This window comes from Enterobacteriaceae endosymbiont of Donacia vulgaris, assembly GCF_012568445.1.
Classification (GTDB): Bacteria; Pseudomonadota; Gammaproteobacteria; order Enterobacterales; family Enterobacteriaceae.
The window spans coordinates 353,713-460,480 of sequence record NZ_CP046190.1; the positions used below are offsets into that span (position 1 = coordinate 353,713).

General features: G+C 18.8%; 93 protein-coding genes, 1 tRNA gene, 1 other RNA gene and 1 pseudogene. 46 read left to right on the forward strand and 50 right to left on the reverse strand.

The genetic code is table 11. From position 1 onward, the window contains the following. Positions 1-199 precede the first annotated feature (199 nt). The gene (murI, locus tag GJU01_RS01755; protein WP_168868124.1) at positions 200-1,012 is read right to left on the reverse strand and encodes a glutamate racemase; all 813 of its coding nucleotides are present in this window, start codon (positions 1,010-1,012) and stop codon (positions 200-202) included. Positions 1,013-1,143: 131 nt separating this feature from the next. Between murI and GJU01_RS01760 the strand changes: the two genes are divergently transcribed. Further along, the gene (locus GJU01_RS01760) at positions 1,144-2,298 is read left to right on the forward strand and encodes a cysteine desulfurase family protein (protein WP_168868125.1); all 1,155 of its coding nucleotides are present in this window, start codon (positions 1,144-1,146) and stop codon (positions 2,296-2,298) included. A 61-nt stretch (positions 2,299-2,359) separates the two neighbouring features. Here the strand turns inward: GJU01_RS01760 and pykF are convergent, their stop codons facing one another. From pykF to murJ, 8 genes are all read right to left on the reverse strand, one after another. Further along, positions 2,360-3,769: a pyruvate kinase PykF gene (pykF, locus tag GJU01_RS01765; protein WP_168868126.1), complete on the reverse strand. Its 1,410-nt coding sequence runs from the start codon at positions 3,767-3,769 to the stop codon at positions 2,360-2,362. 38 nt (positions 3,770-3,807) lie between these two features. Next, a complete protein-coding gene (locus GJU01_RS01770; protein WP_168868127.1) occupies positions 3,808-4,272 on the reverse strand; it encodes a SufE family protein in 465 nt (154 codons plus the stop codon). A gap of 2 nt (positions 4,273-4,274) precedes the next feature. Beyond that, a complete protein-coding gene (locus tag GJU01_RS01775) occupies positions 4,275-5,507 on the reverse strand; it encodes a SufS family cysteine desulfurase (protein WP_168868128.1) in 1,233 nt (410 codons plus the stop codon). Beyond that, on the reverse strand, positions 5,497-6,780 hold the full coding sequence (locus GJU01_RS01780) for a SufD family Fe-S cluster assembly protein (protein WP_168868129.1): 1,284 nt from the start codon (positions 6,778-6,780) through the stop codon (positions 5,497-5,499). The genes GJU01_RS01775 and GJU01_RS01780 overlap by 11 nt, the downstream gene beginning before the upstream one ends. Further along, positions 6,758-7,501 carry a Fe-S cluster assembly ATPase SufC gene (gene sufC / locus GJU01_RS01785; protein WP_168868130.1) on the reverse strand — a complete coding sequence of 248 codons (744 nt, stop codon included), beginning with the start codon at positions 7,499-7,501 and terminating at the stop codon, positions 6,758-6,760. The genes GJU01_RS01780 and sufC overlap by 23 nt, the downstream gene beginning before the upstream one ends. Positions 7,502-7,535: 34 nt before the next feature. After that, positions 7,536-8,978, reverse strand: a complete 1,443-nt coding sequence (sufB, locus tag GJU01_RS01790; RefSeq protein WP_168868131.1) for a Fe-S cluster assembly protein SufB — start codon at positions 8,976-8,978, stop codon at positions 7,536-7,538. 4 nt (positions 8,979-8,982) lie between these two features. Next, positions 8,983-9,363 carry a HesB/IscA family protein gene (locus GJU01_RS01795; RefSeq protein WP_168868132.1) on the reverse strand — a complete coding sequence of 127 codons (381 nt, stop codon included), beginning with the start codon at positions 9,361-9,363 and terminating at the stop codon, positions 8,983-8,985. A gap of 223 nt (positions 9,364-9,586) precedes the next feature. Then, entirely contained in the window at positions 9,587-11,134 is a 1,548-nt protein-coding gene (gene murJ, locus GJU01_RS01800; protein WP_168868133.1) for a murein biosynthesis integral membrane protein MurJ, read from the reverse strand. 172 nt (positions 11,135-11,306) lie between these two features. Here murJ and ribA point away from each other — a divergent pair, with 172 nt between their 5' ends. Further along, on the forward strand, positions 11,307-11,900 hold the full coding sequence (gene ribA, locus GJU01_RS01805) for a GTP cyclohydrolase II (protein ID WP_168868134.1): 594 nt from the start codon (positions 11,307-11,309) through the stop codon (positions 11,898-11,900). Here the strand turns inward: ribA and sbcB are convergent. Beyond that, entirely contained in the window at positions 11,892-13,316 is a 1,425-nt protein-coding gene (sbcB, locus tag GJU01_RS01810) for an exodeoxyribonuclease I (RefSeq protein WP_168868135.1), read from the reverse strand. The genes ribA and sbcB overlap by 9 nt on opposite strands. A gap of 56 nt (positions 13,317-13,372) precedes the next feature. Here sbcB and GJU01_RS01815 point away from each other — a divergent pair. Continuing rightward, positions 13,373-13,457: transfer RNA gene (locus GJU01_RS01815), tRNA-Ser, on the forward strand. Positions 13,458-13,522: 65 nt separating this feature from the next. Then, positions 13,523-14,098 carry a DedA family protein gene (locus GJU01_RS01820; RefSeq protein WP_168868136.1) on the forward strand — a complete coding sequence of 192 codons (576 nt, stop codon included), beginning with the start codon at positions 13,523-13,525 and terminating at the stop codon, positions 14,096-14,098. A 16-nt stretch (positions 14,099-14,114) separates the two neighbouring features. Here the strand turns inward: GJU01_RS01820 and GJU01_RS01825 are convergent, their stop codons facing one another. From GJU01_RS01825 to parC, 17 genes are all read right to left on the reverse strand, one after another. Continuing rightward, a complete protein-coding gene (locus GJU01_RS01825; RefSeq protein ID WP_168868137.1) occupies positions 14,115-15,581 on the reverse strand; it encodes an NADH-quinone oxidoreductase subunit N in 1,467 nt (488 codons plus the stop codon). 41 nt (positions 15,582-15,622) lie between these two features. Further along, a complete protein-coding gene (nuoM, locus tag GJU01_RS01830) occupies positions 15,623-17,137 on the reverse strand; it encodes an NADH-quinone oxidoreductase subunit M (RefSeq protein ID WP_168868138.1) in 1,515 nt (504 codons plus the stop codon). Positions 17,138-17,200: 63 nt separating this feature from the next. Continuing rightward, positions 17,201-19,060, reverse strand: a complete 1,860-nt coding sequence (gene nuoL, locus GJU01_RS01835) for an NADH-quinone oxidoreductase subunit L (RefSeq protein WP_168868139.1) — start codon at positions 19,058-19,060, stop codon at positions 17,201-17,203. Next, positions 19,057-19,359, reverse strand: a complete 303-nt coding sequence (gene nuoK, locus GJU01_RS01840) for an NADH-quinone oxidoreductase subunit NuoK (RefSeq protein WP_168868140.1) — start codon at positions 19,357-19,359, stop codon at positions 19,057-19,059. Before nuoK ends, nuoL begins: the two co-directional genes overlap by 4 nt. A 41-nt stretch (positions 19,360-19,400) precedes the next feature. Further along, positions 19,401-19,898: an NADH-quinone oxidoreductase subunit J gene (locus GJU01_RS01845; RefSeq protein WP_168868141.1), complete on the reverse strand. Its 498-nt coding sequence runs from the start codon at positions 19,896-19,898 to the stop codon at positions 19,401-19,403. Between the two features lie 26 nt (positions 19,899-19,924). After that, on the reverse strand, positions 19,925-20,467 hold the full coding sequence (nuoI, locus tag GJU01_RS01850) for an NADH-quinone oxidoreductase subunit NuoI (RefSeq protein ID WP_168868142.1): 543 nt from the start codon (positions 20,465-20,467) through the stop codon (positions 19,925-19,927). 18 nt (positions 20,468-20,485) lie between these two features. Continuing rightward, positions 20,486-21,460: an NADH-quinone oxidoreductase subunit NuoH gene (nuoH, locus tag GJU01_RS01855; RefSeq protein ID WP_168868143.1), complete on the reverse strand. Its 975-nt coding sequence runs from the start codon at positions 21,458-21,460 to the stop codon at positions 20,486-20,488. Continuing rightward, a complete protein-coding gene (nuoG, locus tag GJU01_RS01860; protein WP_168868144.1) occupies positions 21,457-24,180 on the reverse strand; it encodes an NADH-quinone oxidoreductase subunit NuoG in 2,724 nt (907 codons plus the stop codon). Before nuoG ends, nuoH begins: the two co-directional genes overlap by 4 nt. A gap of 83 nt (positions 24,181-24,263) precedes the next feature. Further along, positions 24,264-25,544 carry an NADH-quinone oxidoreductase subunit NuoF gene (nuoF, locus tag GJU01_RS01865; RefSeq protein WP_168868145.1) on the reverse strand — a complete coding sequence of 427 codons (1,281 nt, stop codon included), beginning with the start codon at positions 25,542-25,544 and terminating at the stop codon, positions 24,264-24,266. Continuing rightward, complete coding sequence (gene nuoE / locus GJU01_RS01870) at positions 25,492-26,037, reverse strand: NADH-quinone oxidoreductase subunit NuoE (RefSeq protein WP_168868146.1); 546 nt, start codon at positions 26,035-26,037, stop codon at positions 25,492-25,494. The genes nuoF and nuoE overlap by 53 nt, the downstream gene beginning before the upstream one ends. A 10-nt stretch (positions 26,038-26,047) precedes the next feature. Then, positions 26,048-27,862 (reverse strand): NADH-quinone oxidoreductase subunit C/D, encoded by a 1,815-nt coding sequence (nuoC, locus tag GJU01_RS01875; RefSeq protein WP_425482427.1) that lies wholly within the window; start codon positions 27,860-27,862, stop codon positions 26,048-26,050. 40 nt (positions 27,863-27,902) lie between these two features. Beyond that, the gene (locus GJU01_RS01880) at positions 27,903-28,568 is read right to left on the reverse strand and encodes a NuoB/complex I 20 kDa subunit family protein (RefSeq protein ID WP_168868148.1); all 666 of its coding nucleotides are present in this window, start codon (positions 28,566-28,568) and stop codon (positions 27,903-27,905) included. 32 nt (positions 28,569-28,600) lie between these two features. Then, positions 28,601-28,984 (reverse strand): NADH-quinone oxidoreductase subunit A, encoded by a 384-nt coding sequence (gene ndhC / locus GJU01_RS01885; protein ID WP_246208930.1) that lies wholly within the window; start codon positions 28,982-28,984, stop codon positions 28,601-28,603. Between the two features lie 27 nt (positions 28,985-29,011). Next, positions 29,012-30,316, reverse strand: coding sequence for a threonine synthase (gene thrC / locus GJU01_RS01890; RefSeq protein WP_168868149.1), 1,305 nt, complete (start codon positions 30,314-30,316; stop codon positions 29,012-29,014). After that, entirely contained in the window at positions 30,313-31,254 is a 942-nt protein-coding gene (gene thrB / locus GJU01_RS01895) for a homoserine kinase (RefSeq protein ID WP_168868150.1), read from the reverse strand. Before thrB ends, thrC begins: the two co-directional genes overlap by 4 nt. Before the next feature lie 24 nt (positions 31,255-31,278). Beyond that, positions 31,279-33,741, reverse strand: a complete 2,463-nt coding sequence (thrA, locus tag GJU01_RS01900) for a bifunctional aspartate kinase/homoserine dehydrogenase I (protein WP_168868151.1) — start codon at positions 33,739-33,741, stop codon at positions 31,279-31,281. Positions 33,742-34,070: 329 nt separating this feature from the next. Beyond that, positions 34,071-36,314 (reverse strand): DNA topoisomerase IV subunit A, encoded by a 2,244-nt coding sequence (parC, locus tag GJU01_RS01905; RefSeq protein WP_168868152.1) that lies wholly within the window; start codon positions 36,312-36,314, stop codon positions 34,071-34,073. A gap of 179 nt (positions 36,315-36,493) precedes the next feature. Here parC and GJU01_RS01910 point away from each other — a divergent pair, with 179 nt between their 5' ends. Together GJU01_RS01910 and tyrA are read left to right on the forward strand one after the other, a co-directional pair. Then, positions 36,494-37,552: a 3-deoxy-7-phosphoheptulonate synthase gene (locus tag GJU01_RS01910; protein ID WP_168868224.1), complete on the forward strand. Its 1,059-nt coding sequence runs from the start codon at positions 36,494-36,496 to the stop codon at positions 37,550-37,552. A 33-nt stretch (positions 37,553-37,585) separates the two neighbouring features. After that, on the forward strand, positions 37,586-38,665 hold the full coding sequence (gene tyrA / locus GJU01_RS01915) for a bifunctional chorismate mutase/prephenate dehydrogenase (RefSeq protein ID WP_168868153.1): 1,080 nt from the start codon (positions 37,586-37,588) through the stop codon (positions 38,663-38,665). Positions 38,666-38,749: 84 nt separating this feature from the next. Here tyrA and bamD read toward each other — a convergent pair whose 3' ends face one another. Continuing rightward, complete coding sequence (gene bamD / locus GJU01_RS01920; protein ID WP_168868154.1) at positions 38,750-39,469, reverse strand: outer membrane protein assembly factor BamD; 720 nt, start codon at positions 39,467-39,469, stop codon at positions 38,750-38,752. Positions 39,470-39,541: 72 nt separating this feature from the next. Between bamD and GJU01_RS01925 the strand changes: the two genes are divergently transcribed. The 4 genes from GJU01_RS01925 to GJU01_RS01940 all read left to right on the forward strand — a co-directional run bounded on the left by GJU01_RS01925 (position 39,542) and on the right by GJU01_RS01940 (position 42,202). Next, a complete protein-coding gene (locus GJU01_RS01925; protein WP_168868155.1) occupies positions 39,542-39,730 on the forward strand; it encodes a S4 domain-containing protein in 189 nt (62 codons plus the stop codon). Between the two features lie 35 nt (positions 39,731-39,765). Continuing rightward, on the forward strand, positions 39,766-40,491 hold the full coding sequence (locus GJU01_RS01930) for an RluA family pseudouridine synthase (protein WP_246208940.1): 726 nt from the start codon (positions 39,766-39,768) through the stop codon (positions 40,489-40,491). 117 nt (positions 40,492-40,608) lie between these two features. Further along, the gene (locus GJU01_RS01935) at positions 40,609-41,286 is read left to right on the forward strand and encodes a DsbA family protein (RefSeq protein WP_168868156.1); all 678 of its coding nucleotides are present in this window, start codon (positions 40,609-40,611) and stop codon (positions 41,284-41,286) included. Positions 41,287-41,329: 43 nt separating this feature from the next. Then, positions 41,330-42,202 carry a 5'-3' exonuclease gene (locus GJU01_RS01940; RefSeq protein WP_168868157.1) on the forward strand — a complete coding sequence of 291 codons (873 nt, stop codon included), beginning with the start codon at positions 41,330-41,332 and terminating at the stop codon, positions 42,200-42,202. A 40-nt stretch (positions 42,203-42,242) separates the two neighbouring features. Here GJU01_RS01940 and yihA read toward each other — a convergent pair whose 3' ends face one another. Beyond that, positions 42,243-42,848, reverse strand: a complete 606-nt coding sequence (gene yihA, locus GJU01_RS01945; RefSeq protein WP_168868158.1) for a ribosome biogenesis GTP-binding protein YihA/YsxC — start codon at positions 42,846-42,848, stop codon at positions 42,243-42,245. A gap of 120 nt (positions 42,849-42,968) precedes the next feature. Between yihA and typA the strand changes: the two genes are divergently transcribed. Next, positions 42,969-44,801 carry a translational GTPase TypA gene (typA, locus tag GJU01_RS01950; protein ID WP_168868159.1) on the forward strand — a complete coding sequence of 611 codons (1,833 nt, stop codon included), beginning with the start codon at positions 42,969-42,971 and terminating at the stop codon, positions 44,799-44,801. A gap of 28 nt (positions 44,802-44,829) precedes the next feature. Here the strand turns inward: typA and ssrA are convergent. Together ssrA and smpB are read right to left on the reverse strand one after the other, a co-directional pair. Beyond that, positions 44,830-45,189, reverse strand: a transfer-messenger RNA (tmRNA) gene (gene ssrA / locus GJU01_RS01955). 8 nt (positions 45,190-45,197) lie between these two features. Then, positions 45,198-45,674 carry an SsrA-binding protein SmpB gene (smpB, locus tag GJU01_RS01960; protein WP_168868226.1) on the reverse strand — a complete coding sequence of 159 codons (477 nt, stop codon included), beginning with the start codon at positions 45,672-45,674 and terminating at the stop codon, positions 45,198-45,200. Positions 45,675-45,951: 277 nt separating this feature from the next. Between smpB and grpE the strand changes: the two genes are divergently transcribed. From grpE to rpmG, 3 genes are all read left to right on the forward strand, one after another. Continuing rightward, a complete protein-coding gene (grpE, locus tag GJU01_RS01965; protein ID WP_168868160.1) occupies positions 45,952-46,626 on the forward strand; it encodes a nucleotide exchange factor GrpE in 675 nt (224 codons plus the stop codon). Between the two features lie 97 nt (positions 46,627-46,723). After that, positions 46,724-46,942, forward strand: coding sequence for a 50S ribosomal protein L28 (gene rpmB, locus GJU01_RS01970; protein WP_168868161.1), 219 nt, complete (start codon positions 46,724-46,726; stop codon positions 46,940-46,942). A gap of 11 nt (positions 46,943-46,953) precedes the next feature. After that, the gene (gene rpmG / locus GJU01_RS01975; RefSeq protein ID WP_168868162.1) at positions 46,954-47,118 is read left to right on the forward strand and encodes a 50S ribosomal protein L33; all 165 of its coding nucleotides are present in this window, start codon (positions 46,954-46,956) and stop codon (positions 47,116-47,118) included. A 92-nt stretch (positions 47,119-47,210) separates the two neighbouring features. Here rpmG and rpmE read toward each other — a convergent pair whose 3' ends face one another. Next, positions 47,211-47,432, reverse strand: coding sequence for a 50S ribosomal protein L31 (gene rpmE, locus GJU01_RS01980; protein WP_168868163.1), 222 nt, complete (start codon positions 47,430-47,432; stop codon positions 47,211-47,213). Between the two features lie 104 nt (positions 47,433-47,536). Here rpmE and priA point away from each other — a divergent pair, with 104 nt between their 5' ends. The 4 genes from priA (at position 47,537) to nrdB (ending at position 55,488) form a co-directional block, all read left to right on the forward strand. After that, entirely contained in the window at positions 47,537-49,606 is a 2,070-nt protein-coding gene (gene priA, locus GJU01_RS01985) for a replication restart helicase PriA (protein ID WP_168868164.1), read from the forward strand. A gap of 60 nt (positions 49,607-49,666) precedes the next feature. Continuing rightward, positions 49,667-51,553: a tRNA uridine-5-carboxymethylaminomethyl(34) synthesis enzyme MnmG gene (gene mnmG / locus GJU01_RS01990; RefSeq protein WP_168868165.1), complete on the forward strand. Its 1,887-nt coding sequence runs from the start codon at positions 49,667-49,669 to the stop codon at positions 51,551-51,553. 485 nt (positions 51,554-52,038) lie between these two features. Then, positions 52,039-54,321, forward strand: coding sequence for a class 1a ribonucleoside-diphosphate reductase subunit alpha (gene nrdA / locus GJU01_RS01995; protein ID WP_168868166.1), 2,283 nt, complete (start codon positions 52,039-52,041; stop codon positions 54,319-54,321). Positions 54,322-54,357: 36 nt separating this feature from the next. Further along, positions 54,358-55,488, forward strand: a complete 1,131-nt coding sequence (gene nrdB, locus GJU01_RS02000; protein WP_168868167.1) for a class Ia ribonucleoside-diphosphate reductase subunit beta — start codon at positions 54,358-54,360, stop codon at positions 55,486-55,488. Between the two features lie 91 nt (positions 55,489-55,579). Here nrdB and GJU01_RS02005 read toward each other — a convergent pair whose 3' ends face one another. Then, the gene (locus tag GJU01_RS02005) at positions 55,580-56,968 is read right to left on the reverse strand and encodes a basic amino acid/polyamine antiporter (RefSeq protein ID WP_168868168.1); all 1,389 of its coding nucleotides are present in this window, start codon (positions 56,966-56,968) and stop codon (positions 55,580-55,582) included. A 105-nt stretch (positions 56,969-57,073) separates the two neighbouring features. Next, the gene (locus tag GJU01_RS02010) at positions 57,074-57,820 is read right to left on the reverse strand and encodes a Nif3-like dinuclear metal center hexameric protein (protein ID WP_168868227.1); all 747 of its coding nucleotides are present in this window, start codon (positions 57,818-57,820) and stop codon (positions 57,074-57,076) included. 139 nt (positions 57,821-57,959) lie between these two features. Between GJU01_RS02010 and GJU01_RS02015 the strand changes: the two genes are divergently transcribed. From GJU01_RS02015 to rplS, 5 genes are read left to right on the forward strand one after another with little or no spacing between them, the layout of a single operon-like run. Next, positions 57,960-59,330, forward strand: a complete 1,371-nt coding sequence (locus GJU01_RS02015; protein ID WP_168868169.1) for a signal recognition particle protein — start codon at positions 57,960-57,962, stop codon at positions 59,328-59,330. A gap of 9 nt (positions 59,331-59,339) precedes the next feature. Continuing rightward, on the forward strand, positions 59,340-59,579 hold the full coding sequence (gene rpsP / locus GJU01_RS02020; protein WP_168868170.1) for a 30S ribosomal protein S16: 240 nt from the start codon (positions 59,340-59,342) through the stop codon (positions 59,577-59,579). 16 nt (positions 59,580-59,595) lie between these two features. Continuing rightward, positions 59,596-60,123, forward strand: coding sequence for a ribosome maturation factor RimM (gene rimM, locus GJU01_RS02025; RefSeq protein WP_168868171.1), 528 nt, complete (start codon positions 59,596-59,598; stop codon positions 60,121-60,123). A gap of 26 nt (positions 60,124-60,149) precedes the next feature. Continuing rightward, positions 60,150-60,926, forward strand: coding sequence for a tRNA (guanosine(37)-N1)-methyltransferase TrmD (gene trmD / locus GJU01_RS02030; protein ID WP_168868172.1), 777 nt, complete (start codon positions 60,150-60,152; stop codon positions 60,924-60,926). After that, a complete protein-coding gene (rplS, locus tag GJU01_RS02035) occupies positions 60,927-61,283 on the forward strand; it encodes a 50S ribosomal protein L19 (RefSeq protein WP_168868173.1) in 357 nt (118 codons plus the stop codon). It begins immediately after the preceding gene. 25 nt (positions 61,284-61,308) lie between these two features. Here the strand turns inward: rplS and recD are convergent, their stop codons facing one another. From recD to lgt, 4 genes are read right to left on the reverse strand one after another with little or no spacing between them, the layout of a single operon-like run. Then, positions 61,309-63,153, reverse strand: coding sequence for an exodeoxyribonuclease V subunit alpha (recD, locus tag GJU01_RS02040; protein WP_168868174.1), 1,845 nt, complete (start codon positions 63,151-63,153; stop codon positions 61,309-61,311). 30 nt (positions 63,154-63,183) lie between these two features. Then, on the reverse strand, positions 63,184-66,735 hold the full coding sequence (recB, locus tag GJU01_RS02045; RefSeq protein ID WP_168868175.1) for an exodeoxyribonuclease V subunit beta: 3,552 nt from the start codon (positions 66,733-66,735) through the stop codon (positions 63,184-63,186). A 6-nt stretch (positions 66,736-66,741) separates the two neighbouring features. Beyond that, entirely contained in the window at positions 66,742-69,888 is a 3,147-nt protein-coding gene (locus GJU01_RS02050; RefSeq protein ID WP_168868176.1) for an exodeoxyribonuclease V subunit gamma, read from the reverse strand. Between the two features lie 12 nt (positions 69,889-69,900). Beyond that, positions 69,901-70,752 carry a prolipoprotein diacylglyceryl transferase gene (gene lgt, locus GJU01_RS02055; protein ID WP_168868177.1) on the reverse strand — a complete coding sequence of 284 codons (852 nt, stop codon included), beginning with the start codon at positions 70,750-70,752 and terminating at the stop codon, positions 69,901-69,903. 69 nt (positions 70,753-70,821) lie between these two features. Between lgt and GJU01_RS02060 the strand changes: the two genes are divergently transcribed. Continuing rightward, on the forward strand, positions 70,822-71,511 hold the full coding sequence (locus tag GJU01_RS02060) for a MutH/Sau3AI family endonuclease (protein ID WP_168868178.1): 690 nt from the start codon (positions 70,822-70,824) through the stop codon (positions 71,509-71,511). A gap of 13 nt (positions 71,512-71,524) precedes the next feature. On the opposite strand, the gene lysA is transcribed toward GJU01_RS02060, so the two are convergent. After that, a complete protein-coding gene (lysA, locus tag GJU01_RS02065; RefSeq protein WP_168868179.1) occupies positions 71,525-72,799 on the reverse strand; it encodes a diaminopimelate decarboxylase in 1,275 nt (424 codons plus the stop codon). Between the two features lie 405 nt (positions 72,800-73,204). On the opposite strand from lysA, the gene GJU01_RS02070 reads away from it, so the two are divergent. From GJU01_RS02070 to crr, 3 genes are all read left to right on the forward strand, one after another. Then, complete coding sequence (locus GJU01_RS02070) at positions 73,205-73,459, forward strand: HPr family phosphocarrier protein (RefSeq protein WP_168868180.1); 255 nt, start codon at positions 73,205-73,207, stop codon at positions 73,457-73,459. Positions 73,460-73,583: 124 nt separating this feature from the next. Next, positions 73,584-75,317 carry a phosphoenolpyruvate-protein phosphotransferase PtsI gene (ptsI, locus tag GJU01_RS02075; RefSeq protein ID WP_168868181.1) on the forward strand — a complete coding sequence of 578 codons (1,734 nt, stop codon included), beginning with the start codon at positions 73,584-73,586 and terminating at the stop codon, positions 75,315-75,317. Between the two features lie 4 nt (positions 75,318-75,321). Further along, entirely contained in the window at positions 75,322-75,825 is a 504-nt protein-coding gene (crr, locus tag GJU01_RS02080) for a PTS glucose transporter subunit IIA (RefSeq protein WP_168868182.1), read from the forward strand. 72 nt (positions 75,826-75,897) lie between these two features. On the opposite strand, the pseudogene ruvC reads toward crr, so the two are convergent. From ruvC to aspS, 3 genes and pseudogenes are all read right to left on the reverse strand, one after another. Continuing rightward, positions 75,898-76,350: pseudogene (gene ruvC / locus GJU01_RS02085) on the reverse strand (crossover junction endodeoxyribonuclease RuvC); the annotation flags it as partial. Between the two features lie 38 nt (positions 76,351-76,388). After that, the gene (locus GJU01_RS02090) at positions 76,389-77,102 is read right to left on the reverse strand and encodes a YebC/PmpR family DNA-binding transcriptional regulator (RefSeq protein ID WP_168868184.1); all 714 of its coding nucleotides are present in this window, start codon (positions 77,100-77,102) and stop codon (positions 76,389-76,391) included. Positions 77,103-77,132: 30 nt separating this feature from the next. Next, entirely contained in the window at positions 77,133-78,881 is a 1,749-nt protein-coding gene (aspS, locus tag GJU01_RS02095) for an aspartate--tRNA ligase (RefSeq protein WP_168868185.1), read from the reverse strand. Between the two features lie 427 nt (positions 78,882-79,308). Here aspS and argS point away from each other — a divergent pair, with 427 nt between their 5' ends. From argS to potC, 5 genes are all read left to right on the forward strand, one after another. After that, positions 79,309-81,042, forward strand: coding sequence for an arginine--tRNA ligase (gene argS, locus GJU01_RS02100; RefSeq protein ID WP_168868186.1), 1,734 nt, complete (start codon positions 79,309-79,311; stop codon positions 81,040-81,042). 75 nt (positions 81,043-81,117) lie between these two features. Next, a complete protein-coding gene (gene mnmA, locus GJU01_RS02105) occupies positions 81,118-82,215 on the forward strand; it encodes a tRNA 2-thiouridine(34) synthase MnmA (RefSeq protein WP_168868187.1) in 1,098 nt (365 codons plus the stop codon). Between the two features lie 42 nt (positions 82,216-82,257). Further along, positions 82,258-83,385, forward strand: coding sequence for a spermidine/putrescine ABC transporter ATP-binding protein PotA (gene potA, locus GJU01_RS02110; protein ID WP_168868188.1), 1,128 nt, complete (start codon positions 82,258-82,260; stop codon positions 83,383-83,385). Further along, a complete protein-coding gene (gene potB / locus GJU01_RS02115; RefSeq protein WP_168868189.1) occupies positions 83,360-84,226 on the forward strand; it encodes a spermidine/putrescine ABC transporter permease PotB in 867 nt (288 codons plus the stop codon). The genes potA and potB overlap by 26 nt, the downstream gene beginning before the upstream one ends. Then, positions 84,219-85,019, forward strand: coding sequence for a spermidine/putrescine ABC transporter permease PotC (gene potC, locus GJU01_RS02120; protein WP_168868190.1), 801 nt, complete (start codon positions 84,219-84,221; stop codon positions 85,017-85,019). Before potB ends, potC begins: the two co-directional genes overlap by 8 nt. Before the next feature lie 19 nt (positions 85,020-85,038). Here the strand turns inward: potC and mutM are convergent, their stop codons facing one another. From mutM to rpmH, 5 genes are all read right to left on the reverse strand, one after another. Then, positions 85,039-85,854 (reverse strand): bifunctional DNA-formamidopyrimidine glycosylase/DNA-(apurinic or apyrimidinic site) lyase, encoded by an 816-nt coding sequence (gene mutM, locus GJU01_RS02125; protein ID WP_168868191.1) that lies wholly within the window; start codon positions 85,852-85,854, stop codon positions 85,039-85,041. A 5-nt stretch (positions 85,855-85,859) separates the two neighbouring features. Further along, the gene (gene mnmE / locus GJU01_RS02130) at positions 85,860-87,224 is read right to left on the reverse strand and encodes a tRNA uridine-5-carboxymethylaminomethyl(34) synthesis GTPase MnmE (RefSeq protein ID WP_168868192.1); all 1,365 of its coding nucleotides are present in this window, start codon (positions 87,222-87,224) and stop codon (positions 85,860-85,862) included. A gap of 19 nt (positions 87,225-87,243) precedes the next feature. After that, entirely contained in the window at positions 87,244-88,881 is a 1,638-nt protein-coding gene (gene yidC, locus GJU01_RS02135) for a membrane protein insertase YidC (RefSeq protein WP_168868193.1), read from the reverse strand. Positions 88,882-88,955: 74 nt separating this feature from the next. Beyond that, positions 88,956-89,303 (reverse strand): ribonuclease P protein component, encoded by a 348-nt coding sequence (gene rnpA / locus GJU01_RS02140; protein WP_168868194.1) that lies wholly within the window; start codon positions 89,301-89,303, stop codon positions 88,956-88,958. A gap of 8 nt (positions 89,304-89,311) precedes the next feature. Next, complete coding sequence (gene rpmH / locus GJU01_RS02145; RefSeq protein ID WP_168868195.1) at positions 89,312-89,458, reverse strand: 50S ribosomal protein L34; 147 nt, start codon at positions 89,456-89,458, stop codon at positions 89,312-89,314. Positions 89,459-89,608: 150 nt separating this feature from the next. Here rpmH and dnaN point away from each other — a divergent pair, with 150 nt between their 5' ends. After that, positions 89,609-90,730, forward strand: coding sequence for a DNA polymerase III subunit beta (dnaN, locus tag GJU01_RS02150; RefSeq protein ID WP_168868196.1), 1,122 nt, complete (start codon positions 89,609-89,611; stop codon positions 90,728-90,730). A 39-nt stretch (positions 90,731-90,769) separates the two neighbouring features. After that, the gene (gene gyrB / locus GJU01_RS02155; RefSeq protein WP_168868197.1) at positions 90,770-93,181 is read left to right on the forward strand and encodes a DNA topoisomerase (ATP-hydrolyzing) subunit B; all 2,412 of its coding nucleotides are present in this window, start codon (positions 90,770-90,772) and stop codon (positions 93,179-93,181) included. A 75-nt stretch (positions 93,182-93,256) separates the two neighbouring features. On the opposite strand, the gene rpoZ is transcribed toward gyrB, so the two are convergent. Continuing rightward, the gene (rpoZ, locus tag GJU01_RS02160; RefSeq protein ID WP_168868198.1) at positions 93,257-93,508 is read right to left on the reverse strand and encodes a DNA-directed RNA polymerase subunit omega; all 252 of its coding nucleotides are present in this window, start codon (positions 93,506-93,508) and stop codon (positions 93,257-93,259) included. Positions 93,509-93,667: 159 nt separating this feature from the next. Here rpoZ and ppa point away from each other — a divergent pair, with 159 nt between their 5' ends. The 5 genes from ppa to infA all read left to right on the forward strand — a co-directional run bounded on the left by ppa (position 93,668) and on the right by infA (position 99,446). Continuing rightward, complete coding sequence (gene ppa, locus GJU01_RS02165; RefSeq protein WP_168868199.1) at positions 93,668-94,210, forward strand: inorganic diphosphatase; 543 nt, start codon at positions 93,668-93,670, stop codon at positions 94,208-94,210. Positions 94,211-94,374: 164 nt separating this feature from the next. After that, entirely contained in the window at positions 94,375-95,622 is a 1,248-nt protein-coding gene (eno, locus tag GJU01_RS02170) for a phosphopyruvate hydratase (RefSeq protein WP_168868200.1), read from the forward strand. Between the two features lie 73 nt (positions 95,623-95,695). Next, the gene (locus GJU01_RS02175; RefSeq protein WP_168868201.1) at positions 95,696-97,411 is read left to right on the forward strand and encodes an ATP-binding cassette domain-containing protein; all 1,716 of its coding nucleotides are present in this window, start codon (positions 95,696-95,698) and stop codon (positions 97,409-97,411) included. 33 nt (positions 97,412-97,444) lie between these two features. Beyond that, positions 97,445-99,196 (forward strand): ATP-binding cassette domain-containing protein, encoded by a 1,752-nt coding sequence (locus tag GJU01_RS02180; RefSeq protein WP_168868202.1) that lies wholly within the window; start codon positions 97,445-97,447, stop codon positions 99,194-99,196. A 31-nt stretch (positions 99,197-99,227) separates the two neighbouring features. Next, the gene (gene infA / locus GJU01_RS02185; protein ID WP_168868203.1) at positions 99,228-99,446 is read left to right on the forward strand and encodes a translation initiation factor IF-1; all 219 of its coding nucleotides are present in this window, start codon (positions 99,228-99,230) and stop codon (positions 99,444-99,446) included. Between the two features lie 75 nt (positions 99,447-99,521). On the opposite strand, the gene trxB is transcribed toward infA, so the two are convergent. Beyond that, on the reverse strand, positions 99,522-100,490 hold the full coding sequence (gene trxB / locus GJU01_RS02190; RefSeq protein ID WP_168868204.1) for a thioredoxin-disulfide reductase: 969 nt from the start codon (positions 100,488-100,490) through the stop codon (positions 99,522-99,524). Positions 100,491-100,630: 140 nt separating this feature from the next. On the opposite strand from trxB, the gene serS reads away from it, so the two are divergent. After that, complete coding sequence (gene serS / locus GJU01_RS02195; RefSeq protein ID WP_168868228.1) at positions 100,631-101,914, forward strand: serine--tRNA ligase; 1,284 nt, start codon at positions 100,631-100,633, stop codon at positions 101,912-101,914. A gap of 26 nt (positions 101,915-101,940) precedes the next feature. Here serS and argR read toward each other — a convergent pair whose 3' ends face one another. Beyond that, entirely contained in the window at positions 101,941-102,414 is a 474-nt protein-coding gene (gene argR / locus GJU01_RS02200; protein ID WP_168868205.1) for a transcriptional regulator ArgR, read from the reverse strand. Positions 102,415-102,644: 230 nt separating this feature from the next. Between argR and rplM the strand changes: the two genes are divergently transcribed. The 6 genes from rplM to cgtA all read left to right on the forward strand — a co-directional run bounded on the left by rplM (position 102,645) and on the right by cgtA (position 106,664). Continuing rightward, entirely contained in the window at positions 102,645-103,067 is a 423-nt protein-coding gene (gene rplM / locus GJU01_RS02205; protein ID WP_168868206.1) for a 50S ribosomal protein L13, read from the forward strand. A 21-nt stretch (positions 103,068-103,088) separates the two neighbouring features. Beyond that, positions 103,089-103,487, forward strand: coding sequence for a 30S ribosomal protein S9 (rpsI, locus tag GJU01_RS02210; RefSeq protein WP_168868207.1), 399 nt, complete (start codon positions 103,089-103,091; stop codon positions 103,485-103,487). Positions 103,488-103,611: 124 nt separating this feature from the next. Further along, positions 103,612-104,874 carry a UDP-N-acetylglucosamine 1-carboxyvinyltransferase gene (gene murA, locus GJU01_RS02215; protein ID WP_168868208.1) on the forward strand — a complete coding sequence of 421 codons (1,263 nt, stop codon included), beginning with the start codon at positions 103,612-103,614 and terminating at the stop codon, positions 104,872-104,874. Positions 104,875-104,963: 89 nt separating this feature from the next. After that, positions 104,964-105,281, forward strand: coding sequence for a 50S ribosomal protein L21 (gene rplU, locus GJU01_RS02220; protein WP_168868209.1), 318 nt, complete (start codon positions 104,964-104,966; stop codon positions 105,279-105,281). Between the two features lie 16 nt (positions 105,282-105,297). Then, the gene (rpmA, locus tag GJU01_RS02225; RefSeq protein ID WP_168868210.1) at positions 105,298-105,555 is read left to right on the forward strand and encodes a 50S ribosomal protein L27; all 258 of its coding nucleotides are present in this window, start codon (positions 105,298-105,300) and stop codon (positions 105,553-105,555) included. A gap of 83 nt (positions 105,556-105,638) precedes the next feature. Beyond that, complete coding sequence (gene cgtA / locus GJU01_RS02230) at positions 105,639-106,664, forward strand: Obg family GTPase CgtA (RefSeq protein ID WP_168868211.1); 1,026 nt, start codon at positions 105,639-105,641, stop codon at positions 106,662-106,664. Positions 106,665-106,768 lie beyond the last annotated feature (104 nt).

Here is a 106,768-nt window from a genome sequence, read left to right on the forward strand (position 1 = left end):
TATAAAACCTTAATAAAATAAATTTACAAATTTTATTAAAATAAAACTATAAATTTATAATTTCAATAATACTCTCTCCAAGAGTGTCCTTGAAAATCTTTTGTCTATTTTTAAAGAACTAAAAACAATATTATTATCTTACAGATTCATAATGAATAGTCAAGTATTTTATTTAATTTTTTAGTTAAATGAAAATATTTTATAATATAAAGTTAGAAAAAACTGTAAAATTTTTTTTAAAAAATAAATTTTTTATTTTTTTTATATATTTATTTTTTTTAGTATAAAAAACAATATTTTTTTTTCTACTTAAAATATTTGAATTATAATTCATATTTTTTTTAAATGTTAAAATAATATTTTTTTTTGAATCTAAAAAACATATTTTTTGAGGTAAAATAATTTTTAATTCATTTAAAATTAATGGAAAATGGGTACAACCTAGAACTATAGTATCTGGAAATACTTTTAATGCATACCAAGGTTTAAAAATTTTTTTTATTTCGTTTATAATAATATCATATCCTAATATTTTTTTTTCTGCTAATAAAACTAGTTTTGAAGATGATATTGTTTTTATTTCGTATTTTTTTTTAAAAAAATGAATTGTTTTTTGTATTTTATCGTTTCTTAAAGTTGTATTAGTTGCTAATAAACCAATTACATTATTTTGGGTTTTTTTTATAGCTAGATTAATAACAGGATTAACACCAATAATTGGGAAAGTAAAATAATTTCTTATTTTAGGTAAACTAGAAACACTAGCAGTATTACACGCAATAATAGCTAATGAAATATTATAATGATATGATATTTTTTTTAAAATTTTTATTAAACGTTGAAAAATAAAATTTTTTGATTTATTTCCATAAGGAAAATATTTATTATCTAATAAATAAATAAAATTTATATTAAAAAAAATATTTTTTATATAATTATATATTGTAATACCACCTAATCCAGAATCAAAAATAAATATTGTGTTTTGTGGTTTTAAAAATGACTTTTTCATAAAAATTCTACTTTATTTACAATATTTATATATAAAATATATAATATTATTAATGAATAATTAAATATATATTATATTATATATATAAATTTTTATTAAAATATTAAAAACAAATATTAATAAATTATATTATGAATAAATTTATTTATTTAGATTACGCTTCTACAACTCCTGTTGATAAAAGAGTTTTAGAAGAAATGAATAACTATCTTACTATAGATGGAATATTTGCTAATCCATCATCTTCCCATTATTTAGGCATAAAAGCAAAAAATGAAATTGAACATTCTAGAATTAATATAGCCAATATTCTTAGTTGCAAAAAAGAAGAAATATTTTTTACATCTAGTGCTACTGAATCTATTAATTTAGCTATTAAAGGAATTATATATAATTATATACACTATAATAAAAAAAATATTATTACAAGTATGATTGAACATAAAGCTGTATTAGAAACTTGTAATTTTATAAAAAAATTGGGTATAAAGGTTATATATATAAAACATTCAAATACAGGAATTTTAGATATCAATTTATTAGAAAAAAAAATTACCAAGAAAACTATTCTAGTTTCTATAATGCATATTAATAACGAAATAGGAACAATTAATAATATTTTTAAAATTGGTAATATATGTAAAAAAAAAAATGTACTTTTTCATGTAGATGCAACACAAAGTGTTGGTAAATATAAATTAAATTTAAAAAAAATAAATATTGACTTATTATCATTTTCTTCACATAAATTTTATGGTCCAAAAGGAATTGGGGTGTTATATATAAAAAAAAAGAAATTTAAAATAATTATAACACCTTTATTACATGGAGGAGGGCAAGAAAAAGGATTAAGATCAGGAACTTTAGCACCTCATCAAATAATTGGTTTATCAAAAGCATTAAATCTTGCTAATAATGAAATAGAAAAAGAAAAAAAAAGAATAGAAATATTAAAAAATAAACTATGGGATGGAATTCAAAATATTTCAGGAGTATACTTAAATGGTAGTTTAAAAAATAGTTCTCCCTATATAATTAACATTGGTTTTAAAAATATTTTTAATAAAATTCTTATGATAGAAATGAAAAATATTGTTATATCATTTTCTTCTGCATGTAATTCAAATAAACATAATATATCTCATGTTTTAAAATCTTTAGGTTTAACTAATCAATTAATCCAATGTTCTATTCGTATTTCTTTCGGAAGATTTACGACTTTAGAAGAAATTAATATTTTAATTAAAAATTTACATGTTTCTATTGAAAAAATTAGAAAAAAATAATATTTTAGAAATTTTATTTAATAATCTAAAATTTTATTAATTTAAATTAAAGATTTTAATATTATATAATATGGACAGAAGTTGTATTAGTTGTTCCACTAGGTACTAAAGCACCAGAAACCATTACAATAACATCTCCTTTTACAGCATATCGACTAGTTAAAGCTACTTTTTTCCCTATAATATAAAAATCATCTGTAGATGAGATTTTATCTACTAATGTAGTTATTATCCCTTTACTTAAAATTAATTGTTTAACAGTTTTTTTATTTGTAGTTAAAGCTAAAATTATAGCTTTAGGAAAATATTTTCTTATTGATTTTGCAGATTTTCCTAACTGAGTAGCTACAATTATTAAAGGAGCTTTTAATTTTTCTGCTATTTCGACTGCACTACGACATACAGCATCAGTAATACTCATATCTGTATTATCATAAAAATTAATTCTATTAGTCATAGTAATATCAGTTCTTTCACAAATTGTAGACATAATAGATACAGCTTCTAGTGGATATTTACCTTTAGCACTTTCTCCAGAAAGCATTACTGCATCTGTACCATCTAAAATAGCATTAGCTACATCACCAGCTTCTGCTCTAGTTGGTCTAGGATTTTTAATCATAGAATCCAACATTTGTGTAGCAGTTATGACTATTTTACCAAAATAATTACATTTTTTAATTATCATTTTTTGAGCAAAAATAACATTTTCTACAGGTATTTCTACTCCTAAATCACCTCTAGCTACCATTATACCATCAGCAATTTCTAATATTTCATCAAAATTATTTAATCCTTCCTGATTTTCAATTTTTGCTATAACTTGAATATTATTACCATTATGTATTTTTAAAAAATTTTTTATTTCTATAATATCTTGTTTTTTACGTATAAAAGATGCTGCAATATAATCTATTTTATTTTTACATGCAAAAATTAAATCATATTTATCTTTTTCTGATAAAGAAGGTAAGTTTATTGATATTCCAGGTAAATTAATACTTTTATTTTCTGATAATTTACCACTATTTAATATTTTACATATTATTTTATTATTAATTATATTTAATACTTTCATTGAAATTAACCCATCATCTATTAAAATTTTATCTCCTATTTTTAAATCATTAATTAAATTTGAATAAGTAATGGCAACACATTTATTATTACCAATAATAGATTGATCAGTAGTTAAAATAAATTTTTCTCCAGTATTTAAATATACGTCTTTTCCATTATGTAATTTCATAGTACGTATTTCAGGACCTTTAGTATCTAATAAAATTGCTGCTTTTTTACCTGTTTTTTTTATAATTTTTTTTAAAGTATCAATACGTTTTTGATGTTCCTTATGATTACCATGTGAAAAATTCAATCTAGCAACATTCATACCTAAATTTAGTAAATTAGATAAAATATATTCAGATTCAGAACTAGGTCCTATAGTACACACTATTTTTGTTTTTTTCATAAAATTTATATTTCCTAAATTATTTTATTTAATAAATATTAAAATTTATTTTTTTCTATATTACTTTTATTTATTTGTAAATTATAAGTTATTTTTTTTAATTTACTTATAATATTTTTTATAATTATATTAATACCTTGTATTCTAGAATTAGTTAAATATTTATTAAAATATAATTTTTTAAAACATGATTGAATATCAAAAGTTATAATTTCATTATAAGTTTTTTTATTATAAAAAATAAAAATTATTGTTAATAGTCCTTTAATAATGGAAGAATCGCTATCTCCTTTAAATTTAACATAATTATTTGTAGTAACTTTAATTTTAACCCATACTCTACTTTGGCATCCTGGAATAAAATTTTCTAAAGAATATTCTTTTTTAGATAAAATCGGTATTTGATGCCCTAATTCAATTATATATAAATACTTTTCTTCCCAATTATAACAACTTTTTAAATTATTTTTAATTTCATTTTTACTAGGTAAAATATATGACATAATTATTTTTTTAATAATTTATTTATATAAATTAATTTTTCTATAAAAAAATCAACATCATCTATATTATTATAGATAGAAAAAGAAATTCTACACATTGATGTAACTTTAAAATATTGCATAATTGGTATAGAACAATGATGACCAGTACGAATAGCTATACCATATTGATCTAAAAAACTACCAATATCATAAGAATGGAATTTTCCTAGATTAAATGCAATTATACCTATTCTATTTTTACTAAAATATTTTTTCCCGTATATTTTAATATTCGAGATAGAATTAAGTTTTTCTAAAGTATAGTTTGTTAAAAATTTATTATGTTCTATAATTTTTTTTATATCAAATGATGTAAACCATGAGATTGCAGTACCTAATCCTATAATTCCAGATATATTAGGAGAACCAGCTTCAAATTTCCAAGGAACTTTTTCCCAAATAAAATTATTTTTATATATATCTGTGATCATACCTCCTCCTCCTTGCCATGGAGGCATTAATTCTAATATTTTTTGTATGCCATATAAAATACCTGTACCAGTAGGACCAAAAATTTTATGACCAGAAAAAACAAAAAAATCACACTTCAAATCTTGAACATCAATTTTTTTATTTGCAATTGCTTGTGCACCATCTATTACAGTTATGATATGTTTTTTTTTAGCTAGTTTAATTATTTTTTTAATAGGATTAATAGTTCCTAAAACATTTGAAATGTATGTAATTGAAATTAAACAAGTATTTTTATCAATTAAATTATTAATTTTATTTAATTTTAAATCTCCATTTTCATTTAATGGTATTATCCGTATAGCAAACCCTATTTTTTGAGATAATATTTTCCAAGGTATAATATTTGAATGATGTTCCATTGCAGAAATAATAATATTATTATGTGGTAATATATTACTTAAACCCCAAGTATTTGCAATTAAATTAATACTTTCTGTAGTACTTTTAGTAAAAATTATTTCTTCAGAATATTTTGCGTTAATAAATGTTGCAATTTCACTACGTATTTTTTCCATTTTATTGGTTAAATTAATACTTAAATGATATATACCTCGGTTTACTGAAGAATATTCATTTTTATAAAAATGATATAATGCAGAAATTACTTTTTTAGGTTTATGGACAGTAGCAGCATTATCTAAATAAATAAATTTATTACCATTAATTTTATTAAATAAAATTGGAAATTGCTTTCTAATATTTTTTATATTAAAACTCATGAAAAAAATTCTCTATTGACAAATAACACGATACTTTTTTTAAAAAAATTTCTTTTAAATTATCATTATAAATTTCTTTTAAAGAATCTAGTATAAATGACATATATAATATACTATATGCTTTTTGAAAATTTATACCTCTCATTTGAAAAAAGAAAATTTGATTATAATCTATTTTTCCTGTAAAAACACTATGTGTACATTTTACATTATTATTTAAAATATCTAACCCTGGTTGTATATTTATTTTTGATAATTTACTTAATAATAAACTACTATAATTTATTTGTCCATCTGTTTTTATAGCAAATTTATTAATTTTTAATAAACTAATTAAATTTATAGTAGAATTATCTAAAGTAATTGCCTTATGTTTTTGAATACTACAACAATTTCCTTCTTCATGTTCTACATAATTATTTATATTAATTAAATTATTATTTTTAGCTAATGATATACTTTTATATATTAATTTGGATTTTTGACCTATAAATTTAAATCTATTGTTTTGTTCTATATATTTAGAAGACATTAATAAATCATATTGTTTCAAAAACACATTATTATATAAATAAAAATCATTATTAATAGTACAATAATTTTTATTATTATTTTCATTTGTGATAAATTTATAATATTCTAATTTAGCATTATTACTTAAAATAAAAGTATTAAAAATATTATTAAAATATAACTGATTTATATTAATATGATGTTCTATTAAAGTAATAGGATAAATATTATTTATATGTATATAATTTCTATAATTAGACATAAAAATTTTTTTATTTTTATTACCTACATTAAAATATACTAAATAAAGAGGTTTATTATAAACAGATTTTGTACAATTTATAGATATAATTTCTTTCGTGAAAGATTCAGATAAGTGAGAATAAATATTATGTTTAAAAAAATAATTTTTATAATTAATATTATTAATTTTACTAATATTTATTAAAAAATATGAATTATTTATATTACTAATATTTTTATCTATCTTGCCATTAATAAAAAATAATATAACAGCATCTATTTTAAATAAAAAATTTTTTAATTGATGTATATTTATAAATAATTTTTGATTATTGGTTAAAATATTATTATTAATATAATTAAAAAAATTTTTCTGATTATTATCTATTTTTTTTTTTAATAAATTTTTTATTTTATACCAATGAATCTCCGATTTTTTAGAAAAATGAGATTTTGTATGTAATTGATAAATATTTTTTAGTTGTTTGTAAATATTATTTTCCATTAAAGTATCCATATCCATATTTTTCTAAATAAGAAATAATCTTAAAATCTCCTGATGTTACAATTTTTTTATTATATAATATATGAATAAAATTAGGTTTTATATAATCAAGAATACGACTATAATGAGTAATAATTAAAAATGATCTACTTGTATTTTTCATAATATTAATTATTTTACATACTAATTTTAATGCATCAATATCTAATCCAGAATCTATTTCATCTAATATACATAAATCTGGTTCTAGTACAAACATTTGAAATATATCATTGATTTTTTTTTCACCTCCTGAAAAATCAACATTTACAAAACGTTGTAAAAAATCTTTTGGTTTTTTAAAAATTTTTAATTTTTCATTTATAATATTATTATAAGTAAATCTATCTAATTTTTTTTTTTCTTTGTATTTTTTTATTGCTTTTAAAGAATTAAATAGAAATATATTATTACTTACTCCTGGTATTTCAATTAAATATTGAAAAGATACAAAAATTCCTTTTCTAGCCCTAATTTCAGGTTCTATTAATAATAAATTTTCATTTTTATAAAATATTTTTCCTTTAGAAATAATATATCCTTTTTTACCAGCTAATATATATGATAAAGTACTTTTTCCTGAACCATTAGGTCCCATAATTACATGTATTTCTCCAGGATAAATATTTAAATTAAATTCATTTAAAATATTTTTATTATTTATATGAACATGTAAATTTTTAATTTTTAACATAATTTTCTTTTTAATTATTATTAAATATATTCTTTTATCCTATGCTGTCTTCTAAATGAATAGACAATAATTTTTGCGCTTCAACTGCAAATTCTAAAGGAAATTTAACAAAAACATCTCTACAAAATCCATTGATAATAAGAGAAATAGCATTTTCAAGATCTAATCCTCTTTGTAAACAAAAAAATATTTGATCTTCTTCAATTTTTGAAGTAGTAGCTTCATGTTCAATTTGTGCTGTATTATTTAATATATTGATAATAGGATATGTATGAGCACTACACTTAGAACCGATTAAAATCGAATCACATTGTGTGAAATTACGAGAATATTTTGCTAATTTATTAATTGATACTAATCCACGATAAGTATTTTTACTATTTTCAGTAGAAATACTTTTAGAGATAATTTTAGATTTTGTATTTTTACCTATATGAATCATTTTAGTACCAGTATCAGCTTGTTGATTTCCATTTGTCAAAGAAACAGAAAAAAATTCTCCTATAGAATTATCCCCCTCTAAAATAACACTAGGATATTTCCAAGTAATTGCTGCTCCTGTTTCCGACTGTGTCCAAGACATTTTACTATTTTCACCTTTACATATTGCTCTTTTAGTTACAAAATTTAAAATTCCTCCTTTATTTTTAGAATTTCCTGAAAACCAATTTTGTACTGTTGAATAATTAACTTGAGCATTTTTATGTAAAATTACTTCAACTACAGCTGCATGTAATTGAGAATTATTTCTAATGGGAGCAGAACAACCCTCTATATAATTAAGATAACTATTTTCATCAGCAATTAAAATAGTACGTTCAAATTGTCCAATTTGCTTTTCATTAATTCTAAAATAAGTAGATAAGTCTATAGGACAACACGTATTTTTAGGGATATAAATAAATGTCCCATCAGAAGCGACAGCAGCATTTAATGCTGCAAAAAAATTATCATTAGCAGGAACAACAGAACCTAAATATTTTTTAACTAATTCAGGATAATTTATTATAGCTTCGTTTAAAGAACAAAAAATAATTCCTTTATTTAATAACTTTTTTTGATTTGTTGTAATAACTGAAACAGAATCAAAAATAGCATCTACAGCTATATTAGGATTATTATTAATAGGAATATTTAATTTATTGAATGTATTTTTTACTTCAGATGTTAAATATTTATTTTTAATATGATTATTTAATTTTAAATTATTTAATGGAGCTGAATAATAAATATAATTTTGATAATTTAATTTTTCGTAAAAACCATTTAACCAATGAGGTTCTTTTTGATTTATCCATGAATAATATCCTTGTAATCTAAAATTTAACATCCATTTTGGTTCATTACGAATTTTAGATATTTTATATATTACATCTAAATTAATACCAGGAATAAATTTTTCATTTTTTAATTCAGTAGAAAATCCTTCTTTGTATATTTTTTTTTGTTTTCTTAAATATTTTAAATTATTATGCATATTATTAATTCTTTTTTAAATCAATATTAAAACTTTTTTTACACCCACAAAAATTTTTAATTTTACTATTATAAAATTCAAATGATTGATTAAAATTATTTTGTATAAAATCAATAACAGTTCCATCAATAAAAATAATGTCTTTATTATCTACAAAAATATATATATTTTTTTTTTTAAATATAATTTCATTATTAAAGATTTTTTTAATCAATACAATTTTATATTTGAAACCAAAACAACCAGATTTTTTTAAACACAATTTTATCCTTTTATCATTATATTTTTGAATTATTTTATTTATTTGTAGAAATGCATTTTTCGTTACATATAAACCTTTATAATTACTTTTATGACTTTTTAAATGTAATAATTTTGTTTTCATTATCATATTATAATAACCTAAAAATAGATTTTTTTATATATTCTAATAGATAAAAATAAAAAAGAATTTAATGTATAAAATTTTATTTAAATAATTTATAAATGTTTTAAGTAAAATATTAATGATTTTTTATTATTATTTTTATTATATAAATAATATCTATTTATTTTTAAATATTAAAATAATTAATAATATAAATTATATTTTTTCTTAAAATAATAAATTATTTTACTATATTTTTTAAAGAAAAATCTTCTAAACGAAACCCTAATAAAAATAATATAAATATATATAATATAAAAATTGTAGAACAAATACTTAATAAGTAACACATACGTATTTTAAAAGAAGATAAAATTAACCATTTTTCAGACATTATATTTGATATAAATAATAAAATTAGACTTAAAATAAGTGTCACAATAATAATACGAAATAAAAAATTAGACCATCCTGGTTCTGGTTTATAAATATTTTTTTTAACTAATTTATTAAATAATAAAATAACATTTAAAAACGCGGCAAAACATATAGCAATAGGAAATCCTATATGATGTAAAAAAAATATAAAAAAAGGACTAAGACATTGAGTAATAATTAAAACAATTATGTTAATTTTAACAGGTGTTTTGACATCTTGTCTTGCATAGAATCCAATGGCTAATACTTTGGCAATTATTAAAAATATTAATCCTACTGAATAAATAATAATATTTATTTCAGTCATTAATACATCAAAATATGTAAAAGCTCCATATTGAAACAAAGAAATTAATAATGGTTTTGATAAAAAAACTAAAATTAAAGCACTAGGTATTATTAATAAAAAACATAAACGTAAACCTATATCCATTAATTGATTATATTCTTTTTCTTTATTTTGAGTAAAAGCATCAGTTAAAGCTGGTAATAAAACTATTGTTAATGCTATTCCAAACATACCTACAGGTAATTCCATTAAACGATCAGCATAATAAATCCAAGTAATAGAACCTGTAATTAAAAAAGATGAAAAAGCAGAATTAATAAGTAAAGATATTTGTGTAGCTGCTACACCAATAATAGCTGTACCCATTTTTTTAAAAACTCTTGATACTCCTTTATCAAAATTTTTAAAATGAGGAAAAATCAACATATTTATTTTTTTTAAATAAATTAATTGATAAAAAACTTGTGATAAACCACCAATTAAAACAGCCCATGCTAAAATTAGAATTGAAGGATTTAAAAGATTAGGAAATATAATAATGAATAAAATCATGCTTATATTTAATAAAATAGGAGTTACTGCCGGGACAAAAAAATTTTTCCAAATATTTAAAATTGAACTAGCTAATGAGGATAATGATATTAATAATATATAAGGAAAAGTCATTTTTAATATTTTTACTGTAAGTTTTAATTTATAATCTGTGTTAACAAATCCAGGAGCAATAATAGAAATAATTAAAGAAGAAAATAATATACCTATTACTACTATTATAGATAGTATAATAATTAATATACCTAATGTAGAAGCAATAAAATTTTTTGTGTTATTTTTACTTTTTTTATTTTTATATTCTGCTAATATTGGAGTGAAAGCTTGAGAAAATGCTCCCTCTGCAAATATACGACGTAATAAATTAGGTACTTTAAAAGCTATAAAAAAAGAATCACTATAAATTCCTGCACCAAAAACTTTAGCTATAAGGCTATCTCTAAGAAAACCTAATAATCTAGAAAATAATGTTATTATACTAACTGTCGTTAATGACTTTAATAAATTCATATAATTCCTAAAAATAATAGTTTATTATATAAATAAATTATTTTAATAAAAAATTCAATATAATAAATTATTTCTTTAATAAAAATATTTTAAATATATTATTTTTTTAATAAAATATTTTAATAAATATTGTTTTTTATAAAATTTTTAAATTTTTTATAGGTAAAATATTATGAATATCAAAGAAATATCTAGAGCAAAACTCCCTACAAAATGGGGAGAATTTATGATAATAGGTTTTAAAGAGATAAATACAGGTAAAAATCATATTGCATTAATATATGGATTAGAAAAAATATATAAAAATTCAATTATTTTAACAAGAATACATTCAGAATGTTTAACAGGAGATGTTTTTTCTAGTTTACGCTGTGATTGTGGTTTTCAATTGCAATTATCTTTAGAAAAAATTTCTCAAGAAAATTGTGGAATATTAATTTATCATAGACAAGAAGGAAGAAATATTGGACTTTTAAATAAAATTAAAGCATATAATTTACAAGATCGAGGACTAGATACTGTAGAAGCAAATTTTGCATTAGGTTTTCATGCAGATGAAAGAAACTTTCTTTCTTGTGTAAATATATTAAAAATATTAGGTATTTTAAATATTAAATTATTAACTAATAATCCATATAAAATAGATATTTTAAAGAAAAAAGGTATAAATGTAATAGATAGAATTCCTTTAATTATAAATTATAATTTTTATAATTATAAATATTTAAAAACTAAAAATATAAAATTAGGACATATATTATATTAGTTGTTTATAAAAATATTTTGTATATTTTAGTAAATTTTGTAATACTAAAATTTTTTTTTTACAAAGTTGATTTTTTAAAAGTTTTTCAATTTCTAAAATATAATTATCTAAAAATTTTTTATTGAAAATATTTTTTTGATATCTATGCCATTGTTTTTGTTCTATTTTATTTAAAATAAATGGAAAATTTCTTGCTTTATATTTTAATAATAAAATATTAGCTCTTTGATCCTTAAAAAAATTTTTGTTCATATTTATATTAATAAAATTTTTATTATTTATTTGTTGAAATTTACATACATCAATATTTGAAAAAAAATTTTTATATAATTGTTCATCTACATTAAAGATATTTGTTTCATTATATGTTTGATTAAAATTAATTAAATTTAATTTAATAGTTTTTTTTATTTTAAAAAAATTTTTTTTAAGTTTTATAAAATTATTAAAATAAAACATAATATTAAAATTTAATCTTTGAATGTCTATTTTTTTTAAAATATTAATTGGCATTAATAATGGAGATTTACTAAAATTAATAAATTTTATATATGAAAAAATATTTTCTTTATTTAATTGATTTTTATTTTTTAACATTTCTAAAAAACTATTTATGTTTTTTATTAAGTTAAATACAATTAATATATTTTTATTTTTTGGATGCCAAAATAAAGGTGTAATACAATTTATATTATTATTTTTATTTTTGTAAATATTACTAATATGAATTAAAATCTGAATTTTTGCAAAATTTACAATTTTTATTATTTCTTTTTTATTTCTATATTTTAAAAAATATTCATATAACAATGGTTGTTTAGTTTTTATTAATTTAGTAACAGATATTGTAGCGTATACATCAGATAAAGCATCATGTGCATTATGATGTTTTATTATATTATTTAATAAAGCTATTTTTTGAAGATTAAATATTGGTATATTATTTTTTTTTGGCCATAAAATACCATTTGGTCTTAATACATAACATACTCTAACTAAATTTAATATATCCCATCTACTATTATTATTTTTCCAAAACCAACTATATGCATCATAAAAATTACGATAAAATAAAAATTTACTAAATTCATCATCAAAATTAATATTATTATATCCTAAAATACAAGTATTAGGATATAAAAATATTTTATTAATATACTGTGCAAATTTATTTTCTTTTAATCCCTTAAAATTTACTAAATAAGGACTTATATTATGGATAATAATAGATTTAGGATCAGGTAAATAATCATTAGGTAATTGACAATAAAGAACTATAGGAGATTCTATTATTTTTAAATTAATATCAGTACGTATACAAGCAAATTGTGCGATTCTATCTTTTTTAGGATTTAATCCAAAAGTTTCGTAATCGTAAAATAAAAAATTAAATTTTAATTTTTTTTTCTTTAACATAGTATATAATACTAATATATTATTAATATTTTGACAATATTTATTATATAAATTATGGTGAGATGGCCGAGTGGTTTAAGGCGCATGCCTGGAAAGTATGTATATGGAAACATATCAGGGGTTCAAATCCCCTTCTCACCGAGATATTGTATTTTTTTAATAAATATAAAATATTAAATATTTATTTTATAAATGTGATATAAAATATGTTTAATATAAATACAACTAAAATAATAAATCAATATGGTTATTTGATTGTATTATTAGGATCATTAATTGAATGGGAAACATTTATTGTTTTTGCTGGAATGTTAGCACATAAAAAAATATTATTTTTACATAAAATTATTATTATTACTATTACAGGTTCTGTAATAAGTAATCAAATATTATTTTTTATAGGTAAAAAATATAGTAAAAAATTTTTATTTATTTTTAAAAATTATAATTTTAAAATTCAAAAATATCGTAAATTAATTATAAATTATCCTTATATATTTATTATTATTACAAGATTTATTTATGGTTTTAGATTAATAAGTCCTATTACAATAGGTATTGCAAATATCTCTAATATAAAATTTTTTTTATTAAATATTTTTGGTGCTTTTATTTGGACTTTTTTTTTTACTATTACTGGGTATTTTTTTGGTGAAATTATATCTACTTGGATACAAGATTTTACTAAAATTATTAAGTATTTTTTGTATATTTTTTTATTATTTTTAATAATTAAATTATTATTAAAAATAATAAAAAAATATACTTCAACTTTTAAATAAAAGTTTAAATACTTTGCTAAACTAAATTTTTTACACATTTAATAATTAATTCAGGATATATACCCAATATAATTGTTGTTATTGTTAATAACAAAAATAAATTTTTAATAAAAAAATAATAATTTTTATTCTGTATTTTTTTAAAATACCAATTTTTATTTATTTTAGATGGTAGTAAATATAAAATAATAATAAAACGTAGATAATAATATAATCCAATAGAACTTCCTAATATAATAAAAATTGTTAAATACCATATTTTAAGTTTTATACTTAATGCTATTAAATAAAATTTAGATATAAAACCTATAGTTAAAGGAATACCAGCTAAAGAAAATAACATAATTGTTAATATAAAAGTAATAATTGGATCATACCAAAATAATCCTCGATAATAATACAATTTATCTGTATTTTTTTCTTGATCATGTAAACTTGTAAATAAACTAATAATTCCTAAAACAACTAAATTATTTATTATATAACTAATTATATATATTTCCATCATTTCTAATGCAAAAATATGTTTTGTATATTTTTGATTATAAATTAAAATTGTAAGCATATAACCAATATGTGCTATAGATGAGTATGCTAGTAACCGTTTAATATTATTTTTTGTTTTAATTCCCATCAAATTACCAAATATTATAGATAATATCGATAATAAAATTAATATATTATATAAAAAATTTTTACTATTATTAATTACAGTAAAATATATTAAAAATCTGACTAAAAATATAAAAACAGATGATTTATTAAATGTAGTTAAAAATAATGTTACAGGTGTGGGTGCCCCTTGATAAACATCAGAAGTCCAAAAATGAAATGGTACTATTGATAATTTAAATAATAAACTTGTAATAATTAAACAAAATCCAATTATAGTTAAATAATGTATTAAAAATTTATTATAAATTAAAAAATGATTTAATAAAAATATAAAATTCAAACTTCCATTATCTAAATAAATAAAAGATATTCCAAGAATCATAAATGATGATGCTATTATCGATAAAATTACATATTTAATACTAGCTTCTAAAGAATATTTTGATTTAATATCAAAACTTATTAATCCAATAATAGGAATAGATATTAATTCAATGCCTAAAAACATAGAAATAAAATTATTTGCATTTATTAAAACTATACTCCCAATTGTAGCTATTATCATCAATATATAAAATTCATCTTTATTCCATTTTAAAGTAGATAACCATTTATATGATATCAAACAAGTTATAATATTATTACAAATTAATATTATTGTATAAAAAATGGAATAGGTATCATTTAAAAATAAATAGTTTATTGGAAAATTATTATTTTTAGTATATAAAATAGACATTATTATTAATACAAATCCAAAAATTGTAATAATTAAACTTGTTAAATTTTTTCTTTTAAATGATATTTTAATTAATAATAATATCAATAATGTAATAATAGTAATTAAAGGCATTAATAATTTAGTCATAAAGAATTCTATTCTATTTAAAATTTAATATAAATTTTATTTTAATTATTTAACATAATTCTATTATATATACTATTTATAGGAGAATCTGATATATTTAAAATAATTTGTGGATAAAAACCTAAAATTAATAATAAAATTACAAGTATAAAAATAATAGTTTTTTCTCTTATAAACATTTTTTTCATAAAAATATTTATTTTAGTTTTAGGACCATAAAAAATTTTTTGCATCATATTTAATGAATAAATACTAGAAAATAATAAGCTTAAAGAAGCAATACTTGAACATATAGGATATGTATGAAAAGTTCCTAATAAAATTAAAAATTCACCTATAAAATTTCCTGTACCAGGTATACCAATACTAGCAAGAGCAAAAAATAAAAACAATCCTGGTAATGTATTTATTTGATCCCAAATTCCTCCCATTAATTTAATATTTCTTGTTTTTAATCTTTCATATATTTGTCCGCAAAGAATAAACTGTGCTGCAGCGGAAATTCCATGTGAAATCATCTGTATAATGACACCCTGATAAGCTAATTTATTATGACTATAAATTCCCATTAGAATAAAACCCATATGAGATATAGAAGTATATGCTATAATTTTTTTTATATCAGACTGTATACAAGCCATCCATGAACCATAAAATATGCCAGAAATTCCTAATAATATTGCAAAAAATGAAAATTTAAAAGATGATATAGGAAATAATGGTAAAACAAATCTTAATAAACCATAAGCAGCTGTTTTTAATAAAATACCTGCTAAATCAACTGACCCAGCCGTTGGAGCTTGACTATGTGCATCAGGTAACCAGCCATGAAAGGGAATAGTAGGCATTTTAACCGCAAAAGCAATAAAAAAAGATAGCATTATTAAAAATTCTGTTTTTAAATGTAAATGATTATTTAATAAAATATTATAATTAAAAGTTAATATACCAGTTAATTTTTGATTTAAAAAAACTAAAGATAAAATACCATATAACATTAATAAACCGCTCGATTGTGTATAAATAAAAAATTTAGTAGCAGCTTTTATTCTACTATGTCCTTTTTTACTTTTATGCCCCCATAAAGATATTAAAAAATACATAGGTATTAACATAATTTCCCAAAATAAAAAAAATAAAAACATATCTACAGATAAAAATACACCAATAACTCCACTTAAAATCCATAATAAATTTAAATGGAAAAAACCATGCCATTTTTTAACTTCATTCCAGGAACATATAACAGCCATTACACCTAATAAACCAGTAAGATTAATCATTAATAATGATAATCCATCTATTGCTAAGTGAAAATTTATTCCAAATCTAGGCATCCAATTAAATATATATTCTGATATCCATATAGGATATATAAATAATAATTTTTCATGTAAATGTATTTTATATATCAAATATTCTAAAATTGATAAAAGAAAAATAGAACTCATAGAAATTAAAGATATCCATCGAGGTAACTTAAAATTTATTTTTTCACTTTGCCAACAAATTAAACCACTAATAAAAGGAACTAATATGAACCATGGTAATAACATAAGATTTCCTAATTATATTTTAATATTTTCTATATAAATATGAATTTTATTATAAAATTAATGTTAATTATTAACTAATACTATTAAATATAGTATGATAAATATAACTCCTAAATATATTGATGATATATACCAACGAATATATCCATTTTGACTGATTAATATTATATTTCCTATTTGATTTATTATTTTTATTGTTAACAAATCTATAAATTTAGAAATAGGATCATTTTTTATAATTAATAATATTTTTTTAAAAATATTTACAAAAATTTTTTTATACATAAAATCTATATAACAACCATTTAAAAAAAAATTGTTTATAAATGAAAATCTATAATAATAATTATTATCATTAAAATTATTTTTTTGAACAGAAAATATATATAGTATAAAACTAATAATAAATATTATTATAGAAGTAATTTCTAATATATGATTATAATTATTATTTATTAATAATATTTTATAAGGTAATAAAATACTATTTTTTGTTGGTAATAATTTTATTCCTATATAACTAGAAAATATACTTAATATTATTAATGGGAAATTATGTGTAAATTTTTTTTTACCTGTATTAATAGGTAAAATATGATTTTTACCATAAAAAATAATATAAATCATACGTATAGTATATAAAGAAGTAAAAATACTACCTATTATGCTAATAATAAATAAAATTATTTGTTTATTTATTAAAATTTCATATAATATTTTTTCTTTAGTAAAACTACTCATTGTGAGAAAAGGAAAAGACGCTAAAGATATAGAACCAAGTAAAAAACAGTAATATATAAAAGGAATATATTTTTTTAATCCTCCTAATTTAAATATATTTTGTTCATTTTTACATGCACTAATAATTGATGCTACACATAAGAAAAGCAGTGCTTTAAAAAAAGCATGTGATATTACATGGAATAAAGCAGCATGAAATGAATGGATTCCTAGCGCTACAAACATATATCCAATTTGACTCATAGTTGAATATGCTAAAATACGTTTTATATTATTTTGAATTAATGCAGCCCAACCGGATATTAATAATGTTATTGCACCAATAATACTAGTTAAAAAAAGTATATGATTATTCATTAAAAATAATAAATCATTACGTAATATTAAATAAATACCAGCTGTAACCATAGTAGCTGCATGTATAAGTGAAGATACAGGTGTTGGTCCTACCATAGCATCTATTAACCATGTATTTAATGGAAATTGAGCTGATTTTCCTAATGATCCAATAATTAACATTATTGCAATAATTTTTAAATAATATGATTTATAATAAATATAAGAAGATGTGATTAAATATGATATTTCTGAAAAATTTAGAGTATTAAATATTTTAAATATTAAAAAAATACCAATAATTAAAAAAATATCACTAAAACGAGTAATTAAAAAAGCTTTTATAGCGGATAACCCATTTAAATTTTTTTTATAAAAAAAACCTATTAATAAATAAGAACATACTCCTACTCCTTCCCATCCAAAAAACATTAGAATAAAATTATCAGCTAATATTAATAATATCATATTTGCAATAAATAAATTTGTATATGCAAAAAATCTAGAGTACCCTTCTTTATTTTGCATGTACCAAATTGAAAAAACATGTATAAAAAAACCTATCCATGTAGTAATTATTAACATAATTAATGATAATTTATCTAAACATAAAGAAAAATTAATATATAAATTATCAATTTTTAATATTTCCCATAAAGATTGTTTATATAATAAAATATTATTTTTAGTAAAAATATATCCTATAATGAGTGTAAGAAATGCACTTATTCCAATAAAACTTACTCCAATAATTGAAATTTGATTTTTATTAAAATAATTTGAAAATAATGATAATATTAAAAAACTAATTAATGGCATTAAAATAATTAAAAAAATAAATTTCATCCCTTCATCTCACTAATTGAATCAACATTAATATTATTTTTATAATAATATAATTTTATTAATAAAATTAAACTTATGCATGTTTCTATTGCTGAAATACTAATTGATATAATATACATAATTTCTCCTTCCGTTTGTTTCCAATAATTGCCAGAAATTATACATGATAATGCTGAAGCATTGATCATGATTTCAGTACAAATTAAAATATATAACATATTATTTCGAATTATTATTCCTATTAATCCAATAATAAATATTACAATTATAAGTATTAAAACATAATATAAAGGTATCATTTTTATATTCTTCTATTTTATAAAATTTAAAAGTATTTTTATTATTCTTTTGTTGTACCTATATGCAAAACAATGATTATACCAGATAATAAAAGTATTGAGATTAATTCAATAATTATTTTATAGTTTGTAAATAAATTTACTCCTATATCAATTATATTAATAAAATTCATAACAATATATTTTTTATTATATAAATTTTTTAAAATATAAAATATAAATATTAAAAATAATAAATTAAGAAAGAATATAGTAATTAAAAACAGTATTTTTTTAAATAAAAATTTTTTTTCTTCTAATTTAATATTTTTATAATTTAAGAACATTAAAACAAATATAAATAAAATAACGATAGCTCCTGCATAAATAATAATTTCTAATGAACCGGCGAAATAATCTCCTAAAATAAAAAATATACATGATATTGAAATTAGTGAAATTAAAAAATATAATAATGTATAGATAGGATTAATACTAATAATAATTAAAAATGTAAAAATTATAGATATACATCCTAAAATATAAAATATGATTTCCATATGAGATACCTTTTTTAAAATTAAAATTATGGTAATATATTTTTTATATCTACTTCGATATTTGAACATTTATCCTTTTTATTAGGATTATTTTTTATATTAACTCCTGAAATATCATAAAAATTATATTTTAAATATTTTCCTTGATTATTTATTAATAAATCATTTTTTTCATATATTAAATCTTTTCTATTGAATTCACATAATTCAAAATCTGGAATTAATTGTATTGCTCCTGTAGGACATGATTCTTCACAAAAACCACAAAAAATACATCTAGATAAGTTAATTCTAAAAAATTTTGGGTAAGATCTACCATCTTTATTTATTCCTTTTTTTAATGTTATACAACTAACTGGACATGAAACTGCACAAAGATTACAAGCAACACAACGTTCATTATTATTTGAATCAGATGTTAATATAATTCTTCCTCTATATCTTGGTGGTAAATAAATTTTTTCTTCTGGGTACATTATAGTTTCTCTTTTATTAAAGAGATTCATAAAGACTAAAAAAATACTTCTTATTTGACTAATTAAAGCAATAAAAAAAAATTTTATTTTCATGATTATTTTAAAATATAATTATTTGAATACTACAAAAAATGCAGTAATAATAAGATTAATTAATGTTAATGGTAAACATATAAACCAACTAAAATACATTACGTTATCATAACGAGGTCTAGGTAATGATGCTCTAATTAAAAAAAATAACATTATAAAAATAATAGTTTTTCCTAAATACCATATAATAGGAGGTAAAAAAGGTCCTAACCATCCTCCAAAAAATAAAATTACAATTAAAGAAGATAATACTATTATATTAATATATTCTCCTACAAAAAATAAACCAAATTTCATTCCAGAATATTCAATATGATAACCATCAATTAATTCTTGTTCTGCTTCTGGTTGGTCAAAAGGATATCTATGGCATAATGCAATGGAAGCTATAAAAAATGCTATAAAACCAAAAAATTGAGGAATTATATTCCAATAATTCTTATATTGATAATAAACTATATCAAAAAGGTTAAAAGAACCTGTTTGACAGATAATACCCATAACGGATAAACCTAAGAAAATTTCATAACTTATTATTTGTGCAACACCTCTAATTGACCCTAATAAAGCATATTTATTTCCACTAGACCATCCTGCAAATAAAATAGAATAAATTGAAAGACTAGCCATCATAAAAAAAAAAAGTATTCCAATATTTAGATTGGATATCATTAATTGAGGAGTAATTGGTAATATAGCAAATACAGATAATAATGTATTAAAAGCTATAATGGGGGCAATATTAAATAATATTTTATTTGAAAAATTCGGTGTCCAATCTTCCTTAAAAATAATTTTTATCATATCTGCTAATATTTGTAAACATCCATATAATCCTACTCTATTAGGACCATAACGATTTTGCAATAAAGCTAATATACGTCTTTCAGTAAAACTTAAGAAAGCTCCACTTATTATTAATAATAATAATATTAATATTATTTTTAATAAATAAATTATTTTTATAGAATTTAAACAAGAAAATAAAATCATTTTAATACCTTTATTTTTTCAATAGATTTTCCTAACAAAGATAATGGAATTTTTTTTACTCCTAATGGTATACTAATTAATCCTTGATGTAAAAATTCTGAAATACATGCCTTTAATATAAAAAAATTATTTAAACAATGTAATTCAATTAAATTATTATCTAAAATTTCTAATCTTTTAGCATCTTTTTTGTTAAAAAAAACATAATGATAAGGAAAATATTTTTGTATTAAAGGAGATTTTTGTATTAAACTATTACTATGAAATAAAGTATGATGGGCAATAATTATTAATTTATTAGATAAAATATATTCATAATTATGATTATCTTTTTTTATTTTTACTACATAGTTTTTTTTTTGTAAAATTTTAAATCCTGTAGATCCATATTTTGATGATACTCCTATTTCTTTTTGAAATTTATATAATGATTGAGAAGAATTCCATCCTGGAGACCATAAAAATGGTATATGTTTTAAATTAATATTTGAATTATAATTTCCTTCCATAGAAAAATTAAAAATAGTATCAATATCTTCTGGTTGTTGTGGTTCATGTATATCAATATTAGAAAATATTGATGTTCTTCCACTATATCTAGCGGGAGATCTTGCAAATTTTCTATTATATACTTTATAATTAGTAGAAGGTGCTGTTAAATTAATACCATTTAATATTGGAATGTATTTTTCACATTTTTTGATAATACTATCTAAAGTAATTTTATTATTCAAATTTTTTAATTTTGCGTAAATTTTATATATCCATTTCCAACTAGATTTTCTATCATTGTTTTTATTATAAAAAGAAGGTTTATATACTTGAAAAAATCGTTGTGCTCTACACTCATTATTAATTACAGTACCATTACTCTCTATAAAATTTGATACTGGTAATATTATATGAGCTTTTTGCATAGTTTTAGTAAAAATATGATCTAAAACAATTATATTCGGAATTTTTGAAAAAAAATTATTTAGTTTATGTTTTTCTTCATAAAAATACAAATCATTTTCCATAATAATAATTATATCTATATTAAAATTATTAGATGGATTTTTTATAAATAAATCACATAAAGATTTTCCTTTAATTAAATTTACTCCCATACTATTTACTTTATTTAAGACATAAAATAAACCTACATTTTTTTTTTTTTCATTTAATGCTTTTGTAATAGCATAAGATGCCGAAATTATTTCTATAGAACTAGCACCAGTTCCAGAAATAATTAAAGGTTTTTTAGCATTTAATAATATTTCTTTTATTTTGAAAATTTTATTTTTTAATTTTTTATCATTTAAAGAAAAATGAATATTATTATTTTTAATATAATCAGCTAATATAAACCCAAATTTAGATTGATTAAGAGTCGGTGCATAATAATTCCATAAAGCAATATCATCTAATGATGTTTTGTCATTACTTGTAATAATTAATGGATTAATAGATTGATTTCTTAAATTTAAAATTGCATCAAAATTCCAATAAGGAATATTTTTATGTTCTTTAATATCCAAATGATTTTTTACAGCTTGTCTTACTGCTAAAGCGGCTCTAGGATTAGTATTTGTTAAATCTTCCCCTAATATTAAAATAGCATCATGATTTTCTATTTCAGATAATGTAGGGAAATATATATTTTTATTTTGTAATATTTTAATAATATAATTAACTTGTTCTTGTTCATTTTTTAAAATACCTAAATAAAAATTATCTTTTCCGACTAATTTTTTTAAAATAAAATTACTTTCTACACTAGCTCTAGGAGAGCCAATTCCTACAATTTTTTTTGATTTTGATATTAAATTAGCAATTTTTTTGATAATTTTTTTATCATTTAAAACAAATTTTTTATTATTTTTATAATATATTATTTTAATAGGATTATTTTTTAAAAAGAGATATCCATAACCAAAATAACCTCTATCACAAAGAAAATAATGATTTATTTTTTCATGGAATCTATTTTGTATACTAGATAATTGTCCATAACGTTCTCCTACAGAAATATTACATCCTAACGAACAGTGTTGACAAATGCTAGGAGCATATTGGAGATCCCATTTTCTTGCATAATTTATATTATATGTTTTATCAGTAAAAACTCCAGTTGGACATATTTCAATTAAATTACCAGAAAAAGGATTTTTTAATTTACCGTCTAAATATCTCCCAAAATAAATATTATCTTTTGAACCAAAAACATTAAAATCTTTTCCATCTGAATAATTTTTATAAAATCTTAAACAACGATAACATGTAATACAACGGTTCATTGTGTGTGATATAAATGGTCCTAAATATTGATTTTTATATTTTCTTTTAGTAAAATTATATCTACGTATATTATGTCCTGTCATAACAGTCATATCTTGTAAATGACAACTACCTCCTTCATCACATATAGGACAATCATGTGGATGATTTAACATTAATAACTCAATATTTTTTTTACGAAAATTAATCGAATCTTTATCATTAATTGATATATATGAATTTTTGATAGGAGAAGACATACAGGACATAATTATATGTCCATTTTTTTTTTTAAAATTATCATATTGTTTTATTGCACATTGACGGCATGAACCTATACTACCTAAAACTGGATGCCAACAAAAATATGGTAAATTAAAACCTAATGATAGACATATTTTTAATAAATTATCTTTTTCATTAACTTTATATAATTGACCTTCTATATTGATATTAATCATAATATAAATTCCATAATCTTATTTTAGTATATATCAATTCTTTAATTTAAAAATATTATAAATAAATATTTTATATAAAAATTTTATTTAGTAATTCCATATTCAAACTCATGCAAAAAATATTTTAATGCACTATTTAAAGGTTCCATGGCACCTGGGGCATGAGCACAAAAAGAACCTCCATTTGTTAATTGTTGACTTATTTCTTTAAGAAGAGAAATATCTTTTTTAGAACCTCTTTTTTTTTCTAAATTATCTAGTATTTTAACAATCCAAGGTAAACCTTCTCTACAAGGAGTACAAAAACCACAAGATTCTCTTGCAAAGAAAATTTCTAAATTTTTTATTAAAGATAAGATATTAATGCTATTATCTATAGCCAAAGATATTCCTGTACCTAATCTACTACCTGCTTTACTGATATTTATAAAATCCATTGGTAAATCTAAATGATCTTGTGTTAATAGACCAGTTCCAGCACCACCTGGTAGCCAGGCCTTAAATATAAAACCTTTTTTCATCCCTCCTGCATATTTTTCTAGAATTTCTCGAGCAGTTATGCCAAAAGGTAATTCCCATAATCCAGGATTTTTTACATTTCCAGAAAATCCGAACAGTTTTGTACCAGTATCATATTTACTTTTAGATATTTTTTTGTACCAATCAGGGCCATATTTGACTATACCAGGTATATTAAATATCGTTTCAACATTATTGATACATGTTGGTTTACCCCATAAACCAACTATAGCTGGATATGGAGGTTTAAATCTTGGATTTGCACGTTTCCCCTCTAAAGAATTAATTAATGCTGTTTCTTCTCCACATATATATCTTCCCGCTCCAGTATGAAGGTATAAATCAAAAGTAAAATTACTATTTAATATATTTTTACCTAAAAAATTAACACTATAAGCTTCTTTTATTGCTATATTTAAAATATTTAAACAATTTATATATTCACCTCTTAAAAAAATATATCCTTTATTTGCTTGAATAGCAAAAGCACTAATTATTATACCTTCTATTAATTGATGAGGAATATGTTCTATTAAAAAACGATCTTTATATGTTCCAGGTTCCATTTCATCAGCATTACATAAAAAATAACGAATTTCTTTATTATGCTTTTTAGGTGGTATTAAACTCCATTTTAATCCAGTATAAAATCCTCCCCCACCTCTACCTTTTAATTTCGATTTTTTAATAATATTAATTATATTTTGAGGAGTATTCTTTAATAAACTATTTTTTAAACTTTGATAACCATCTTGTTTTATATATTTTTTTAAAAATATTGTTTTATTTTTATTAATACGCCATGTTAGAGGATGTGTTTCCGGATTGGGATTTATGATTTTCATTAATATAATTATCCAATATTTGATTTATATAATTAATAGATAATGAAGTATAAATTTTTTCATTAATCATTATAACTGGACTCTTTTCACAATGTCCTAAACAACATATAGGTATTAGAGTAAATAATTTATCAGAAGTTGTTTGTCCTGGTTTAATATGTAATTTATTTTCAATATATTTTAATATTTTTTCATATTTTGTTATATAACAAACAACACTATCACAATATTTAATAACATATTTACCTACTGGTGATCTAAAAATTTGACTATAAAATGTAGCTATACTATCAATTTCAGAAGGATTTATATTTAAAATATTAGAGATATTAATAATAATATCATCAGATATCCATCCATATTTTTTTTGAAAAAATATTAATATTTCAATAATAGCTGCATTATTATATTCATAATGATTTTTAATTTTATTAATTATTTTTAATTCTTCTTTACTTAAAGATATATTTATATTTTTAGTTATTTTTTTCATAAATTATATTTTAACGGTCTACATCAGACATAACAAAATCAATACTTCCTAAGTATGTAATTAAATCTGATATTAGACTACCTTGAATAACAGATGGTATTTGTTGTAAATGAGGAAAACTAGGTGTTCTAATTCTAGTTCGATAACTCATTGTACTACCATCACTAATTAAATAATAACTATTAATTCCTTTAGTAGCTTCAATCATTTGAAATGATTCATTTGCAGGTATTAATGGGCCCCAAGATACTTGGACAAAATGATGAATTAACGTTTCTATATGGTTTAACATTTTTTCTCTAGGAGGTGGAGTTGTTAAAGGATGATCAACTTTATATTCTCCTGCAGGCATATAATTAAGACATTGTGTAATAATACGTAAACTTTGCCAAATTTCTTCAAATTTTAATAAAATTCTTGAATAACAATCACTAATGTTATGACCTATAGGGATATCAAAATCAAAATTTTCGTATCCAGAATAAGGACGCCATTTACGAACATCAAAATTTAATCCAGTAGCTCTTAAACCCGTTCCAGTAATTCCCCAAGATATTGCTTCTTTCTGATTATAAAATGCTATATTTTTAGATCTAGATATTAAAATACTATTTTGCAATGCTATTTTTTTATATATATTTAACCTTTTAGGTAACCAATTTAATAATTTTTTTATTAAAATATCCCATCCATTAGGTAAATCTTGTGCTAAACCTCCGATTCTAAACCATGCAGGATGCATTCTAGCTCCTGTAATAGCTTCAATTATATCATATATTTTTTGTCTATCAGTAAAAACTAAAAATATAGGTGTCATTATACCTAAATCTTGCATAAAAGTAGATAAACATAATAAATGACTATTAATACGAAATAATTCAGATAACATTATTCTAATAACTTTAATTCTATCTGTTATAATAATATTAGCTAATTTTTCAATTGCAAGAATATAAGGCATTTCATTTATACAACCGCCTAAATATTCAATACGATCAGTATATGGAATATATGTATGCCATGTTTGACGTTCAGCTATTTTTTCTGCTCCTCTATGATGATATCCAATTTCAGGTATACATTGTATAATTTCTTCTCCAGATAATTGCAAAATTAGTCTAAAAGCTCCATGTACTGAAGGATGATTTGGTCCTAAATTTAAATACATATAATCATTTATTTTATTTTTTATAGGTATATTATTATTTTCTAGTTTAAATTGAGTAGATTTAATATCTTTTCTATATTTATTTTTTGTTAATATATAAGGCATAGATTCAGTTGCCCGAGAAGGAAAATCTTTACGTAAAGGATAACCATTATCCCAATTTTTGGGTAATAAAATATGTGATAAAGAAGGATGATTAATAAAATTAATTCCAAACATTTCCCAAATTTCTCTTTCATACCAATTTGCATTTTGAAAAAAATTTGTAATAGTATTAATATTTAGAAATTTTTCTTTCAGAGGGATTTTTATGATAATATCAGAATTTCTATTAATAGATATTAAATGATAAAATAATGAAAAATCCATTTTTTTCATTAATTTAAATTTATTAAAATGTAATCTTTCATCTATACCATGCATATCATATAACATATTATATGGATTTTTTATTTCTAAAAAAAATTTGATAAATTTTATTAAATCATTTGATTTAATCCAAATAGTAAAAGGAATTTTATGATTAAGATTATTTTGTATAATAAAATCTTTAAAATTAAACTTTTTATTTAACTCATTTATAATAGGTTCTGTATTTTTCTGAAAAAAAGATTTGTTATGTATCTCTCCTATTTTTTTAATTACATCATCAAAAATATTATGCATAAATAGACCTTATTATAAATATTTTTTAATACTATATATTTTTTATTGATTTAAATTTAATATTTTTAACATTTAAATGTTTATTTAATGATTTTTCAAATTTAGCTTTATAAACACCTTGATCGCCTATAACCCAAGATAAAGGACGTCTTTCATAATTTATAGCTTTTTGTAATGATAATAATGCTTGTATATAAGCTTCTGGTCTAGGAGGACATCCTGGTATATAAATATCTACAGGTAAAAATTTATCTACTCCCTGTACTACAGAATATATATCATACATTCCTCCAGAGTTAGCACAAGACCCCATTGAAATTACCCATTTAGGTTCTAACATTTGATCATATAATCTTTGTATAATAGGAGCCATTTTTAAAAAACATGTTCCAGCAATTACCATAAAATCAGCTTGTCTAGGAGATGCTCTTAAAACTTCTGAACCAAATCTTGAAATATCATTAATAGATGTAAAAGATGTAGTCATTTCAACATAACAACAAGATAGTCCAAAATTATAAGGCCATAAAGAATTTTTTCTCCCCCAATTAATAATTTTATTTGTAATTTTTTTTAAATTACCTAAAAAAATATTTTTACTAATTTGATCATTTAAAGGATCTATATTAATATTCTTTTTATTTTCTAGAGGGTAATTTTTTTTATTGTTTTGAATTTTATTTAGAATATATTTCATTTTCGTATATATGTATATAGTATTTTATATAATTAAATATTTTTATATTGCCAATTTAAAGCTTTCATTTTAAATAAATAAAATAAAGTAATTAAAAGAGTAAAAATAAATAGTATACCTTCAAAAAAACCTTCTAATTTTACTATTTTAATAGTAACAGCCCATAAATATAAATATAAAGATTCAACATCAAATATGATAAAAAATATTGCTATTAAATAATAATTAATGTGTATTTTAATTTGAGTATTACCATAGGAATAAACTCCAGATTCAAATGGTATTTGTTTATCTAATCCGGATGAACGACCTCCTAAAAAAGAGGAAATAAATATCATTATAGAACTAATAGTTATAGCAAAAACTTGAAATATTATAAAATATTGAGGATTATATATTAATTTATTGATTATCATAATTAATTTCTTCTTTTTAAGAATATGTTATATTACGTAATTTTGTATTAAAAATTTTTTTAAATAAGAAAAATTATTAGATAATTTATAGGATAAATTTTTTTTTTCTAAACAATTAATTAAAATATTAGGTAATAAAATTTTTTTATGTAGTGTATTATAAACATAATTTTGAAATTTAGCTGGATGAGCAGTACCAAGAAATATATTAAATGTATCTTTTTTTAAAATTTGTTTTTTTAATGCGCAAAAACTTACAGCTGAATGTGGTTCTAAAATATATTTATATTGATTATAAAAATTTATTATTGTATTAGTTGTTTGTATATCTGTAATTGGAAAAGACTCTAATTTTTTAAAATCCCAATTATTTTGGTTAAAAATTTCTATAATTCTAGGCCAATTATTAGGAATACTAACATCCATTGCATTAGATAATGTTGACACCGTTTTTTTAGGTTTCCAATACCCTGTTTTTAAAAATCTGGGTATTGTATCATTAATATTAGTTGCAGCAATAAACTTATGTATAGGTAATCCCATTGTTTGGGCTATTAATCCAGCAGTTAAATTACCAAAATTTCCACTAGGAACTGAAAATACTATTTTCTTTTGTTTTTGATCTAAAGGAATTTGTGAAAAAGCTTCAAAATAATAACATATTTGTGCTATTAATCTACTAATATTAATTGAATTTGCAGAATTTAAATATAATAATTTTTTAAGTTCTTTATCATTAAACACTTTTTTTATAAGTTTTTGGCAATCATCAAAATTACCTTTAATTGCAATTGTTTTAATATTATTTCCTAATGTACAAAATAATTTTTCTTGTAAAATAGAAATTTTTTTATAAGGATATAATATAACAACTTCAATATTTTGCATTTTATAAAAAGCATGAGCAACCGCAGCACCAGTATCACCAGAAGTAGCAGTTAAAATAAGAATTTTTTTTCCTTTATTAAAAAAATTTAACATTTGTGCCATAAAACGTACACCGAAATCTTTAAATGCTAAAGTAGGTCCGTGAAATAATTCCAAACAAGCAAGATTTTTATCAATTATATTTAATAATATAGGAAAATTAAATGCTTTATTTATTTTTATTTTTAATTCATCTAATGAAATTTCTTTTTTATTTAAAAAAAGTGAAATTATATAACTACTTCTATCTATAAAATTAAGATTTAATATATTTTTAATTATTTTATTATTTAATTTTGGTATATTTATTGGAAAAAATAAACCTTGTTTTTTCCCTAAACCTTTTTTTAAAGCATGACTAAAATTTTTTTTTTCTTCATGAAAATTAAGATTATAAAATTTCATTTTTGCTCCATAATTTGAGTACCTATATTATTAATTTTACATATGTAAACAAAACCTGTATTATTTTTTAAATAATTTTTTTTAAACCAATCCACCATATTATATGCAATATTTAAATTATTAAAAATACTAAAAACAGTAGGTCCAGATCCAGAAATTCCATAACTTAATGCACCTAATTTTTTTGCTGTATAAGAAACTTTTTCAAAATTAGGTATAAAAGATTTTCTATATGGTTCAGCAATAAAATCTTTCATTAATTTTGATGCTAATAATTCTTGTTTAGTATGACTAGCATTAATAAAACCTGCTAAATATTGACTTTGTTTAATAAAAATTTCTTTTTTATATAGTTTTGGTAACACTTTCCTAGAATAAAAAGTAGATAATTTAATACCCGGATATGCTATAACCCAGAACCAATTTCTGAAAATTGGAATATTTTGAATAATTAAATTATTTTTATTAATAACTAATATTAATTTCATACCACCTAATAAACAGGGAACAATATTATCGTAATGTATATTGCCAGATAATAATCCTTCTAATTCTCCCATTAATTTTAGTAAATCAATATTATTTAATGGATTATTACAAAATAAATTTATTGCTTTTAAACATGCAACAATTGAACAGGCACTAGAACCTAAACCTGATGCTACAGGAATATTTTTTTCTAAAATTATTTTTACCGGAATTTTTTTCCCAATTTTTTTACAAAATTTAACCCAACAATGAAAAATAATATTTTCATGATGATTTTTTGGTAAATCATTTAAAAAAAGACCTTTATTAATTAAAATAAATTTTTTAGATGACGAAATTGTTATAAAATCTCCTAAAAAACCTTTATCTATTCTTGATAATGCAATTCCTAAAGAATCAAACCCTACATTTATATTTCCGATTGAAGCAGGAGAATAAATTTTAATCATAAATAATAATTCCTTATAATTTAATTAAATTAAACGTAATAAATCATTTAATACTCCTGCTGCAGTAACATTATTTCCTGCTCCATATCCTCTTAAAATTAATGGATATGGTTGATAATAATTAGTATAAAAAGCAAAAGAATTTTCTCCATTTTTTATTTTAAAAAAAGGATGATTATTATCAATCTGTCTAATTTTTACTTTACATATACCTTGTGAATTTATACTACCTATATAACGTAATACTTGATGATTTTTTTTTGCTTCTTGAATTTTTTTTGTATAAATTATATCTAACTCTGATAAAGAATTTAAAAATTCTTTAAGAGACTTTTTTTTATTAAATGTATTAGGTATAATAGATTCAATATTAATATCATTTAATTCGATATTTAAACCAATTTCTCTTGCTAATATAAGTAATTTTCTAGCTACATCTATTCCAGTAAGATCAGATCTTGGATCTGGTTCAGTAAAACCCATTTCTTTAGCCATTATGATTGATTTTGATAAAGGAATACCTTCTTCTAATTTACCAAAAATAAATGAAAGTGAACCCGATAAGATTCCAATAAAATTATTAAGTTTATCACCTATTTTTATTATATTTTGTAATGTATTAATTACTGGTAATCCAGCTCCAACATTAGTTTCATAATAAAATTTTAAATGTAATTGATTTGCTGTTAAACGTATTTGTTTATAATATTCCATCGAAGAAGAATTTGCTTTTTTATTAGTAGCAATTATATTAAACCCATGATATAAAAAATCTATATATTTATCTGCAATTATTTGTGAAGAAGTACAATCAATAATTACGGGATTAATAAATTTATGTTGTTTAAATTGATACAATAAATTTTTTATTATATTACCAGAATTATTATAAATATTAGTATTACTAGCTTCTTTTTTCCAATTTTGGATACTAATTCCATTTTTATTAAATAAAAAAACTTTTGTATTAATAATACTACAGATTTTTAAATTAATGTTTTTATTTTTAAAATAATATTTATTTTGATCAATTTGTTTTAATAAAGTACTACCAATACCGCCAGTACCTATTATAAATATTTCTAATATTTTTTCTTTATTTAATAATATTTTGTGTGCTATTTTAATAATATTTTGTGCATATTTCCCTTTTATAGCAACAGTAATATAATTTTGAAAAATATTTTGTGATATAGTAAATATCTTTGTATTTGTTATTTTAAAAATATTTAAAAATTTAGAAATTAAATTTGTAGAATTTTTAATTTTATTATCAACTAATGTAATTAATGATAATTCTTTAATTATTTTAATTGATTTAATTAAATTATATTTTAATTCTAAATAAAATTCTTCTTTTAATAAAATATTTAAATTATTCACATCTTGATCTAAAATTAAAATATTAATATTACAATCTTCAGAAGATTGAGTTATAAAATAAATAGATATATTCAGTTTAAATATAAAAAATAATATTCGTGATATAATATTTTTAATTTGTTTATTTTTATCACCATTAATATTTAACATTGATATATTTTTTAACTCAGTAATTCCTTTTATTTTAGGTAAAATATTGTTTTTTTTATCAAAACTACTAATTAAAGTTCCAGTAGATTTTATATTCATAATATTTTTAATAACACAAGGTATATTATTTTGTAACATGGGTGCTAAAGTTTTATAATGAATTACTTTAGCCCCAAAATATGCTAATTTTAGAGCTTCTCTATAAGTAATAAATTTTAATAAATGAGTATTTGATACTAAATTAGGATCAGCTGTATATATACCATTAACATCAGTCCAAATTTCACAACATTTAGCTTTTAAACAAACAGATAATACTGCAGCTGAATAATCAGAACCATTTCTCCCCAATAATACTGTTTCTTTTTTTTCATTAACAGCAGAAAATCCAGGCATTAATATGACATTAATATTTAATAAATTAATATTTTTAATATTTTTAAAAGTTAAGTCAATATCTATTGTTGATTCTAAATAAGTTCCATATGCTAATAAATATTTTTTAGGAGAAATTACAAATATTTTATATTTTTTTATTTTTAATAAACTTTCTAATAAAAGAATAGAAAATTTTTCACCTTGTGATAAAATTTTTGCTTTAATCATATGAGGACAATAATTAAGTAAATTAATACCACATAAAAATTTTTCTATCTTATTTATAATTTTGTTTATACGATACATTATAGTATAAATATCTAAATTTTTTATATTTTTTTTTAAATTATTAGTTAAATTTATAAAAAATTTTTGGATATAAATTATGTCTATTTTATAATTTTTTTTTTTTATAGATTTTTCTATCATGTTTTCTAAAATATTTGTAATATTTGCAGGAGCAGATAAAACAACAGCTACCTGTTCATTTTTTAGATAAATCTTCATGATGTTAATTACTAATAAAAATCTTTCTGCATTTTTTAAAGATGTTCCACCAAATTTCAATACTCTCATATTGTTAAACCTACCTAAAATTTTAAAATATAAAAATATGAATAAATATATTTATAATTTTTATGAAATAAATATATAACAATGATTTTATTATTTAAATCGAAATATTTGATTTATTTAAATTATTAAATAAATGAAGTTTTTTTATTTTAAATAAAAATTTTAAAAAAAAATTATAAAAAATTTAAAATATAAAATAATTTTACTTACATAAAATTATTATTTTTTTATAGTTTGAAATTAACTTATGCATATTATAACATGAATAACACATTATTATTTAACTAATTTAATAGTTTATATAAATGTTTTTATATAACTAAATTGTATTATTTTAAAAAAACATCTTTAATATTTCTAATATTTTTATATAAAAATCCTTTTCCTCCTTTAACTGCAAAAAAATTTTTTAATTCTTGATATTTTAATTTAAATTCTTTATTATTAGTTTTTATATAAATTATAGAATTTTTATTAATAAGAAATATCCATTTTAATTTATCTTTTTTTTGAATAAAATCTTTATTATTAATAAAAATTAATCTATTTCCTTTACCTCTAGAAAGTTTAGAAATTTCATTAATAGAAAATAATAAAAATTTACTTAAAGAAGATACAGTTAATATTTTAAAATTTTTATTTTTAATTACTAATGGTGGTAATATTTCAGCATTATCTGATAAATTAATAGATAATTTTCCATTTCTATTACAAGCAATTAAATCATGAAACTTACATATAAAACCATAACCAGAACTAGAAGCTAAAATTATTTCCCTATTATTAGATTCCATTAATAAACTTTTAATTACAGATCCTTGTGGAATATTTAATTTTCCATTTAAAGGTTCTCCTTGACTACGAGCTGCAGGTAAGGAAAAAGAATCAATACTATAACTACGTCCTTTTGAATCTAAAACTACTATAGTTTGATTCTTTTTCCCTTTTACTGAAATTAAAAAAGAATCTCCTGATTTGTAATTTAAATTTAAAGGATCTATAGTATGACCTTTAGCACATCTAATCCATCCCATTTTAGATAAAATAATTGTAATAGGTTCACTTAAAATTAATTCAGATTCATTTAATAATTTTGCTTCTTTTCTTTTTTTAATAATTGAACGACGAGGATTTTCATATTTATTAGAAGATAATAAAATTTCTTTTTTTAAAAGTAAATTTATGTTTTTTTCTGAAAATAATATTTTTTCAATTTTTTTATGTTCTACTTCCAATTTTTTTTTCTCATTTATTAAATTTTTTTCTTCTACAAATGAAATAGAACGTAATTTGAAATTAAGTAGTGTTTCTATTTGTATATCAGTAAGATTAAATTTTTTTTTAATAATAGCATGCGGTTTTAAATTAAAACGAATAATTTTTATAAAAACTTCTAAATTAGAATAGATTATTAATAATCCTTTAATTATGTGTAATCTTTTATTAATTTTTTTTAAATAAAAATTTAAACGTTTTTTTATTATTTTTTTTCTAAATAAAATCCATTCTGATAATATTTCTATTAAATTTTTTACAGCTGGTTTATGATCTAAACCTATCATATTTAAATTAATACGATAATTTTTTTCTAAATCAGTAATAAAAAATAAATGATACATAATTTTTTCAATTTTTAAATAATTAAAATTATTACGAATTACAATGACTATTCTAGTTGGATTTTCATAATCAGATTCATCTCTTATTTCTTCAATCATTGGTAATTTTTTATTTCTCATTTGTGTTGTAATTTGCTCAATAATACGTATTCCAGAAATTTGATATGGTAATGATGTAATAATTACTGTATTATCTTTTATTTTCCATACTGCTCTTAATTTAATAGAACCTCTACCCTTTTCATATATTTTATAAATTTCATCTTTAGGTGTTATAATTTCACTTCCAGTTGGAAAATCTGGACCTTGAATAATATTCAAAATTTCATTTAATTTAATTTTGGGATAATCAATTAACTTTATTATAGCATTAGATATCTCTTTAATATTATGAGGAGGTATATCTGTTGCCATTCCTACTGCTATTCCTGTTGATCCATTTAAAATTATATTTGGTAAACATGCTGGTAATATTTTAGGTTCTAATAAAGTCCCATCAAAATTAGGTATAAATTTTACAGTATCTTTTTCTACTTCATTTAATAATATATCAGAATATTTTGCTAAACGAGATTCTGTATATCTCATTGCCGCAAATGATTTAGGATCATCTTGCGATCCCCAATTACCTTGTCCCTCTATTAAAGGATATCTATAAGAAAATGGTTGCGCCATTAAAACCATTGCTTCATAACAAGCTACATCTCCATGAGGATGATATTTACCAATAACATCTCCAATTGTTCTAGCTGATTTTTTAAATTTACATGATGATTTTAATCCTAATTCAAACATAGCATATATAATTCTTCTTTGTACTGGTTTTAAGCCATCACCAATATGAGGTAGTGCTCTATCAGAAATTACATAAATAGAATAGTTTAGATAAGCATGTTCTGCAAATTTATCTAATAATATTGATTCTATTGTATTTTTTTTTATTAATTTACTCATTTATTACCTTCTAAATATAATTTTAGATAAAATATATATTTTTTATTATAAAGAAACTTTTTAATATTTTAACTATCAAATAATTAAATTTATATTTATATTTTAATTATTAAATTGAATTCAAAAGAATAAATATGTTATTTTCATGCAATAATATTTTTATTTTTGGATATTTTATTATGCAAAAAATTTGTTTTAAAAATAAACGATATTTAATAACTCCAAAAGAATTAAAAAATACATTACCAATTACAAATGATATTAAAAATAATATATTAAATTCACGCTCTATTATATCAAATATTATTTCAGGTAAAGATCATAGATTATTAATTATTTGTGGACCTTGTTCTATTCATAATATTGATGAAGCAATAGAATATAGTAAATATTTAAAAAAAATGTTTTCTAAAATTAGTAATAATATATATCTTGTTATGAGAGTATATTTTGAAAAACCTAGAACAGTTTTGGGTTGGAAAGGATTAATAAATGATCCATATATGGATTATTCTTTTAATATAAATAAAGGATTATATTTAGCACGTAAATTACTAATAAAATTAATTAAAAATCATATACCAGTAGCTACAGAAATTTTAGATCCTAATACATTAAAATATCTTGATGATCTTTTAAGTTGGGTCGCTATTGGAGCACGTACAGTTGAATCACAAATACATAGAGAAATAGCTTCTTCAGTTAAAATTCCTGTAGGATTTAAAAATAATACAAATGGTAATATTCTTTCAGCTATAAATGCAATTCAAGCTTCTTCTATAGAACATCATTTTATTAGTATAAATAAAAATGGTAAAATTTGTATTATTGATACAAAAGGAAATAAAAATTGTCATATTATTTTAAGAGGTGGGGAAAAACCTAATTATTATAAATCTGATATAATAAAATGTGAAGAATCTTTATTAAAAGTAAAATTAAAACCAAAAATAATGATAGATTGTAGTCATGGTAATTCTAATAAAGATTTTAAAAAACAAATTGTAGTTATTAATTCAATAATTTCTCAAATTAAAGAAGGAAATAATTCTATTATGGGTATCATGATAGAAAGTTATATTAATGAAGGAAACCAAATTTTAAGTATTAATAATTATAAAAAATTAAAATATGGGATATCAGTTACAGATGGATGTATAAGTTTACAAACAACAAAAACTATTTTATATAAAATAAATGATGAGTTAAATTCAATACTTAAATTACGTTTAATATAAAATAATATTAATAAAATATAATTGTAAAAAAATATGTTAAATAAATTAAGTTTATTACGAAATAAAATTGATATTTTAGATATAAAATTACTAGATATTTTATCAAAAAGATTAAAACTAGTAAAAAAAATAGGAGTAATAAAAAATAAATATGGACTTCCAATTTATGTACCAGAAAGAGAAAAACATATCATTTATTTAAGAAAAAAAGAAGCAAAAAAAAAAGGAATATCTCCTAAATTTGTTGAAGATATATTATATCGTATAATTAACGAATCATATTGTTATGAAAAAACAAAAAAATTTAAAAAAATAAAACCTAATTTTACAGAAATATTAATTATTAGTCACAATGAAAAAATTAGTTATTTATTTAAAGAAATGTTAACTATAACTGGATATGATATTAAATATATAAAAGAAAAAGATATAAACATTAATAATATTAATAATTTATTTAAAAATATAGGAATGATTATTTTAGATATATCTAAACATTTTTTTAAAAAATTTATTAAAAAGTTATTACTTTTACCTAAAAACTGTATTTTAATTGATTTATCTCCTATAAAAGAAATATCTATTCCAAAAATATTAAAGATATATCAAGGACCTGTTTTAGGATTATATTATTTTTTTGATTATCAAAAAAATTTTTTATTTAAAGAATCTATAATATGTTGTTATGGCCGTAAAAAAAAATATTACCATTGGTTTTTAAAACAAATAAAAATTTGGGGATTAAAAATTAAATTTATGGATATAATAGAACATGATCAATATGTTTTTTTTGTAGAATCATTAAAATATTTTTTCACATTAATATATAGTACTTTTTTAATAAAAACAAAAATATCATTTAATAAACTTTTAACTTTATCAAAACCTATATCTGATTTAAATATATTTATTTTAAAAAATTTTTTTTTAAAAAATCCACAATTATATATAAATTTAATTACAGATTCAAAAAATAATATCGCCAATATTAAAAAGTATTTAGATTATATTAATAATTTATCTTTTTTAATTGATAAAAAAAAGAAAGTAAAAATAATTAATATTTTTAATAAAATTAATAATTTATTAAAAAATAATAACTTAATTTTTTAGTAAAATATAAAAAATATTTTTAATTAAAAATTTAGATATAAAATTTTAAAAACTTAATATTATTTTAATATTAAGTTTTTTAAATTATTTATTAATATTTATTTTAAGATATGAATCTTTTAAAATTTTTTTAATTAAATTATTTTCTATACTATTAGGATATTCTTTTAAAAAAATTAAACATCTATTAATTGTAGATATATAATTTTTCTTTTTAAAAAGAAATTCAATGATATTTAAATCAAATGTTCTTACGCGTTTTTTCATAATAATTAATTTTTGTTTTAAATTATTAATATAAATACTTTTAGGATAATTTTTAATAAATATTTCTGTATCATTAATAGCTAATTGAGTATAAAAGGGATTACAATTTTTTCTATTTATTCTAAATAGATTTTGTATTCTAGTATTAGAATCTAAAGACATTTCAGCTAAAATTCTAATATAAAGAATATAACTTATAAATGGAGAACTATTATAAGATTGCAGAAATTCTTCAGTTAATTCTAAAACATTTAAAAAATTTTTGTTAAGATAACTTAAATAAATTAAATAAACTAAAACTTTTTCAGTATATATATTATATGGATAATTAACATATAAATTACTAAATTGAATTAAAGCTTTTTCATATTTTTTACTAACTAAAATTTTTATAGCTTCTAAATATTCTTGTTTTAAAGAAGTTTTGTGGTATTTTTTTTTTGAAGTATAATAATACTTACAATTAGTTGTAAATATTAATAATATACAGATTAAAATATTAATAAAAAAAAATTTATTTTTTATAAAAATTTTCATTTTTCTCTTTTAAAAAAACAATATAATATATTATTATAATAATTTAATTATTAAATTCTAGATATTAAATATATGAAATATATAAATTTAATTTTTAAGGTTTGTTTAAAATATGATAAAAACAGATTAGATATATTTCTTGCAAAAAAAATTATACAGTTTTCAAGATCACAAATAAAAAAAATTATTATTAATAATAATGTAAAAATAAATAATAGCATTATAAATATGCCTAAAAAAAAATTTTTTTTAAAGATATAATTAAAATTAAAATATTAATTTTAAATAAAAGTAATATATGGAAGGCACAAAATTTAAATTTAAATATAGTTTATGATGATAAATATGTTTTAGTTATAAATAAACCAACTAATTTAGTTGTACATCCTGCAAATAAAAATCAAAATAATACTTTATTTAATTCTTTATTATATTATTATCCTGATTTAAGAGATATACCTAGAGCAGGCATTATACATAGACTAGATAAAAATACAACTGGATTAATGATTATAGCAAAAAATATGAATTCATATTTATTTTTAAAAAAGGAATTAAAAAATCATAATATTATTAGAGAATATGAAGCTATTGTATATGGAATAATTAAAACTAACGGAATAATAAATTATCCAATAAAACGTATATATAAAAAACATAATATTTATATGCAGATTAATTCATTAGGCAAAAAAGCAATAACAAAATATTTTATAAAAAACATTTTTGAAAATCATACTCATTTAAGAATTAGATTACACACAGGAAGAACACATCAAATTAGAGTTCATTTATCATATATAAATCATAGTATTGTTGGAGATCCAGTTTATAAAAAATTTCAAAATATTTGTTTAATTAAGAATTTTTATAAAAAAAAAATTAATAAAATTATTCAAAGACAAGCTTTACATGCTTGTTATTTAAAATTTATGCATCCATTTTTTAATATAAATATTAAATTGTTTTCAATATTACCTAATGATATAAATAATCTAATTAATTTTTTAAAAAAAAAGTAAAATTAAAATATTAAAAAAAATAATAAACATATTTATTTGAAAAATAATTTTATTAAAATAACTAATTAGTTTATAATAAGATTAAATTATGTTTTTTAATTAAGAGTGATAAAAAATATGATAAATATAAAAAAATATATATTGTTTTTTAGTATGTTCTTTTTATTATTAGTTACAACTAATAATTGTTTAGCATCTAATACATTATCTAATTTTTCTTTGTATGATAAATTAACAAAAGAAGAACAACAATTATTTATTCAAGAATTTGGGAAAAAACCAGTTATAGTTGAATTTTTTTCATTTCTATGTTCTCATTGTTATGAATTTTATACAGGTAGTCATCAAAAAGCTTTAAAAAATAAAATACCTAAAAATGTAAAAATTATAAAAATTCACTATAGCAAAATGGGGCAAGAATCAGGTTTATCTACTATATTAGGATATGCTTGGGTTGTTGCTAAAATGCTAAATGTACAAGATAAAATAATTGAACCAATGTTTGATGGTATTCATAATACATCATCTATTCATGATTATAATTCTATAAAAAGAATTTTTGTTAGAAAAGCTGGAATTACAGGTAATATGTTTGATGCAGCATGGAATAGCAATATAGCAAAAACATTATTTGAAAAAGAATATGATATAGTTGAAAAACTTAATATACATTTAGTCCCAGATGTATATATTAATAATAAATTTGTAATAAACATTTCTGGATTATTTACTAGTGATAATGATAATTTTTATCAAAACTATATTAATTTAATAAAAAAACTTTTAAAAAAATAGAAATTTTTAAAAAAAAGATATATTTGCAAGTATATTTAAAAATATGAAAAAAAAAATAATTTTAATTGATGGATCATTTTGTTTATATCGCGCTTATTATGCTTTACCTAATTTAATTAGTACTAAAGGGTATCCTACTGGTGCAATATATGGTTTTATTAAAATTTTTAATAAGATTATAAAAATGAACATAAATAGTTATTTTTTAATTATATTTGATACTAAAGGTAAATCTTTTAGAAAAAAAATTTTTAATGAATATAAATCAAAAAGAAACAAGATGCCTGATAATTTAATTTTACAAATTAAACCTTTATTAAAAATTATACAGGCAATGGGATATAGTTTTATATCTATAAAAAATATAGAAGCAGATGATATAATTGGTACTTTATCGATAATAGCAGAACAAAAAAATTATTTAGTTTTTATTTTTAGCTTAGATAAAGATATAACACAATTAGTGAATGAAAATATAAAAATAATAAATCCTATCAATTATTCTATTTCTGGACCGAAAGAGATATATAAAAAATATGGAGTATACCCAAAATTTATTAGTGATTTACTAGCATTAAGTGGTGATTCCATTGATAATATTCCTGGCGTTCCAGGAATAGGAAATAAAATAAGTCAAAATTTAATAAATAAATTAGGAAATTTAAAAAATATTTATAAAAATATAAATAATATTAATAATACTAATTTTCGAGGAGGTTATAACATAAAAAAAAAATTGATAAAATATAAAAAATTAGTTTTTTTATATCATAAATTAACAAAAATTAAAACTAATATCATTTTAGATGTAAATTATTTTAATTTTTTCAAATTTAAAAAAAAAACGAAAATAAATTATTTAAAATATTTATTTCAAAAATATGAGTTTAATAAATTAAATTTACATTATTTATAATTTATTTTGTATGTCATTCTATTTATTATTAATATTTAAATTATATCCAATAATTAATATAATGTCTTATTTTTTTTAAATTTTTTTTTTTAACTGAAGAAAATGTAATTATTTTAATATTATTCAAAAATAAATTATTAAGTTTTTTTTTTAAAATTTTTATTATTTTAATTTTATTGTTTTGTATATTTTTTTTAGATATTTTATCAGTTTTGTTTAATATTAATAAGACTGGTTTTTTATAAAAAATAATTTTTTTTAAAATTATTAAATCTATTTCTTTTAAAAAATTACGAATATCAATTAATAGAATAACTAATTTTAATGAATTTTTATATTTTAAGTATTTGCGTAAAATATTATAATATTTAAATTTATATTTTTTAATGAATTTATTATATCCATATCCTGGAAAATCTAAAAAACGTATTTTTTTTTTACTATTTTCAAATACATTTATAAATAATGTAGATCCAGGAATTTTACTAACATAAGCTATTTTTTTGTTAAGTAAAATATTTATAATAGTAGATTTACCTACATTAGAATAACCAATAAATGCAATATCACGATTATTAATTATATTAGTTAAAGTATTAATATTTAAAGTACTATAACTAAAATTAATATTATTAAAATTATTCATTATTTTTATATAATTACAATTATTAAAACATAAAATGTTAATATTTTTATTAAATATAATTTAATTATATATTAATAAAAAATTTACACAATTTAAATAGTATTTTATTAGGATTTCTTTATGAAAAAAATACGTAATATAGCTATTGTTGCACATATAGATCATGGAAAAACTACATTAATAGATAAATTATTACAAAAATCTGATTATTTTAAAAATACATTTAAAAATAGTTCTAATATAAATAGAATAATGGATAGTAATGTATTAGAAAAGGAAAAAGGAATAACTATTTTTTCAAAAAATACATCTATTTTTTGGAAAAATTATAAAATTAATATTATTGACACTCCTGGACATGCCGATTTTGGCGCAGAAGTAGAACGTGTTTTATCAATGGTAGATTCTGTATTATTATTAGTTGATGCTGTGGAGGGTCCTATGCCTCAAACACGATTTGTTGCATTAAAAGCTTTTTCCTACAATTTAAAACCAATTGTAGTAGTGAATAAAATAGATAGGAATTCTATTAGACCTGATTGGGTAATAAATCAAATATTTGATTTATTTGTTAATTTAAATGCTTCTGATGAACAATTAGATTTCCCAATAGTATATACTTCTGCACTAAAAGGAAGTTCTGGATATGATGTTAATAAAATGAAAAAAAATATGGATATATTATTAAATACTATTATTAAATATGTTCCTTCTCCTAAAGGAGATATTAATAAACCATTCCAAATGCAAATATCTCAAATAGAATATAATAAATATATAGGTAATATTTGTATTGGTTTAATAAATAATGGAAATATTAAAAAAAATCAATATGTTAATATTATTAAAAAAAATAATAAAGTAATAAAAGCTAAAATTTTATATATTATATTTAATATAGGATTAAACCCTATTTATAATGATAATGCTAAATCTGGTGATATTATAGGTATTGCTGGTTCAGGATTTGAGGATGTAAATATTTCTGATACAATTTGTGATATTAATCATTATATATCTTTACCACCTATAAAGATAGAAAATCCTAAAATAGGTATGTTATTTCATGTAAATAATTCTCCATTTTCTGGTATGGAAGGAAAACAGATAACATCTAATAAAATATTTAATAGAATTAATAAAGAATGTTTAAATGATATTGCATTAAAAATAACTAAAACAAAAAATAATAATATTTTTTCTGTTTCTGGGAGAGGAGAATTACATTTAATTATTTTAATAGAAAATATGAGAAAAGAAGGATTTGAACTATCCGTATCTAAACCTGAAATTATATCTAAAATAATTAATGGTAAAAAACAAGAACCATTTGAAATATTAATTTTAGATTTTAAACAAGAGAAAAAAGGTAATATAATTCAATTAATTAGTAAAAGAAAAGCTATTATAAATAATATTATTTTAGATGATTATAATAATAGAATTAAAATTGAAGCTATTATCTCAAGTAGAGGATTAATTGGTTTTAGAAGTGAATTTATAAATATAACTTCAGGTACTGGTATAATGGATTCTTTCTTTAGTCATTATGATGTTAACCAATATCCTGTAATAGGAGCAAGAAATAATGGTGTTTTAATTGCAAATAAAGAAGGTTATGCAGTTTCTTTTGCTTTACATAATTTACAATCTAGAGGTAAATTATTTATTAATCCAGGAGAGAAAGTTTATGAAGGACAGATAATAGGTATACATAATAAATCAAATGATCTTACTGTAAATTGTTTAATTAATAAAAAATTAACTAATATGAGAGCATCAGGTAATGATAATCCTATTAATTTAATTCCTGTAAAAAAAATATCATTAGAGGAAGCAATAGACTTTATTAATCATGACGAATTAGTAGAAATTACACCAAAATCAATTCGTATTCGAAAAAAATATTTAACCAAATCCCAGCGCAAATTAATAAAAAATATAAAAATTTAAATACTATTATTTATTAAAAAAAAAGTAATTGGAGCTGGGGGGATTCGAACCCCCGTCCAAAATTACTACACTTTCAGAACTACATGTTTAGTTTTATCTTATAAAAATTTTTTAATATAAACTGATAAAACTTAGTTTTATATTATATAGTCTAATTATTACTTTAGTATATAATTTTAAGACTAATTATATACGATCTCTTTTTTATGACCTATTTACTTTTATCAAAGAGAAAAATAATAAGAAACAGGGCTTCCTGCAGTTTTTTATGCTGCTAAAGCATATTTTTGAGTATTTGCAGCTATATTGCACGGTTTTTTTACAAGGCCTACCGTTCCTTGACATGCTCTTCAAGTTTTATAATTTTGTCAAATCCATAATCAGCCCCATAAATTTTCAAATATTTTTTTTTAATAAACGTAATTTATTAATACTCCATTCTTTATTTTTTATAATATTTCTTTTGTCGTATTTTCTTTTACCTTTAACAACAGCAACTGTTAATTTACACCAGGATTTTTTCCAAAAAAGACCAATAACTACAGCAGTAAAACCTTTTAAATTTATATAATTTTTTAATAATTCTATTTCTTTTTTTTGTAATAATAATTGTTTTTTTCTATTATTATCATATTTTATATGATTACAAATTGTTTTTATAGGATTAATATTTAAATTAAAAACATAAACTTTATTATATAAGAAACTTATATAACTATTAATAATACTAACTCTATTTAATCTTAATGATTTTACTTCCCAACCTTGTAAAACAAGACCTGCATTAATTTTTTCTTTAATAAAAAAATTATGATAAACTTTTTTATTAAAAATAATATATTTTTTTTTTCCATTATAAAAATATTTTATTATTAAATATCATTAATTATAGTATTTATATTTGATAATATCAACATATTAAATAACATATATTTTTTAAGAAAATATTTTTTTATATATTAAAATTTTATTATTTATTAAATAAATATAATATTTGATTAATTTAAAATTTATATTTTATAAAATTATTTATTTTATAATTATTTAATACATTTTTTAATATTTATTATTATAAAAAATAATATATATTATTTATTTATAATAAGTATTTATTTTAAAATTTTATATAAAACTTATATAAGGATAATATATGAAAAATAATCAATCATCAAATAATATTAAAAATAATAATATAGAAAAAAAAGATGATAATAAAAAATTAAATAATATAAATATAGATAATGATATAAAAGAAAAAAATTGTAAAAATGAAAATAAAACTGAAAATGGTAAAAAACATAATATTGAATATTTTATAGAACAAAATAATAATTATAAAATTAAAATTATTGAACTTAAAAATAAATTAAAAAAAAATGAAAGTAATATATGGGATTTAAAACTACGTTCTCAGTCTGAAATTGAAAATATAAGACGTAGAGCTTTATTAGATATAGAAAAAGCTTATAAATTTTCATTAGAAAAATTTATCAATGAATTATTACCAGTAATAGATAATTTAGAAAGAGCTATAGATTTAAAAAAAAAACAGAAAAATAATATTGATTTATCTATAATAGAAGGAATTGAATTAACACTAAAATCATTATTAGTATTAATTAAAAAATTTGGTGTGAGTATTATAGATGAAATTAATATACCTTTTGACCCAACTAAACATCAAGCAATGTCTATTATAGAATCAGATACAATAAAAGAAAATTATATTTTAGAAATTTTACAAAAAGGATATTATCTTAATATGAGATTATTAAGACCAGCAATGGTAATTGTATCTAAAATTAAAAAAATTAATAATAATTAATATTTTTTTGATAATATGTTTGTTAACTATTTATAGTTAATGAACATATTATTTCAATAAAATATAAGAAAAAATTCAAAAAAATAGGATTTTATCAATGTCTAAAATTTGTCAAATAACAGGTAAAAAAACTATAAAAGGCAATAATCGTTCTCATGCAATGAATGCAACTAAAAGAAAATTTTTACCAAATATTCATTATCATAAATTTTGGTTAGAAAAAAAAAAAAAATTTATAAATATAAAAGTATCTGCTAAAGGTATGAGATTAATAAATAAAAAAGGTATTGAAAATATTTATTTATATAAAAAATAAAGGTTATTTTTATGGCAAAAAAAACACGCATTATAATTAAATTAATTTCATCTGCTCAAACTGGTCATTTCTATACTATTACTAAAAATAAACAAAATACACAAAAATTAGAAATAAAAAAATTTGATCCTTATATTAGAAAACATGTATTATATAAAGAAAAAAAAATTAAATAGAGTTTAATTTTTTAAATTTAATAATTAAGATTATATTAATCAATAATGTTTTTAATAATTAACAATTATTGATTAATATTTTTTAAAAAAAATTATTCAAATATTTTAGAATTTTTAAATTTTTTCTTAAAATTTTCAACACGTCCTTTAGTATCAGTTCTTTTTTGTTTTCCAGTATAAAAAGGATGGCATATATAACATACATCTAAATTTAATTCTTTATTATTTTTTAAAGTTGATCTAGTATGAATAGTATTACCACAAGAACATTTTATAGTAATTTTATTATATTCGGGATGGATATTTTTTTTCATAAATTACCAATAATATATTTTTAAAAACTATCTATTTACATATTTTATAAAAATATTTTATTATTACAAGGAAATTTTTATAAAAAAAACAAAAACTTGAAATTATGAATATTATTAAAGTAGTATTTAACAATTTTGTTATATATAATAAATTAGATTACTTATTACCTAAACAAATACCAATTTATATTGGATGTAGAGTCATAGTCCCTATAAAAAAAAAAAATTATATAGGAATAGTTATAGAAGTTAATAATTATTCTAAAATATCTATAAAAAAATTAAAATTTTTACATAAAATTTTAGATAAAAAATCACTTTTTAATTCTTCAATTTTAAATTTTGCAAATCAAATTTCTAAATATTATAAATATCCAATTGGATTTATTTTATTTCAAATATTACCAATATTTTTTAGAAAACAAAATAAATATAAAATAAATTTAAAAAATAATTTACTCGTAGAAAAAATAAATATTGGTAATAATATTAAATTAATAAAATTATATAATAATATTAACATAAAAAATTTTTTGTTAAATAAAAATAAAAATAATCATTTTAAAGAAAAAAATATACATAAAATATTAAAATTTTTAAAAAAAACAGATTTTCAGAACAAATTTTATGTATGGATAACACAAGATAATATTATTTTTCTTGAACAAATAAATATTTATTTAAATATTATAAAAATAATTATATCTCAAAAAAAACAAGTTTTAATAATAGTACCCCAAGAATATTATTTTATTTACTTATATCAGTATTTTATATCTAAATTAAATATTTCAATATGTTTATTATATTCAAATTTTAAAAATCAAAAAACATTATCAATTTGGGAAAATATCAAAAACGGTAAAATATTAATTATTATTGGTACAAAATTTACTATTTTTACACAATTTTTAAAATTAGGATTAATTTTTTTAGTAGAAGAACATCACTTTATATATAACAAAACAAATATATATAAGTATAATATAAAAAATATCGCTATTTTAAGAGCAAAAATAGAAAATATTCCTATTATATTAAGTTCAAAAACATTAAGTTTAGAAACATTATATAATATAAATATCGGAAAATTTAAATTTTTATTTAAAAATGATAAAAAAATATTATATACAGACTTTTTTAAGTTTTTAGTTTTAGAAGTAAATCAACAAATCTCTAAATTACAATTATTTCATAAAAATTTAATAAAAAAAATACAATTATGTATTAAAAATAATGAACAAATTATTATATATTATAAACATCAAGGATATTCTAATCTTATATTCTGTAATTTTTGTAAAAAACCTTTAAAATGTAAAAATTGTAACCAAAATTATATTTTTTTTAAAAAATTATGGAAATTATATTGTATATATTGTAAAAAAAATATAAATATGTTAGATTTTTGTCCTTTATGTAAAAAAAATTTTTTTATACCAATAGGTATCAGACAAGAACAATTAATAGAATTTTTAAATAAATTATTTCCAAATACATCAATTTTAAATATTAATAATAAAAATTTTTTAAAAAAAATTTTGTTAATTAAAAATAATAAACCATTAATAATAATTTCTTCTCAAATTTTATATAAAGAATATTTTTCTTTTTTAATTAATACTTTAATTATTATCTTAAATATAGATAATATCTTTTTTTCTAAAAATTTTAAAATGACAGAATATTTTTCTCAATATATTTTCAATATATTAAATAATCATGTAGATATAAGTATTAAAAAAAAAAAAAAAGTGATTCTTCAAACGAATTATCCATATAATAAAATTATTGTACAAATATTTAAAAAATATAATGAATATTATAATATTGCACATTTTCTTTTAAAAGAACGACAAATCATGTTATTACCACCTTATACTAATCATATTGTGCTAATTTTAGAATCTTATGATAAAAAAATTTTGTTAAATTTTTTAGAAACATTAAAAAAACAAATAATGTATAAATATCTAAATGAAAAAAATTTTTTTATTATTGGTCCTTTGTCATTATTACAAAATAAAAGAAGAGGATTATTTAGAAAACAAATCATTTTACAACATAACTTAAAAAGTAAATTACAATTTATTATAAATTATACTATTTCTATAGTAAAAAAAATTATGAATTTTAATAAAATTAAATTCATAGTTAATGTTGATCCAACATAATTATAAATTATAAAAATAAAATAATTTAATATTTTATTATTAAATATGGTAAATAATTTTATGTTTAATTTCAATAAATTTGATGTAATAGTTATAGGTGGAGGGCATGCTGGAACAGAAGCTGCTATAGCTAGTGCTAAAATGAAAAAAAAAACTCTTTTAATTACAAATAATATAGATACAATAGGACAAATGTCTTGTAATCCTGCTATAGGTGGAATTGGAAAAAGTCATTTAGTAAAAGAAATAGATGCATTAAATGGAGTAATGGCTACTGCTATTGATTTTTCTGGAATTAATTTTAAAATACTTAATATTAGTAAAGGACCTGCAGTTAGATCAACAAGGGCACAAGCAGATAGAGAATTATATAAATCTCAAATTAAACTACTTTTAAGTAAAGAAGAAAATTTATTTATTTTTCAACAAGAAGTAAAAAAAATTATAATTAAAAATTATAAAATAGTAGGTATTATTACTAAAAATAATGATATTTTTAATACAAAAACTGTAATTTTAACTACTGGTACTTTTTTAAATGGTAAAATTTATATTGGATTAAATAATAAATATTATGGAGGAAGAATTAATGATCCTTCATCTACAGAATTAGCTGATTTTTTAAATGAATTACCTTTAACAAAAGGTAGATTAAAAACAGGTACTCCTCCTAGAATTAATAAAAAAAGTATTAATTTTTCTAAATTAGAAATTCAATATAGTGATAATCCGTTACCTTTTTTTTCCTTTATTGGTAATTCAAAACAACATCCTAAACAATTACCGTGTTATATTACATATACTAATAAAAATACACATAAAATAATCCTTGATAATATTATTAAAAGTCCAGTATATAGTGGTTTAATTAAAAGTAAAGGACCTAGATATTGTCCTTCTATTGAAGATAAAATTATTAGATTTCCAGATAAAGATAAACATCAAATTTTTTTAGAACCAGAAGGTATATTAAGTAATGAAATTTATCCTAATGGTATTTCAACAAGTCTTCCTTTTGATATGCAATGTTCAATTATACAATCTATTAAAGGTTTAGAAAATGCTTATATTACAAGACCAGGATATGCTGTAGAATATGATTTTTTTGATCCTAGAGGATTAAAACCTACAATGGAAAGTAAATTTATAAAAGGATTATTTTTTGCAGGACAAATTAATGGTACTACTGGTTATGAAGAAGCTGCTGCACAGGGATTAATTGCTGGATTAAATGCTTCTCTTTTAATTGATAATAAAAAACATTGGTTTCCATTAAGAAATCAAGCATATATTGGAGTATTAGTAGATGATTTATGTACTTTAGGAACAAAAGAACCATATCGTATGTTTACTTCTAGAGCCGAATATAGATTAATATTACGTGAAAATAATGCAGATATAAGATTAACAGAAATAGGCCGTAAATTAGGTTTAGTAGATGATTTACGTTGGCAAAAATTTAATAAAAAATTAGAAAATATTGAAAAAGAATATCAAAAAATTAAAAATTTTTGTATTAATTTACATGATAAAAAAAATATTAAAAAAATAAATCTTTTATTACATAATCCTATTAAAAAAAATATAAATGGTATAAATTTATTAAAACGTTCTGAAATTAATTATTTGGATTTAATAAAATTAAAGATATTTAATTTTAAAAAAGAAAATATAGAAACTCTTGAATTTATTGAAACAGAATTAAAATATCAAGGATATATAAAAAGACAAAAAAAATTTATTCAGAAATTTAAAAAAAATGAAAAAACATTAATACCAACAAATATTAAATATTTTAATATTAAAAGTTTATCACATGAAGCAATAGATAAATTTAGTTTCTATAAACCTTTTACTATTGGGCAAGCTTCTAGAATACCAGGTATAACACCAGCAGATATTTCAATACTTTTAATTTTTTTATTAAAGAATAAAAATATATATTAATATAATCTATTAATTCTTAATCTTTTATTAAATTTTAAAAATTTAATTAGATAATAATATTATTTTATTTATTTAAAAATAAGAAGTTTTATGTTATATAAAAAATTATAAAAAAATAATTAATAGAATTATTTTAAAATAATAAAATTTTTAAAAAAAATAAATTTAATATAAAACAATATATTTTAAAAATAAATTTAAAATATTATTAGCTATTTTTATAAATTTTGTTAAAAAAATTATATTACTAATATTATTAATATTATTAAATTAATTACTAATTATATTAAAATATAATAAAAATAATAATATTAATTATACTTGTAATGTTATTAAATTTATTATTATTAAATAAATATTTTTAAGATAGAAATTCTGTTTTTTTATTTTTTAAATAAAAAATTAATTAAATATTTTTATAAAATTAATTTTTCTAAATTTATTTAATATATTATTTATATTTTTTATATTAAAAGGTATTATATATGAAACAAAATTTATTTGTTATAAAAAGAAATGGATGTAAAGAGTTAATAAATATAGATAAAATAAACATATTATTATCTTATGCATCACAAAATTTACAAAAAATATCTTTATCACAAATAAAAAAACAATTATTTCTACAAATATATAACAAAATTAGTACAGTAAATATTCATAATATTATAATTAAAATCACAGCAGATCTTATTTCAGAAAAAAATCCTGATTATCAATATATGGCAGCTAGATTAACTATTTCATATTTAAGAAAAGAAGCATATGGTAAATTTATTCCACCTAAATTATATGATCATATAACAAATATGGTGGATTTAAAAAAATATGACAAATTTCTTTTAAAAAAATATACAAAAAAAGATTTTAATTTAATGGAAAAATTTCTTGATCATAATCGTGATATGAATTTTTCATATGCTGCTGTTAAACAATTAGAAGGAAAATATTTAGTTAAAAATAGGATTACAGGTAAAATTTATGAAAGTGCTCAATTTTTATATATACTTATTGCAGCATGTTTATTTGCTAAATATCCATCTAAGAACAGACTACATTATATTAAATTATTTTATGAAGCTATTTCTACATTTAAAATTTCTTTACCAACACCAATTATGTCTGGAGTACGAACTCTTACAAAACAATTTAGTTCATGTATTTTAATTGAATGTGGAGATAACATTGATTCAATTAATGCTACAACTAGTAGTATAGTAAAATATGTTTCTCAGAAAGCAGGTATCGGTATTAATGCAGGGAGAATTCGTGCGGTAGGTAGTCCTATTAGAAATGGAGAAGCATTACACACTGGATGTATTCCTTTTTATAAACATTTTCAAACAGCAATTAAATCTTGTTCACAAGGAGGAGTAAGAGGTGGTGCTGGTACCTTATTTTATCCTTTATGGCATTTAGAAATTACTAATTTATTAGTTTTAAAAAATAATAGAGGAGTAGAAAATAATAGAGTAAGACATCTTGATTATGGAGTACAAATTAATAAATTATTATATCAACGATTAATTAAAGGTGAAAAAATTACTTTATTTAGTCCTTCAGATGTTCCTGATCTATATGAAACTTTTTTTTCGAATCAAAAAAAATTTAATGAACTTTATAAAGAATACGAAAAAAATAATAAAATTAGAAAAAAAAAAATAAGCGCTGTAAATTTATTTTCATTAATGATGCAAGAACGTACTTCAACAGGAAGAATATATATTCAAAATGTTGATCATTGTAATACTCATTCTTCATTTAATTCTAAAGTAGCTCCAATAAAACAATCAAATCTTTGTTTAGAAATTACTCTTCCAACAAAAATTTTAAATAAAATTGATGATCCTAATGGAGAAATAGGATTATGTACTTTAGCTGCTTTTAATTTAGGACAAATTAAAAATTTAAAAGAAATAAAAAATTTATCAAATTTAATTGTAAGAGCATTAAATTGTTTATTAGATTATCAAAAATATTTAATTCCTGCTGCTAAAAATTCAGCTTTAGGCCGTAGACCATTAGGTATTGGAGTAATTAATTTTGCATATTATTTAGCAAAAAATAATGTACGTTATTCTGACAATAGTGCAAATAATTTAACACACAGAACATTTGAAGCTATACAATATTATTTATTAGAAGCATCTAATAATTTAGCTAAAAGTGAAGGATCTTGTCCATTATTTAAGGATACTAATTACTCAAAAGGTATTTTACCTATTGATACTTATAAAAAATTTATTGATAATATCCATACAGAAAGTTTACATTATAATTGGGAAAAATTAAGAAAAAATATAAAAAAATATGGATTACGTAACTCAACTTTATCAGCTTTAATGCCATCTGAAACTTCTTCTCAAATATCAAATGCAACTAATGGTATAGAACCTCCTAGAGGTTTTATTAGTATAAAAACATCTAAAAATGGTCTTTTAAAACAAGTAGTTCCTGAATTTTTAAAATTAAAAACAAAATATGAATTATTATGGGATATTCCTAATAATAATGGATATTTAAATTTAATAGGTATAATGCAAAAATTTATTGATCAATCTATTTCTTCAAATATTAATTATGATCCTAATCGTTTTGATAAAAATAAAATACCAATGCAACAATTATTAAAAGATTTATTAATTTCATACAAATTAGGTATTAAAACTTTATACTATCAAAATACTCGAGATGGTGCAAAAGATAATCAAAATGAAAATTTTTTAGAAGACAATAATGGATGTTTGAATGGAACTTGTATAATTTAATTTTAAATAATTTTTGATTACAATTAGGATAATTAAATGAGTTATACTACTTTTTCAAAAAAAAAAAATAATCAATTAAAAGAACCTATGTTTTTTGGACAATCTGTAAATGTTTCTCGTTATGATCAACAAAAATATCATATTTTTGAAAATTTAATAGAAAAACAATTAAGTTTTTTTTGGCGACCTGAAGAAATAGATATATCATATGATCGTATTCATTATCAAAATTTACCAAAAAATGAAAAACATATATTTATTAGTAATTTAAAATATCAAACTTTATTAGATTCTATTCAAGGTAGAAGCCCTAATATAGCATTACTTCCTCTTGTTTCTATTCCAGAATTAGAAACATGGATAGAAACATGGTCTTTTTTTGAAACAATACATTCCAGGTCATATACACATATAATTAGAAATATTGTAAATGATCCATCAATAATTTTTGATGATATTGTAACTAATAATAATATAATTCTTCGTACAAATGATATAATAAAATATTATGATGATCTTATTAAAATGACTAGTTACTGGCATTTATTTGGTGAAGGTACTTTTGTAATAAATAAAAAAAAAGTTACTATTAATTTATATGATTTAAAAAAAAAGTTATATTTATGTTTAATGAGTGTAAATATTTTAGAAGCTATTAGATTTTATGTAAGTTTTGCATGTTCATTTGCTTTCGCAGAAAGAGAATTAATGGAGGGTAATGCTAAAATAATTAGATTTATAGCTAGAGATGAATATTTACATTTAATAGGTACACAATATATCATTAATATGATGCAAAAGGGGAAAGAAGACAAAGATATGGCAAAAATTGCTATTGAATGTCAAAAACAATGTTATCAATTATTTTTAAATGCATCTATACAGGAACAAAAATGGGCAGAATATTTATTCTGTAATGGTTCAATGTTAGGATTAAATAAAAATATTTTATGTAAATATATAAAATATATTACTAATATTAGAATGGAAAAAGTTGGATTAAAAAGTCCATTTTCTAGGATACCAAATCCTATTCCATGGATTAATTCTTGGTTAATTTCAGATAATGTACAAATGGCACCTCAAGAGGTAGAAGTTAGCTCTTATTTGATAGGACAAATTGATTCTACAGTAGATATTAAAAAATTTAAAAGTTTTAAATTATAAATCTATTATTTCATGACTGTTATAATTCACATGTTAATAACAGTCATAATTAATTTTGATTATATATTATTTTTAAGCAAAAATTAAATATTTATTTTATTAAAAAATATAAAGCATAAAAGGATAATATTAATAAAATAAAACAGATAAATTTTTCTATTTTATTTAAAAATAAGATATTAGGGTTATTAATTTTAGTTAATATTAAAAATATTAATCCAGGAGTATATAATATTAATGATAATAATAAATTTAAAAATCCAGCTGCATATAATAACCATATAGAATATAAACAAGAACCAAAACTTATAAATAAATTAAATTTGTTTTTTTTTAAAGATATTTTAAATAAATATGCACCTACTAAAAAATATGGTATTAATATCATTTCAGATGCAATAGTTAATAATCTATTATAATCAATTTTAGTTATCCAAATTAATATTAAACATATTTGCATACTTATATTTGTAAATAATAAGGCATATGAAGGTGCTTGATTAATATTATTTTTAGATAATATATAAGGAAATATATTATTTTTAGATGCTATATATGGTACTTCTGCTGCCATAATAGTCCAACTAAGATATGCTCCACAGACTGATATAATTAATCCTATTGCAATAAATAAATTTCCAAAATGACCAATTAAAATTGTCATTATTCCTGCCATTGAAGGATTACGCATACTTGCTAAATCGATTCTATCCATAATCCCAAAAGACAATAAAGTGACTAATAAATATATGAATAATGCAATAATAACTGCTAATAAAGTAGCTTTACCTACATCATTTTTTTTTTTTGCTCTAGATGATAAAATTACAGCACCTTCGACTCCAATAAATACCCATAATGTTATTAACATGGTATTTTTAATTTGTTCCCAAATAGGAATATTTAAATTTAATCCCATTAAATTTATTTTAAATATTTTAAAGTTGAAAGCAATAAAAGATAAAAATATAAAAATAATTAAAGGAATTAATTTACATAATGTAGTTAGTATATTAATAATAGAAGCAGTTTGTGTTCCATTAAGTAATAAAAAATGAACTAACCATAATAAAGTAGAAGCTCCTAATATAGCTTGCCATGTATTTCCATTATTAAAAATAATATGATTTGGAGTATCAACAAAAAGACTAATAGCAGAAAATACAATAACTAAATAAGAAATATTAGCTATAATAGCACATAACCAATATCCCCATGCAGAATAAAAACCAATTAAATTTCCAAATCCATCTTTTGCGTATGAAAAAATTCCTCCTTGTAAATTAGGTTTTAATTTATTAAGTAATAATAATGTTGTTGCTAAAAAAATAATTCCAATACCAGTAATACTCCAACCTATAATTAAAGCTAAAGGTCCTGCATTTATAGCCATATTTTGTGGCAAACTAAATACTCCAGCTCCTAACATAGAACTAAGTACTAAAGATGTAAGTGATATTAAATTTAATTTTTTATTCAAAATAATTCCTTTTTTTCTATATAAGTTATTAACTTGATTTTTTTATTTTAATAAAATTTATAATAAGATATTTTTATATAAATTTTATGAAAAATAATTATTGTTTTATACTGGATTATATATATCTATAAAATTAGTTTTTAACTTAAATTTTTTTTCTAACCATTTTCCTAACATAATTACTCCTCCTTTTTCAGTTGCATGATGTCCAGCACTAATAAAATGAATTTTATTCTCATTAGCAATATGAATATTCATTTCTGATACTTCTCCTGTAAGAAAAACATCTACATCAAATTTTATAACCTCTTCAAAAAATTTTTGTCCTGCTCCACTACACCAGGCAATTTTATAAATTTTTTTTGGAGCATTTTCCCCAAAATGTAATGGTATTCTATTTAGTGTTTTTTTTATTTTAAAAAGAAAATTTTTTATATTGATTTTATTTTTTAAATATCCGTAAAAAATAAAAGGATTAATTTTTCCAGTAATATTAATATTTAATAATTTAGCTAAATAAATATTATTTCCTATTTCTTGATTAACATCTAAAGGAAGATGCCAACTATATAAATTAATATTATTTTTTAAAATTGTAAATATTCTTTTTTTTTTAAATCCTCTAATAATTGGAGATTCATGATACCAAAAATATCCATGATGAACTATAATAGCATCTGTTTTATATTTTACAGCAATATCTAATAATTTTTGACAAGCACTTACACCCATTATAATATTTTTTATATATTTTTTACCTTCTATTTGTAATCCATTAGGTATATAATCTTTTGTATTAGTATTATTATTTAATTTATTATTAATAATCATTTCTAATTTTTTATTTTTTATCATATTATTTTACTAATATTTATTTTATTTATAAAATAAATTTATATTTTTTTTTTAATTTTAGGAAATTAAAAATTTCTTTTTTAAGATGAAAAAAGATTTTTTTTAGAAATAAATAAAATTTGTGTGAGGAATTTAAATGTTTGAAAATTTAAGTAATAAATTATCTAAAATATTATTAAAAATAAGAAACTATGGACGTTTAACAGAAAAAAATATTCAAGATACTTTAAATGAAATTTATATTAATTTATTAGAATCAGATGTTGCTTTAGAAGTAATTAAAGATTTAATTAATAAAATTAAAAAAGAAGCTATTGGTAAAAAAATTAATAATAATTTTACTCCAGGTCAGGAATTTATAAAATTAATACACGAAAATTTAATTAAATTAATGGATTCCTCGAATAAAAATATTAATATAGCTACTCAACCTCCAGCTGTAATATTATTTACTGGATTACAGGGAGTAGGAAAAACAACTAGTGTGGTAAAATTAGCATATTTTTTAAAAAAAAAATATAAAAAAAAAATTTTAGTAGCATCAACAGATATATATAGACCTGCTGCTATACAACAATTAAAAATTTTAGCACAAAGTGTAAAAATTAATTTTTTTAATATAAATTCTGATATCTCTCCTATAGAAATATCTAAACAAGCTTTTTATTATGCTAAAACAAATTTTTACGATGTATTAATTATAGATACAGCAGGAAGACTACATATTAATCAAAAAATGATGGAAGAGATAAAAAATATTTCTAATTTATTATGTCCTATAGAAACTTTTTTTGTTATAGATGCTATGACTGGACAAGATTCTATTAATAGTGCTAAAAAATTTAATAAATTATTATCTATAACAGGTATTTTTTTAACTAAAACTGATAGTGATACTAGAGGAGGTGCTGTTTTATCTGTAAAATATATAATTAAAAAACCTATAAAATTTATTGGTAATGGGGAAAAAATAAATAATATTGCAATATTTACTCCTGAAATTATTGCTTCTAAAATATTAGGGATGCCTTCTGAATTAGCTATTATTGAAAATATTAAAAATAAAATTGATTTAAAAAAAAATAAAAAATTAATTGAAAAATTAAAAAATAAAAATAAATTAAGTTTACAAGATTTTTTAGAACAATTAGAACAAATAAAAAAAATAGGTAATAAAAATATTACTTATTTATTACAAAAAATGCAAATTAATAATATATATTCTACTCATCCTATTATGAATATTTTAAATATAGATAGTGCTACTATAAATAATCTTAAAACAATAATGAATTCTATGACTAAATTAGAAAAAAAAAATGTAGATATAATTAATTATTCTAGAAAAAAAAGAATATCCTTAGGATCTGGAGTTTCTATTTTAAAAATAAATGCTATACTAAAACAATATCATCAAATGATGTTAGTTACTAAAAAAATGAAAAAAAATAATAATATTAATAAAATAATTAGATATGTAAAAAATTTTTTTAATTTAAAACATTAGGTATAAATTATGGTTAAAATTAGATTATCTAGAAAAGGAATTAAAAAAAAACCTTTTTATCAAATAGTTGTTACTGATAGTAGAAATTCTAGAGATGGATATTTTATAGAAAAATTAGGTTATTTTAATCCTTTAGGTTTACACAAAAATATTAAAAAAAAAATATTAAAATTTAATAGGGATAGAATAAATTTTTGGTTATCTAAAGGTGCTGTACTCTCAAAAAGAGTTAATAGTTTAATTAAATAAATTAATAAATTTATTCATGAATATTTTAAAAGAAAAAATAACTTTAGGTAAATTTGGTAAAATTTATGGTATAAAAGGATGGATTAGATTATTTTCTTATACTCAAAATAAAAAAAATATTTTTTTTTACAAAAAATTATTTATATTAAATAATATAAAAAACATTTTTTTTATAAAAGTTAATCAATATATAAAAAAAAAAAAGTTTTTTATTGTTCAAATAAATAATATTAATAGTCCTAACGAAATTAGTAATTTTATTCATCATAAAATTTATATATTTAAGCATGAATTAGTTAAATATAAAAATAAACAAGAATATTATTGGAATGATATAATTGGATGTCATGTATTAAATATTAATAAAATTTATTTTGGTAAAATTATAAATATAATAGAAACAAAAATATATGATATTATCATAATTAAATCTAATAATTTATATATGAAAAATAAAAAAATATTAATTCCATTTATTAAACCTAATATAATTAAAAGTATTGATTTAATTAATCGTATTATTAAAGTAAACTGGAATTTATAGTTTTATAAATAAAATAAAAAATTATTATGTGGATTAGTATCGTTAGTTTATTTCCAGAAATGTTTGAAACAGTTATTAAATACGGATTAATTAATAAAAGTATAAAAAAGAAATTATTAAATATTAGTTTTTGGAATCCTAGAAATTACATGAAAAACAAATTTAATAAAATAGATTCTACTGTATATGGAGGAGGTGGTGGTGTTATATTAAAAGCAGAACCATTAATAGAAACTATTTCTAAAGCAAAATTAGAAATGAAAAATAATGTTAAAATAATTTATTTATCTCCACAAGGTAAAAAAATTAATATTTCTTATATTAAAAAATTATTATCATATAATAAAATGATATTTCTTTGCGGAAGATATAAAGGTATTGATGAACGAATTATTACTAATTTTGTAGATGAAGAAGTCTCAATTGGAGATTATATTCTTAGTGGGGGAGAATTACCTGCTATGATATTAATAGATATATTAGTTAGACAAATTCCTGGTGTATTAAATAGAATATCATCAAATAATACTGATTCTTTTTTTAATAATGGATTATTAGGATGTCCTAATTATACACGTCCTAGAATATTAAAAAATTTAAAGGAAAATATTGTTCCTAAAATATTATTATCAGGAAATCATAAAAAAATAAAAGAGTGGAGATTACAACAAGCATTAGGTATAACATGGTTAAAAAGACCTGATTTATTTAAAAAAAAAATATTAACAAAAAAAGAAAAAATTTTGTTTAATAAATTTAAAAATTCTTTTTTAAAAAAAAATAATGTTATGGAGTATGATTAAATGAATAATATCATTAATTACTTAGAAAAAAAACAAATGAAAAATTATCAAAAATTTCCTTTATTTAGATCAGGAGATACATTAGAAATAAAAATTTGGGTCGTTGAAGGAGAAAAAAAAAGACTTCAAACTTTTGAAGGTATTGTTATTTCATTAAGAAAAAAAAATAGTTTTAATTGTTCTTTTACAATTAGAAAATTATCAAATGGTTTTGGAATTGAACGTGTTTTTCCTTTATATTCTACAATAATTCATTCTATTTTAGTTAAAAAAAAAGGTCAGGTAAGAAAAGCAAAATTATATTATTTACGTAAATTAACTGGTAAGGCAGCACGAATTAAAGAACGGTTAATTTAAAATTAAAAATAATATTAATTAATATTTATTTTAAATAGTACATTATTTTTTTTTTTATATTGGAATATCTTTTAATTTTAATTTTTATTGCTTTATAAAAAATTGATTTTTTACCATAAATATTTATTTTTTTTTTAGCTCTTGTAATAGCAGTATAAATTAATTCTCTAGTTAATATAGAATAAAATTTATTTGGTAAAACTAATGAAATATTATTAAATTCTGATCCTTGAGATTTATGTACAGTTATTGCATAAGCAATTTCATAAGCAGGTAAGTTTTTAATAGATATAATTTGATATTTTCCATTAGCTAATAAAAATTTAATTTTTAATTTTTTATCAACTTCGTCAAAAAAAGTAATTCCAATATCTCCATTAAATAAATTTAAAAAATTATTATTTTGAGTAATAATAATAGGTCTTCCTATATACCAATTATCTTTTCTAATATTCTTAATTAAATTTTTTTTATTAAATAATTCTTTTTCTATAATCTTATTAATTATTTTCGTGCCAAATAAACCGTTTTTAATAGCACATATAATTTGATAATTATTTAAATAGTATAAAATGTTTTTATGATTATTATTTTGTTTTTTTAAAAAAATAAAATATTTTTCATATTTATGAATAAATGAATTAATCATTAATATATATTTTTTATCATTAATTATATTAATAAAATTCACATCAAAATTTTTTTTTAAAAATAATTTTTTAATTTTTTTTATATTTCCTTCTTTAATCATTATAGCTAATTTATGAATGTTAGAATTTGTGGAATATCTATAATTATATTGTAATTCGGTAATAAAATTACGGAAAAAGACTTTAGGAATATTATAATTTTTTTTTAATTTATTATTATTAATAGAGTTTAACCATAAAAAATATTGTTTTGTAAAAAAAAATTTCTTAAAATAACACAAATCTTTTAGCATACTACCATATTCTATTGATGGTAATTGATATTCATCTCCTAATAATATTAAATTTGTTTTTTTAGGTAAAATTTTAAAAATAATAAACATTAAGTTAAAATCAATCATAGATGCTTCATCTATTATTAATAGATCTAAATCTAATAAATTTTCCTTATTGTAAAAACTTTTTTTATTATAAATTTTCATTTTTAATAAATGATGTATAGTACTTGTTTTTTTAGGAACACTTTTTTTTTCATCTTTATTTATTAAATTTGAAGATATTTTTTTAAAAAATTTAGTTATAGAATAGATTAATCTAACAGATGCTTTACCTGTAGTTGCTACAACTTTAATTTTTAATGGTTTTTGATAAATTTTAATAAATGTAAAAATTATCTTTGATATTATACTAGTTTTTCCTGTGCCTGGAGAACCACTAATAATACTGATTCTATGTGTTAAAGCTGCACATAATGCTTCTTTTTGATAAATATTTTTATTATTATGATCAAATAAAATATTAAATATATATTTAATTTTATTTGGATCTATATAGTGAAAATTATTTTTAATAAAATTTTTAATTATTATATTTTCTTCCTCCCATATTTTATATAAATATAAACAATTATTTTCTAAAATGATAGGAGTAATTTGTTTACCATTATTAATAATTTTATTATTATCAAATAATATTTTTTCCCAATCTTTAACTTTATTTATTTCTTTTATTTTTTTTAAAAAAGGTATATTTTTAGTATATATCTCTAGAGATAATTTAGATATTGGTAAACAAATATTACCTTTACTAATACTTTTACTAAGTAATGATATTGCATATTTTAAAAATTCTTGTTTGTCGGAAGTAAAAATAGAAGCAAAATAAAAATCAATTAGTCTAATAATACCTATTTCACATAATTTTTTAAAAAAATAATTCATATGTTTTATATTAATATTTTTAAATTAAATTTAAAAAAATAATTTATTTAATTTTTCAATTAAATTTAAAGATGGTTTTGTTTCCCAGATACCATTTTTAGATTTCTTATCATCAATACCTCTAATATATAAATATATTACTCCTCCAAAATGTTTTTTATAATTATAATTTTTAATTCGATATTTTAAATATTTATGTAAAGATAAAGAATACAATTGATATTGTATATCATAACGTTTTAAAGATATATCTTTTTTAATATTTTTTTCTTTATAATATTTATAATTATTTCCTAGCCAATTTGATTTATAATCTATAATATAATATTTTTTATTCCATAAAATAATTAAATCTATTACACCTAATAGAAATCCTTGTATTGTTTCAAATTTTAATTCAGGTAATTTACGTGAAATTACATCGTATTTATTGATAATATTATTATATTTTACCGAAGAAAAAGAATTTTTTATTGATAAATAAAATTTAAATTCAGTTTTTTTATTTTTATTATTTATTTGTTGTAAAATAATATTTTTATTCCCTATCGGGATTTTTATAAGATTATTGAACCAATTAGTTATTATAATGTGCCAAATAGGATTAATATTATTTTTTAATAATTCTTGTTTAATAAATTTTCTAGTAATATTTTGAGTAAAATCTAATTTTTCTAAAATTTTATGTAAAATAATACCTATATATTTTCCATGAGGAAAATTATGTTGTGTTCTTTTTATATTTTTTTTATTTATATTTAAAAATTTATTTTTTAAATTTATATTTAAATAATTTAAATTATTATTTTGTTGCTTACTAATTTGAGAATAACTAGATATTATTTTATTTTTATAATAAAAATTATTAATTTGAGACGTAAATAATAATGTATTATTTATTTTTTTAAAAATTTTATTATTTATTTTTGTAATATTTTTTTTTTTTATAATTTTAATATCAATGTCTTGATTTTTTAAATTTTTTAAAATTATTTTTAAATCTATATTAGAAATATTATTTTTTTTTTTTAATAAAAAATCTAAAGCATTAAAATATTTAATATATTTATTTAATTTTTTAGAATTAAATATTTTAATATTAGCAATTCCAATACTACAATGAAAAATTGATCTTGTTAATGAAACATATAATAATCTTAAATTTTCTGCAAATGATTCTTCTAAAAATAATTTTTTACTTTCTTTATCTTTTTTAAAATCTAAAACTAATTTAAAAGTTTTTCTATCATGATAAATTATAGCATCCTGATTTATAAATTCTACAATATTAGAAGAAATAAATGGTAACCATACAATAGGAAATTGTAAACCTTTTGATTTATATATTGTCATGATTTTAATTTTATTAATATCATTATTTAGTTGTATTTGTTTATTTAATAAATTTTTATCAGTATGTGTAATTTGTTGTAATAACCATTCTATAATCTGATTACAATTAATCATATTCATACATGATGTTTGTATTAATTCACCTAAATACATAATATTTTTAATTTTTTTTTTCATAATATTATCAATAATATTAATTTTATAAAAAATATCATCTTTTATAAAAATTTTTTCTAACATATTTAAAATACCATATTTTTCCCAAATTAATTTATAATCAATAAATTTATCAATTATTCTTTCTATATAAATGTTTTGTTTATGATGTTTAAAAAATGATAAATTAATATTAAATAATGTACTAGATAAAAGATTAATAATTTTTTGTCTTTTATTTGCTTGTAAAATAGTTTTTAATAATAAAACTAATTCTTTTGCTTCTTGTTGTTCAAATATATTTATTGAATTAGATAAATAAATAGAAGGTAAATTAAAATTTATAAATTCTTTTTGTAAAATAAAAGCTTCAAAACGATTTCTTACTAAAATAGTTATATCTGAAATATTAATTTTTTTTTTTTTATAATTTTTTTGAAGAAATGCTCTATTTTTTTTTCCTAACATTATTAATTGACATATTTCATATGCACATGTATGTGCCATTTTTTGTTTATATAAATTTATATCAATAATTTTGTCAATCAACCAAAAAGTAAGACCAGGTTTTATATTATTATTAATAATTAAATTATAATTTGATTGTCGAATTACATATTTTATAGGATTAAATAATATATTTTTAAATAAAAAAGGATAAGATCTACAAGAAAATATTCTATTAATACTTTTTACCATAGTACTAGATGAACGCCAATTATTTTTTAATGTATAACGATTTTGTATTTTTACTGAAGCTTTAAAATAAGTAAAAATATCTGCACCTCTAAAAGAATAAATAGCTTGTTTAGGGTCTCCAATTAGTACAACAATATTATTATTTTTATTCAAGTATATTTTTTTTAAAATTTTATATTGTTGTATATCTGTATCTTGAAATTCATCTACTAATATTACAGGAAATATTTTTTTTATTTCTTGTATAATTTTTTTCCCAAATTTACTATTTAAACTTTTATTTAAAATAATTAATAAATCATTAAAACTAATTTGATTATTTATTTTTTTTTTTTTAGTTACATATTGATTTATATATTTAATAGCTTTAAGAATTACTAGAGATTTTAAATCAATAAATTTTTTTAAAAAAATATCTATATCTTGAAATAAGATAAATTTTGGTATTTTTATAATATCAATAGTTTTACTAATTAATATTTTTTGAGAAAATCTAGATATTTCTCTTGGATAAAAATTATCTTCATTTTTTGTAAAACTCCATAAATCAATAATACTAATCCACTTATTTAATGTTTTTTTATTATAAATATGCTTATTAATATTAGATCTAAGGATTATATCTATTATTTTATTTTTATATTTTATCCATTTTTTTTTAATTATTTGAATATATTTTAAATTTTTATGAAATTGTATATTTAAATTTCTATTTTTAATAGGATATTTTATAATTGGGAAAGGAATTTTTAATAAAAATGGGGTTAAAGTATCTAATAAAGTAAAAGGAGATTTCCAATAAAAAAAAATTATTTTTGCTATTTTTTTTGGTAATTTATAAAAATATTTTCTCCAAAAATTTATAGAAGCTTCTTTTTGTAAAATTGTTTCATCACTAATAATTTTTTTATTAGAAAAAAAATCATATATTTCACAATTTTTAAAAGTTAATATTTTTCTACAAAAAGAATGTATTGTATAAATAGATGCATTATGCATATGTAATTCAGCTTTTGATAATAAATTATAAGCTATATCATAATTTGTAATTTTTTTTATAAAATTATTTATAATTTCATACTTACTTTTTCTTTTTAAACATCCTTTTTTTAAAATACGAATACTTTTTTTTATTCTTTTATATAAATCTTGAGTTGCAATATCAGTAAAAGTCACAACTAAAATTTCTTCTACAGTTAGAGGTACATTATAATTTTTATGATACATTCCTAAAAGCATTCTTAGATATAAAATAATAATAGTAAATGTTTTACCAGTACCAGCAGATGCTTCAATAAGATATTGACCTGTTAAATTTTCTTTAAAAGGATCAAATTCTTTAAATTTTATTAATTTTTTTATCATTTTATTCATTTTAAATTAATTACTATAATATAGTAAATTTATCATCCATTTTTTTATTAATTTTATAATTTTAATCCATGTTTTTTCATTTAAATTAAAATTTAATTTTTTAAAATATGGATCATTACTTTCATTAAAAATATTATTATTATCCCAATAATAAAAAAATTTTTTTTTTGCTATATTTTGTAATGTATAGTTATCATTTACACATTTTTTATTTTTATCATAACAATAATTTATCCATATCCATGAACTTTTCATTGGTAAAAAAATAGGATTATTTATACCAGATAAATAACCATAAATATATTTTTCTAATAAAAAAATTGCTTTATCTTTTTCTAAAAATTTAAAACTATATTTTGTTTGTTTAAATCCATAAATAAATAAATTTATTCGTTTATTATTAACATTATTTGCACATAAAATTAAATGTTTAAGCCAAAGATCAATAATAATTTTAATATCTATTATTTTAGGTTCAAATTCTATTAAATTATTTTTATAACTAAAATATTTAATTTTTCCTTCTAATATAATATTTAAAATATTTAAATTAATTGTAAATATTTTTTCTATATATTTATTTTTCTTAAATTTATTATTAAAAATTTGATTTATTTTATATATTTTTTCTTTCCACCATAATCTTCCATAATAACCATAAGGTAAAATACCATTATTTAAATAAAAATAATATAAATTATCGATATTTTTATTTAAAATTAATGTATGTAATATTTTTTTATTAATAATATATTCTTGTAAATAATTAATAGTGAATGGTTCTGTATTAAATATTTTCAAATTATTTAAATCTTGTAAATATATTTTTAATCCTTGATTAAAAAAACCTTTTACAGGATGTTTCCAAAAATTAATTAGATTATGAATTTTTAATTTATTTATTTTTATTAATTTTGTTTTAGTAAAAAAATAATATTTCATAATATAATTTTTTTTTTTATGAAAAGATTTTTTATATTTATTTTGATATTTTTTAGAAAAATATTTAATAAGAATATTATGAATAAATTTATTTTTAAAATAATAATTTTTAGAAATATATAATAATAATTTTTTAACTATGTTAGATAAATTATTATTAATTGAATTATTATTAGTATAACTAATAAATAATTTATTTTCTGCAGAAATAATTAATTTTAAAAATAAATTTTTATCATTATTAGGAGAATTTTTTATTAAATCAAATACAAAAGGATATTTTATTGTTGGAAAAAACTCATTATTCATTCCTATTATAAAAATTTTTTTAAAAAATACATTTTGAAATATTTTTAAAGGACAAAAATTAATTTTGTTTATACAAAATATAAAATTTTTATTTTTTTCTTTAATAAAAGAACTAGCTTTTTTAATTATTATATCAATTGATATTTTATTATTATATTTTATATTCAATCCCTGTTTTAGAAATAAAAAAATTTTTTTTAAAATAAAATTTATATTTTGATTTATAAAGTTATTTTTAGGGAAAAAATCATAACAAAATTTTAATAAAATTTTTTCCCATTTTTGTAAAACAAATTTTTTCTTAAATTTTTTTTTCCATTTTTCTAATGTAAATAAAAAATGGATAAATTTTTCTAATAATTTTTGTGATAATTCAGGAGGTACATTATATGGAATTAAATTTTTCCATTTTCCTGAATCTTGGTTTAAAGCAAAACCTAAAAATAAACGATGTATACCTAACTTCCATGTAAATTGATCTTTATTAATAGAAATACTATGAAATTTTTGCATATTTAAACTAGATTTTATACCTAAATCATTTATCCAATAACGTAAATATTCTATATCATTTTTATCTAAACAAAATTTATTAGATATATGATAATCATCTAATAAAAAAAATATTTCTTTAGGTATTAAATCTTTATAAGGTAACTTTAATAAAAATAAAAATTTATTTAAAATATTTAAATTTTTTAAATTTTCTGGATTAGAATATATATTAATAGGTATACTTTTATTTTTAAATATCGAATTAATAAAAGGAGCATAGATGTCTAATTTAGGTGATAAAACAATTATATCATGTAAAAAATAATCTTGATTTTTTTTGAAAGTGTATAATATATTATTATATAATAGTTTTGTTTCTGTATATAAATCTGAACAAACATTTATTTGAATAGATTTATCTAAATAATTAATTTTTTTTTTTAATTTTAAATTATGTTCATATGAAAATAAAATATCATTTTTTATATTATTTAATAAATTTGAATTATTATTTTTTATAAAAGATTCAATAGATCTAGATGATAAGTTTATAAATTTATTAATATTATTTAGGTAATTATTACCCCAAGAAAATAATAATGTATTAAAATTAATATTTTTTTTATTTAAACTTGTATATTTACATAAACCTCCCCAGTAATATTTTGAAGGGCTACATACTAAAATGTGTATTTCAATATATTTTTTAAATTTATCTAAAAATTTTAAATATATTAAAGGTATATCTTGTATGTCTAATAAATATATTCTTTTTGGGAGAAAATTATATTTAAAAATCTGATATTTTTCATTTTTTTGATAAAAATCATATAATTTACCATAATGCCATAATTCTTTATTCAAAATATTTTTATAATATTTTAATATTGTTTGCCATAATTTAGCTTGCCATATTTGATGCTTATTATTTAAAAGATTAAAAACTTGATTTTTTTCCCATAAAAATAATAGTTCTGGTTTATATTTTTGATAATTATTATATAAATAAGATATTTGAGTAGATAATTTAAATAAAAAATTAAAATTTTTAATTTTAAATTCAAATTTATTTTTAAAATTTATAAATTCTTTAGTAGATATTAATTTAGGTATAAGTAATGATATTAACCAAGTAATATTATTTTTACATAAAAGTTTATCTTGAGATATAGGAATTATATGTATTAATAAATCATGCATAAATTTATCTAAAGAAATAAATTCTATATTACTATATATTCCTAAAATTTTTGAAAAATTAACTTTTATTAATTGTGAAAAAATTTTACAATTATTAAATAATATAATTTCGGAAGTTAAAGGATTTTTTAAAGGATTTTTTTTAATTTGTATTTTTATTATATTTAATAATATGTTAATATTATTAGAATAGTAAGTTGTAAACATATTAGATTATATTTAATTAAATAAGTTGCTTATAAAAATAATTAATCCAATAATTATCATAATTATTGAAAATAATTGATTAATTGTTAAAATTATATGATTATGTAAAAAGGTAAATTGAATATCAGGTTCTCTAAAATATTCTATAAAGAATCTTATTATACCATAAAAAAATAAAAATAAACTAGATTTATATCCTATAAAAATATTCTTTTTAAATATTATATTTAATATTAAAAATAAAATAATCCCTTCTAAAAAACATTCATAAATTTGTGTAGGATGTCTAGGTAAATTACCATATATTGTAAATATATCTTGATATTTTAAATATTTCTGAATATATATTACGTCTTTTTGCGTTGAATTAGGGAAGATAATAGCCCATGGCACATTTGTAACTTTTCCCCATAATTCACTATTAATAAAATTACCTATTCTCCCCATTGTCAGTCCAATTGGTATCATAGGTGTTATCAAATCAGTTATTTGTAAAAATTTTTTTTTTTTTATATAAGAAATAAAAAATATTACTATAATAGTAACAATTAAAGCACCAAAAAATGACATTCCCCCTTTCCAAAATTGAATTAAAATGACTGGATTATTAATAAAATCATTTATGTGATATATTAATATACATCCAATTTTTCCACCTAATAATAAACCTAAAAAACATAAATATAATAAATTATGAATTTCTTCTTTTTTCTTAAAAATTTTTTTTTTATTTCTTATATAAAAAATTCTTTTTATAAAGATAAAACTAATTAAATACATAATTCCATACCAATAAATATTAATTTTATGTATTTTTAAAAAAATGGGATTTATATTTGGGAATATAAAATATTTTTTATACATTTTATTATAGATTAATTTAATTTATATATTATAATATATAATATACTTATAAATAAAAATTTTATATATATGCAAAAAATTTTTCCTACTTACATTTCTAATGAAAATATTCTTTTTTTAAGAGCACAATTAATAACAGGATATTATATAATTGATATTTTAAGATGGTTAAATTATAAAATTTCTTATAAATTTAACAAGGATAAAGGGATAATAGGAAAATTAATAGAATTTTATTTAACAAGTAATAAACAAAATAATTTTTTAAATCAAGATATTCCTGATCTTGGTATAGAAATTAAAACTATTACTATAGATATAAATAATAAAATTATTAATAATAGTTTTATTTGTTCTTTACCTTTAATGAATAATAAGAATTTGTTTTTTTATCCAAATAAATTATATAATAAATTATCAAAAATTTTATGGATACCTATTATAATTAAAAATATAAAAACTCCTATGCTTATGAGGAAAATAGGTCATCCTTTTTTTTGGATACCGTCTATAAATGAAAAAAAAAAATTAAATTATGACTGGAATAATTTAATGAAATTATTAATTTTAGGACAAATAAAATATATAAATTCTTATAATGGTTATATTTTATTAGTAAAAAATAAAGGTAATAAAAAACAATTAACTAAAACTATAAATAATACAGGTAAAATTATATCTGTCACTCCTAAATCTTTGTATTTTAAAAAAAAATTTTTATCTTCTTTAATAAGAAAGCATAAAAATTTGACAAAATAAATTAATAAAATATTTATTTAAATAATTCTAAATTAATTAATTCTTGTATTTTCTGACGACGTCTGATAATTTTAGGAATGTTATTTTCAATTAAAATTTCAGGTATTAGTGGTCTACTATTATAATTAGAAGACATTGAAGCACCATATGCTCCTGTATCATGAAAAACTAAATAATCACCAAGATTTACTATAGGTAACATAAAAAAAGAAATTTCTCCATTTTCTAATTGTGTAAATATATCTCCTGATTCACATAAAGGTCCCGCAATAATAGTATCAGTTTTTGGATAATTCGACATATCTTCACCTTTTGCTGAAATTGCAGATATATAGTGATAACTACCGTACATTACTGGCCTAATTAAATCATTAAATCCTGCATCTACAATAACAAATCTTTTTTTTTTTATCTTTTTTATAGCACATACTTGACAAATTAAAAATCCTGATTCTGCTACTAAAAATCTTCCTGGTTCAATTTCTAATTTTATTTTTTTTTTAAAAAAATTATTAATAATATTTCTTGTATTATTCCATAATTGGAAATAATGATTTGTATTAACTATTTGATCACTTTTTTTATAAGGTATAGATAAGCCCCCCCCTGCTGATATTATATTAATTTGAGGCATATAAGGTTGTAGTACATTATATAACATTGAATTACATACTTTTTGTAAATGTTGATAATTAACTCCTGAACCTATATGCATATGTATTCCAATTAAATTTAAATTATATTTTTTAATAAAATAAATAGATTTTTTTAAATCTGTATACCAGATACCATGTTTACTTGTTTCTCCTCCAGTATTTGTTTTTTTATTATGTCCGTGTCCAAAACCGGGATTAATTCTTAACCATATATTATGGCCTGTAGAAATATTACCTAATTGATGTAACATATCTATTGATCCAATATTAACAGTAATATTAAGTTCAACAATACGCTTTAATGTTTGTGCATCAAAAATATCTGAAGTAAAAACAATATCATGCACATTTTTGGGATTGTATCCAGCAGTTAATGCTCTTTCTATTTCTCCTAATGAAATAGCATCTACTTTCACTCCTTCATATTTCATAAGTTTTAAAATATTTATATTAGAACAAGATTTTTGTGCAAATCTAATTATATCAAATTCTTTTAATTGTAAAATTTTATTTTTTATATTTTCAGCACAATATAACCAAAAAGGAGTTTTATATTTTTTTATTAAAAATAGAATTGTTGCAGTAGTAATATTATTTTTATTAAATTTTTTATCAAAAATTTGTATTTTCATTTTAAAACCCTATTTTTATAAATATGATATGTTAAAGAATTTTTTATAGATATTTTAAACATTAATTATATAAATATTTACAAGTATATAATTACAAATTAAAAGATTATTTAATAATTATAATTATATTTTACATTTTAAGTAAATTTTATTTAACTTAAATTTAAATTTATATTATTTTAATAATACATAAAATATTTAATATAAATAAAAGCTTTAATGAATTTAGTAGCCAAGATAATTTATCTATGTTATTTATAAAATAAAATATTTAAAATAATTAATAATTACCTATATAATTTACTAATATAATTTATTATAATTTAATTAGTTATTAATTAAATTAAAAGTTATTTTTTTAATTATGTAAAAATTTTAAAATATATTAAAATTTAGGGAAAAATAATGTTACAAAAAGAAATTATTATTCAGAATACTCATGGTTTTCATACTCGTCCAGCAGCAATATTTGTAAAAGAAGCTAAAAATTTCATATCAGATATTACAATTACATCTCAAGGAAAAACTATAAACGCTAAAAGTTTATTTAAGATACAAACTTTAGGATTAACTAAAGGAACTTTAATTATTTTAAAAACTTCAGGAATAGATGAAAAACAAGCTATTGAACATTTAACTAAAGTTATTCAAAAGTTATAAAATAATTTTAAATTTTATAATTAAATTTATAAAAATATTTTAATAATCCATTTAATTAATTATTAAAATTATTACTAGGAATAAATATTTGATATAAATGATTACATAATAGGAGTAAAAAAATATGATTTCAGGAATTATAGCTTCTCCTGGTATTTGTTTTGGTAAAGCTTTTTTATTAAAAAAAGAAAATATTATTATTAATCGTAATAAAATTACTCATAATCAAATAAATATAGAAATTAATAAATTTTTAAATAGTCAAAAAAAATCTATAAAACAAGTAAAAAATATAAAAGAAAAATCATCACAAAAAATAAATTCTGAAAAAGAATTAATTCTTGACGGATATATTCTATTTTTAGAAGATGAAGAAATGACTAAAGAAATTATTTTTTTAATAAAAAATAATTTCTTATCTGCAGATGCAGCTGTAGATTCAGTTATAAATTCTCAAATTAAAAAATTAAAAAATTTACATGATGATTATTTAAAAGAAAGAATTTTTGATATTAGAGATATTGGTGATCGCTTAATAAAAAATATTTTAAAATTAAGTATGATTAATTTAAATAAAATAAATGAAAAAGTAATTTTAATTGCAAAGGATCTTACACCTTCTGAAACAGCTCAATTAAATTTAAATAAAATTCTAGGATTTATTACTGATTTAGGAAGTAAAACTTCTCATACTGCTATTATGGCACGTTCTTTAGAAATACCTGCAATTGTAGGAACTGGTAATATAACTACTAAAATTAAAACAAATGATTATATTATTTTAGATAGTATTAATAATAATATTTATATAAATCCTTCTATAGATATAATTGAAAAAAAAAAAATATTATTTAATAATTATATAATAGAAAAAGAAAAACTTAAAAAAATTAGTAATTTGCCAGCTAAAACTAAAGATAATTATCAAATTAAAATATGTGCTAATATAGGATCATTACAAGAATTAAATAATATTCAAGAAAATGGTGCTGATGGTATTGGTTTATATAGAACAGAATTTTTATTTATGAATCGTAATTTTTTACCTACAGAAGAAGAACAATTTAATATTTATAAAACTGTTGCTAAAAGGATGAAGGATAAATCAGTTATTATTAGAACTATGGATATAGGAGGCGATAAAAAAATACCATATATGAATTTACCTAAAGAAGAAAATCCATTTTTAGGTTATAGAGCTATTAGAATAAGTATAGATCGAAAAGATATTTTACATACACAATTAAGAGCTATTTTAAGAGCATCTATATTTGGTAAATTATATATCATGTTCCCTATGATTATTTCAGTGGAAGAAGTTTGCTTTTTAAAGGAAGAATTAAAATATTTAAAAAGACAATTACAAAAACAAAAATATAGTTTTAATAAAAATATCCCTATCGGGATAATGATAGAAACACCTTCATCTGCTATAATAGCTCATTATTTAATTAAAGAAGTAGATTTTTTTAGTATAGGTACTAATGATTTAACTCAATATACATTAGCTGTAGATCGTGGTAATGATTTAATTTCACACTTATATAATCCTATTCATCCTGCTATACTTTTTCTAATAAAAAAAGTAATAGATGCATCACATTCAGAAGGAAAATGGACAGGTATGTGTGGAGAGTTAGCAAGTGATGAATTTTTTATTCCTGTATTATTAGGTATGGGATTAAACGAATTTAGTATGAGTGCTATTTCTATTCCAAAAATTAAAAATATTATTCGTAATATAGAAATAATTGAAGCTAAAGAATTAGCTAATAATATTTTATTACAACCTACAATTAAAAACATTAAAAATTTATTAATAGAATTTAATAAAAAACAAAATATTTCTAAAAGGTAAAAAAATGAATCTTTTTTCTAATTTTTTTAAAAAAAAAAAACAAATTGAAATGACTAAAATATTTGCTCCTATTTCAGGAAGTATAATAGATATAGAAAAAGTTCCTGATATTGTATTTGCTGATAAAATTGTAGGAGATGGTATTGCTATTAATCCAACTGGCAATATTTTAGTTGCTCCTATTGATGGAATAATTGGGAAAATATTTGATACTAATCATGCTTTTTCAATAAAAACATATAATAAAATTGAGTTATTTGTTCATTTTGGAATTGATACAGTAAATTTAAAAGGTAAAGGATTTATAAGAAAATTTAATTTAAAAAAAAACAATATAGTTAAAAAAGGTGAAACTATTATTGAATTAGATTTAAATTTTTTAAAAAAAAATGCTAAATCTATATATACTCCTGTAGTAATTTCTAATATTGAAAAAATTAATAAAATTAAAAAATATTCAGGAAACGTTATAGCTGGAATTGACCCTATATTAGAAATTTATAAATAAATTTTTTAAAAAAAATGTTAAAAAAATTTTTGATAAAAATTTCTACAATATTTTTTATAAATATTTACGACTATGTGTAATTGCAATTGCTAATGCATCAGCTGCATCTTGTTGAGGATAGTAAGGTAATTTTAATAATGTAAAAATTGTATCTTGTACTTGTTTTTTTTTAGCATTACCAATACCTGCTACAGTCATTTTTACTGTACTAGCTGAATATTCAAAAATAGTGAGATTGTTATTTACAGCTGATACTATGGCGGCACTTCTTGCGTGTCCTAATTTTAAAGCAGAATTTGCATTTTTAGACATAAAAACTTGTTCTATAGCAAAAATATCAGGTTTAAATTTTTTTATTATTTTATTTATATCTTTATAAATTATTTTTAATCTAGTAGGAAAATCTTTAATTTTTAAGGTAAAAATACACCCACTATCAATATAAATAATTTTGTTTTTAAATGTTTTAATTAAACCATATCCAGTGATTCTAGAACCTGGATCAATACCTAAAATTATTGTCATAATATTTTATCTTTGAAATTTTAAAAAATATTTATTTATTAAATATCGGCGTCATGATAAATGTGTTTTATATCTTTGTTTTTATTACATAAATATAAAAACTCAATTAATTTATTTTTTGTAAAAATATTTATTTTTTTCTTTATAAAAGGTTCTATAAATAATTTAATCTTTATTGGTTCTATTTTTATTTTTTTTATTTCTTTAGTAAGGAATTTATATTTTTTTTTTGAAAAAATTATTTGAATATTTTTTTTGTTAAATATAATATCATCTGCTTGTAATTTTTCTGCTATATCAATAATATAATTTGTATTATGTTTATATGAATATGAAACAAATATTTGTTTTTTAAATATATAATTTACTGCCCCTTGTTGTTTTAAACTTCCTTTAATTTTATTTAACATATTTCTGATAAAAGATAGAGTTCTATTATGATTATTTGTTAAACATTTAAACATTAATGCAATATTATCAGGACCAAATCCTTCATAATATATTTCTTTTAATACATGATTATTTTTGTTTTTTTTTTCTAAAATATTTGTAATAATTGATCTTTTCATATTAAATGATAATGCTTTTTCTATAATTAAACGTAATTTAGAATTATATTGTGGATTAACACTATCTCCTATTTTTATAGCTGAATGTAATTCCTTAATAATTTTAGAAAAAAGTTTATCTTTTTTATTATCTTGTAATTTTTTACGATGACGCATATTAGACCATTTACTATGTCCTGACATAAAATTATATTCCTTTTATTAAATTAACTATTACAATAAATATGATAAACCTAAATCTTTTAAAAAGTTATCATTTATTGGATATGGGGCTTTAGTTAACAAACAATTTGCTGATGTAGTTTTTGGAAATGCAATAACATCACGGATATTATTCGTATTAGTTAATAACATAATTAATCGATCTAATCCTAAAGCTATTCCTATATGTGGAGGTGTCCCAAACTTTAAAGCTTCTAAAAAAAAACCAAAGTTTTGTTTTTGTATTATTTTATTTATTTTAAGAAAATTAAATATTTTTTTTTGAAGTTTATAATTATTTATTCTTAAAGAACCACTTCCTATTTCATATCCATTAATTACTAAATCATATGAATTAGATATTATTTGATAAGGATCTTTTTCAAACATACTATCTATATTTTTTATAGAACAGTTTTTTGGAGATGTAAAGGGATGATTCACTGAAACTAATTTTCCTGTTTTATTTTTTTGAAATAAAGGAAAATCTATTATCCATAATGGAGACCATTTCTTCCTATTTATAAGATTTAAGTCTTCTCCTAATTTTTTTCGTAGATGTCCCATTGAAGATATACTATCATATATAATTTCTGTTCCAATAAAAATAATATCATCTTGATAACAATTATTTTTATAAATAATATTTTTAATTGTTTTATCATTTAAATGAAAAATAAAATTATTTTTTATATTCAAAATATTTATTAATTTATTATTATTTACTTGAAATACATTTAAATCTTTTGTACCATATTTTTTAATAAAATTTATATATTTATTTAAATTTTCTATTTTTGTATTACATAAATATTTGTTTTTGATAGGAATAGAAATTATTCTATTTTTGTTTTTTTTATTAAAAAAACTACTTAAATCTATAAGTTTTAAATGATTTCTTAAATCAGGTTTATCTGTACCAAAATTTTCCATTGATTCTTTAAAAGTTAAAACTTTAAATTTATTTAAATATATATTTTTTATATCTTTCCATAGATAAAAAATCATTTTTTCTATAAAATTTCGAAATTTTTCTAATTTAATAAAAGACACTTCTATATCAATTTGTGTAAATTCTGGTTGACGATCTGAACGTAAATCTTCATCACGAAAACATTTCGCAATTTGATAATAACGATCTAATCCTGCAATCATTAATAATTGTTTAAAAATTTGCGGAGATTGAGGTAATGCATAAAAATTATGTTTATGAACTCTACTTGGGACTAAATAATCTCTTGATCCTTCTGATGTTACATTTGTTAATATAGGAGTTTCAATATTTAAAAACTTTTCTTTTTCTAAAAAAGATCGAATATAACTTATTATATTAGATCTTTGTTTTAAAATTTTTATCATTTTTTTTTGTCTTAAATCTAAATATCTATATTTTAATCTAATTTCTTCTGAATTATTTATGTTAGTATCAACAGGCAATGATTTTGATTTATTTAATATAGATATATCAAAACTAATCATTTCTATTTCTCCTGTTAATAAATTCAAGTTTTTATTTTTTTCCTCTCTTTCTACGATTTTACCTTTAATTTTTACACAAAAATTATTACGTAATGTAGTTGCTATATTATAAGCTATTTTATATTTAGGTTTAAAAATTACTTGAATGATACCTTCTCTATCTTTTATATTAACAAAAATTAATTTTCCTAAATTTCTATAACTATCTACCCAACCATAAATAATTATTTCTTTATTTATATATTTTTTATTAATTTCTCCACAATAAATTTTATTTTGCATTTATAAATCCTTTATTAAAAAATAGTTATTATATAATTAAATTATTTATATATAAAATATATTTTTATAAAATAAAATTTTAATATGAAGAAATTTTATTTAATAAAATTTATTTTTATATATAAAAAATATTAAATAAAATAATTAATAAAGTATTTTATATGTATATAATATACATTATTTATTAATTTTAATAATTATTTATTTTAAATAATTTTTAATTTATTTAAATTTTTAATAAAATTTTTAAAAATATGATATTGTAATAAATAAAAATAAATAATTTATTTTAATAATGAAATTTTTTAAAATAAAAAATAATAAATTTTTTTAGAAAAATTTTTGAAGAATATAATTTTGTTTTTTTAAATATTATAAATAACTATAATAGTTATATAAAGTATTAAAATAATAAAATAGGAGACATATGAATATAAAAAAAATTCTTTCAAAAAAAATTCATAAATCTATGATTAAAATAGGTATTCCAGAAAAATATAGTCCAATATTACGTTCATGTAAGAAAAAAATACTAGGACACTATCAAGTTAATGGTATTATAGCTGCGGCTATTTTTTTAAAAATAAATCCGAATATTTTAGCTACTAAAGTAGCAAAATATTTAAATATAAAACATATAGTATCTAAAATTAAAATATCTAAATCAGGATATATTAATCTTTTTATCAAAAATCAATGGTTATCAGATCAAGCTAATTTATTAATAATATCTAAAAAATTAGGATTAACAACAAAAATTTTATCTGAAAATATTGTTATTGATTATTCAAGTCCTAATGTAGCAAAAGAAATGCATGTCGGGCATCTAAGATCTACAATTATAGGAGATTCTATAGTCAGAATTCTATCTTTTGTTGGTCATAATGTAATTAAATCTAATCATATTGGTGATTGGGGGACACATTTTGGAATGATTATAGCATTTTTGAATCTTAAAAAAAATAAAAAAATAAATTTATTACTTTCTGATATAGAAAAACTATATAAAAAAGCTCAAAAAAAATATATAAAAGATATCAATTTTGCAAAACAATCTAAACTTTATGTAGTTAAATTACAACAAAAAGATATAGCTTGTTTAAAAATATGGAAAAAAATAGTTAACATTACTATGAATTATAATTATCAATTATATAAAAAACTTAATGTTAAACTTACATCTCAAGATACTATGGGAGAAAGTACATATCATGATATGTTATCAAGTATAATTATTGATTTAAAAAAAAAGGGAATAGCTATTAATAATAACGGAGCTGTTGTAGTTCCTATAAAAGGAACGAAAAATATAAAAGGAAAATCAATGGCTGTTATTATCAAAAAAAAAGATGGAGCATATCTTTATGCAACAATAGATATTGCATGTATTAAATATCGTTATGAACAATTTAAAGCTAATAGAATTATTTATTATGTAGATTCACGTCAAAATCAATATTTAAAACAAATTTTTCAAATAGTAAAACAAGCAAAATATGTTCCTGTTAATATAAAATTAGAACATCATATGTTTGGTATGATTTTAAATAAAGAAAACAAACCTTTTAAGACAAGAGAAGGCAATAATATAAAATTAAATGATTTAATAAAAGAATCTATTGTTAGAGCTAAAAATATAATTATTAAAAAAAATCCTTTCATTAAAAAAGAAACATTAGAAAAATTATCTCATATTATTGGTATTGGAGCGATAAAATATGCTGATCTTTCTAAAAATAGAATAAATAATTATATTTTTAATTGGAATAAAATGTTATCTTTAAATGGAAATACATCTTTATATATTCAATATGCTTATGTAAGAGCTATTTCTTTATTAAAAAAATCTAATATTAATTTAACTAAATTTTTAAATTTAGAAATTAATTTCATTACTCATTATGAATTTAATCTTGTTATATCATTTTTAGATTTTGAAGAAATTATTCTTAAAATTGTTGAAAAAGGTACTCCACATATATTATGTAATTGGTTATATAAGATTACAGTATTATTTACTTCATTTTATGAAAATTGTAATATTTTAAATTTAAAAGATAATATGTTAAAAATAAGCAGATTAAAAATAGTTTTTTTAACATCTTTATTTTTAAAAAAAGGATTATATTTATTAGGAATAAAAACTACAAAAAAAATATAAAAATAACTATATTTTCTATATAAAACAATATTATTGTTTTATTTAATATATAAAAAAAATTATTTTAGACAATTTATGTTAAAAAAAAAAGTTATAGTTGCAATGTCTGGTGGTATAGATTCTTCTTTTACTGCTTGGTTATTAAAAAAACAAAATTATCAAGTAGAAGGATTATTTATGAAAAATTGGGAAGAAGATGATCTAAATAATACTTGTAATTTTAAAAAAGATTTACATGATGCAGAAATTATTTGTCAAAAATTAAAAATTCGTTTACATAAAATTAATTTTTCATCTGAATATTGGGATTATGTTTTTAAAAAATTTCTTCTTGAATATAAACAGGGAAATACACCTAATCCTGATATTTTATGTAATAAAATTATTAAATTTAAATATTTTATGAATTTTGCTATTAATAACTTAGGAGCTGATTTTATCAGTACAGGTCATTATGTACGTCGTAAAAAAATAAAAAATAATTATTTTTTATTAAAAGGTATTGATTCTAATAAAGATCAAAGTTATTTTTTATATACAATAAAAAAAAAACAATTAAAAAAAATTTTATTCCCTATAGGTGGATTAAAAAAAACAGAAGTAAGATATTTTGCAAATAAATTAAAATTTATTAATGCTAATAAAAAAGATTCTACTGGAATTTGTTTTATAGGAGAAAAAAAATTTCCTAATTTTTTAAGTCAATATATATCTACCCTTCCAGGTAATATAGTTAATATTAATGGGGAAATTATAGGAAAACATAAAGGATTAATTCATTATACTATAGGACAAAGAAAAGGTATTGGAATTGGAGGTTCTGTTTATTTTAAAAATAAACCATGGTATGTTTATAAAAAAAATATAAAAAAAAATATTTTAGTTACAATACAAGGTAAAAAAAATTTATATTTATATTTTATTGGATTAATAGTAAAAGAAATTCATTGGATTAATTTTATACCAAAAAATATAAAAAAAAAATATACAGTAAAAACTAGATATAGACAGAAAGAAGTTAAATGTAAAATTATTTTTTTAAAAAAAAATAAAATTAAAGTATATTTACATAATCCTATTTCTTGTATTACAAAAGGACAATCAGCTGTATTTTACTATGGGCAAATTTGTTTAGGAGGAGGAATTATTGAAAAAGGAATTCCATTAATTTAACTAAAATAAATTTTTTTAATATTTTTTATATAGAGTATTATTATGGAAAAAAAAAATTTTAAAAAAATACTAATTAATTTAATTAATATTAATAAGTCATTTTTAGGTAAAAAAATTATTTCTAATTTAAATTTAAGTATTAATGACGGAGAATTTATTACTTTATTAGGGCCTTCTGGATCTGGAAAAACAACCATTATACGTTTAATAGCCGGTTTAGAAAAAGTTGATAGTGGTTATATTTTTTTAAATCAAAAAGAAATCACAAAATATCCAGCCGAACAAAGACAAATAAACACTGTTTTTCAAAGTTACGCATTATTTCCTCATATGTCTGTCTTTGACAATATAGCTTTTGGTTTAAAAATGCAAAAAAAAACAGATAAAGAAATAAATGATCAAGTTGCAAAAATTTTAGATATAGTACAATTAAAAAAGTTTATAAATAGTAAACCACATGAACTATCTGGAGGAGAACAGCAAAGAGTCGCAATTGCAAGAGCTGTAATTAATAAGCCAAGAATATTATTGTTAGATGAATCACTATCAGCATTAGATTATAGATTACGGAAAAAAATGCAAAATGAATTAAAAGCTTTACAACGAAAATTAGGGATTACATTTATATTTGTAACACATAATCAAGAAGAAGCTTTAAGTATTTCAGATCGTATTATTTTATTACGTAATGGAAAAATAGAACAAGATGGTACCCCTAGAGAAATATATGAAGAACCTAAAAATTTATTTGTTGCTAAATTTATAGGCGATATAAATATTTTTAATGCTAAAATTTTACAAAAATTTAATAATAATAAAGTATTAGTTAATTTAGAAGGTTATATATGTAATATTAAAATCCCCTTTCCTATTATTGTAGGAAATACAATACATGTTTTATTAAGACCAGAAGATTTAAGAATTAAAAAAATTAATAATGATACTGATTTAAATACAGGTTTAATTGGTTATATAAAAGAAAAAAATTACAAAGGAATGACTCTAGAATCCATATTAAAACTTAATAATGGTAAAATTATTACTGTAAGTCAATTTTTTAATGAAAATGATCATTACATTGAACATTCTTTAAATCAAAGAATGTTAATAAATTGGGTAGAAACATGGGAGGTTGTATTACCTTATGAAAAAAATAATGAAATATATTAAAAAAATTATAATTTTCATAATTATTAGTTGGTTATTTTTATTTATTTTACTACCAAATATAATAATTGTTATTATTAGTTTTTTAAAAAAAGGAAATTCTAATTTATTTATATTTAAATTTTCTTTTAATAATTATTTAAATTTACTTAATTTTTTATATATTAAGATTTTTATAAATTCTTTATTTATTTCCTGTATTACAACATTAATTTGTCTTTTAATAGGTTATCCTTTTGCATGGTGTTTAACAAAAATATCTAATAAAAAAAAATCTTTAATGTTATTTTTTTTATTCTTACCATTTTGGGTTAATTCATTAATTAGAATATATTGTTTAAAAATATTTTTAGGAATTAATGGTTGGTTAAATAATATTTTACTTTATTGTAAAATTATTAATTCTCCTATTCATATAATTTATACTCCAACTGCTGTTATATTAGGATTAGTATATATTTTATTACCTTTTATGATAGTACCTATATATTCTAGTCTTGAAAAATTAGATAAATTTTGTATAGAAGCCGCAAAAGATTTAGGAGCTCAATCTTGGAAAATATTTTTTCATATTATAATACCTTTAACTACTTCAGGTATTATTGCTGGATGTCTTTTGGTTTTTTTACCTAGTATGGGTATGTTTTATATTTCTGATTTAATGGGAGGAGCTAAAAATTTATTAATTGGTAATATTATTAAGAATCAATTTTTAAATATTAGAGATTGGCCATTAGGAGCCGCAACTAGTACAATAATAACATTATTAACAGGTATATTTTTAATATTATATTTTAAAACTATTAATTTTTTAAATAAAAAGGAATTTAAAAAAAATGTTTAAACATATTTGTAGAATTATTTTTATAAATTTAATTTATTTTTGTTTTTATATACCTATTATTTTATTAATAATTAATTCTTTTAATTCATCACGTTTTGGTATTATATGGCAAGGATTTAGTATTAAATGGTATAAATTAATTATACATAACTATTCTTTATTAGAAGTAACATATCATTCTTTATGTATTGGTATTATAACTGCTACTTTTACAACATCTATTGGATTATTAACTGCATTATCATTATATCATTATAATATACATATTAAATCTCTTATAAATACTTTATTGTTTATAGTAATTATTTCTCCTGATATTGTAATGGGTATTTCTTTATTATTATTATTTATTTTATTAAATTTTTCTTTAGGTTTTTGGTCTTTATTATTTTCACATATTACATTTTGTTTACCATATGTAGTTATTACTATTCATTCTAGATTGCAAGATTTTGATAATCGTATGATTGAAGCTGCAAAAGATTTAGGTGCTAGTGAAATAATTATTTTAACAAAAATTATATTTCCTATCATATTTCCAACTATTATCTCTAGTTGGTTATTAAGTTTCGCTTTATCTATGGATGATATAACTATATCAACTTTTGTAACAGGACCAGAATATGAAATATTACCTTTAAAAATTTATTCAATGTCAAAAATAGGTATTACTCCTGAAATTAATGTCCTAGCAACAATATTAATAATAACATCTTTATTTTTAGTAATTATGAGTAGAATTATTTTAGGAAGATATAAAACATATAATCAAATTACATCTTTATTAGATTAATTTTTGATTTTAAAAATTATTATTTTTGACATTTATAACATAAAAATGTACTTCTATTTCTTTGAAATATTCTAATAATTTTTGTTTTACATATTTGACATAATTTATCTTTTTTTGCATATACAAAAAAATATTTAGAAAATTTTCCAGTATTATCATTAGGTAATTTATAATTATTTATAGTAGAACCTCCATGTTTTATAGATTGATATAAAATATATTTAATATTTTTAACTAATATTTTAATTTCTTGTAAATTTAAAGTATTGGATATTCTAATAGGCGATATTTTTGATAAAAATAAAGATTCATTAGCATATATATTTCCTATTCCTGTTACAATTTTATTATCCATTAATAAAATTTTAATAGCAATATTTTTTTTTTTTGTATAATTATATAAATATAAACTATTAAAATCATTTTTTAATGGTTCAGGACCTAATTTTTTTAAAAATATATTTTTTTTATAGTTTTTTATGTCCCATAACCAAAATCCAAATTTTCTAATATCTGTATATCTCAAAATCAAATGATTATCTATAATCAAATCAATATGATCATGTTTATTATATAAATGAAAATTTTTATTAATAATAGATAATATACCTGTCATTCCTAGATGTATAATAATTGTATTTTTTAGTAAAATAATTATTATGTATCTACCTCTTCTTTTAACATCTAAAATTTTTTGATTATGAATTTTAATAATATTATTAGGAATAACATATTTTAATTTTTTAGTTCTAATTATAGAATAATTAATTATTTTTCCTTTTAATATAGATTTTATCATATTTTTAATTACTTCTACTTCAGGTAATTCAGGCATAATTTTTATTTACCAATACAGAACTGAGAAAAAATATTATTTAATAAATCTTTTGAATAAAATTTTCCAGTAATAGAATCTAATTCTTTTTGTATTAATCTAAAATCTTCAGATAATAATTCTATGGATTTTGTATTTAAAAAATTTTTTTTCCCTTCAATAAGATATTTATATATATTATTTAAAGAATTTAGATGTCTTTCTTTTGCAGTAAATTGATCTTCATTTATATTAGTATGTATAATTTTTTTTTTTATAAAATTCATTAAAATTGATATACCTTTTTTAGTTTTAATAGATATTTTTATAATTGTATAATCATCATTATGGATTATTTCAGGAATATTATTTGTTAAATCTATTTTATTACGTATTATAATTATAGGAATTTTTTTAATAAATTTTTCTAAATATTTTTTAATAATTTGAGATAATTTTTTTTTTGATATTTTATCTTCTATTATTAAAAATAAATAATTAGAATTTTTAATTTCTTCAAACGTTTTTTTAATACCTAATATTTCTATTTGATTATCAGTATCTCTAATACCTGCAGTATCTATAATTTCTATAGGAACTGAATTTATATAAATATTTTCATGTAAAATATCTCTAGTTGTTCCAGGAATATCAGTTACTATCGAAACATTTTTATTAGTAATTAAATTCATTAAACTAGATTTACCAGCATTAGGAGGTCCAATTAATACTATTTTAATTCCTTCTTTAATTTTAATACCATTTATTACATATTTTATAATATTTATTAAAATTTTTAATAATTTTTCTATTTTTATTAAAATTTGTTTACATAAAATATTGAAATTAATTTCATAATCGAATTCAAGAAAAGATTCCATTTGACTTCTTAAGTTAATAATTATTTTTTTAAGTTTTTTTAATAATAAAGAAAATTTACCATTCATTAAATTCATTGCTGAAAATACAGCAGCTTTTGAATTAGCAGAAATAATATCAGAAATTGCTTCTGCTTGAGTTAAATCAAATTTTTTATTTAAAAAAGCTCTTTTAGAAAATTCTCCTGGAGATGCAACTTTAATTCCAGAAATATTTAATATATCGTTTATTAATAAATCTAATAATATGGAATTCCCATGACATTGAATTTCTAAAATATCTTCTCCTGTAAAAGAATTAGGTTTTGGAAACCAAATTACAATACCTTTATCTATAATTTTATTTTTATAAAAAAAAGGTAAGTAATGTGCATATCTAGGTTTAAGATGATTTAATTTTAATGTATATTTTATTACATTAATTACTTTATCACCAGATATTCTTATAACTCCTATACTTCCCTGCCCTAAAGGAGTTACACGAGCAATTATTGTATGTTTTTTTATTTCCATAATTTAAATAATAAAATCATTATGTTGAATAATATTCATTTTGTATTTTATAAAAAATCCATTTTTGTTGTAAAATAGTTATAATATTATTGATTATATAATATAAAACTAATCCTGAAGGAAGCCATAAAAAAAATAAACTAAAAATAATAGGTATTATATATGTAAATTTTTCTTGTATACTATCTTTATTAAAATTACTTTGAGAAATTTTTTGGATTATTAACATAGTAATACTCATTATAATAGGTAAAATATAATATGGATCTTGTGATGATAGATCTTTTATCCAAAAAATAAATGAAGCATGCCTTAATTCTATAGAATTAGTTAATGTATAATATAAAGATAGAAATATAGGCATTTGAATAATAAAAGGTATAAAACCAGATAGTGGATTTAAATTTTCTTTTTTATATAATGAAATTATTTCTTTAGTAAATTTTTCTTTGTTATGACCAAAAGTTTTTTTAATTTTTTTAATTTTTGGTTGTAAAAAATTCATTTTAGCTATAGCTATATATTGTTGTTTTGATAAAGGATATGTTAATACTCTTATTATTAAAGTAATTATAATGATTGAAAAACCCCAATTTCCTATTAAATTAAATAATAAATTTAATAATTTAAATAATGGTTTTGATAAAAAACTCCAAAAACCATAATCTATAGTTAAATCTAGAAAAGGTGCAATTTTAGACATTTTTTCTTGAATTTTAGGCCCTATCCATAATTTAGATGTAAAATTATATTTTTCTCCTGGCAAAATTAAATAATTGGCAGATTTAAATCCAATACTAATAATATTATTAAATAATTTTGTTATATATATATTACTTTTTTGAGGTAGTTTAGGAATAATCCAAGCTGAAGTAAAATATTTTTGTAACATAGCTATCCATCCATAATTTACAGAAATATTTATTACCTTATTTTTTAAAATATTGGAAAATTTATATTTTTTAAATTTATTATTTTCTGTAGAAACAGCTACATTATTAAATATTTTAGTAGAAATATTATTTTGTTTTTTATCTAAATATTTTTTAGGAGTATAACTAGATTTATCAATTTGGCCAAATATTCCTAAATAAATAGGTTTTTTACTTTTATTATAAATTTGATAATTAATATTTATTAAATAATTGTCTTTTGTAAAAGAAAATATTTTTATATATAAAATATTTTTTTTTATAAAAAATAAAGGTATTTTTAATATATTTTTATTTTTTTTTAAATTAAAATTATATGATTTTGAAAAAAATTTAAAATTTTTATTAAAAAATTGATTTTTTTTAAAATTATTTTTTTGAATTATACCACTTTTTATTTGATAAATAAAATCAGAATTTTTTCTTAATAAAGTAAAAAATTTTTTAGAATTTAATTTATCTAAATAATCTAACAGTTGTACTTTTTCAATAGTACCTCCATCAGGATTAATTTGCAGAAGAAACTTATTAGTTTTTACTAAAATATTATTATTTGCAATAATATTAGAAATTTTTTGAGATTTATTCTCTATATTTATTATATTTTTATTAATAATTGATTTTGTGTCATTTTTAATATAACTATATATTTTTTGATAATTATTTAAAATAATAACACTACATAAACAAAAAATAATTATAATAATATTATTTTTTGAATTCATTATTTTGTGCTCATTTTAATTTATTTAATATTAAACAAAATTATAACTTAAAAATAATAATTATTTTAAAAAAATTATTTTATTTTAAAGAAATGCCATATATTTTCTAAATATTTCTTTAAAAAAAAATTATTTATTTTTAAAATATTTTTATTGTTTATAATTATAACATAATCCATAATTATAAACGAATATTGATTTAAACGAAAATATTCACGTATAGTTCTTTTAAATTTATTTCTAAGATTAGTTTTATGAACTATTTTTTTAGGTATAATAATTCCTATACGAGAATATTTTATATAATTTATTTTACTTAAAATAGTATAATATTTATTATTTAATTTAATTGGATTAAGAAATATAATATTAAAATCTAATGAAGTTAATCGCTTTTTTTTAGAAAAATCTAAATTATTCATTTTTTATTTTAATTTTTATCTGAAATACTTAAATATATACGATTTTTACTACGACGACGATTTATTATTTTTCTACCATTTTTTGTTTTCATTCTATTTCTAAATCCGTGAGATCTTTTTCTTTTTAATATAGATGGTTGAAAAGTACGTTTCATAAAATTTATACTTATACATATTTTTAATAAATTAATTATTACATAAAATTTATATTTTATATATCATTTTTTAATTTAAATAATTAAAAATTTAATTATGTTATAATTATAAAAAAATTTTTATTATAATTTTTTATAAAATATAAAATAATGGAAAATAATATTATTATTAATCGTGAATTATTAATTAAACCATTAAAACATGTAACAAATATTATTAATAATAAATCTATACATCCTATTATTAATAATATTTTAATAGAAATAATGGAGAATGGAATAATTTTTTTTAAAAGTACTAATTTAGAAATTGAAATTACATCATTTATTAAAAATATAAATAATAAAAAAAAATATTCAGTTATACTTCAAGGAAAAAAATTTTATAATATATGTCATAGTTTACCTAAAAATAACGAAATAAAATTTACATTTAGTAATAATAAAGTAATTATATCATCAAAAAATTGTTTTTTTAAAATATCAACTTTATCGGTAGATAATTTCCCTACTATAAATTTTATAAAATATGATATAGAATTTAATATTAAAAATAAGATAATGAAAAAATTTATATATTCTACTTATTTTTCTATAGCAGATAATGATGTAAGAAAATATTTAAATGGTTTATTATTAAAAATTAAAAATAATATTCTCAATATTGTATCTACTGACGGACATAGATTATCTATTTATACTTATATTATAACTAAAAAAATTATTGATTATTATGTTATTATTCCTAAAAAAAGTATCTTTGAATTATTTAAATTACTTAATAATACTGATGAATTAATTAATATTAGAATTAATCATAATAATATTTGTTTTATTTTTAATAATTTAAAATTTATATCTAAATTAATTGAAAGTAATTTTCCTAATTATGAAAACATTATACCTAAATGTTTTTATAAAATGATAAAAATTAATCGTATAGAATTAAAAAATTCTTTAAATAGAATATCTATTCTAGTTAATGAAAGAACTAAAGGAATAACATTATTATTTAATCATAATTATTTAAAAATATTTAGTAGTAATATTAATAATGAAAGAGTTGAAGAAACATTAGAAATAGAAAAACAGAATAATAGTGAAGAGTATAATATCACTATATCATTAAATATTAACTATTTAATTAGTGTTATTAATGTATTAGAAAGTAATATTATTAAAATTTCTTTTACTAATAATATTTCTAGTATACAAATAGAAGATAATTATGAAAAAAATAAAATTTATTTAATTATGCCAATGAAAATTTAAAAATTATATTATTTTTTTATAAAAAAATGAGAGTGAAATTTGAAAAATAAATATTATGATTCATCAAGTATTCAAATTTTAAAAGGGTTAGATGCAGTTAAAAAAAGACCTGGAATGTATATTGGAAATACAGATGATGGTACCGGACTTCATCATATGGTTTTTGAAGTTATAGATAATGCAATAGACGAATCTCTTTCTGGTTATTGTAAAAATATAAATGTTATCATTTATAATGATCATTCTATTTCTATTAGTGATGATGGAAGAGGTATTCCGACTGATATTCATAAAGAAGCTAAAATATCAGCAGCAGAAGTAATTATGACTATATTACATTCAGGTGGAAAATTTAATCATAAATCTTACAAAATATCAGGAGGATTACACGGTGTAGGTATTTCTGTAGTAAATGCATTATCTAAAAAATTAAAGTTAATTATTAAAAGAAATGGGAAATTATACAAACAATTATATTATAATGGAGTACCACAAAATGAATTACAAATTATTGGTATAAGTAAAACTACAGGTACCAAAATAAGATTTTGGCCTAATTATGATATCTTTACAAATATTCAAGCTTTTAATTATAAAATTTTATCTAAAAGATTAAGAGAATTATCATTTTTAAATTCAGGATTATTTATTTCAATTACTGATATTAGAAATAATAAATATAATTCATTTAAATATTATGGAGGTATACAAGAATTTATTAAATATTTAAATAAGAATAATATTCTTATCCATAAAAATGTTTTTTATTGCCATAAAGAAAATGATACAGTAAATATAGAAATTGTTATGCAATGGAATAATTCTTTTAAAGAAAAAATATATTGTTTTACAAATAATATACCGCAAGAAAATGGAGGGACTCATTTATCTGGATTGAAAGCAGCTATAACACGTACAATTAATTTATATATAGATAAAGAAGGCTATAATAAAAAGAAAAATATAAATATAACAGGAGAAGATACAAGAGAAGGTTTAATTGCAATTATCTCTATTAAAATATCAAATCCTAAATTTTCTTCTCAGACTAAAGAAAAATTAATTTCATCAGAAATAAAATCTTTAGTAGAATGTTATGTTAATCAACAATTAATGTTTTTTTTATTAGAAAATCCTAATGATGCTAAAAAAATAATAGAAAAAATCATACATGCGGCAAAAATAAGAGATTTAGCAAGAAAAACAAAAGATATTATAAAAAATCAAAATATCCTTAGTATATCTAGATTACCAGGAAAATTATCTGATTGCCAAGAAAATAATCCTAAATTATCTGAAATTTATTTAGTAGAAGGTGATTCTGCAGGAGGATCTGCCAAACAGGGAAGAAATAGAAAAAATCAAGCAATTTTACCTTTAAAGGGTAAAATTCTTAATGTAGAAAAAGCTGGTTTTAACAAAATTATTTCTTCTCAGGAAATAATTACATTAATTACTGCTTTAGGTTGTAATATCCATTCTGGAAAATATAATTTAGATAAACTAAGATATCATAATATTATTATAATGACGGATGCTGATGTAGATGGAGCACATATTCGTACTTTATTATTAACATTTTTTTATCGTCAAATGCCCAAAATTATAGAAAAAGGATATATATATATTGCACAACCCCCATTATATAGAATTAAAAAGGGTAATAAAAAATTATATATTAAAAATAATAAAGAAATGGAAAATTTTATACTAAATATAGCTTTAAATAAAGCTACGTTTTTTTTTAAAAATACAAAAAAAAAATTATCAGACCAAAAATTACTAAAATTAGTTAATGAATATAATTTAATAAAAAAAAATATAAAATCTTCAAAATATATTTTTTCTAATAAAATATTAAATGGAATATTATATAATATAAAGTTAGAAAAATTAAATAATTATGATAATGTAAATTTATGGATAACTAATTTATTATTATTTTTGAATAAAAAATATAGTAATATTAATTATTCAGGAGATATATATAAAAATATACAAAAAAACATTTTTGAACCAATAATTTATGAAAATAGATATGGTAATACAAATAAATATTTATTAAATTATAATTTTTTTATTAGTGATGAATATAAAAATATATGTGTATTAGGTAATAAACTAATTTCTTTAAAAGAAAAAAAAATTTTTCGTGTAGGAAAAGGACAAAAATATCAATATATTAACTCTTTTGAAGAAGGTTTAAAATGGTTATTAAAAGAATCAAAAAAAAGTTTTACTGTACAGAGATATAAAGGATTAGGTGAAATGAATCCTAACCAATTATGGGAAACTACTATGAATCCTTTAACTAGAAATATGTTAAAAGTAACAATTCAAGATGCTATAAAAGCAGATAAATTATTTTCTACACTTATGGGTGATGAAGTGGAACCTAGAAGATTATTTATAAAAAATAATGCTTTAAAAGTAACTAATATTGATATTTAATTTATTAATTTTAGAAAAAAATTTATAAATATGTAATAAAAAAATTTTTTATAAAAATAATTTATATAAAGCAGATTAATAGTTATATAAATCAATAGATTGAAATTTTTTATCTATATTTTTTTCATAATTATCTACAATTTTTTGATTTATTAATCCCTGTTCAATTTCTCTTAATGCTAAAATAGTTGTTTTATCATTTTTTTCAGGTAATAAAGGAATTTTACCCCTGATTTGGATTTGTCTAGCTCTTTTAGATGCTATTATAACTAAATCAAATCTATTACCTATTTTTTTAACAGCTTTTTCTACAGTAACTCTAGCCATTATGAATATACCATTTTTTATAAAAAAATTAATAAATTAAACTATTAATTTTATTTTAAGTAATATGACATAAAATATGTTAGTTATTATATCATGTTTTTTAAAAACATAAAATTTTAATATTTTAAAACATTTTTTATATTTTAAGGAACTTATTATATGAATTTTAATGATATACCCTCTGGTAAAAATATTCCTAATGATATTAATGTAATTATTGAAATATCTTCTAATTCTAATAGTATAAAATATGAAGTTAATAAAAAATATGAAATGTTATTTGTAGATCGATTTATTAATATACCTATATTTTATCCATTTAATTATGGATATATAAATAATACTTTATCTTTAGATAAAGACCCATTAGATGTATTAGTGATAACTAAATATTCTATTATACCAGGATCTGTAATACGATGTCGTCCTATAGGTTTATTAAATATGTTAGATGAAGCTGGAGATGATAAAAAAATAATTGCAGTACCACATGATAAAATTTCTCAAGAATTTACTTTAATAAAAGATATAAATAATTTACCTGTATTATTAAAAAAACAAATTGTATATTTTTTTAAACACTATAAAGATTTAGAACCAAAAAAATGGTGTCAAGTAAATAATTGGGAAAATATTTTTCAAGCACAAAAAGAAATTTTACTTTCTATTAAAAGATTTAAACAGAAAAAAAATAGTATTTAATATTTTGATAAAATTATATTATTATTTTATCAAATTAAAATTTATTATATTTATTTTATTAATATACATATTAAGTTTGTTAATATATAAAATATTAATATACTCTTTATGAAAAATTTTTAAATAATATTTTATTTATATTATTAATTTTATAAGGAATTCAGATGTCTAAAATAAAAAAAATAGTAGGAAGAGAAATTATTGATTCTAGAGGATATCCTACTATTGAAGCAGAAGTACATTTAAGTAATAATATCGTTGGTATGGCTTCCATTCCTTCTGGAGCGTCAACAGGATCTAAAGAAGCAATTGAATTACGTGATGGAAATAAAAAAAGATTTTTAGGTAAAGGAGTATTAAAATCTGTTAAAATAATTAATAATATTTTTAATAAATATTTAATTAATCAAAATTCATTAAATCAGTCAAATATCGATGAAATTATGATTAATTTAGATAATACTGAAAATAAATCTAATTTTGGAGCTAATACAATTTTAGCTGTTTCTTTAGCTAATGCTAGAGCCTCTGCTTTATTTAATAATATTCCATTATTTCAACATATTAGTAATATTAATCATACTGAAAAAAAATTTTTTATGCCACTACCAATGATTAATATTATTAATGGTGGAAAACATGCTGATAATAATTTAGATATACAAGAATTTATGATTCAACCTATTAGTGCAAAAAATATAAGGGAAGCAATACGTTATGGTGCCGAAGTATTTCATAATTTATTTATTGTATTAAAAAAAAATAAATTAATTACTTCTGTTGGAGATGAAGGAGGTTATGCTCCAAATTTAAAAAATAATAGTGAAGCATTTAATATGATGTCAGAAGCAGTTAATAATGCTGGGTTTATTCTGGGAAAAGATATTACTTTTGCAATTGACTGTGCTGCTTCAGAATTATTTTGTAATAATAAATATTATTTAAATAGTGAGAATCTTAATCTTTCTTCAAAAGAATTTACAAATTTTTTATATAATTTAACTAAAAAATATCCTATTACTTCTATAGAAGATGGTTTAGATGAAAATGATTGGAATGGGTTTATATATCAAACAAAAATATTAGGTAATAAAATACAATTAGTAGGAGATGATTTATTTGTTACTAATAAAAAATATTTAAAAAAAGGTATTAAAAATAAAGTTGCTAATGCTATTTTAATAAAATTAAATCAAATTGGATCACTTACAGAAACATTAACAACTATTAGAATGGCTCAAAAAGCAGGATATAAAATTATTATTTCACATAGATCTGGAGAAACAGAAGATACATTTATTTCAGATTTAGCTGTAGGAACAAATGCTGATCAAATTAAAACAGGTTCAATGAGTCGTTCTGATAGAAATGCAAAATATAATCAATTAATTAGAATTGAAGAAAAATTATAAATTATTTTTATAAACTATGTTGTGTATATATACAACATAGTAAAATACTATTTTACTATATTTATAATTTAAAATGAAAAAAATATATACAGAAAAAGAAATAATTTTATGGTTAAAAAAACAAAGTTTTTTTGCTAAAAATTTCTTAAAAATATCTTATTTATTAAATTTTATTAATATATGTATATTAATTATACAAAATTGGATATTATCTAAACAAATACAAACTTTCTTTTTAAAAGAAAATAAAAATAAAATTTTTCATTATTATATAATATTATTTTTATGTTTTATAATAAAAATGTTTATAAATATTATAATAAATAAAATTAATTTTTATTATAGTCAAATAATAAAAATTTCTATTAGAAAAAAAATTTTAAATAAGTTAACATCTATATATTATAAATATTATAGTCATCAAACATCAGGGTCCGATATATCATTAATCATTAATCAAGTAGAAAATTTACAAAATTATTATAATCAATATGTACCTCATTTTTTTACTGTTAAAATTATAATATTAATAATTCTGATTACTATATTTTATATTAGTTGGATTATTGATATAATATTAATTATTGTTAGTATAATAGCAATATTTTTTATAATATTAATTGGTAAAAATGCAAATAAAAAAAATAAAAAAAATTTTAAAATATTATCTATTATAAATAGTTTATTTTTTGACAGATTAAAAGGTATAGAAACTATTAGATTATTTAATCTATCTATAATAGAAATAAAAAAAATTTCTTTTTATATAGAAAAATATAGAAAAAAAAATATTGAAATATTAAAAATTATTTTTTTAACCTCAGCTATTTTAGAATTTTTTTCTTCTATTTCTTTAGCTTTTATTATTATGTATTTTAGTTTTACATATTTACATATAATAAATTTTGGTTTTTATAATAAAAATATTAAAATCTCACATAGTTTTTTTATATTAATGTTAATTTCTGAATATTTTCAAAATTTTAGTAATTTAGGATTACTATATCATATAAAATCTAAAGCAATTGGTGCAGCTAATAGTATTATAGAATTATTAAATAATAAAAAATACTCTAATTTAGAAAATAAAAAAAAAATTTTTTTGGAAAAAATAAATAAATTAAAAATAGAAGCTAAAAATTTAGTTGTGAAAGATCCAAAAGGAAATATATTAATAGGTCCTATGTCTTTTAAAATATTTTCTGGACAAAATATAGTTATTATTGGTCCTAATGGATGTGGTAAAACAACATTATTTAATATATTTTTAGGTATATTACCTTATAATGGTTCATTTAAGATTAATAATATTGAATTAAAAGATATAGATTTATCTAGTTGGTATAAACAAGTTTCATGTGTTCAACAAAATCCTAAATTACCCGCTATAACAATTAGAAAAAATTTATTTTTTAATAAACAATTAAATAAAAATAAAATACAAAAAATTATAAGAGATCTTGGTATAATAAATTTTTTAAAAAAATTACCTAAAGGGATAGATACATCTTTATATCAAGAAAATGTATATTTATCAGTAGGTCAAATACAAAAACTTGCAATTGCTAGAGCATTAATTAAAAATTATCTAATATTATTATTAGATGAGCCAATATCTAATATTGATATTAAAAGTCAATTAGATATTATTAAATCAATAAAACAATATATTACACCATTAAAAATTAACATAACTATTACACATAAAATATATCAAATAAATTATTATAATGAAATTTGGTATATGGAACATGGTAAAATTATAAAAAAAAATATTTTAAAATTTTAAAAAAAAATTTTATTAAAATAAAGAATTTACAGAATGTTTTATTTATTATATTTTTTAAAAAATTATCAAAAACATATTAAAAAAATTTTTTTAGGAATTTTTTTATCTATAATAAATAATTTAATGAATTTATGTTTATCAATAATTTCTGGATATTTATTATCTTCTACTTTTTTATTAAATATTGAAAATAATGGTATATATTATAATTATATTATTCCTACAACAATTATTAGATTTATTTCAATAATAAAAACTATTACTAAATATTTTGAAAAAATAATTCAACATAATAATACTTTATATTTATTAAAAAATTTAAGAATTTTAATTTTAAAAAAAATTTTTCCTTTATATCCTTCTAATTTAACTTTAATTGATAATATTGAAATCTTAAATATATTAATTTCAGATATTGAAACGTTAGATTTTTTATATTTACAAATAATTACACCTTTTTTAATAATAAGTATTATTACCTTAATTACTTTAATATATTTAATTTTATTAAATAAAATTTTTTTTCTTATTTTATTAACTAATATAATTATATTAATAATATTTTATTTTTTTTATTTTTATAAAAATGGTAAAATAATAGGAAAAAAAAATATAGATATAAAAAAAAAATATTATTATTTAGTAAATAATTTTTTATCGCATTGTATAGAATATAAAATTTTTGAAGGAATAAATTATATATCTAATAAAATTAATATTTTAGAATTAAAATGGCAAAAAATACAATTAATAAGAAATAATTATAATATTAATTCACAATTATTAGTAAATATTATAACTGATATTAATATAATTATTATATTATTTTATAATCATATATGTATTAATAATATTAAATTACAATATAAAATTATAATCTTTGTATTATTTTTAATAACATTTTCTAAAATATTATTTCCTTTAAGTAATATTTTTCAAAATATTCATGAAATTTTATTTTCAGCTAAAAAAATTTTTAATATTATAAAACAGAAACCAAATATTTATTTTTTAAATAAAAATAAAAATAAAAATTATATCTATAATTCTTTAGATATACGTATAAATAACCTATTTTTTTATTACAATAAAAAATATCCATATATTTTAAAAAATATATCTTTACATATAAAAAAAAGACAAAAAATAGCAATTACCGGATATAATGGGAGTGGTAAATCTACATTATTTATGTTATTAACTCGAGCATGGAATCCTGTAAAAGGGAAAATTTGTTTAAATAAATATAATTTACAAAAATGGGATTTATTTTCATTAAGAAAAAATATAAGTGTATTACCTCAAAAAATATATTTATTTAGTGATACATTAAGAAATAATATTTTATTAAGTAATCAAAATAATATAGATATTAATAATCAATATTTAATAAAAATTTTAAAATTAGTTGGTTTAAAAAAATTATTAAATAAAAATAATAATTTAAATCAATGGATGGGAGAAGGAGGTAGAATTTTGTCAGGAGGAGAATTAAAAAAATTAGGTATAGCAAGAATCATATTACATAATGGTAATTTAATTTTATTAGATGAACTTACAGAAGGATTAGATCAAATTTCATCCATTAAAATGGTTAATTTAATTTTATCTATTTTTAAAAAAAAAACAGTTATGTTTATTACACATAATATTAATATTATGAAAAAAATGGATTGTATTTATTTTATGTATAATGGTTTTTTAGTTGAAAAAGGTAAATATGATTATTTAATAAATAAAAAAGGATATTATTGGAATTATATAAAAAATAATATAAAATTGTAATAATAATATTTTATAGATATAAGGTATAATAATGTCTAAAGAAGATAATATAGAGATGCAAGGTGTAGTATTGAATACATTACCTAATACTATTTTTCATGTAAAATTAGAAAATGGGCATATAATAACAGCTCATATTTCAGGTAAAATGAGAAAAAATTATATTCGTATATTAACAGGAGATAAAGTTACCGTTGAATTAACACCTTACGATTTAGAAAAGGGTAGAATTATTTTTCGCAGTCGATAATTTAATATTAATTAAATAATTTTCTAAAAAATTTATAATTTATATAAAATGAGAAATTATTTAAAAAATAATTAATTATTTATCAATATTATTCAAAAATTTTTTTGCATCTAATGCAGCCATACATCCTGTAGCTGCTGATGTGATTGCCTGTCTATAATTATTATCCATAACATCACCAGCAGCAAAAATTCCAGCAATATTAGTTTCTGTAAAATTTGATTTTTTAAATTTATTTTTATTAGTTAATATATAACCATTTTTATTTAAATTTAATATTTTTTGAAATAAAAAACTATTAGGTACTGTACCAATTAATACAAATATTCCATACACTGGAATAATTTTAATATTTTTATTGTTTAAAGAAGCAATTTTTATTCCTGTTACTCCAATATCATTACCTAATATTTCTTTAACTATATAAGGAACATGTAATATTATTTTTTTATTTTTTACTAATAATTTTAATTTTTGTAGTAATATTTTTTCAGCAATAAAATTATTTTTTCTATGAATTAAATGTATTGTAGATGTAATTTTAGATAAATATAATGCTTCTTCTATTGCAGTATTACCACCTCCTATAATTGCAACTACTTTATTACGATAGAAGAAACCATCACAAATAGCGCAAGAAGAAACACCTTTGCCTATAAATTTTTTTTCAGAATCTAAACCTAAAAATCTAGGATATGATCCTGTTGCAATAATTATACTATCACATTTATATGTAAATAAATTACCTTTTACAATAAAAGGTGTTTTTTTAAAATTAATAATTTTTGTTATTGTGTCATTTATAATATTAGTTCCAAAATATAATGCATGATTATATAATTGATCCATTAATTTTTGTCCAGTTATATTGGGAAAATTTCCTGGCCAATTTTCTATATTATAAGTTTGTGTTAATTGTCCTCCAATTTGATCTCCTGTAACTATTATAGGATTTAAATTAGCTCTTGCCGCATATATTGCTGCAGTATATCCTGCAGGACCAGATCCTAAAATAAGAAGTTTTGTTTTTTTACTATTTTCCATATATATTTATTATTTTAATATTTTCATTATTATATAAAATATAACATATTAAATATCAGATGTTTTTAAAAATTTAAATATGTATAAAATAATTTTTTATGCTAAAATTATGTAGTATATTTATATATATGGAAAGTATTATGTTAGATGTAAATTTATTACGTAATAATATTAATTATGTATATAAAATTCTAAAAAAAAGAAATTTTTATTTAGATATTAATTTAATAAATAAATTAGAACAAAAAAGAAAAATTTTTCAAGTTAAAATAGAAAAATTACAGATTAAAAAAAACCAAATAACTAAAAATATATCTCAACACAATATTCATAATATATCTGAATATAAAGTGATAGTCATTAATATTAATAATCAAATTTCAAAAAATAAAATTATATTAGATAATATTAAAAAAAGTATAAATAAAGTTTATAATTTAATACCAAATCTACCGTTAAATGATGTACCTATAGGAAATAATACTAAAGAAAATAAAGAAATAAGTAAATGGGGTAAAATAATTAAACATGATTTTCCTATACGTGATCATTTAGAACTAGGTATTTTAAATAAAGGTATTGATTTAGAAGCAGGAGTTAACTTAAGTGGATCTAAATTTTTTGTTTTAAAAGGATTAATAGCATATTTACATAGAATTTTAATTCAATTTATGTTAAATATTCATATTAATAATCATAATTATAAGGAAATTTATGTTCCCTATATAGTAAAAAAACAAGCTTTATATGGTACTGGACAATTACCTAAATTTAGTAAAGATCTTTTTCATATAAAAAGCTTTAAGTCATCTAATATAGAAGATTATTTTTTAATTCCAACAGCAGAAGTACCTTTAACTAATTTAGTATATAATAAAATTATTAAAGAAAAAGAATTACCAATTAAATTAGTTGCACATAGTCCTTGTTTTAGATCTGAAGTAGGTTCATATGGAAAATATAATAAAGGATTAATACGAACACATCAATTTGATAAAGTAGAATTAGTACAATTAGTAAAACCTGAATATTCTATTAAAGCTTTAGAACAAATTACGGAAAATGCAGAAACAATATTGAAATTATTAAATTTACCATATAGAAAAGTATTATTATGTACAGGTGATATGAGTTTTTCATCAAGTAAAACTTATGATTTAGAAGTATGGTTTCCTTCAAAAAATAAATATTATGAAATTTCTTCTTGTTCTAATATGGGGGATTTTCAAGCTAGAAGAATAAAAGCGAGATATAAAAGAATTAAAGATAATAAAATTTCTTTTATACATACTTTAAATGGATCAGGATTAGCAATTGGTAGAACACTAGCAGCTATTATGGAAAATTATCAACTTAAAAACGGAGAAATTAAAATACCTAAAGTTTTAAGACCATATATGCAGGGACTAAAATATATAAGATAAAAAAATTCAAGTAAATTATATATATTTTATAGTTTTTGTTCAAATAAATTTTGTATAGAATTATATAATTGAATTGTTTTAAATAAATGCGTAGGTACTACAAAAATAGTATCATCACCTGCAATTGTACCTAAGATACCTTCTGCTTTTCCTAAAGAATCTAATAATCTAGCTATTAATTGAGCAGCTCCTGGACTAGTATGAATAATAATCAAAATATCATTATAATCAATATCTAATACTAGATTTTTTACAGGGCTAGTAGTATGTGGTACGCCTAATTCTAATGGGAAACAATATACCATTTCCATTTTTGTATTTCTAATTCTTACTGCTCCAAATTTTGTTAACATTCTAGATACTTTAGATTGATTAATATTATGAAATCCTGCTTCTTGTAGAGCACGTACAATTTCAGTTTGTGTACCGAATTTTTCTTGTTTTATTAAATTTTTAAATATTTGAATTAAATTAGCTTCTTTTTTTTTTATAGAAATCATATTCATAAAGTCACCAAAAAAATAAAGCAAAAATATTACTTATCTAGTAATAAAAAACTTATTTTTGAAATATTACTAAATATATAATACCAAAATAAAAAAGACTAATTGCATTTATAATATAACTATATTATCATATTTTAATAAAAATTTATATTTTTTTATTAAAAAATTAAAAAAAAAATAAATAATATAATTATACTAATTACTTATATTTTGGATATATATAAATGAGTATTTTATTTAAAAAAAAAGTTTATCGTCAATGGTATCTTATAAATGCAAAAAATAAAATTTTAGGAAGATTATCGAGTATAATAGCACATTATTTAATGGGAAAACATAAAATTTTATATTCTCCTCATATTGATATCGGAGATTATATTATTATTGTAAATGCAAGTAAAATTAAAATAACAGGAAATAAAAAAAAAGATAAAATTTATTTTAGTCATAGTGGTTATTCTGGAGGATTAAAAAAAATTTCATTTGAAAAATTAATTATAAAGAATCCTTGTAAAATAATTCAACATTCTGTGAAAGGAATGTTACCTAAGAATAAAATTGGATTATTAATGTTAAATAGATTAAAAATTTATTCAGGAATAATACATAATCATATAGCACAAAAAAATATTTTAAATATTGAATAATATTATTAAGGATATAAATTTATGAAAAAAATTAATTATGATTATCATGCAACTGGAAGAAGAAAAAGTTCTTCTGCCAGAGTATTTATTAAAAAAGGAAAGGGAAATATTTCTATTAATAAAAAAAATATAAATGTTTTTTTCCCTAGAAAAACATATTGTATTATGATAATGAAACCTTTAGAATTAATCAAAATGAGTGATAAATTAGATTTGTATATTACAGTTAAGGGAGGAGGGACTTCAGGACAAGCAGGAGCCATTAGACACGGAATTACAAGAGCTTTAATAAAATATGATAATTTTTTTAGAAAAAATTTTAAAAAACAAGGTTTTATAACACGTGATGATAGAAAAGTAGAACGTAAAAAAGTAGGTTTTAAAAAAGCTAGACGTAGTCCTCAATTTTCTAAACGTTAAAGTTAAATTTTATTTAATTATAAAAAATATTTTAATAAAACTTAGTTTATTTTGAAAATTTTTTTTATTAAAAAATAATCTCTATTTTTTATTTTAATATTTTATTAATATTTTCAGAGAAAAAATGGATAAATTTATAATAAAAGGTCCAGTAAAATTAAAAGGAGAAGTTAATATCTCTGGGTCTAAAAATGCAGCTTTACCTATTTTATTTTCTTCCCTTTTAATAAAAGAAATAATAGAAATTAGAAATATTCCTAAATTAAAAGATATAGATATAACAATAAAATTACTTTTAAATTTAGGAGTAAAAATTAAAGGTGGTAAATCATTAATCATAAATACAAGTAACCTATATTCTAATTTTCATTTTCCTAAAAGTTTAATAAAATCTATTAGAGCTTCTATTTGGTTAATTAGTCCTTTACTAGTACGTTTTAAAAAAATAAATATATCTTTACCAGGAGGTTGTTCAATTGGTATGAGGCCTATTGATTTACATATTAAATATTTACAAAAATTAGGTGCAAATATTTATGTTAAAAATAATCGTATTATTGCATCTATAAATAAAAAATTTATGGGTTCTCGTATAATAATGAAAAAAAATAGTGTAGGAGCTACAATTAGTATTATTTTAGCTGCAATTTATGCTAAAAATATAACTATTATTGAAAATGCGGCTAAAGAACCAGAAATAAAAGATTTAATTAATTTTTTAAATACTATGGGCGCTAATATAAAGGGTGGTGGAACTAATCGAATAATAATTAAAGGTGTTTTAAAATTAAAAGGAGGTACTTATACTGTAATGGATGATAGAATAGAAACAGGTACTTTTTTAGTAGCTGCTGCTATTTCTAAGGGAGATATTGTATGTAAAAATACTAATCCGAAAAATTTAAAAATAATTTTAAAAAAATTAAAATATATAGGAGCAGAGATTAAAACAGGAGAAAATTGGTGTAGTATTAATATGAATAATAAAAAACCAAAAGCAGTAAATATCATCACTGGTCCTTATCCTCAGTTTCCTACAGATATGCAACCTCAATTTACTTTATTAAATTGTATTGCTTTAGGAAAAAGTATAGTACAAGAAACTATTTTTGAAAATCGTTTTTTATATATACATGAATTAATTAAAATGGGTGCAAAAATTTTTTTAAAAAAGAATAAAGTTTTTTGTCAAGGAATAAAATCACTATATAGTGCAAATATTAAAGCTACAGACTTAAGAGCATCAATAAGTTTAGTATTAGCTGGTTGTATTGCTAAAGGTAAAACAATTGTTAATAATGTTAATTATATTGATCGTGGATATGAAAATATAGAAAATAAATTAATTTCTTTAGGAGCAAATATTACAAGATTAGAAAATGAATAATTAATAATATTAAAATATTGAACAATTAAATTATTTAATAATATTATTAGTTATTAATTTTTTAAAATATATTATAAGGATGATAATAAATGTATGCTATTTTTGATAGTTGTGGTAAACAATATAAAGTTATTCAAGGACAGATCATTAAATTAGAAAAAATAACAGGAAAAATTGGAGATAAGATTGAATTTAAAAATATTTTAATAATATATGATGGAAATAAATTAAATATAGGAAATCCTATTATTCCAGGGGCAAAAATAATAGCAAAATTAATGTTACATGGTAAAAATAAAAAAATTAAAATAATTAAATTTCGTAGAAGAAAACACTTTCGTAAAATACAAGGACATCGTCAGTTATTTACAAATATAAAAATTCTTAAAATTCAATATTTAGTTTAATATAGGAAAATATTTTATGGCGCAGAAAAAAGCTGGTGGTTCATCGAGAAATGGTAGAGATTCACATTCTAAAAGATTGGGTATTAAATGTTTTGGGGGAGAAAAAGTAAAACCAGGATTTATTCTTATAAGACAAAGAGGTAATAAATTTCATGCTGGAAATAACGTAGGATGTGGTAAAGATCATACTTTATTTGCAAAAATAAATGGAGTTGTAAAATTTACTATTAAGGGGATTAGAAAAAAAAAATATATAAATATTGTTAGTGTATAATTTTTTATTTTTTATTAATTTTAGTTAAATATTAAATGATATTTAAAATTATAAAAATCTGTTTTGTATAAAATGGAGTTATAATGAAATTTTTTGATGAAGCAATTATACATATTCAAGCAGGTAATGGAGGAGATGGATGTATTAGTTTTCATCGTGCAAAATTTATTCCCAAAGGAGGCCCTGATGGAGGTAATGGAGGTAAGGGAGGAAATATATATTTCATATCTAATAATAATATTAATAATTTAAATAATTTCTATAGTAAAAAAAATTATATATCTGAAAATGGATTCAAAGGAAAAAGTTTTCAACGTACAGGGAAAAATGGTAAAAATTTAATTATTTATGTACCAATAGGTACAAATATTATTGATATAAAAAAAAAAATAACTCTTATATTTTTTAAAAAAAATAAACAAAAATTTTTAGTTGCAAAAGGAGGTAAAGGAGGATTAGGAAATATTAATTTTAAATCTTCTATTAATAGAACTCCCTATGAAAGAACTAAAGGTTGTTTAGGACAGAAAAAAATAATAAAATTAGATTTTATTTTAAAAGCAAATGTAGGTGTATTAGGGTTACCTAATTCGGGTAAATCAACATTTATAAAAAAAATATCCTCTGCTAATACTAAAATAGGTGATTATCCCTTTACAACTATAAAACCTATTCTAGGAATTATTAAAAATAGATTAAATAATACTTCTATTTCAATATTAGATGTTCCTAGTATTATAAAAAAATCTTCAGTTGGAAAAGGGTTAGGATTAAATTTTATTAAACATTTTAAATATTGTAACTTATTATTACATTTTATAGATACATCAGTAATTAATAATAATATTAGTAGCATATCTAGTGCTATAAATATAATTAATTTTGAACTTATAAAATATAATAAAAAAATTTTTTTAAAAGAACAATGGCTTGTTTTAAATAAAATTGATTTAATAGATAATCAAAGTAATTTAATATTATATATCAATAAAATTTTAACAAAATATAAATTTATAAAAAAATTTTATTTAATTTCATCAAAAAAAAATATTGGAATAGAAATATTATGTACAGATATTTTAAAATATATATTAAATCAAGATATATAATATCAATTATTTTATTAGTGATATAAAATATTTATATTATTTACTTATATTATTTTATAAAAAAAATTATATTAAATTAAATTTTATTTAATTTGGATCTTAAA

Bases quoted from the DNA above. Each gene is read 5' to 3' on its own strand.
- murI (WP_168868124.1), bottom strand. From the start codon at position 1,012: ATGAAAAAGTCATTTTTAAAACCACAAAACACAATATTTATTTTTGAT.
- GJU01_RS01760 (WP_168868125.1), top strand. From the start codon at position 1,144: ATGAATAAATTTATTTATTTAGATTACGCTTCTACAACTCCTGTTGAT.
- pykF (WP_168868126.1), bottom strand. From the start codon at position 3,769: ATGAAAAAAACAAAAATAGTGTGTACTATAGGACCTAGTTCTGAATCT.
- GJU01_RS01770 (WP_168868127.1), bottom strand. From the start codon at position 4,272: ATGTCATATATTTTACCTAGTAAAAATGAAATTAAAAATAATTTAAAA.
- GJU01_RS01775 (WP_168868128.1), bottom strand. From the start codon at position 5,507: ATGAGTTTTAATATAAAAAATATTAGAAAGCAATTTCCAATTTTATTT.
- GJU01_RS01780 (WP_168868129.1), bottom strand. From the start codon at position 6,780: ATGGATACTTTAATGGAAAATAATATTTACAAACAACTAAAAAATATT.
- sufC (WP_168868130.1), bottom strand. From the start codon at position 7,501: ATGTTAAAAATTAAAAATTTACATGTTCATATAAATAATAAAAATATT.
- sufB (WP_168868131.1), bottom strand. From the start codon at position 8,978: ATGCATAATAATTTAAAATATTTAAGAAAACAAAAAAAAATATACAAA.
- GJU01_RS01795 (WP_168868132.1), bottom strand. From the start codon at position 9,363: ATGAAAACAAAATTATTACATTTAAAAAGTCATAAAAGTAATTATAAA.
- murJ (WP_168868133.1), bottom strand. From the start codon at position 11,134: ATGAATTTATTAAAGTCATTAACGACAGTTAGTATAATAACATTATTT.
- ribA (WP_168868134.1), top strand. From the start codon at position 11,307: ATGAATATCAAAGAAATATCTAGAGCAAAACTCCCTACAAAATGGGGA.
- sbcB (WP_168868135.1), bottom strand. From the start codon at position 13,316: ATGTTAAAGAAAAAAAAATTAAAATTTAATTTTTTATTTTACGATTAC.
- GJU01_RS01820 (WP_168868136.1), top strand. From the start codon at position 13,523: ATGTTTAATATAAATACAACTAAAATAATAAATCAATATGGTTATTTG.
- GJU01_RS01825 (WP_168868137.1), bottom strand. From the start codon at position 15,581: ATGACTAAATTATTAATGCCTTTAATTACTATTATTACATTATTGATA.
- nuoM (WP_168868138.1), bottom strand. From the start codon at position 17,137: ATGTTATTACCATGGTTCATATTAGTTCCTTTTATTAGTGGTTTAATT.
- nuoL (WP_168868139.1), bottom strand. From the start codon at position 19,060: ATGAAATTTATTTTTTTAATTATTTTAATGCCATTAATTAGTTTTTTA.
- nuoK (WP_168868140.1), bottom strand. From the start codon at position 19,359: ATGATACCTTTATATTATGTTTTAATACTTATAATTGTAATATTTATT.
- GJU01_RS01845 (WP_168868141.1), bottom strand. From the start codon at position 19,898: ATGGAAATCATATTTTATATTTTAGGATGTATATCTATAATTTTTACA.
- nuoI (WP_168868142.1), bottom strand. From the start codon at position 20,467: ATGAAAATAAAATTTTTTTTTATTGCTTTAATTAGTCAAATAAGAAGT.
- nuoH (WP_168868143.1), bottom strand. From the start codon at position 21,460: ATGATTTTATTTTCTTGTTTAAATTCTATAAAAATAATTTATTTATTA.
- nuoG (WP_168868144.1), bottom strand. From the start codon at position 24,180: ATGATTAATATCAATATAGAAGGTCAATTATATAAAGTTAATGAAAAA.
- nuoF (WP_168868145.1), bottom strand. From the start codon at position 25,544: ATGAAAATCATAAATCCCAATCCGGAAACACATCCTCTAACATGGCGT.
- nuoE (WP_168868146.1), bottom strand. From the start codon at position 26,037: ATGAAAAAAATAACTAAAAATATAAATATATCTTTAAGTAAAGAAGAA.
- GJU01_RS01880 (WP_168868148.1), bottom strand. From the start codon at position 28,568: ATGAAATATATTCTAAATAAAATTCAAAACAATAAAAAAAATTACCCT.
- ndhC (WP_246208930.1), bottom strand. From the start codon at position 28,984: ATGATAATCAATAAATTAATATATAATCCTCAATATTTTATAATATTT.
- thrC (WP_168868149.1), bottom strand. From the start codon at position 30,316: ATGAAATTTTATAATCTTAATTTTCATGAAGAAAAAAAAAATTTTAGT.
- thrB (WP_168868150.1), bottom strand. From the start codon at position 31,254: ATGATTAAAATTTATTCTCCTGCTTCAATCGGAAATATAAATGTAGGG.
- thrA (WP_168868151.1), bottom strand. From the start codon at position 33,741: ATGAGAGTATTGAAATTTGGTGGAACATCTTTAAAAAATGCAGAAAGA.
- parC (WP_168868152.1), bottom strand. From the start codon at position 36,314: ATGAGTAAATTAATAAAAAAAAATACAATAGAATCAATATTATTAGAT.
- GJU01_RS01910 (WP_168868224.1), top strand. From the start codon at position 36,494: ATGCAAAAAATTTGTTTTAAAAATAAACGATATTTAATAACTCCAAAA.
- tyrA (WP_168868153.1), top strand. From the start codon at position 37,586: ATGTTAAATAAATTAAGTTTATTACGAAATAAAATTGATATTTTAGAT.
- bamD (WP_168868154.1), bottom strand. From the start codon at position 39,469: ATGAAAATTTTTATAAAAAATAAATTTTTTTTTATTAATATTTTAATC.
- GJU01_RS01925 (WP_168868155.1), top strand. From the start codon at position 39,542: ATGAAATATATAAATTTAATTTTTAAGGTTTGTTTAAAATATGATAAA.
- GJU01_RS01935 (WP_168868156.1), top strand. From the start codon at position 40,609: ATGATAAATATAAAAAAATATATATTGTTTTTTAGTATGTTCTTTTTA.
- GJU01_RS01940 (WP_168868157.1), top strand. From the start codon at position 41,330: ATGAAAAAAAAAATAATTTTAATTGATGGATCATTTTGTTTATATCGC.
- yihA (WP_168868158.1), bottom strand. From the start codon at position 42,848: ATGAATAATTTTAATAATATTAATTTTAGTTATAGTACTTTAAATATT.
- typA (WP_168868159.1), top strand. From the start codon at position 42,969: ATGAAAAAAATACGTAATATAGCTATTGTTGCACATATAGATCATGGA.
- grpE (WP_168868160.1), top strand. From the start codon at position 45,952: ATGAAAAATAATCAATCATCAAATAATATTAAAAATAATAATATAGAA.
- rpmB (WP_168868161.1), top strand. From the start codon at position 46,724: ATGTCTAAAATTTGTCAAATAACAGGTAAAAAAACTATAAAAGGCAAT.
- rpmG (WP_168868162.1), top strand. From the start codon at position 46,954: ATGGCAAAAAAAACACGCATTATAATTAAATTAATTTCATCTGCTCAA.
- rpmE (WP_168868163.1), bottom strand. From the start codon at position 47,432: ATGAAAAAAAATATCCATCCCGAATATAATAAAATTACTATAAAATGT.
- priA (WP_168868164.1), top strand. From the start codon at position 47,537: ATGAATATTATTAAAGTAGTATTTAACAATTTTGTTATATATAATAAA.
- mnmG (WP_168868165.1), top strand. From the start codon at position 49,667: ATGTTTAATTTCAATAAATTTGATGTAATAGTTATAGGTGGAGGGCAT.
- nrdA (WP_168868166.1), top strand. From the start codon at position 52,039: ATGAAACAAAATTTATTTGTTATAAAAAGAAATGGATGTAAAGAGTTA.
- nrdB (WP_168868167.1), top strand. From the start codon at position 54,358: ATGAGTTATACTACTTTTTCAAAAAAAAAAAATAATCAATTAAAAGAA.
- GJU01_RS02015 (WP_168868169.1), top strand. From the start codon at position 57,960: ATGTTTGAAAATTTAAGTAATAAATTATCTAAAATATTATTAAAAATA.
- rpsP (WP_168868170.1), top strand. From the start codon at position 59,340: ATGGTTAAAATTAGATTATCTAGAAAAGGAATTAAAAAAAAACCTTTT.
- rimM (WP_168868171.1), top strand. From the start codon at position 59,596: ATGAATATTTTAAAAGAAAAAATAACTTTAGGTAAATTTGGTAAAATT.
- trmD (WP_168868172.1), top strand. From the start codon at position 60,150: ATGTGGATTAGTATCGTTAGTTTATTTCCAGAAATGTTTGAAACAGTT.
- rplS (WP_168868173.1), top strand. From the start codon at position 60,927: ATGAATAATATCATTAATTACTTAGAAAAAAAACAAATGAAAAATTAT.
- recD (WP_168868174.1), bottom strand. From the start codon at position 63,153: ATGAATTATTTTTTTAAAAAATTATGTGAAATAGGTATTATTAGACTA.
- recB (WP_168868175.1), bottom strand. From the start codon at position 66,735: ATGAATAAAATGATAAAAAAATTAATAAAATTTAAAGAATTTGATCCT.
- GJU01_RS02050 (WP_168868176.1), bottom strand. From the start codon at position 69,888: ATGTTTACAACTTACTATTCTAATAATATTAACATATTATTAAATATA.
- lgt (WP_168868177.1), bottom strand. From the start codon at position 70,752: ATGTATAAAAAATATTTTATATTCCCAAATATAAATCCCATTTTTTTA.
- GJU01_RS02060 (WP_168868178.1), top strand. From the start codon at position 70,822: ATGCAAAAAATTTTTCCTACTTACATTTCTAATGAAAATATTCTTTTT.
- lysA (WP_168868179.1), bottom strand. From the start codon at position 72,799: ATGAAAATACAAATTTTTGATAAAAAATTTAATAAAAATAATATTACT.
- GJU01_RS02070 (WP_168868180.1), top strand. From the start codon at position 73,205: ATGTTACAAAAAGAAATTATTATTCAGAATACTCATGGTTTTCATACT.
- ptsI (WP_168868181.1), top strand. From the start codon at position 73,584: ATGATTTCAGGAATTATAGCTTCTCCTGGTATTTGTTTTGGTAAAGCT.
- crr (WP_168868182.1), top strand. From the start codon at position 75,322: ATGAATCTTTTTTCTAATTTTTTTAAAAAAAAAAAACAAATTGAAATG.
- GJU01_RS02090 (WP_168868184.1), bottom strand. From the start codon at position 77,102: ATGTCAGGACATAGTAAATGGTCTAATATGCGTCATCGTAAAAAATTA.
- aspS (WP_168868185.1), bottom strand. From the start codon at position 78,881: ATGCAAAATAAAATTTATTGTGGAGAAATTAATAAAAAATATATAAAT.
- argS (WP_168868186.1), top strand. From the start codon at position 79,309: ATGAATATAAAAAAAATTCTTTCAAAAAAAATTCATAAATCTATGATT.
- mnmA (WP_168868187.1), top strand. From the start codon at position 81,118: ATGTTAAAAAAAAAAGTTATAGTTGCAATGTCTGGTGGTATAGATTCT.
- potA (WP_168868188.1), top strand. From the start codon at position 82,258: ATGGAAAAAAAAAATTTTAAAAAAATACTAATTAATTTAATTAATATT.
- potB (WP_168868189.1), top strand. From the start codon at position 83,360: ATGAAAAAAATAATGAAATATATTAAAAAAATTATAATTTTCATAATT.
- potC (WP_168868190.1), top strand. From the start codon at position 84,219: ATGTTTAAACATATTTGTAGAATTATTTTTATAAATTTAATTTATTTT.
- mutM (WP_168868191.1), bottom strand. From the start codon at position 85,854: ATGCCTGAATTACCTGAAGTAGAAGTAATTAAAAATATGATAAAATCT.
- mnmE (WP_168868192.1), bottom strand. From the start codon at position 87,224: ATGGAAATAAAAAAACATACAATAATTGCTCGTGTAACTCCTTTAGGG.
- yidC (WP_168868193.1), bottom strand. From the start codon at position 88,881: ATGAATTCAAAAAATAATATTATTATAATTATTTTTTGTTTATGTAGT.
- rnpA (WP_168868194.1), bottom strand. From the start codon at position 89,303: ATGAATAATTTAGATTTTTCTAAAAAAAAGCGATTAACTTCATTAGAT.
- rpmH (WP_168868195.1), bottom strand. From the start codon at position 89,458: ATGAAACGTACTTTTCAACCATCTATATTAAAAAGAAAAAGATCTCAC.
- dnaN (WP_168868196.1), top strand. From the start codon at position 89,609: ATGGAAAATAATATTATTATTAATCGTGAATTATTAATTAAACCATTA.
- rpoZ (WP_168868198.1), bottom strand. From the start codon at position 93,508: ATGGCTAGAGTTACTGTAGAAAAAGCTGTTAAAAAAATAGGTAATAGA.
- ppa (WP_168868199.1), top strand. From the start codon at position 93,668: ATGAATTTTAATGATATACCCTCTGGTAAAAATATTCCTAATGATATT.
- eno (WP_168868200.1), top strand. From the start codon at position 94,375: ATGTCTAAAATAAAAAAAATAGTAGGAAGAGAAATTATTGATTCTAGA.
- GJU01_RS02175 (WP_168868201.1), top strand. From the start codon at position 95,696: ATGAAAAAAATATATACAGAAAAAGAAATAATTTTATGGTTAAAAAAA.
- GJU01_RS02180 (WP_168868202.1), top strand. From the start codon at position 97,445: ATGTTTTATTTATTATATTTTTTAAAAAATTATCAAAAACATATTAAA.
- infA (WP_168868203.1), top strand. From the start codon at position 99,228: ATGTCTAAAGAAGATAATATAGAGATGCAAGGTGTAGTATTGAATACA.
- trxB (WP_168868204.1), bottom strand. From the start codon at position 100,490: ATGGAAAATAGTAAAAAAACAAAACTTCTTATTTTAGGATCTGGTCCT.
- serS (WP_168868228.1), top strand. From the start codon at position 100,631: ATGTTAGATGTAAATTTATTACGTAATAATATTAATTATGTATATAAA.
- argR (WP_168868205.1), bottom strand. From the start codon at position 102,414: ATGATTTCTATAAAAAAAAAAGAAGCTAATTTAATTCAAATATTTAAA.
- rplM (WP_168868206.1), top strand. From the start codon at position 102,645: ATGAGTATTTTATTTAAAAAAAAAGTTTATCGTCAATGGTATCTTATA.
- rpsI (WP_168868207.1), top strand. From the start codon at position 103,089: ATGAAAAAAATTAATTATGATTATCATGCAACTGGAAGAAGAAAAAGT.
- murA (WP_168868208.1), top strand. From the start codon at position 103,612: ATGGATAAATTTATAATAAAAGGTCCAGTAAAATTAAAAGGAGAAGTT.
- rplU (WP_168868209.1), top strand. From the start codon at position 104,964: ATGTATGCTATTTTTGATAGTTGTGGTAAACAATATAAAGTTATTCAA.
- rpmA (WP_168868210.1), top strand. From the start codon at position 105,298: ATGGCGCAGAAAAAAGCTGGTGGTTCATCGAGAAATGGTAGAGATTCA.
- cgtA (WP_168868211.1), top strand. From the start codon at position 105,639: ATGAAATTTTTTGATGAAGCAATTATACATATTCAAGCAGGTAATGGA.